General features: G+C 67.2%; 106 protein-coding genes and 3 pseudogenes (2 of these 109 running past the window's edge). 65 read left to right on the top strand and 44 right to left on the bottom strand.

From position 1 onward, the window contains the following. Positions 1-352, top strand: the final stretch of a protein-coding gene (locus OYT95_RS19695; RefSeq protein ID WP_128640567.1) for a PucR family transcriptional regulator. The gene continues 875 nt to the left of window position 1, outside the view; only the last 352 of its 1,227 coding nucleotides appear in the window; its start codon lies off the left edge, out of view; it ends in the stop codon at positions 350-352. Here the strand turns inward: OYT95_RS19695 and OYT95_RS19690 are convergent. Next, a complete protein-coding gene (locus tag OYT95_RS19690) occupies positions 302-1,057 on the bottom strand; it encodes a sulfite exporter TauE/SafE family protein (protein WP_128640566.1) in 756 nt (251 codons plus the stop codon). The genes OYT95_RS19695 and OYT95_RS19690 overlap by 51 nt on opposite strands. Positions 1,058-1,222: 165 nt before the next feature. Next, positions 1,223-3,031, bottom strand: a complete 1,809-nt coding sequence (gene xsc / locus OYT95_RS19685; protein WP_037230350.1) for a sulfoacetaldehyde acetyltransferase — start codon at positions 3,029-3,031, stop codon at positions 1,223-1,225. Between the two features lie 198 nt (positions 3,032-3,229). Here xsc and OYT95_RS19680 point away from each other — a divergent pair, with 198 nt between their 5' ends. From OYT95_RS19680 to OYT95_RS19665, 4 genes are read left to right on the top strand one after another with little or no spacing between them, the layout of a single operon-like run. Next, positions 3,230-4,063, top strand: a complete 834-nt coding sequence (locus OYT95_RS19680; protein ID WP_052033030.1) for an IclR family transcriptional regulator — start codon at positions 3,230-3,232, stop codon at positions 4,061-4,063. 10 nt (positions 4,064-4,073) lie between these two features. After that, positions 4,074-5,042, top strand: a complete 969-nt coding sequence (locus OYT95_RS19675; protein ID WP_128640565.1) for an AAA family ATPase — start codon at positions 4,074-4,076, stop codon at positions 5,040-5,042. 10 nt (positions 5,043-5,052) lie between these two features. Then, positions 5,053-6,756: a cobaltochelatase CobT-related protein gene (locus OYT95_RS19670; protein ID WP_268788736.1), complete on the top strand. Its 1,704-nt coding sequence runs from the start codon at positions 5,053-5,055 to the stop codon at positions 6,754-6,756. Positions 6,757-6,800: 44 nt separating this feature from the next. Further along, on the top strand, positions 6,801-7,484 hold the full coding sequence (locus OYT95_RS19665) for a phosphonatase-like hydrolase (RefSeq protein ID WP_128640563.1): 684 nt from the start codon (positions 6,801-6,803) through the stop codon (positions 7,482-7,484). Between the two features lie 111 nt (positions 7,485-7,595). On the opposite strand, the gene pdxS is transcribed toward OYT95_RS19665, so the two are convergent. After that, positions 7,596-8,444, bottom strand: coding sequence for a pyridoxal 5'-phosphate synthase lyase subunit PdxS (gene pdxS / locus OYT95_RS19660; RefSeq protein ID WP_043944028.1), 849 nt, complete (start codon positions 8,442-8,444; stop codon positions 7,596-7,598). Between the two features lie 38 nt (positions 8,445-8,482). Further along, a complete protein-coding gene (locus OYT95_RS19655; protein ID WP_112300029.1) occupies positions 8,483-10,030 on the bottom strand; it encodes an amino acid permease in 1,548 nt (515 codons plus the stop codon). 646 nt (positions 10,031-10,676) lie between these two features. Between OYT95_RS19655 and OYT95_RS19650 the strand changes: the two genes are divergently transcribed. After that, entirely contained in the window at positions 10,677-12,080 is a 1,404-nt protein-coding gene (locus tag OYT95_RS19650) for an amino acid permease (protein WP_235214755.1), read from the top strand. Between the two features lie 175 nt (positions 12,081-12,255). Here the strand turns inward: OYT95_RS19650 and OYT95_RS19645 are convergent, their stop codons facing one another. The 5 genes from OYT95_RS19645 to OYT95_RS19625 form a co-directional block, all read right to left on the bottom strand. After that, positions 12,256-14,271 (bottom strand): ATP-binding protein, encoded by a 2,016-nt coding sequence (locus tag OYT95_RS19645; protein ID WP_268788735.1) that lies wholly within the window; start codon positions 14,269-14,271, stop codon positions 12,256-12,258. Positions 14,272-15,832: 1,561 nt separating this feature from the next. Continuing rightward, positions 15,833-17,485, bottom strand: coding sequence for a 3-(methylthio)propionyl-CoA ligase (locus OYT95_RS19640; protein ID WP_268788734.1), 1,653 nt, complete (start codon positions 17,483-17,485; stop codon positions 15,833-15,835). Continuing rightward, entirely contained in the window at positions 17,482-17,871 is a 390-nt protein-coding gene (locus OYT95_RS19635) for a hypothetical protein (protein WP_128640559.1), read from the bottom strand. Before OYT95_RS19635 ends, OYT95_RS19640 begins: the two co-directional genes overlap by 4 nt. Continuing rightward, entirely contained in the window at positions 17,868-18,329 is a 462-nt protein-coding gene (locus tag OYT95_RS19630; protein ID WP_112300032.1) for a hypothetical protein, read from the bottom strand. Before OYT95_RS19630 ends, OYT95_RS19635 begins: the two co-directional genes overlap by 4 nt. Continuing rightward, entirely contained in the window at positions 18,326-19,318 is a 993-nt protein-coding gene (locus OYT95_RS19625) for an NAD(P)H-quinone oxidoreductase (protein ID WP_128640558.1), read from the bottom strand. Before OYT95_RS19625 ends, OYT95_RS19630 begins: the two co-directional genes overlap by 4 nt. Before the next feature lie 121 nt (positions 19,319-19,439). Here OYT95_RS19625 and OYT95_RS19620 point away from each other — a divergent pair, with 121 nt between their 5' ends. The 28 genes and pseudogenes from OYT95_RS19620 (at position 19,440) to OYT95_RS19485 (ending at position 47,991) form a co-directional block, all read left to right on the top strand. Then, positions 19,440-20,369 carry an amidohydrolase family protein gene (locus OYT95_RS19620; protein WP_025432790.1) on the top strand — a complete coding sequence of 310 codons (930 nt, stop codon included), beginning with the start codon at positions 19,440-19,442 and terminating at the stop codon, positions 20,367-20,369. Between the two features lies 1 nt (position 20,370). Beyond that, the gene (locus OYT95_RS19615; RefSeq protein WP_268788733.1) at positions 20,371-21,375 is read left to right on the top strand and encodes an NADP-dependent oxidoreductase; all 1,005 of its coding nucleotides are present in this window, start codon (positions 20,371-20,373) and stop codon (positions 21,373-21,375) included. A gap of 59 nt (positions 21,376-21,434) precedes the next feature. Continuing rightward, positions 21,435-21,694 (top strand): annotated as a pseudogene (locus OYT95_RS19610) (hypothetical protein); the annotation flags it as partial. Between the two features lie 66 nt (positions 21,695-21,760). Further along, positions 21,761-22,519: an SDR family oxidoreductase gene (locus OYT95_RS19605; RefSeq protein ID WP_112300035.1), complete on the top strand. Its 759-nt coding sequence runs from the start codon at positions 21,761-21,763 to the stop codon at positions 22,517-22,519. 79 nt (positions 22,520-22,598) lie between these two features. Next, on the top strand, positions 22,599-23,354 hold the full coding sequence (gene fabG, locus OYT95_RS19600; RefSeq protein WP_268788732.1) for a 3-oxoacyl-ACP reductase FabG: 756 nt from the start codon (positions 22,599-22,601) through the stop codon (positions 23,352-23,354). After that, a complete protein-coding gene (locus tag OYT95_RS19595; RefSeq protein WP_268788731.1) occupies positions 23,351-23,521 on the top strand; it encodes a hypothetical protein in 171 nt (56 codons plus the stop codon). The genes fabG and OYT95_RS19595 overlap by 4 nt, the downstream gene beginning before the upstream one ends. A 212-nt stretch (positions 23,522-23,733) precedes the next feature. Continuing rightward, a complete protein-coding gene (locus tag OYT95_RS19590; protein WP_268788730.1) occupies positions 23,734-24,846 on the top strand; it encodes a Re/Si-specific NAD(P)(+) transhydrogenase subunit alpha in 1,113 nt (370 codons plus the stop codon). 147 nt (positions 24,847-24,993) lie between these two features. Beyond that, complete coding sequence (locus OYT95_RS19585) at positions 24,994-25,329, top strand: NAD(P) transhydrogenase subunit alpha (protein WP_268788729.1); 336 nt, start codon at positions 24,994-24,996, stop codon at positions 25,327-25,329. Then, the gene (locus OYT95_RS19580) at positions 25,329-26,753 is read left to right on the top strand and encodes an NAD(P)(+) transhydrogenase (Re/Si-specific) subunit beta (RefSeq protein ID WP_268788728.1); all 1,425 of its coding nucleotides are present in this window, start codon (positions 25,329-25,331) and stop codon (positions 26,751-26,753) included. The genes OYT95_RS19585 and OYT95_RS19580 overlap by 1 nt, the downstream gene beginning before the upstream one ends. A gap of 124 nt (positions 26,754-26,877) precedes the next feature. Next, entirely contained in the window at positions 26,878-27,663 is a 786-nt protein-coding gene (locus OYT95_RS19575) for a GntR family transcriptional regulator (protein ID WP_037245920.1), read from the top strand. Positions 27,664-27,856: 193 nt separating this feature from the next. Then, entirely contained in the window at positions 27,857-28,651 is a 795-nt protein-coding gene (locus tag OYT95_RS19570; protein WP_268788727.1) for a TauD/TfdA dioxygenase family protein, read from the top strand. Positions 28,652-28,855: 204 nt separating this feature from the next. Next, entirely contained in the window at positions 28,856-30,226 is a 1,371-nt protein-coding gene (locus OYT95_RS19565) for an MFS transporter (RefSeq protein WP_255221827.1), read from the top strand. 259 nt (positions 30,227-30,485) lie between these two features. After that, complete coding sequence (locus OYT95_RS19560; protein WP_268788726.1) at positions 30,486-31,280, top strand: TauD/TfdA dioxygenase family protein; 795 nt, start codon at positions 30,486-30,488, stop codon at positions 31,278-31,280. 83 nt (positions 31,281-31,363) lie between these two features. Then, positions 31,364-32,212, top strand: a complete 849-nt coding sequence (locus OYT95_RS19555; protein WP_268788725.1) for an ABC transporter permease — start codon at positions 31,364-31,366, stop codon at positions 32,210-32,212. A 47-nt stretch (positions 32,213-32,259) separates the two neighbouring features. Continuing rightward, complete coding sequence (locus tag OYT95_RS19550) at positions 32,260-33,075, top strand: ABC transporter ATP-binding protein (RefSeq protein ID WP_255221558.1); 816 nt, start codon at positions 32,260-32,262, stop codon at positions 33,073-33,075. Further along, positions 33,059-34,108, top strand: a complete 1,050-nt coding sequence (locus OYT95_RS19545) for an ABC transporter substrate-binding protein (RefSeq protein WP_268788724.1) — start codon at positions 33,059-33,061, stop codon at positions 34,106-34,108. Before OYT95_RS19550 ends, OYT95_RS19545 begins: the two co-directional genes overlap by 17 nt. Before the next feature lie 109 nt (positions 34,109-34,217). Then, positions 34,218-35,165: a LysR family transcriptional regulator gene (locus OYT95_RS19540; RefSeq protein WP_268788723.1), complete on the top strand. Its 948-nt coding sequence runs from the start codon at positions 34,218-34,220 to the stop codon at positions 35,163-35,165. Between the two features lie 19 nt (positions 35,166-35,184). Next, positions 35,185-36,186 carry a LysR family transcriptional regulator gene (locus OYT95_RS19535; RefSeq protein WP_174233811.1) on the top strand — a complete coding sequence of 334 codons (1,002 nt, stop codon included), beginning with the start codon at positions 35,185-35,187 and terminating at the stop codon, positions 36,184-36,186. A gap of 192 nt (positions 36,187-36,378) precedes the next feature. Then, positions 36,379-37,695 (top strand): MFS transporter, encoded by a 1,317-nt coding sequence (locus OYT95_RS19530; RefSeq protein ID WP_268788722.1) that lies wholly within the window; start codon positions 36,379-36,381, stop codon positions 37,693-37,695. Beyond that, on the top strand, positions 37,692-38,882 hold the full coding sequence (locus OYT95_RS19525; protein ID WP_268788721.1) for a CaiB/BaiF CoA transferase family protein: 1,191 nt from the start codon (positions 37,692-37,694) through the stop codon (positions 38,880-38,882). Before OYT95_RS19530 ends, OYT95_RS19525 begins: the two co-directional genes overlap by 4 nt. A 49-nt stretch (positions 38,883-38,931) precedes the next feature. Continuing rightward, positions 38,932-40,080, top strand: coding sequence for an acyl-CoA dehydrogenase family protein (locus OYT95_RS19520; protein WP_037234698.1), 1,149 nt, complete (start codon positions 38,932-38,934; stop codon positions 40,078-40,080). Between the two features lie 81 nt (positions 40,081-40,161). Then, positions 40,162-40,926, top strand: a complete 765-nt coding sequence (locus OYT95_RS19515) for an SDR family NAD(P)-dependent oxidoreductase (protein WP_268788720.1) — start codon at positions 40,162-40,164, stop codon at positions 40,924-40,926. After that, positions 40,923-41,702, top strand: a complete 780-nt coding sequence (locus OYT95_RS19510; protein ID WP_268788719.1) for a crotonase/enoyl-CoA hydratase family protein — start codon at positions 40,923-40,925, stop codon at positions 41,700-41,702. Before OYT95_RS19515 ends, OYT95_RS19510 begins: the two co-directional genes overlap by 4 nt. Positions 41,703-41,732: 30 nt before the next feature. Then, positions 41,733-42,896 carry a thiolase family protein gene (locus tag OYT95_RS19505; RefSeq protein ID WP_268788718.1) on the top strand — a complete coding sequence of 388 codons (1,164 nt, stop codon included), beginning with the start codon at positions 41,733-41,735 and terminating at the stop codon, positions 42,894-42,896. 44 nt (positions 42,897-42,940) lie between these two features. After that, positions 42,941-43,234 (top strand): hypothetical protein, encoded by a 294-nt coding sequence (locus OYT95_RS19500; protein ID WP_268788717.1) that lies wholly within the window; start codon positions 42,941-42,943, stop codon positions 43,232-43,234. A gap of 189 nt (positions 43,235-43,423) precedes the next feature. After that, positions 43,424-44,770, top strand: coding sequence for a hypothetical protein (locus OYT95_RS19495; RefSeq protein ID WP_112300397.1), 1,347 nt, complete (start codon positions 43,424-43,426; stop codon positions 44,768-44,770). Next, on the top strand, positions 44,770-45,780 hold the full coding sequence (locus OYT95_RS19490) for a glutamate ABC transporter substrate-binding protein (RefSeq protein ID WP_037234719.1): 1,011 nt from the start codon (positions 44,770-44,772) through the stop codon (positions 45,778-45,780). Before OYT95_RS19495 ends, OYT95_RS19490 begins: the two co-directional genes overlap by 1 nt. Before the next feature lie 12 nt (positions 45,781-45,792). Further along, entirely contained in the window at positions 45,793-47,991 is a 2,199-nt protein-coding gene (locus tag OYT95_RS19485) for a serine/threonine-protein kinase (protein ID WP_268788716.1), read from the top strand. A 14-nt stretch (positions 47,992-48,005) separates the two neighbouring features. Here the strand turns inward: OYT95_RS19485 and OYT95_RS19480 are convergent, their stop codons facing one another. Next, positions 48,006-48,221 carry a hypothetical protein gene (locus OYT95_RS19480; RefSeq protein ID WP_268788715.1) on the bottom strand — a complete coding sequence of 72 codons (216 nt, stop codon included), beginning with the start codon at positions 48,219-48,221 and terminating at the stop codon, positions 48,006-48,008. A gap of 210 nt (positions 48,222-48,431) precedes the next feature. On the opposite strand from OYT95_RS19480, the gene OYT95_RS19475 reads away from it, so the two are divergent. After that, the gene (locus OYT95_RS19475) at positions 48,432-49,199 is read left to right on the top strand and encodes a thiazole synthase (RefSeq protein ID WP_037234725.1); all 768 of its coding nucleotides are present in this window, start codon (positions 48,432-48,434) and stop codon (positions 49,197-49,199) included. A gap of 42 nt (positions 49,200-49,241) precedes the next feature. Continuing rightward, positions 49,242-50,051 (top strand): MBL fold metallo-hydrolase, encoded by an 810-nt coding sequence (locus OYT95_RS19470; RefSeq protein WP_037234727.1) that lies wholly within the window; start codon positions 49,242-49,244, stop codon positions 50,049-50,051. A gap of 22 nt (positions 50,052-50,073) precedes the next feature. Here the strand turns inward: OYT95_RS19470 and OYT95_RS19465 are convergent, their stop codons facing one another. The 5 genes from OYT95_RS19465 to OYT95_RS19445 all read right to left on the bottom strand — a co-directional run bounded on the left by OYT95_RS19465 (position 50,074) and on the right by OYT95_RS19445 (position 55,920). Next, a complete protein-coding gene (locus tag OYT95_RS19465; protein WP_268788714.1) occupies positions 50,074-52,428 on the bottom strand; it encodes an arylsulfatase in 2,355 nt (784 codons plus the stop codon). A 263-nt stretch (positions 52,429-52,691) separates the two neighbouring features. Further along, positions 52,692-53,174 (bottom strand): hypothetical protein, encoded by a 483-nt coding sequence (locus tag OYT95_RS19460; RefSeq protein WP_009476677.1) that lies wholly within the window; start codon positions 53,172-53,174, stop codon positions 52,692-52,694. A 72-nt stretch (positions 53,175-53,246) separates the two neighbouring features. Beyond that, positions 53,247-53,909: a hypothetical protein gene (locus OYT95_RS19455; RefSeq protein ID WP_268788713.1), complete on the bottom strand. Its 663-nt coding sequence runs from the start codon at positions 53,907-53,909 to the stop codon at positions 53,247-53,249. An 82-nt stretch (positions 53,910-53,991) separates the two neighbouring features. After that, positions 53,992-54,999, bottom strand: a complete 1,008-nt coding sequence (locus OYT95_RS19450) for a PHP domain-containing protein (protein ID WP_037235038.1) — start codon at positions 54,997-54,999, stop codon at positions 53,992-53,994. A 45-nt stretch (positions 55,000-55,044) separates the two neighbouring features. Further along, positions 55,045-55,920, bottom strand: coding sequence for a LysR family transcriptional regulator ArgP (locus OYT95_RS19445; RefSeq protein ID WP_268788712.1), 876 nt, complete (start codon positions 55,918-55,920; stop codon positions 55,045-55,047). 72 nt (positions 55,921-55,992) lie between these two features. Between OYT95_RS19445 and OYT95_RS19440 the strand changes: the two genes are divergently transcribed. From OYT95_RS19440 to OYT95_RS19420, 5 genes are all read left to right on the top strand, one after another. After that, positions 55,993-56,613: a LysE/ArgO family amino acid transporter gene (locus OYT95_RS19440; RefSeq protein WP_268788711.1), complete on the top strand. Its 621-nt coding sequence runs from the start codon at positions 55,993-55,995 to the stop codon at positions 56,611-56,613. A gap of 58 nt (positions 56,614-56,671) precedes the next feature. Then, positions 56,672-57,253 (top strand): hypothetical protein, encoded by a 582-nt coding sequence (locus OYT95_RS19435; RefSeq protein ID WP_037234737.1) that lies wholly within the window; start codon positions 56,672-56,674, stop codon positions 57,251-57,253. Then, on the top strand, positions 57,253-57,663 hold the full coding sequence (locus OYT95_RS19430) for a TIGR03668 family PPOX class F420-dependent oxidoreductase (protein ID WP_268788710.1): 411 nt from the start codon (positions 57,253-57,255) through the stop codon (positions 57,661-57,663). Before OYT95_RS19435 ends, OYT95_RS19430 begins: the two co-directional genes overlap by 1 nt. Before the next feature lie 55 nt (positions 57,664-57,718). Then, positions 57,719-58,387, top strand: coding sequence for an SDR family oxidoreductase (locus OYT95_RS19425; RefSeq protein WP_268788709.1), 669 nt, complete (start codon positions 57,719-57,721; stop codon positions 58,385-58,387). Between the two features lie 153 nt (positions 58,388-58,540). Next, positions 58,541-58,882: a hypothetical protein gene (locus OYT95_RS19420; RefSeq protein WP_268788708.1), complete on the top strand. Its 342-nt coding sequence runs from the start codon at positions 58,541-58,543 to the stop codon at positions 58,880-58,882. A gap of 3 nt (positions 58,883-58,885) precedes the next feature. Here the strand turns inward: OYT95_RS19420 and OYT95_RS19415 are convergent, their stop codons facing one another. After that, positions 58,886-59,536, bottom strand: coding sequence for a maleylpyruvate isomerase family mycothiol-dependent enzyme (locus tag OYT95_RS19415; protein WP_037234750.1), 651 nt, complete (start codon positions 59,534-59,536; stop codon positions 58,886-58,888). 160 nt (positions 59,537-59,696) lie between these two features. On the opposite strand from OYT95_RS19415, the gene OYT95_RS19410 reads away from it, so the two are divergent. The 3 genes from OYT95_RS19410 to OYT95_RS19400 are packed head-to-tail and all read left to right on the top strand — an operon-like array spanning position 59,697 to position 61,725. Then, positions 59,697-60,566: a TIGR04222 domain-containing membrane protein gene (locus OYT95_RS19410; RefSeq protein WP_268788707.1), complete on the top strand. Its 870-nt coding sequence runs from the start codon at positions 59,697-59,699 to the stop codon at positions 60,564-60,566. Continuing rightward, entirely contained in the window at positions 60,563-61,408 is an 846-nt protein-coding gene (locus OYT95_RS19405) for a DUF692 domain-containing protein (protein WP_268788706.1), read from the top strand. Before OYT95_RS19410 ends, OYT95_RS19405 begins: the two co-directional genes overlap by 4 nt. Continuing rightward, on the top strand, positions 61,405-61,725 hold the full coding sequence (locus OYT95_RS19400) for a hypothetical protein (RefSeq protein WP_268788705.1): 321 nt from the start codon (positions 61,405-61,407) through the stop codon (positions 61,723-61,725). The genes OYT95_RS19405 and OYT95_RS19400 overlap by 4 nt, the downstream gene beginning before the upstream one ends. Here OYT95_RS19400 and OYT95_RS19395 read toward each other — a convergent pair. After that, positions 61,673-62,668, bottom strand: a complete 996-nt coding sequence (locus OYT95_RS19395) for an alpha/beta fold hydrolase (protein ID WP_268788704.1) — start codon at positions 62,666-62,668, stop codon at positions 61,673-61,675. The genes OYT95_RS19400 and OYT95_RS19395 overlap by 53 nt on opposite strands. Positions 62,669-62,790: 122 nt before the next feature. Here OYT95_RS19395 and OYT95_RS19390 point away from each other — a divergent pair, with 122 nt between their 5' ends. Beyond that, entirely contained in the window at positions 62,791-63,546 is a 756-nt protein-coding gene (locus OYT95_RS19390) for a GntR family transcriptional regulator (RefSeq protein WP_037234763.1), read from the top strand. Here the strand turns inward: OYT95_RS19390 and OYT95_RS19385 are convergent. The 10 genes from OYT95_RS19385 to OYT95_RS19340 all read right to left on the bottom strand — a co-directional run bounded on the left by OYT95_RS19385 (position 63,543) and on the right by OYT95_RS19340 (position 75,257). Beyond that, positions 63,543-64,865 (bottom strand): MFS transporter, encoded by a 1,323-nt coding sequence (locus tag OYT95_RS19385; protein WP_268788703.1) that lies wholly within the window; start codon positions 64,863-64,865, stop codon positions 63,543-63,545. The two genes, OYT95_RS19390 and OYT95_RS19385, sit on opposite strands and share 4 nt — an antisense overlap. Before the next feature lie 267 nt (positions 64,866-65,132). Then, positions 65,133-65,834, bottom strand: a complete 702-nt coding sequence (locus OYT95_RS19380) for a phosphonatase-like hydrolase (protein ID WP_268788702.1) — start codon at positions 65,832-65,834, stop codon at positions 65,133-65,135. A 40-nt stretch (positions 65,835-65,874) separates the two neighbouring features. Then, positions 65,875-67,020, bottom strand: a complete 1,146-nt coding sequence (locus OYT95_RS19375; protein ID WP_268788701.1) for a TIGR03364 family FAD-dependent oxidoreductase — start codon at positions 67,018-67,020, stop codon at positions 65,875-65,877. 195 nt (positions 67,021-67,215) lie between these two features. After that, complete coding sequence (locus tag OYT95_RS19370) at positions 67,216-68,313, bottom strand: DUF6777 domain-containing protein (RefSeq protein ID WP_037234774.1); 1,098 nt, start codon at positions 68,311-68,313, stop codon at positions 67,216-67,218. A gap of 68 nt (positions 68,314-68,381) precedes the next feature. Continuing rightward, complete coding sequence (locus OYT95_RS19365; RefSeq protein ID WP_112300275.1) at positions 68,382-68,756, bottom strand: nuclear transport factor 2 family protein; 375 nt, start codon at positions 68,754-68,756, stop codon at positions 68,382-68,384. Positions 68,757-68,917: 161 nt separating this feature from the next. Beyond that, positions 68,918-70,327, bottom strand: a complete 1,410-nt coding sequence (locus OYT95_RS19360; RefSeq protein ID WP_037234779.1) for an MFS transporter — start codon at positions 70,325-70,327, stop codon at positions 68,918-68,920. 74 nt (positions 70,328-70,401) lie between these two features. Beyond that, positions 70,402-71,130, bottom strand: coding sequence for an enoyl-CoA hydratase/isomerase family protein (locus OYT95_RS19355; RefSeq protein WP_112300276.1), 729 nt, complete (start codon positions 71,128-71,130; stop codon positions 70,402-70,404). Between the two features lie 4 nt (positions 71,131-71,134). Next, positions 71,135-72,334, bottom strand: a complete 1,200-nt coding sequence (locus OYT95_RS19350; protein WP_037234788.1) for an acyl-CoA dehydrogenase family protein — start codon at positions 72,332-72,334, stop codon at positions 71,135-71,137. Positions 72,335-72,354: 20 nt separating this feature from the next. After that, on the bottom strand, positions 72,355-74,427 hold the full coding sequence (locus tag OYT95_RS19345) for an acetate--CoA ligase family protein (protein ID WP_268788700.1): 2,073 nt from the start codon (positions 74,425-74,427) through the stop codon (positions 72,355-72,357). Next, positions 74,424-75,257, bottom strand: a complete 834-nt coding sequence (locus OYT95_RS19340; RefSeq protein ID WP_268788699.1) for an SDR family NAD(P)-dependent oxidoreductase — start codon at positions 75,255-75,257, stop codon at positions 74,424-74,426. Before OYT95_RS19340 ends, OYT95_RS19345 begins: the two co-directional genes overlap by 4 nt. 254 nt (positions 75,258-75,511) lie before the next feature. On the opposite strand from OYT95_RS19340, the gene OYT95_RS19335 reads away from it, so the two are divergent. Together OYT95_RS19335 and OYT95_RS19330 are read left to right on the top strand one after the other, a co-directional pair. After that, the gene (locus OYT95_RS19335; protein ID WP_005249163.1) at positions 75,512-76,141 is read left to right on the top strand and encodes a TetR/AcrR family transcriptional regulator; all 630 of its coding nucleotides are present in this window, start codon (positions 75,512-75,514) and stop codon (positions 76,139-76,141) included. 33 nt (positions 76,142-76,174) lie between these two features. Beyond that, entirely contained in the window at positions 76,175-77,110 is a 936-nt protein-coding gene (locus OYT95_RS19330; RefSeq protein ID WP_268788698.1) for a DMT family transporter, read from the top strand. 7 nt (positions 77,111-77,117) lie between these two features. Here the strand turns inward: OYT95_RS19330 and OYT95_RS19325 are convergent, their stop codons facing one another. The 4 genes from OYT95_RS19325 to leuS all read right to left on the bottom strand — a co-directional run bounded on the left by OYT95_RS19325 (position 77,118) and on the right by leuS (position 81,559). Continuing rightward, positions 77,118-77,576: a DUF5994 family protein gene (locus OYT95_RS19325; RefSeq protein WP_112300280.1), complete on the bottom strand. Its 459-nt coding sequence runs from the start codon at positions 77,574-77,576 to the stop codon at positions 77,118-77,120. Continuing rightward, entirely contained in the window at positions 77,573-78,082 is a 510-nt protein-coding gene (locus OYT95_RS19320) for a DUF5994 family protein (protein ID WP_268788697.1), read from the bottom strand. The genes OYT95_RS19325 and OYT95_RS19320 overlap by 4 nt, the downstream gene beginning before the upstream one ends. A gap of 124 nt (positions 78,083-78,206) precedes the next feature. After that, on the bottom strand, positions 78,207-78,656 hold the full coding sequence (locus OYT95_RS19315; RefSeq protein WP_174233815.1) for a DUF5990 family protein: 450 nt from the start codon (positions 78,654-78,656) through the stop codon (positions 78,207-78,209). Between the two features lie 65 nt (positions 78,657-78,721). Then, a complete protein-coding gene (gene leuS / locus OYT95_RS19310; protein WP_112300282.1) occupies positions 78,722-81,559 on the bottom strand; it encodes a leucine--tRNA ligase in 2,838 nt (945 codons plus the stop codon). Positions 81,560-81,674: 115 nt separating this feature from the next. On the opposite strand from leuS, the gene OYT95_RS19305 reads away from it, so the two are divergent. Both OYT95_RS19305 and OYT95_RS19300 read left to right on the top strand, forming a co-directional pair. After that, complete coding sequence (locus OYT95_RS19305) at positions 81,675-82,076, top strand: SdpI family protein (protein WP_005249154.1); 402 nt, start codon at positions 81,675-81,677, stop codon at positions 82,074-82,076. Positions 82,077-82,098: 22 nt separating this feature from the next. Further along, positions 82,099-83,070, top strand: a complete 972-nt coding sequence (locus tag OYT95_RS19300; protein ID WP_268788696.1) for a DUF1648 domain-containing protein — start codon at positions 82,099-82,101, stop codon at positions 83,068-83,070. Between the two features lie 32 nt (positions 83,071-83,102). Here OYT95_RS19300 and OYT95_RS19295 read toward each other — a convergent pair whose 3' ends face one another. After that, the gene (locus OYT95_RS19295) at positions 83,103-83,780 is read right to left on the bottom strand and encodes a FadR/GntR family transcriptional regulator (RefSeq protein WP_268788695.1); all 678 of its coding nucleotides are present in this window, start codon (positions 83,778-83,780) and stop codon (positions 83,103-83,105) included. Positions 83,781-83,848: 68 nt separating this feature from the next. On the opposite strand from OYT95_RS19295, the gene OYT95_RS19290 reads away from it, so the two are divergent. The 3 genes and pseudogenes from OYT95_RS19290 (at position 83,849) to OYT95_RS19280 (ending at position 86,248) form a co-directional block, all read left to right on the top strand. Continuing rightward, a complete protein-coding gene (locus tag OYT95_RS19290) occupies positions 83,849-85,132 on the top strand; it encodes an MFS transporter (RefSeq protein WP_268788694.1) in 1,284 nt (427 codons plus the stop codon). Next, positions 85,129-85,382 (top strand): annotated as a pseudogene (locus OYT95_RS19285) (bile acid:sodium symporter); the annotation flags it as partial. The gene OYT95_RS19290 and the pseudogene OYT95_RS19285, both read left to right, overlap by 4 nt. A gap of 83 nt (positions 85,383-85,465) precedes the next feature. After that, entirely contained in the window at positions 85,466-86,248 is a 783-nt protein-coding gene (locus OYT95_RS19280) for a Mut7-C RNAse domain-containing protein (protein WP_268788693.1), read from the top strand. Here the strand turns inward: OYT95_RS19280 and OYT95_RS19275 are convergent. The 3 genes from OYT95_RS19275 to OYT95_RS19265 form a co-directional block, all read right to left on the bottom strand. Then, the gene (locus tag OYT95_RS19275) at positions 86,236-86,412 is read right to left on the bottom strand and encodes a hypothetical protein (RefSeq protein WP_174233816.1); all 177 of its coding nucleotides are present in this window, start codon (positions 86,410-86,412) and stop codon (positions 86,236-86,238) included. The genes OYT95_RS19280 and OYT95_RS19275 overlap by 13 nt on opposite strands. An 84-nt stretch (positions 86,413-86,496) precedes the next feature. Then, on the bottom strand, positions 86,497-87,102 hold the full coding sequence (locus OYT95_RS19270; RefSeq protein WP_268788692.1) for a YqgE/AlgH family protein: 606 nt from the start codon (positions 87,100-87,102) through the stop codon (positions 86,497-86,499). Positions 87,103-87,169: 67 nt separating this feature from the next. Then, complete coding sequence (locus OYT95_RS19265) at positions 87,170-87,865, bottom strand: TetR/AcrR family transcriptional regulator (protein WP_268788691.1); 696 nt, start codon at positions 87,863-87,865, stop codon at positions 87,170-87,172. A gap of 145 nt (positions 87,866-88,010) precedes the next feature. On the opposite strand from OYT95_RS19265, the gene OYT95_RS19260 reads away from it, so the two are divergent. Together OYT95_RS19260 and OYT95_RS19255 are read left to right on the top strand one after the other, a co-directional pair. Further along, positions 88,011-88,952 (top strand): NAD-dependent epimerase/dehydratase family protein, encoded by a 942-nt coding sequence (locus tag OYT95_RS19260; RefSeq protein ID WP_268788690.1) that lies wholly within the window; start codon positions 88,011-88,013, stop codon positions 88,950-88,952. 10 nt (positions 88,953-88,962) lie between these two features. Continuing rightward, a complete protein-coding gene (locus tag OYT95_RS19255; protein WP_037234836.1) occupies positions 88,963-90,261 on the top strand; it encodes an MFS transporter in 1,299 nt (432 codons plus the stop codon). 23 nt (positions 90,262-90,284) lie between these two features. On the opposite strand, the gene OYT95_RS19250 is transcribed toward OYT95_RS19255, so the two are convergent. Both OYT95_RS19250 and OYT95_RS19245 read right to left on the bottom strand, forming a co-directional pair. Next, on the bottom strand, positions 90,285-90,695 hold the full coding sequence (locus OYT95_RS19250; protein ID WP_128640529.1) for a PaaI family thioesterase: 411 nt from the start codon (positions 90,693-90,695) through the stop codon (positions 90,285-90,287). 161 nt (positions 90,696-90,856) lie between these two features. Beyond that, positions 90,857-91,105, bottom strand: a pseudogene (locus OYT95_RS19245) (hypothetical protein); the annotation flags it as partial. Positions 91,106-91,321: 216 nt separating this feature from the next. Between OYT95_RS19245 and OYT95_RS19240 the strand changes: the two are divergent. Then, positions 91,322-92,857, top strand: coding sequence for a DUF4185 domain-containing protein (locus OYT95_RS19240; RefSeq protein ID WP_268792254.1), 1,536 nt, complete (start codon positions 91,322-91,324; stop codon positions 92,855-92,857). 21 nt (positions 92,858-92,878) lie between these two features. Here OYT95_RS19240 and OYT95_RS19235 read toward each other — a convergent pair whose 3' ends face one another. The 6 genes from OYT95_RS19235 to OYT95_RS19210 all read right to left on the bottom strand — a co-directional run bounded on the left by OYT95_RS19235 (position 92,879) and on the right by OYT95_RS19210 (position 101,909). Next, positions 92,879-93,958: a sulfate/molybdate ABC transporter ATP-binding protein gene (locus tag OYT95_RS19235; protein WP_037234845.1), complete on the bottom strand. Its 1,080-nt coding sequence runs from the start codon at positions 93,956-93,958 to the stop codon at positions 92,879-92,881. Further along, on the bottom strand, positions 93,955-94,761 hold the full coding sequence (locus OYT95_RS19230) for an ABC transporter permease (protein WP_016884725.1): 807 nt from the start codon (positions 94,759-94,761) through the stop codon (positions 93,955-93,957). Before OYT95_RS19230 ends, OYT95_RS19235 begins: the two co-directional genes overlap by 4 nt. Continuing rightward, positions 94,758-95,567 (bottom strand): molybdate ABC transporter substrate-binding protein, encoded by an 810-nt coding sequence (gene modA / locus OYT95_RS19225; protein WP_112300289.1) that lies wholly within the window; start codon positions 95,565-95,567, stop codon positions 94,758-94,760. Before modA ends, OYT95_RS19230 begins: the two co-directional genes overlap by 4 nt. Further along, positions 95,564-95,968, bottom strand: a complete 405-nt coding sequence (locus OYT95_RS19220) for a TOBE domain-containing protein (protein WP_037234851.1) — start codon at positions 95,966-95,968, stop codon at positions 95,564-95,566. The genes modA and OYT95_RS19220 overlap by 4 nt, the downstream gene beginning before the upstream one ends. Before the next feature lie 86 nt (positions 95,969-96,054). After that, a complete protein-coding gene (locus tag OYT95_RS19215) occupies positions 96,055-100,200 on the bottom strand; it encodes a bifunctional nitrate reductase/sulfite reductase flavoprotein subunit alpha (protein ID WP_268788689.1) in 4,146 nt (1,381 codons plus the stop codon). Between the two features lie 257 nt (positions 100,201-100,457). Then, positions 100,458-101,909: a CCA tRNA nucleotidyltransferase gene (locus OYT95_RS19210; protein ID WP_128640526.1), complete on the bottom strand. Its 1,452-nt coding sequence runs from the start codon at positions 101,907-101,909 to the stop codon at positions 100,458-100,460. Positions 101,910-102,058: 149 nt separating this feature from the next. Here OYT95_RS19210 and OYT95_RS19205 point away from each other — a divergent pair, with 149 nt between their 5' ends. From OYT95_RS19205 to OYT95_RS19185, 5 genes are all read left to right on the top strand, one after another. Next, the gene (locus tag OYT95_RS19205) at positions 102,059-102,634 is read left to right on the top strand and encodes an NUDIX hydrolase (protein WP_037206815.1); all 576 of its coding nucleotides are present in this window, start codon (positions 102,059-102,061) and stop codon (positions 102,632-102,634) included. Positions 102,635-102,636: 2 nt separating this feature from the next. After that, positions 102,637-105,027, top strand: a complete 2,391-nt coding sequence (locus tag OYT95_RS19200; protein WP_037234881.1) for a DUF6049 family protein — start codon at positions 102,637-102,639, stop codon at positions 105,025-105,027. Positions 105,028-105,140: 113 nt separating this feature from the next. Continuing rightward, complete coding sequence (gene murJ, locus OYT95_RS19195) at positions 105,141-109,016, top strand: murein biosynthesis integral membrane protein MurJ (protein WP_268792253.1); 3,876 nt, start codon at positions 105,141-105,143, stop codon at positions 109,014-109,016. A gap of 47 nt (positions 109,017-109,063) precedes the next feature. Beyond that, a complete protein-coding gene (gene sigM, locus OYT95_RS19190; RefSeq protein ID WP_112300293.1) occupies positions 109,064-109,645 on the top strand; it encodes an RNA polymerase sigma factor SigM in 582 nt (193 codons plus the stop codon). 78 nt (positions 109,646-109,723) lie between these two features. After that, entirely contained in the window at positions 109,724-110,473 is a 750-nt protein-coding gene (locus OYT95_RS19185) for a hypothetical protein (protein WP_268788688.1), read from the top strand. Positions 110,474-110,476: 3 nt separating this feature from the next. Here the strand turns inward: OYT95_RS19185 and OYT95_RS19180 are convergent, their stop codons facing one another. Next, a complete protein-coding gene (locus OYT95_RS19180; RefSeq protein ID WP_037234900.1) occupies positions 110,477-111,055 on the bottom strand; it encodes a TetR/AcrR family transcriptional regulator in 579 nt (192 codons plus the stop codon). Positions 111,056-111,144: 89 nt separating this feature from the next. Between OYT95_RS19180 and OYT95_RS19175 the strand changes: the two genes are divergently transcribed. The 5 genes from OYT95_RS19175 to OYT95_RS19155 all read left to right on the top strand — a co-directional run. Beyond that, positions 111,145-112,116: an NAD-dependent epimerase/dehydratase family protein gene (locus OYT95_RS19175; protein WP_268788687.1), complete on the top strand. Its 972-nt coding sequence runs from the start codon at positions 111,145-111,147 to the stop codon at positions 112,114-112,116. Between the two features lie 36 nt (positions 112,117-112,152). Then, positions 112,153-113,337, top strand: coding sequence for a 4,4'-dithiodibutanoate disulfide reductase (nox, locus tag OYT95_RS19170; RefSeq protein ID WP_268788686.1), 1,185 nt, complete (start codon positions 112,153-112,155; stop codon positions 113,335-113,337). 111 nt (positions 113,338-113,448) lie between these two features. Then, positions 113,449-114,432 carry a thioredoxin-disulfide reductase gene (trxB, locus tag OYT95_RS19165; RefSeq protein WP_007301433.1) on the top strand — a complete coding sequence of 328 codons (984 nt, stop codon included), beginning with the start codon at positions 113,449-113,451 and terminating at the stop codon, positions 114,430-114,432. A gap of 45 nt (positions 114,433-114,477) precedes the next feature. Next, entirely contained in the window at positions 114,478-114,801 is a 324-nt protein-coding gene (gene trxA, locus OYT95_RS19160; protein WP_005249122.1) for a thioredoxin, read from the top strand. A gap of 165 nt (positions 114,802-114,966) precedes the next feature. Then, a protein-coding gene (locus tag OYT95_RS19155) for an N-acetylmuramoyl-L-alanine amidase (RefSeq protein WP_009476734.1) crosses the window boundary here: on the top strand, positions 114,967-115,343 show its 5' portion. Its footprint extends 823 nt past the window's final position; only the first 377 of its 1,200 coding nucleotides appear in the window; the start codon lies at positions 114,967-114,969; the stop codon falls past the right edge of the window.

Below are 115,343 nucleotides of genomic sequence, written 5' to 3'. Positions count from 1 at the left end.
TGCCGCCACCCTGGCAGACCATCGCGACGAGCTCGCCACGCTGCTGGAGCCGGGTGTCGCGGTCGCCGCGGACCATCCGCACCTCGTCGAGGCGGTATTGGCGTTCGCCCGCAACGAGTTCTCCATCAGCGCGGCCGGGCGGGACATCCACCTGCATGCGAACTCGATCACCTACCGGCTCGACCGCTGGCAGCAGCTGACCGGCTGGGATCCCCGGACTCTCGACGGCCTGCAGCGGTCGGTGTCGAGTCTGAGTCTGTTCCAGCGTGATTCGGGCGATTCGGGTTCCCGGGAAACGCGGTCAGCGCAACGCCACCTGCACGAGGACGGCGGCGCCGAGGAAGCCGAGTAGCCACAGCACCCGTTGCCGGACCTGCTGGGCGGTGGTGCGGTCGAACAGCCATTTCCCCGCGGCGGCGCCGAACATGCAGAGCGGCACGAACAGGGCGATCTGCGCGAGGACGGGCACGGTGAGCAGACCACCGGCGGCCGACCCCGCGGCGCCGAACGCGTCGATGACGAGGAAGAACACGACGAGCGACGCGCGGCCGGCCGCGACGTGGGAGGACGCGGAGAAGTACATCAGGACGGCGGGCGGGCCACCGAGGGCGAAGCCGCCGTTGAGGAGACCGGACGCCACTCCCGTCACGGTGGTCACCCCGGGGCCGGGCAGCGACTCCCGGTCGGGGACGGCGGCCATGGCGACGGCGGAGCCGATGATCGCGACACCCAGCAGCACGCGCACCAGGTCACCGGACAGCTGCGTGAGCGCCCACATCCCCAGCGGCATACCGATCAGGGTGCCGGCGAACAACCAGCGCAACGACTTCCAGTGCACCTGCCGCCACACCTGGGGCAGCATCGCGGCGCTCGCGACGACCTCGAGGACGAACACGGTGGGAATCACCGACGTCGGCGGGAGCAGCACGACGAGTCCCGCGACCCACACCATCGCGCCACCGAACCCCCCGAAACCGCGGACGACACCGCCGGCCACCACGACGCCGAGCGCGAAGAGGAGGGCAGGCAACGACAGATCCCACACCGTTGCCGCCATACCCTGTTGCACCGCTTTCGTTCGCCGTTGTCTCCGTCAGAAGTGTGGGGGTCGCGGCGGCGAAGCGACAGGTCCAGACGACGTCGAATCGTCGGTACCAGGAACGCACGGGACGTGGCCCCCGGCGTCTGCTGCGCCGGGGGCCACGTGCTCGCAGGGAGCGGACTACACGTAGTCCTTGTACTTGTCGAGCAGGCGAACCGGCTTCGACAGCGCGTCGCGGCGGAAGGGATCGCCGAGTTCGCGGGTGCACATGATCTCGATGACCGTCGTCTTGCCCTCGTTCATCTGTGCGGCGACCGCGCGCTGCAGTGCGGGACCGACCTCTTCGAGCTTGTCCACGACGATGCCCTCGGCACCCATCGCCTGTGCGATCCCGGCGAAGGACTCGCTTTCGAGCTCTCCGGCGACGAAGCGGCGGTTGTAGAAGTCGACCTGGTTCTTCTTCTCCGCACCCCACTGCCGGTTGTGGAAGACGACGGCGGTGACCGGGATGTCGTGCCGGACAGCCGTCATGATCTCGCCCAGGCTCATGCCCCAGGCGCCGTCGCCTGCGTATGCGATGGCGGGCCGTTCGGGTGCCGCGGCCTTCGCGCCGATGATGGTCGGCAGCGCGTAACCGCAGTTGCCGAAGCTCATCGGGGCGAGGAAGCTGCGCGGCTTCTCGAACCGGAGGTAGCTGTTGGCGACGGAGTTGATGTTGCCGATGTCGGTGGAGACCATCACGTCTTCCGGCATCGCCTTCTCCAGCTCACGCAGCACCTGGCGCGGGTGCAGCCAGTTGCCGTCCTCGCCTTCCTGTTCGGCGATCATGTCGAGGCTGAACGCATCGCGCTCGTGCGTCCACTCGTCGAGTTCCTTCTCCCACGCGGCCTTCTCGGCGTCGATCTTCTCGCTCCGTGCCGCACGGTTGGCGTCGCAGACGAGGGCCTTGCCCTCGAGCCGCTCGGTGAGCGCGACGGCGGCGGCCTTCGCGTCGCCGCAGATTCCGACGGAGATCTTCTTGACCAGGCCGAGCATCTTGTGGTCCGCGTCGATCTGGATGATCTTGGCATTCTTCGGCCAGTAGTCCATGCCGTGCTGCGGCAGAGTCCCGAAGGGGCCGAGGCGGGTGCCGAGAGCGAGCACCACGTCCGCCTGGCTGATCAGCTTCATCGCGGCCTTGGAACCCTGGTAGCCGAGCGGTCCGGTCCACAGCGGGTGGCTGGCGGGGAACGAGTCGTTGTGCAGGTAGCTGTTGACGACGGGGGCGCCGAGACGCTCGGCGAGTGCCTTGCACTCGTCGACACCGTCGGCCATCACCACGCCGCCACCGGACACGATCACCGGGAACTCGGCCTGTGCCAGCAGTTCTGCCGCCTCGTTCAGGCTCTTCTCGCCGCCGGGACCGCGGTCGAGGCGGGTGGGCTGCGGGATCTCCGTCTCGATCTCACCGTAGAAGTAGTCGCGCGGAATGTTGAGCTGCGTCGGGCCCATCTCGGACATCGCGCGGTCGAAACAGCGGCCCGTGAACTCGGCCATGCGCTTCGGGTTGTTGACGTGCCCCTGGTACTTCGTGAACTCCTGGAACATCGGCAGCTGGTTGGCTTCCTGGAAGCCGCCCAGGCCCGTTCCCATGGTGCCGGCCTCGGGGGTGACGATGACAACGGGGCTGTGCGCCCAGAACGCGGCAGCGATCGCGGTGACGCAGTTGCTGATACCCGGACCGTTCTGCCCGATCACCATGCCGTGGCGCCCGCTGACCCGCGCATATCCGTCGGCCATGTGTCCCGCGCCCTGCTCGTGCACGACGGGGACCAGTCGAATCCCGGCGGGAGCGAAGATGTCCATCGCATCCATGAAGGCGGATCCCATGATGCCGAACATGTCGGTGACGCCGTTGGCGACCATCGTCTCGACGAACGCCTCCGACGGTGTCATCTTCTGTACACCGGAGACAGCGGTGCGATCGGCACCGTTCTTCTTCTTGCTCATGTGTGATCCTCCTTCAAGGGCGCGCCGGAACCGGCAGAGAATGTCAAAAATCGGAACGTTTCGTTCGTGATTTTGTGATCTGCAGTGACAGTAGGCCACGTCACACACTTCGTCAATGAATGTTCCTAAAACTGGAACGGGATGTATGATTTTTCGATACACGATGCGAATGCGTCGCCGTTCGGCCAAGGAGGAACCGTGGGTGAGATTCACCGGATCGACGAGTCGAACGGACACCCGACTACGGAGCTACCCGGGGACACACCGACGCTCCGCCTGTTCGCACTGCTCGAGATGATCGCGTCCAAGGACCAGCTGTTCACGTTGCAGGGGCTCGTCGAAGAGACGGGCATGGCCAAGCCGACCCTGCACCGCATGCTCCAGCAGCTCGAGGGAGCCGGCCTCCTCACCCGGCAGAACAACGGCAGGCATTACGGCACCGGTGTGCGCCTGCGACGCTTCGCCGAGAATCTGCTGCTCAACGACACCCACCACGGCGCCCGACACGCCATCCTCCGAAACCTCGTCGCGGAACTCGGCGAGAGCTGCAACGTGACCACCCTGTCGGGTAGCGAAGTGGTGTATCTCGACCGCGTGGAAACCTCAGAGCCCCTTCGGTTCACCCTCCATGCGGGATCGCGGGTGCCTGCGCACTGCTCGGCCAGCGGCAAGATGATCCTGTCGCAGCTCAGCCCCGCCCAGCGCCGGCGACTTCTCGGGCGGATGCCGCTCGAGAGGTACACCAACAAGACGGTCACCGACGTCGAGCTGATCGAGACCGAACTCAAGCAGGTCCGCCGCGACGGTTACGCCATCGACGACGAAGAGTTCCTTCCCGGCCTCGTGTGCGCCGCGGTGCTCGTCCCTTGTGCCACAGGTAATTCCAATCTCTGCATCGCAGTCCAGGCCCCGGTCATGCGACTCACCCCCGACAAGGCGCTCAAGCTTCTGCCCGCGTTGCGGCGGGCGGCCGACGCCATCGGTGAGATCGAGAACGAGGTCACGGACGACGGATCGCCAGACCTGAACTGAAGGAGGGCGCATGCCCGAAATGACCACTGCGGCACCCAGCCACGTGCTGTCCGCACGCGAGCTGTTCGGACTCGACACCGACCTGACGGTGCGCGCCTTCCGCGAACCGGTCGACCACGTCCCCGACATCGACCCCGCGTACCGGTTCGATCACGCGGTGACGACGGCCCTGCTCGCCGGGTTCGGCCGTAACCGCCGGGTGATGGTGCAGGGTCTGCACGGCACCGGAAAGTCCACGCACATCGAGCAGGTCGCGGCGCGGCTCAACTGGCCGTGTGTGCGGGTCAACCTCGACGGACATCTCAGCCGGCTGGACCTCATCGGTCGCGACGCGGTGGTCCTGCGAGACGGCAAGCAGGTCACCGAATTCCAGGAAGGCATCCTCCCCTGGGCACTGCAGCGACCGGTCGCCCTCATCCTCGACGAGTACGACGCCGGCCGGCCCGATGTCATGTTCGTCATCCAGCGTCTCCTCGAGCGCGACGGGAAACTCACCCTGCTCGACCAGAACAGGGTTCTGACTCCCCATCCGGCCTTCCGGTTGTTCGCCACGGCCAACACCGTCGGTCTGGGCAATCTCAACGGCTTGTATCACGGCGTGCAGCGGCTCAATCACGCGCAGATCGATCGCTGGAACATCGTCGCGACGCTCGATCACCTCCCCGCGGAACAGGAGATCGAGATCGTGTCCGCGCGGGTGCCGTCGCTGAGCCGGGAGCTCATCGGGTCGATGGTGGCCGTGGCCAATCTGACGCGCAGCGGGTTTCGAGTCGGTGACCTGTCGACGCTGATGTCGCCGCGCACGGTGATCACCTGGGCCGAGAACATCGAAATCTTCCACGACCCCGCCCTGGCATTCCGGTTGTCGTTCGTCAACAAGTGCGACGAGGCCGAGCGACCCGTGGTCGCCGAGTACTTCCAGCGATGCTTCGACTCGGAACCGGAGCGGTCGGCGATGCTCGCGACGAGCACGGCGTGAGCGGGCAGTCATGACAGAACTGCCCGTGCGCCCCGCGTCGGTTCGGCATCGACAGGAGGTTCACGAACTCTGTGCCGGCACGATCCGCGCCCTCGCGGGGCAGGCCGAGTTGCACTTTCGCGGACCGGAACTCCATCGCGGACATCGGCGCGTACCGATGCCCGCCCCACACCTGCACCCGTCCTTCGACGGCGCCGACTTCGCGTCCTTCCGAGGCGCGGCGGACGGCATGGCGTCGCGCCTCCTCCACACCGACCCCGCCCTGCATCGCAGCCTGTGCCCGGACGACACGGCGGGTCGGCTGATCTTCGAGATCCTGGAACAGTTCCGCGTCGAGTCGCTGGCCGCCGACGCGTGGAGCGGCGTGCGCGCCAACCTCGCCCACCGCTTCGCGCAGTGGTCGCAGGATTACGTGGCGTCCGGGCTGACCGAGACCGTGCACGGGATGCTGCTGTTCACGGTGACGCAGATGTGCCGGGCCCGGATCACCGCCGAGCCCATACCCGAGGCCACCGAGGACCTGATCGAATCGACCCGGTTCGCGCTCGCCTCCGTTCTCGGCGGCCACCTGCCGTTGCTGCGTCGAACCCGTTTCTCGCAAAACGACTTCGGGGGTCACGCCCAGGCAGTCGCCGAGCTGATCGGCCGTCACCTGGAGCCGCCCACCGACACGGACGGGTCGGGCGACGACCGGCGCGACGGCCGGGCGGCGTTCTCCCTCCTGTTCGACTTCGACCCCGACGACGAGACCTTCACGACCGCGGTGTCGGGACGCAGTCGCGCGCTGGGGGAGTGCGGAGACGGGTACCGCGTGTTCACCCGCGCGTACGACGAGACCCGACAGATCGCGTCCCTCGTCCGGCCCGAACTGCTCCAGGACTACCGACGACGGCTGGACCTCACCATCGACACGCAGCGCCTCGACGTCCGAAAACTCGGACGGCAGCTGAAGGCCCTGCTCTCGAAACCGGTCCCCGACGGGTGGGACGGCGGCCGGGAGGAGGGATACATCGACGGTCGCCGGCTCGCCCAGTTGGTCACCTCGCCCACCGAGCGCAGACTCTTCCGGGCCGAACGCACCGAGCCGCAGACCGACACGACGGTCACCTTTCTCATCGACTGCTCGGGTTCTATGAAGGAGTTCGGTGAACCGGTTGCGGTCCTGGTCGACGTGTTCGCCCGGGCACTCGAACTGGCCGACGCCCGGTGCGAGATCCTGGGTTTCACGACCGCCGCATGGAACGGGGGACGAGCCCGCCGAGACTGGCTCCGGTCCGGCCGTCCGCGCAACCCGGGACGCCTCAACGAAGTCCGGCAGCTGGTGTTCAAGGACGCCGAGACTTCGTGGCGCCGAGCCCGTCCCGCGATCGCGGGGCTGCTGAAGAACGACCTGTTCAAAGAGGGCGTCGACGGTGAGGCCGTCGACTGGGCATGCTCCCGGATGCGGGGCACCCAGGGCAGGCGGCTCCTGTTCGTGATCTCGGACGGAAGCCCACTGGACGGCGCCACCGCGCTGGCCAACGACGAGTTCTACCTGGACCACCACCTGCAGGTCGTGGTCGAGCGACACGAGGACGAGCGGGCCGTCGAGGTGTACGGACTGGGGGTCGGGCTGGACCTGAGCCCGTACTACGACCGCTGCCGGACGCTCGATCTGTCGCGCGGTACCAACAGCGACGTCATTGCCGACGTGCTGTCGATGATCGCCCACTGACAGCCATCACCTGTCAGTGGCTCAACAGTGAAGGAGTCACACCCATGACCGAACACGGGGTTTCCCTGGTTACCTTGGACATTGCCGGAACGAGCGTCGACGAGGGCGGCGCCGTGTACGTCGCGTTGCGCGACACCGTCGAGAAGCATCTCGGCGAGCCGATTCCGGACGATCGGTTCGATCGATGGAAGGGCACGGGCAAGCGGCAGGCCATCGAGGGACTGCTGCGGGTGAGCGGGGTGCCGGCCGAGAAGAATGTTCTCGACGCCGTCGAATCGAATTTCACCGCAATGCTTCTGGCTGCGTACCGGGCGACGCCGCCCACCGCACTGCCCGGGGTTCACGACGCATTCGGTACGTTGCGCCAGCGCGGCATCAAGATCGTGCTCCAGACCGGCTATTCACGTGAGATCGCGGAACCGCTGCTCGAGCAGGTCGGGTGGGAGATCGGGCGGGACATCGACGGTGTGATCACGAGCGATCAGGTGCGGATGAGCAGGCCGTCGCCCTATCTCATCTTCCGCGCCATGGAACTCGCCGGAGTGCAGAGCGTCGACGAGGTGCTCGTCGGCGGCGACACCCCGAACGATCTCCGGGCCGGGACGAACGCTGGGGCGCGGTACGTGGTCGGTGTCCTGACCGGTGCCCACGACGCGGCGACGCTGCGTCCGGAGCCCCACACGCACATCCTGGAGAGCGCAGCGAAGCTCCCCGAACTACTGGGCTGAACGAAACAACTGTGGGCCGGTTCTGCCGCACGACAGCAGAACCGGCCCACAGTGTTTCGGACGAGCAGTGTTTCGGACGAGCAGTGTTTCGGACGAGCAGAGTTCAGTACGTCACCAGCCGCGTTCGGCGAGCCGGTGCGGGACGGGGATGTCGTCGACGTTGATCCCGACCATCGCCTCACCCAGCCCGCGGGACACCTTCGCCAGCACGTCCGGGTCGTCGAAGAACGTGGTCGCCTTCACGATCGCCGCGGCCCGCTCGGCCGGGTTACCGGACTTGAAGATGCCCGACCCGACGAACACACCCTCCGCACCGAGCTGCATCATCATCGCCGCATCCGCCGGGGTCGCGATACCACCGGCGGTGAACATCGTGACCGGCAACTTCCCGGCCTTCGCGACCTCGACGACCAGGTCGTACGGCGCCTGCAGCTCCTTCGCCGCCACATACAGCTCGTCCTCGCTCAGCGAGGTCAACCGGCGGATCTCCCCACCGATCGTCCGCATGTGCGTAGTCGCGTTGGACACGTCACCGGTACCGGCCTCACCCTTGGACCGGATCATCGCCGCACCCTCGGTGATCCGGCGCAGCGCCTCACCGAGATTGGTGGCACCACAGACGAACGGAACCGTGAACTGCCACTTATCGATGTGGTTCGCGTAATCGGCCGGGGTCAGCACCTCGGACTCGTCGACGTAGTCGACCCCGAGGGACTGCAGGATCTGCGCCTCCACGAAGTGCCCGATCCGGGCCTTGGCCATCACCGGGATCGACACCGCGGAGATGATGCCGTCGATCATGTCCGGATCGCTCATCCGGGACACCCCACCCTGCGCGCGGATGTCCGCGGGCACCCGCTCGAGCGCCATCACCGCGACCGCACCGGCATCCTCGGCGATCTTCGCCTGATCGGGTGTGACTACGTCCATGATGACCCCGCCCTTCAACATCTCGGCCATGCCACGCTTGACGCGGGCCGTACCGACGGCGGAAGTGTTCACGAGTGTCTCCTCTGGTGACGATGGGGGTTCGGCTTCTGTTGTGCCGCGGCCAGCAGTTCGATGTCCGAGCCGCCGAGCGTCTCCACGGACTCGATGCGCTTCTCGGCCTCCGCGACCGACTCGTCCGCGGAACCGATCGGTGGAGCACCGGACAGTGATTCGTCGTCGCGACCGCCCTTGCCGAGCAACTTCCGCACCTCGTAGCTGATCAGGATGACGATCAACGTCAGACCGCTCATGAGGAACTGGGAGCGGGTGGTCGGCAGGAACGCCATCGCGAGGATGACGGTGGCCATCAGGGCGATGGTGGCGTAGCTGAGCCACGGGAACAACCACATCCGGAGTTGCAGTGCGGCAGGGTCTTCACGCTCGAGTCTCCGGCGGAGGACCACCTGGGAGATGGCGATCAGGAGGTAGACGAAGAGCGCGACGGCGCCGTACGAGTTGACGAGGAAGCCGAAGACGACGTCGCCCCACACGTAGGTGCAGGCGACGGACACGTATCCGACGGTGGTGCCGAGCAGGATCGCACGTCGGGGCACGCCGTTCCGGGACAGCGTCGTGAAGAACTTCGGGGCGTCACCGTTGCGGGTGAGCGCGAACAACATTCGGGACGTGGTGTACAGCGCCGAGTTGAGGCAGGACAGGACGGCCGTGAGGACGATGAAGTTCATGATCGTCGCGACACCGGGAATTCCGAGGACCTCGAGCACCGCGGCGTACGGGCTCACCCCCACGCTTTCGGTGTTCCACGGTTGGATCGTGACGACCACGAGAATCGAACCGACGTAGAACGTCACGATCCGGACCACGATCGACCGCATGGCGTGGGCGACAGCACGCTTCGGCTCCTCCGACTCGGCCGCCGCGATCGTCACGATCTCGGCTCCCGTGTAGAAGGCCACGCAGGGGACGACCGCGGCGAGCACCGCACCCCAGCCGAGCGGGGTGAAGCCGCCGTGGTTCACGAGGTTGCCGAGTCCGGGCGTCGAGTCGGGCCACAGCCCGGTGATCCAGAGGGCGCCCATCCCGAGAAACAGAACGATCGCCACGACCTTGATCGACGAGAACCAGTACTCGAACTCGCCGTAGGAGCGGGCAGACACCATGTTGGTGGCGGTCAGCAGGAGCATCAGGCCCAGGCTCAGGAGCCACAGCGGGATCATCGGCAGCCAGAGTTGCAAGATCCGGCCGCCGGCGATGGCTTCGACCGCGACGACGATGACGAAGAAGTACCAGTACATCCAGCCCGTCGCGAACCCGGCGCGACGCCCCAGGGCCTGGCGAGCGTAGACGTAGAACGATCCGACCACCGGCCGGGCCACCGCCATCTCCGCCAGCATCCGCATGATCAGCAACGTGATGATGCCTGCGATGAGGAAGGAGATGATGGCGCCGGGACCGGCGCCGCCGATGACGACACCGCTGCCCACGAAGAGACCGGCGCCGATCACCCCACCCAGGGCGATGAGATTCATGTGCCTGCGTTTCAGGCCCTTGCCGAGACCTGAACTGTCGGTATGTCCGGGAGCAGTACTGTCCACATTTCCTCCAGAAGGCGCTGCGAGGGGCCCTCGCCTGACAGACCTCGTCGGTCGTACGTCGATGCGGGCACCCACCGGTTCAGCGACTAAATTATGTGTGATCCACATCACTTATTCGAGTGTTCACCTCACACTACGACTGGTGCCGGAGCTCGCCCAGAGCCAGTTGCCTCGCAAGCGTAGGGGCCAGTTCGACAGCGGAATCGCCGCCGGGGAATGCGTTCTGACCTGGGATGACAGCGATCTTCACGAAGAGGGCGGCGTGCGCATGGCCCGGCGGCGCGGTTTCACGGCACATCTGGAACCCCCGACTGCGGTGTGCACCCGGGAGACCCCGAGAACACCCATACCCTGTGACCAGTGGTAACGAACTGGTCCTCAGACGTGCCGTCGAACTGGCACTGTGCTGCCCACCAGACCCTCCATACAGTGTTGTGCATCACATCAACAGTTCAGTTCGCGGTGGATCGTCTCCCGTATCTCCGCCGGCACTGTTCTCCGTTCCAACCGCCGACGATCCGACCCCGGATCGCGATGGCGACCTGACGATTCCGGTCAGCGCACAGTGGAGGAAAACGTGACTTCAACACCACCCCCGGTCCAATCCCAGGACTCCGGCCTCGGAAAGGGCCTGAAGAAACGGCACATGAACCTCATCGCCCTGGGCGGCGTGATCGGTGCCGGATTGTTCGTCGGCAGCGGCGTCGTCATCGAGAGCGCAGGCCCGGCGGCGATCGTGTCGTTTCTCATCGCGGGGGTCATCACACTCCTGATCATGCGGATGCTGGCGGAGATGGCGGTGGCCCGGCCGGTGGTCGGCTCGTTCTACGTGTACGCCAGGGAAGCGCTCGGCAATCGCGCCGGCTTCTCGGTCGGCTGGATGTACTGGTATTTCTTCGTCATCGTCGTCGCGGTCGAAGCCATCGCCGGCGGCCGAATACTCCAGCTCTACCTCCCGTCCGCGCCGCTGTGGATCCTCAGCCTCGGCCTTCTCGTGATCCTGACCTGCACAAATCTCGCGTCAGCACGTTCGTTCGGCGAATTCGAATACTGGTTCTCGTCGATCAAGGTGATCGCGATCGTCCTCTTCCTCGGGTTGGGCGCACTGTGGATCACCGGTCTGTGGCCGGACTCGACCCCCGGAGTGGCGAACCTCGTCAGCCACGGCGGATTCGCTCCGCTCGGCTGGGGCGCAGTGCTCGCCGCGGTCGTCCCCTGCGTGGCCTTCTTCACCGGTGCCGAGATCGTGACCATCGCAGCGGCCGAATCCGCGGAACCCAAGAAGGCGGTCGCCCGGGCGATGCGCTCCATCGTGGTCCGGATCATCACCTTCTACGTCGGTTCCATCTTCGTGGTCGTCGCGGTGGTGCCGTGGAGCACGGAGGCCGTCGGAGTCAGCCCCTACGCCGCAGCGCTCTCCGCCCTGCACATTCCCGGGGTCGCCACGATCATGAACGTCGTCATCCTCACCGCGGTCCTGTCCTGCCTGAACTCGGCGCTGTACACCTCCTCGCGGATGCTGTTCGCCCTCACCCGCAACGGCGACGCCCCGCACATGTTCACCCGCCTGTCCGGCGGTGGTGTGCCCCGGCGCGCGATCCTCGCCGGAACGGTGATCGGCTATGCGTCGGTGATCGCGGCGTTCGTCTCCCCGGATCTCGTGTTCTCGTTCCTGGTCAACTCGTACGGCGCCGTGGCGCTCTTCGTCTACCTCATGATCGCGATCTCCCAGGTCGCGCTCCGCAGGAAACTGGAGGCTCGAGATCCCGAGGCCCTCAGCCTGAAGATGTGGCTGTTCCCCTGGCTCAGCTACGCGACCATCGCCCTGATGGGAGCCGTGATCGCCGCGATGGCCGTTCTCCCCACCACCCGTTCGCAGTTCTGGCTGAGTGTGGTGACTCTGGCCTTCATCCTGATCGGGTACGAGTTCCGCCGACGCAGCCGGACCAACGCCGAACGCCTCGACACCGTCACGGCGCCCGCGGAATCGCCCGCCGACGGTTCCGACGCGGAACAACTCGTCGGGGTCGTCACCCCCGAGCAGCACTGATCTCGAACCGCAGCACGAGATACGCCGCGACGGCGAGCCCGAACCCCACGGTGCTCATACGCCGGATCCGCGGCGTTCTCGGCGTTCTCGGCGCTGAGCAACTTCTCACGATGGTCCGCGGGCACTTCGGGGTCAGCCCCAGCTGTTGGCGGGCTCAGCGGACAACCGACCGCGGCTAGCCCCGGGCACCGGCCTGTTCCGTGACCCAGGCCGCGATCTGCGTTCGGGAGGAGAATCCGAGTTTCGCGAGAATGTGTTCGACGTGGCCCTGCGCAGTGCGTTGGGAGATCACGAGGCGGGCGGCGATCGCCTTGTTGGTCAGGCCCCGGGCGACCAGGTCTGCGACCTGGCGTTCACGTGTGGTCAGAGCCGTAGCGGGATCGACGCGCGGCGGTGCGACCGGTGCAGGTTCGCCCAGGGCGTAGGACACGGCGGCGTCGAAACTCAGCGCCTCGCCCTCGTGAGAGGCAGCCGTGAAGGGCCGTTGACCCAGTGCGCGGCGCGTGATGAGCTCGCATTCCTCATGAGATCCGGTCAAGTTCGGGATCTGAAGAGTGGAGGTGCCCACGCGCCGTCGTAGTACCTCAGCGGCGGCCATCAGGACTGCGGCACGGTGGAAATCCTTCTCGGAGGACGAGATCCAGGCAAGAATCTCGATGCACCAGGTGGCCCCCAACGGATCGTCGACCAGGCGGGCCAGCTCGAGTCCCTTCCGCAGCAGCATCACGGCGCGATCGCGGTCACCCTTTCTCCACATCACCAGGCCCAGGGTCAGGGACGAGCGTCCGCAGGTCACCGATTCGCCATGGGATTCGGCAATCCGGATCGCCTCTTCGAGGCACGCGGTGGCGTCCTCGGTGTGCCCGAGTACCTCGTGGGCCAACCCGATCCCGTGCAAGGCCGTGATGTGCGCAAGGAGGTTGTTCCCGCCGCGCAGGACTGTCAGGGCCTCGGTGTACGAGCGCACGGCGCGATCCGGATTGCCGCTGTGCAGCGCGTGAGCTGCGGTGGCGTGATGCATGAGTGCGCGATCGAGGGCACTTCCCCGGCTCTCGGCCAGCGCACGCCCTCGATCTATCAGCGCAGCTGCCCGCTCCAGATCTTCGTGTCGGGTGGCGAGAACACCGGCCGAATACAGTGCCTTCACTCGGAGCGCGGTGTCGTGTTCATCCTGGAACGCCAGCGCGCGGTCGAGCCAGCGGCGGCCTTCGCGGAGCCGTCCACGGGAGAGCCAGAACGGAAACAGAGCAGTGGCGATCTCCAGCCCCGCGTCGGCCGAGGACTCATCGGCCTGGGACAGGCTGAACTCCATCGCTTCGCGCAGGTTGGGTTGTTCTCGGTCGAGGCGAGCGAGCCAGACGACCTGTCGGTGGCTGATCCACCCGGACTCAGCGTCGAGGGCAAGCTGCCGATACCAGCTACGGTGCCGTCGTCGGATCTCCGACAAGGTGCCGGCCTGCTCGAGCTTGTCCCGGCCGTAGTCACGCAGCGTTTCGAGCATCCGAAAACGCACAACAGCCCTCGCCTCCTCGCGGATGAGGATCGACTTGTCCACCAGCGACGCAATGAGATCGAGCAGACCGCCTGGTTCCGCGTCGTCCGCGTACACCCATTCGGCGGCTTCGAGTTCGAAGCTGCCGGCGAAGACCGACAGCTGGGCCCAGAGCTGCTGTTCTGCCGGGAGGCACAGGTCGTAGCTCCAGTCGATGCTCCAACGCAAGGTCTGCTGACGTGTTGGCGCACTCCGACTCCCGCGGGTCAGCAGCTCGTACCGGTTGGTCAACCGTTGCAGGATCTGTTCCGGCGACATGGTGCGCAGTCGGGCCGCCGCCAATTCGATGGCCAGGGGCAGACCGTCCAGCCGGATGCAGATTCGGGCGACGGCGTCGGCGTTGTCCTCGGTGACCTCGAAGCCGGGCACCGTGGTGGCGGCGCGTTCGGCGAACAACGTCACCGCGTCGTAGCTGGGCAGGCCCTTCAGTGTGGGTTCCTTGTCCGAATCCGGAACTGTCAAGGGGCGCACTCGGAGTGCGGATTCTCCGGCGACGTCCAGGGTTTCGCGACTTGTTGCGAGAACCCGCAGACCGGGGCAGGTCCGCAGTAGCGTCTGCGCCAGGTCCGCCGCAGCGTCCACTACCTGCTCGCAGTTGTCGAGCACCAGCAGCATTTCCCGTGTACGCAGGAATTCCACGAGGGTGTGCAAAGGTTTCGGTGAGCGGTGGCGTAATCCCAACTCGGTCGCCAGAAAAAAAAGGGGGGGGGGGGGGGGGGGGGGGGGGGGGGGGGGGGGGGGGGGGGGGGGGGAGGGAGGGGGGGGGGAGGGGGGGGGGGAGGGGGGGGGGGGGGGGGGGCGGGGGGGGGGGGGGGGGGGGGGGGGGGGGGGGAGGGGGGGGGGGGGGGGGGGGGGGAGGGGGGGGGGGCAAAACCAAGGGGGGGGGGGGGGGCGGGGGGGGGGCGGGAGGGGGGGGGGGGGGGGGGGGGGGGGGGGGGGGGGGGGGGGGGGGGGGGGGGGGGGGGGGGGGTGGGGGGGGGGGGGGGGGGGGGGGGGGGGGGGGGGGGGGGGGGGGGGGGGGGGGGGGGGGGGGGGGGGGGGGGGTGGTGGGGGGGGGGGATTGGGGGAAGGGGGGGGGGGGGGGGGGGGGGGGGGGGAGGGGGGTGGGGGGGGGGGGGTGTGGGGGGTAGGGGGGGGGGGGGGTTAGGAGAAATTATTATGAAGAATGATAAATTGGATAATAAATTAGAATAAAGTTGAAAATAGGGGAAATAAAGTGAAATAAGGGGAGGGAATAAAATAAGAGAAAGATTGTATAAGTAAAGGGTTATAAGAAAGAATGAAAGGAAAAAATTATATAGAGATTTGAAATATTGAAAGAGTAAAATGGGTTATGGAGTTGAGGTGAAAAGAGTAGAGAGAAGAGGGAGAAGAAGGGAGGATAATTTAGAGATATGTGGTGTAAGATGTTAGTGGGAAGGGTTAGATAAAATATAAAGATTAATAAAAGTTGAAAGTAATAAGAGTGGATAATAGAAATAGAATGAGTTTAAGGAGGATATATGAAAGGAGGGGAGTGGTGAAAAAGCTAAAGTAAAATAAGATAAAAGAAAGGAAGAGTTAGAAGATGAAATAATAGACGATATCATAGTAAGAAACATGAAGTTTATAATAGTAGTAGAGAGAGAATAAGGTTAATAAAGTTAAGGTGAAGTTGAAGGAGGGAATTTTAAGAAGGTTGGAATGTAAGTTGAGACAGAAGGAAAGTGAGTGTGATGTGGGGAAGGGGGTAGAGGAGGGTTATGAGTAAAGGGAAATAGATAAAAATGATTATAAAAATAAATAGGTAAAATTATTGAGGTAGAAAAGAGAAAAATGATTTGAAAGAGGGTGAGAAAAATTGGGTTAAGATAAGTAGAATATGAATATATATATATGGATGAAAGATAAACCATAATAGATAGAAAGTGTTGAGGAAAGTAAGAGAGAGTGTGAAAGGATTAATATAAAAAAAGATAGGAAATGGAGGTAGGTAAGAGTTATAGATAAAAGAAGAAAAAGCAAAGTGATAAAGATAATAGAAAAATGAAGAAGAAGGTCGTCCGTGATCGCGGAGTCTGTGGCGCGCTGAGTTCGGAGGGGATCGTCGGCCGTCACCGTGCTATCCGTCCCTGTGAACCCCTGGGAGCATCTGATCAGCCTCTCGACGACGTCCCCTCAGACTATCGCCATATCGCCGCACCCGTCTCGAGCAGTGTCGTCACGGGGAGCTGGGGAGTTGTGCCGCATCCGGGCCCACGTCGATCAGGTAGTCCTGGAAACGTTCCCGCAGTGGCGCCTTGAGCATCTTGCCGGTCGCACCCATGGGAATCGAATCGGTGAAGACGACGCCGTCGGGGATCCACCATTTGGCCATCTTGCCTTCGAAGTGGGCGCGCAGTTCCTCGGCGGAGACGTCGGAGCCGCGTTTCCGTACTGCGACCAGTAGGGGACGCTCGTCCCACTTGGGATGCCGTACGCCGATGCAGGCCGCGGTAGTGATATCCGGGTGGCCCATCGCGATGTTCTCGATCTCGATGGAACTGATCCATTCGCCGCCCGACTTGATGACGTCCTTGCTGCGGTCGGTGATCTGCATGAATCCATCCGGGTCGATGGTTGCGATGTCACCGGTGGGGAACCAGCCGTCGACGAGCGGGTCGTTGTCGGCCTGTCCGAAATAGTGCGACATGACCCAGAGACCGCGGGCCATCAGGTGACCCGCGGACACCCCGTCCCATGCGAGTTCACGGCCGGTGTCGTCGACGATTTTCAGATCCATCCCGAAGACGCATCGTCCCTGCTTGCCCTGCACGGCGTACCGTTCCTCGGGCTTCGCCTGAAGGTGCGTGTTCTTCAGGACCGAGGCGGTACCGAACGGGCTGGTCTCGGTCATGCCCCATCCGTGGACGACCGTGACGCCATGGGTCTCCTCGAGTTCGCGGAGCATCGCGGGGGGACACGCTGCACCGCCGATGACGGCGCGTCGCAGCGTGGTGAACCGCAGGTGCCGTCGTTTCACGAACTGGAGTTGTCCCTGCCAGACGGTGGGCACGCTTGCCGACACCGTGACCTGCTCGGTTTCCTGCAAGTCGTACAGCGCCCCGCCGTCGAGGTCGGGCCCCGGAAAGACCACCTTCGCGCCGACCATGCACGCGGCGTAGGGGAGGCCCCAGGCGTTGACGTGAAACATCGGCACGATCGGCAACACAGTGTCGCGTGCGGACAGGCCGACCGAATCGGGCAGGGCGACCGCGAAGGAGTGCAGGACCGTGGATCGGTGGCTGTACAGGACACCCTTGGGGTTTCCGGTGGTTCCGCTCGTGTAGCACAGCGAGGATGCGGCGGCCTCGTCGAACTCGGGCCAGTCGTACATTCCGTCCTGTGCCTTCAGGAGGTCCTCGTAGGCCAGGATCGGGCCGGCCGGATCGGGCAGGTGGTCGCGGTCCGACATCAGCACGAAGTGCCGCACACTGGTCAGACGCGGCGCGAGTTCCTCGATGACGGGCAGGAATGTGAGGTCGAAGAAGAGCACCGTGTCCTCGGCGTCGGAGACGATCCACTCGAGCTGGTCGGGGTGCAGGCGGGGGTTGAGGGTGTGGAGGATGGCACCGGACCCGGAGACCCCGTAGTAGAGCTCGAGGTGCCGATATCCGTTCCAGGCCAGGGTGGCGATCCGGGTTCCCGGTTGGACACCGAGCGCCTCGAGCGCCTGGGCCAGCTGCCGTGACCGGGCGGCGAGGTCGCTGAAGGTGTAGCGGTGGAGGTCGCCTTCGACCCGCCGAGAGACGATTTCCTGCCGGCCGTGGTGGCGTTCGGCGTGGGTCAGGAGAGAGGAGACCAACAGGGGCTGGTGCATCATCAGACCGTTCACGGGAGCCTCCTGGTTGTCGGCAGTTCGGATTCGAGGGCGCGCGCGGAGATTTCGGAGAGTAGGGCGAGTGCCTGCTGTGCGGCGTCGGCGCCTCCGTCCACGTCGCCCCGGACGAAGAGGGGGCGGAGTTCTTCGATGTCACCGAGGGCGCGGAGCAGGTCGGGCTCGACGATGGAGTATTTGCGGAGTGTGTTCACGACCAGCATGGACGTGTGCACGATGTCCTCGTCCTCGGGGGAGACGCCGTGGTTGTGCAGGGCGTAGTTCGCCCAGTGGGTGCCGGCGAGCATTGCGGCCTCGATCTTCATCTCCCAGTCGCGGTCGCCGCAGTGCACTACCGCCCGCTCGATGCGCTCCGCGAGGAAGCGGTGGCGTTCTGCCCTCACGACACCGTCTCCTTCACTCCGGCCCTCGCGAAGAGGATCGCCTGCACGCGTTCGAATTCGCGCTCGCATTCGCCGACGATGTACCGGGTGGGGCGGCGCTCACCGCGCAGGCACGGGTCCCGGTGTTCCTCGAGCGCCTCGAGAGCGATTTCCAGGCACTGGATGTCCTCGGGAATCTCACCCTCGATCGGGGGCCACCCGACGTGGCTGACGTCGCCCGGGCCTCGCAGAACGCGCGCGTAACCACCGTCGGGCTGCGGCGCCAGGTGAACGCCGGGAATGGTGGAGAAGACCGGGTCGTCGCTGGTCAGGCCGGCGAGGTGCAGGCAGGCGTTGTAGGCGTTGGTGCCGGCGGTGAGGGTGGTCCAGTACCACAGCTCGAAGTGTTCGAGCGGGTCCAACCGAGTGCGCAGGTCGGTGAGCCGCTGGAACTTCTCCACATGGGATGCGGTCCTCACGATGCGTCCGCGAGTGCGTCGTCGACCAGCAGGACGATCTTGCCGAAATGCTGGTCGGTCTGCATGTAGGCATGGGCCGCCGCGATCTCGTCGAGCCGGTACGTCCGGTCGATGATCGGACTGATCGTGCCGGCTTCGAGCGGCGCGAGCAGGTCCCGGGCGCAGGCCTGCACACACGCCAGCCGCTCCTCCTCGGTGCGGGTGCGAAACGTTACCCCGATGAGCTTCAACCGTTTCAGCCACAGCGCGTTGAGATCGATGGTGGCGGTGCTCGACCCCAACCGGCCGATGTTGACCAGTCGTCCCTGAACGGCGAGGGACTCGAGATTGGCTTCGAACGCGGTCCCGCCGACCGAGTCGACGATGACGTCGACGCCGCGGCCCCCGGTGAAATCGGTGACGGCGTCGACCTGGCCGGTGGCGGAGACGTCGATAGCGCAGTCGACGCCCATCGACTTCAGCCGCTCGACCTTGCCTGCCGAACGGGACGTGGCGACGATCCGGGACGCGCCGAGTGCCCGGGCGATCTGGATCGAGGCCAGCCCGATGCCGCTCGATGCGGCGTTGACGAGCACCGTTTCGCCGGTCTGCAACTGTCCGTTGGTGATCAGCGCGTCGTGCGCGGTGATGAACACGTTGGGGAAGGCCGCGGCATCGGCCCAGGAGACGGAGTCCGGGACGCGCATCAGGGCGCGCGACGCGGCCGACGCGTACTCCGCCTGCCCGCCGTTCCCGTGCCCCATCACCCGGTCGCCTTCGCGCCACTGGGTCACACCGGGGCCGACCGCGGCCACCTCGCCTGCGAACTCGACCCCGATCGGTTGCGGCTCGCCGGTGCGCACCCGGCCGGCCTGCAGGATCTCTCCACGGTTGAGCCCGGCGGCTTTCACCTTCACCAGCACCTGATCGGGGCCGGGGGTGGGCGTGGGGACGTCGAGGACGGCGACCTTGCCGCCGTCGGGATGGGGGACTGCACGCGCTGCTCGCATGGGCTGCTCCTTCGACTCGATTGAGGAATTGATGTCGACATTAATCAAAATTCGAGTATTCTGCTAGCCAGCGGGCCACTTTTTCCGGCCCCGTTCATGAATCCGACTTCAGGAGACAGTCATGAGTGCTTCGTCTGCAGAACGTCTCGCCCGACTCCAGGGCAAGATCATCGACTTCCGTCTGCGGCCCCCCACCGGCCCCTACCGCAACTTCTTCACCCCCACCGTGGTGGGCTCGGTCAACCGCATTCTCGGCCATAGCGTGCCCCGCTCCTACACGATCAGCACCGACCCCTTCCCCCAGGCCGAGGAACGCGCACTGCGTGCGCTGATCGACGAGATGGACGCCGTCGGCGTCCGACTCGGCGTGATGAACGGTCGCCATTCGGTGAATCGCCCTGTGCCGGTGCATATCGAGGACGCCGACCTGGCCGAACTGACGCAGCGCACCGACAACCGGGTCCTGGGAATCGCGGGCATCGACTTCGACAAGCCCACCGAGGAGATCATCGCCGGGCTCGACACCGCGATGAAGGAATACGGCCTCGTCGGTGTCTGCATGGAGCCCGGCCTGGCACGCGAGCCCATGTACGCCGACGACGAGCGGATCTTCCCGATCTACGAGAAGATCGCCGAACTCGGTGTGCCGCTGCTGTTCATGACCGGGCCGCTGGCGGGACCCGACATCAGCCACACCGATCCCGTTCGTTTCGACCGGGTGGCCAAGCGCCACCCCACCATGCCGGTCATCCTGGGCCACGGCTGCTTCCCCTACGTCAACGAGGCGATCGCACTAGCGTTCAAGAGCGAGGCGACGGGCATTCACAACGTGTTCGTGTCCCCGGACGTGTACGCGTTCGCCCCGGGCGGACAGGGCTACACCCAGGGCATCAACTGGCTGCCGAACCGGTTCGTCTACGCCTCGGCCTACTCGTTCTGCGGTGTCGAGGAATCGGTGCACGAGACCCTGAAACTCGACATCGACGACGCGGCGCTCGATGCCTACATGTACCGCAACGCCGAGGCGCTGCTGCGTGGGATGGGGGCGTGAGATGACCGGGCGTAACACGAAGGTCACGATGCGGCGGCACCCCGCCGCCATGGTCAGCGAGGACGACTTCGCCGTCGAGGAGACGGACCTGCCGCGGCCCGGCGACGGGCAGGCCCTCGTGAAGGTTCTGTACCTGTCGCTGGACCCGTACATGCGGCCGATGATGGACCCGGTGCGCTCGTACGTGCCGCACCTGAATCCGGGTGACGTCATGCCGGGTGCCACCATCGCCGAGGTGATCGAGAGCAACGAACCCGAGCTGCCACAGGGCACCGTCGTGGCGTGCTCTCTCGGGTGGCAGACCCACGGTGTGGTGACCAAGGACGTGGTCCGTGTCATCGACCGGAACGCCGGCCCCGTGTCGGCCGCGCTCAGCGTGCTCGGAATGACCGGAGCCACAGCGCATTATGGTCTCCTCGAGCTCGCCAAGCCCACGCCCGGCGAGACCGTCGTCGTGACGGCGGCCTCCGGTGCGGTCGGCGGTGTCGTCGGACAGATCGCCAAGATCAAGGGCTGCCGAGTGGTCGGTATCGCCGGCGGGGCCGAGAAGTGCCGGTACGTCGTCGACGAACTCGGCTTCGATGCCTGCATCGATTACAAGTCCCCAGACTTCGAGAAGCAGCTCGCGGCCGCGACGCCCGACTACGTCGACGTCCTGTTCGAGAACGTCGGGGGTCCCGTACTCGACGCCGTGCTCGGGCGTATCAACGACCATGCACGCATCTCGCTGTGCGGCAACATCAGTGACTACAACGCCGACGAGCCGTACGGTCTCAGGGGCCTACGCCACCTGTTGATGCATCGGGTCACGGTCCATTCCTTCGTGATCGCCGAGCACCGCGACTACTGGCCCACCGCGATCGCCGAACTGTCCGGCTGGCTTGCAGAGGGAAAGATCAAGTACCAGGAGGACATCGCGGAAGGCCTGGACAGCGCACCGAAGGCATTCATCGCCATGCTCACCGGCGGAAACTTCGGCAAACAGCTCGTCAACATCGGGGCGTGACCCTTCCGATGCCCGCGTGTGCGGCCACTCGGGCACACAGGCGGGCATCGGATCGCGTCTGCCCACTCAACGACGGAACCGGCGCCGCGGTGGTGATGAGCGACACCAAGGCACAGCAACGAGATCTCACCCCGCTTGCGCGGATCGTCTCGACCGGTGGCGGCGCGTCCGCCTCGGCCACCCCTTCGGCATGACCGGCACACGAGTTACCGGAACATCGATCAATTCCCTTGTCCACCAAGAACAACAGTTCTGCATCACGCCAGTGTGCGTCGGCGGCGGTCGAGGTATGGCGATGGCGCTCGAGCGGCTGAGCTGAACCCGACAACAGAACCAGTTCGCGCGCCGAGGCGAACGCGAATTCCAGAGAACCGGAGCATGCGAGATGAACACACGATTGGGCAACAAGGTCGCGATCGTCACCGGAGCGAGCCGGGGAATCGGACTCGGCATCGCCGAGCGACTCGTGGCAGAGGGCGCGAAGGTGGTGATCACCGCCCGCAAACAGGATGCGCTCGTCGAGGCAGTCGCGGCACTGGGCGGCCCCGAGTACGCGCTCGCGGTGGCGGGCAGGAGCGACGACATCGATCACCAGACAGAGACTGTCAAGCGGGCGATGGACACGTTCGGGAGTGTCGACCTGCTCGTCAACAACACCGGAATCAACCCCGTATACGGGCCTATGGTCGAACTGGACTTGGACGCGGCCCGCAAGATCGTCGAGGTCAACTGCCTCGCGGCACTGTCCTGGGTGCAGCAGGCCCACAACGCCTGGATGGGCGAACACGGTGGGTCCGTGGTGAACATTTCGTCGGTGGCCGGAATACAGCCCGCGCCGGGCATCGGGTTCTACGGCGCCACCAAGGCGATGCTGGCACATCTCACCGCCCAGCTGGCCGTCGAACTCGGCCCGGATCTACGCGTCAACGCGGTCGCTCCGGCGGTGGTCAAGACCCAGTTCGCGACGGCCCTGTACGAGGGCAGGGAAAACGAGGTCATCGCCGCCTACCCGCTCAAACGGCTCGGTGTGCCGCAGGACATCGGTAGCGCAGTCGCCTTCCTGCTCTCCGACGACGCCGCGTGGATCACCGGGCAGACCATCGTCGTCGACGGCGGCCTGACGTTGACCGCGGGAGCCGAATAGCACTGCGTCACAACGTCTGTTCTCACCCTCGCGAGCCTTCCGGCTCCCACATCTCTTCAGCAATGACAAGGAGCGAGACATGTCTGATCAGCGCACCGCCATCGTGACGGGAGCCGCGCGCGGAATCGGCGCCGGCGTGGCGAAACGGCTGAGCCGCGACGGATTTGCCGTCGCCATATTCGACCTCGAGGAAGCTGCCGGTAAGCCGGTGGTGGAGGAGATCGAGAAGGCCGGGGGTCGCGCCCTCGCAGTCGGCGTCGACGTCGGTGACGAGCAGGGGGTGACGCAGGCCGTCGACCGGGTTGTCGAGGAGCTGGGTGCCCCGACGGTCCTGGTGAACAACGCCGGCATCACCCGCGACAATCTACTGTTCAAAATGACGACCCAGGACTGGGATGCGGTGATGACCGTTCACCTGCGCGGCGCATTCCTGATGACCCGCGCGACGCAGAAATACATGGTCGACGCCGGGTGGGGCCGGATCGTCAACCTCTCGAGCACGTCGGCGCTGGGCAACCGGGGCCAAGCCAACTACGCGGCGGCCAAGGCCGGTATGCAGGGTTTGACCAAGACGCTGGCGCTCGAGCTCGGCAAGTTCGGCGTGACCGCGAACGCGATTGCTCCCGGGTTCATCGAGACCGAGATGACCGTCGCCACCGCGGAGCGGATGGGTATGTCGTTCGAAGACTTCAAGGCGATGGGCGTCGCGGACATCCCGATGGGCCGGGTCGGCCAACCGGAGGACATCGCGGCGACCGTGTCGTTCTTCGCCCGCGAGGAATCCGGGTTCGTCTCCGGTCAGGTGGTCTACGTCGCCGGCGGGCCACGGGCATGACCGCTGAGAGCACCACTCACCGTGAGGTCGGCGCACGAATCGCGGAGCTCACCACAGCCTTCCCCCCTCGGTCCACCGAACCTCGCGAGTTCCAGAGGGCCCGCTTCGACGCCGGGCTTTCCTGGGTGCACTTCCCCCTCGGACTCGGCGGCCTCGGCCTGGTATGACGTGGGAGTATCCGGCACACCTCTACCTCCAGCGTGCCAAGGCCGACCAGATCGCATTCGGCACGCCGAGCGTGCATCGCACAGTCTTGAGCGAACTCGTACGCCTGCCGATCAAGAGGCTGCAGAACGGAAACCAGCAGCGTCGGAGTGGATCTCGCACATCGGTGTCGCTCGTCGCGGCACACACACCATCTACCGCAGGAAGTCGACAAATGGATATATCGCGAAGTGTGGCATTGCCACCCCCGACGATCGGCGTCGTTCGGGAGTCGAACGACGGTGAGCGTCGGGTGGCGTTGGTGCCGAAGATCGTGGCGTCGTTGATCGCCAAGGGCGTCGACGTGGTGGTCGAGTCGGGTGCCGGGTTGGGCGCGCTGATCCCGGACGAGTTGTACACCGAGGCGGGGGCGAAGATCGCCGACCCGTGGTCGGCGGACGTGATCGTCAAGGTCGCGCCGCCGTCGGACGAGGAAGTGGGCCGGTTGCATGCCGGGCAGACCCTGATCGGGTTCCTCGCCCCCCGCAATCAGGACAATCAGGTCGCCGCGCTGAAGTCGGCCGGCGTGCAGGCGTTCGCGGTCGAGGCGATCCCGCGGATCTCCCGCGCCCAGGTGATGGACGCGTTGTCGTCGCAGGCGAACGTGTCCGGGTACAAGTCGGTGCTGCTCGCGGCGTCGGAGTCGACCCGGTTCTTCCCGATGCTCACTACCGCCGCGGGCACCGTCAAGCCGGCGACGGTGCTGGTCCTCGGGGTCGGTGTCGCCGGCCTGCAGGCCCTGGCGACGGCGAAGCGTCTCGGCGGCCGGGCCACCGGCTACGACGTGCGCCCGGAGGTCGCCGACCAGGTCCGCTCGGTCGGTGCCCAGTGGCTCGATCTGGGGATCGACGCCGCCGGTGAGGGCGGCTACGCCCGCGAACTGACCGAGGCCGAACGCGCGCAGCAGCAGCAGGCGCTCGAGGATGCGATCAAGGGCTTCGACGTGGTCATCACCACCGCCCTGGTGCCGGGCCGTCCGGCGCCGCGCCTGGTGACCGCGGCCGCGGTGGAGGGTATGAAGCCGGGATCCGTGGTGGTCGACCTGGCCGGGGAGACCGGCGGTAACTGCGAGCTCACCGAGCCCGGCCGGACCGTGGTCAAGCACGGGGTGACGATCTGCTCGCCGCTGAACCTGCCCGCGAGCATGCCCGAGCACGCCTCGGAGCTGTACTCGAAGAACATCTCCGCGCTGCTCGAGTTGATGCTCGTCGACGGGGCGCTGGCCCCCGATTTCTCGGACGAGGTCCTCGCAGCGTCCTGCGTCACCCGAGACCCGGAGGGACACTGATGTTGTCGATGATCCTCGAGAGGTGCACAACGTCCGTGACGGCGTCCTGCACCGAATCTTCACACCATGCGACAACTACGCCCACTTCGATTTCTCGTATGGCACGCCGATCGAACTGGACACGAAAATCGAAGAGGGAGATCGGTAATGTACACCGAATTGTTGGCGAACATCGCGATCCTGGTGTTGTCCGGGTTCGTGGGGTTCGCGGTGATCTCCAAGGTCCCGAACACGTTGCACACCCCGCTGATGTCGGGCACGAACGCCATCCACGGCATCGTCGTGCTCGGCGCGCTGGTGGTGCTCGGCAAGGTCGAGAACCCGCCGTGGGGTCTGCAGGTGATCCTGTTCGTGGCCCTGGTGTTCGGAACGATCAACGTGGTCGGTGGTTTCGTGGTCACCGACCGGATGCTGGCGATGTTCAAGTCCAAGCCCACCGCCCCCGCCGCCCCTGTTGCTGTTGAGAAGGGTGGGGACAAGTAATGGAATACCTCGTCAACGTTTTGTACATCGTGGCGTTCGCGATGTTCATCTACGGTCTGATGGGCCTGACCGGCCCGAAGACCGCGGTCCGCGGCAACCAGATCGCCGCGGTCGGGATGGGTGTCGCCGTGGTCGCCACGTTGATCGCGATCCGGGACACCTCCAACTGGGTGCTGATCGTCGCCGGTCTGGTGATCGGTGTGGTGCTGGGGGTGCCGCCGGCGTTGCGGACGAAGATGACCGCGATGCCGCAGCTGGTGGCCCTGTTCAACGGGGTCGGCGGCGGCACCGTCGCCCTGATCGCGTACGCCGAATTCCTCGACTCGGACGGGTTCACCGCCTTCGCGCACGGTGAGTCGCCGACGGTGCACATCGTCATCGCGTCGCTGTTCGCGGCGATCATCGGGTCGATCTCCTTCTGGGGTTCGGTGATCGCGTTCCTCAAGCTGCAGGAAACCCTGCCCGGCCGGCCGATCGGCATCGGCCGGTTGCAGCAGCCCCTCAATGCGGTGCTGCTGATCGGGGCCGTCGCACTCGCGGTGGCCATCGGGATCAAGGCGATCGACCCGACCGGACCCACCAGCCAGTGGTGGATCGTGGGGGTGCTGGTGCTGGCGGCGGTGCTCGGGTTGATGGTGGTGCTGCCGATCGGCGGCGCCGACATGCCCGTGGTGATCTCCCTGCTCAACGCGCTCACCGGTCTGTCCGCCGCGGCCGCCGGACTGGCTCTGAACAATCAGGCGATGATCGTGGCCGGCATGATCGTCGGTGCGTCGGGTTCGATCCTGACCAACCTGATGGCGAAGGCGATGAACCGGTCCATCCCGGCGATCGTGGCCGGCGGGTTCGGCGGCGGCGGCGTCGCGGCGGCGGTCGGGGACGGCGCCGCCAAGACGGCGAAGTCCACCTCGGCGGCGGACGCGGCGATCCAGATGGCGTACGCCAACCGAGTGATCGTGGTCCCCGGGTACGGGTTGGCCGTCGCGCAGGCCCAGCACGCGGTCAAGGACATGGCCAAGCTGCTCGAGTCGAAGGGGGTGGAGGTCAAGTACGCCATCCACCCGGTCGCCGGCCGGATGCCCGGGCACATGAACGTGCTGCTGGCCGAGGCCGACGTCGAGTACGACGCGATGAAGGAAATGGACGACATCAACGACGAGTTCGCCCGCACCGACGTCACCCTGGTGATCGGTGCGAACGATGTCACCAACCCCGCCGCCCGCAACGACCCGTCGTCGCCGATCCACGGGATGCCGATCCTGAACGTGGATCAGTCGAAGTCGGTGATCGTGCTCAAGCGGTCGATGAACTCCGGCTTCGCCGGCATCGACAACCCGCTGTTCTTCGCCGACACCACCTCCATGCTGTTCGGGGACGCGAAGAAGTCGGTCGCCGAGGTCACCGAGGAACTCAAGGCCCTGTAAGCGGCTCCGCCGCCCGTGCGTGGTTGACGAGTCCAGAGACTCGCTAACCACGCACGGGCGCGAAGCGCCTTCGCGGCAGACTAGCCTGTGAAGGAACTGACCGCACACGGCAGAAAGGTTCGCGATGGGTCGGATCAAGACGCAGGATCTTCCGGACCTTTCCACGCTGCTGGTTCCACAGAACGAGCTGATGCTCGCGGTGGAGCAGGCCGTGCTCAGGAACCGGGGCGCGGCCGGTGTGGCGGCGTCTCTCGCCGAGCAGATCGCGGCGAAGCTCGCAGGGGTCATCACACTCGGCCATGTGGACTCGGGCCAACGCCTCCTCGAGCAGGACATCAGTGCAGTGCTGGAGGTCAGTCGGGCACCTGTGCGCGAGGCGCTGCGAATTCTCGAGCGTGACCGACTCGTGCACTTCCAGTCTCGGCGGGGTGCGGTGGTGACGGACCTGTGTGCGGGCGACGTTCGCGATCTGTTCGACGTCCGCGCCGCCCTCTACGTGATGTTGCTGCGCCAAGAACTGCTGGAGCAGCCGGAGGATCTGAAGGCGGTATTCGACGCCAACATGCCACGGGTGCTGCAAGGGGCGCGCGAGTCGGTCGACGCCTACGCGGTCGCCACATTTCTGCTGAACAGCACCGTTGCGCAGGTCTCGCGCAATCGCATCGTGGCGGAGCTGTTGCAGTCGGTCTCCTTGCAGACCCTTCGGTATGTGCGCGTCGGTCTGTCCGCCACGCCCCGCGACTTGCCGAAGTTCGCCAAGCGCTGGCGCGCTCTCCACAACGCGATCGTCGAGCACGACGCCGACCTCGCGGTCGAACTTGCCGAGCAACGGATTATCAGCGTCCGTGATTCCGCACTTCGCGAGCTCGCAGCGTCCGAGGAGAACGCCGGAGACCGGCGCGCCATCTGATTCCTGGCCCTCGCGCCTGCTTTCCTCGACCGCAGGTCGGGACGTTGTCGCTCGACCGGTCGGTGTGTGCAGAACTGACCAAAATTGTTGTCGACATAAATTGTGATTCCTGTTACGTTGTGACAGGCACCACTCATCCGGCCTGTGCCGGACATTCGAATCGTGAAGAATCAGCCGAAATCGAGGAGCCCTCGTGAAGCTTTGTGTCACCCCCCTGACCGGATCCATCGGCGCCGCAGTGGACGGCGTTCGCCTGGACGAGCCCATCGACGACCAGACCGTGGAGGCGCTGCGCGCAGCCTTCCGCGAGCACTGCACGCTCGTATTCCGGGACCAGTACGTAAAGCCGTTGGCGCAGATCGAATTTGCCCGGCTGTGGGGCGAGCCGGTAGTCACCGAAATGCTGAACCCGCTGGACGGGCACCCGGAGATCTTTCAGGTCGCCAACGTCAAGAAGGAGACCACCGCCACCGAAGCCTGGCACTACGACGGATCGTTCACCGCGGCACCACCGAAGATCACGATGCTCTCGGCGATCACCACCCCGGTGGGCGGGGACACGATGTGGTCGAACCAGTACCTCGCATACGAACGACTGTCCCCGGCACTGAAAGACACCCTCGACGGACTCATGGTGCGATTCAGCGGCATCCGGCTCGGCCGCATGCTCAACGTCGCCGAGCAGGACACCCCGACCGCGGTGCATCCGCTGGTGCGGACCCACCCCGAGACCGGGCGAAAGGCCCTGTTCGTGGGACACCGGGACAACGCCTGCATCGACGGCTGGACCCGGCAGGAAAGCGAACCCCTGCTCGAATACCTCTACCAGAGCTCGGTCACCCCCGACAACGTCTACCGCCACGCCTGGCGCGAAGGAGACCTCGTCATGTGGGACAACCGGTGCACCATGCACTACGCGATCCACGGCTACGGCACCCAGGAACGAGTCCTCAACCGCATCACCCTCCGCGGCGAGGTTCCCGCGTAGGAGCCCCTACCACCCGCTCGCCGCCGCGGCCGCGTAGCGCACATCCAGACGCGGTGCTCACTGATTGGAGCAGCAATGCAAGAAATCGATCGCCCCTCGGTGAGCGCGACCGCAGCGCCGGGCGGATCGGCACTCTCGGATCGGTCGTGGAAGGTGCCGAGCGAGACTGCTTGCATCTCGACGACGAAGGGAGAGGATGTGTTCATGGCACTCCCGGACGACACCGAACGGGCAGACGACCCCGCCGACGGCGGCAGAAGGGTCGCCCCGGCGGTGAGCGCTCCGACCGCCCGCACCGCATGGAGTATCACGTTCCTCGTGATGATTCTGCAAACGATCAACTTCGCAGACAAGGCAGTACTCGGGATCGTCGCCCGACCGCTGTCCGAGGATCTGGGACTGTCGAACGCGGACATCGGACTCTTGGGCAGTGCCTTCTACGTCCTGTTCGTCATCACCGGGCTGGTGGGCGGATTCATCGCCGACCGAGTACGCATCGTCTGGGTGCTGCTGGCTCTGGCCCTGCTGTGGTCACTGGTTCAGATCCCGGTACTGCTCGTGGGCACGTTCACCGCGCTGATCGTCAGCCGCGTACTGCTCGGCGCCGCGGAAGGCCCCGCGGGCGCGTTGAACAACGTGGCGGTGTTCGGATGGTTCCCCAAGAGCAAACGCGGCCTTCCCTCCGCGGTGGTCAGTTCCGGAACGTCGCTGTCGAAGATATTGATGGCACCCGCGCTCACGGTGATCGTCGCGGCATATGGATGGAAGGCCGCATTCTGGACCCTGATGATCGTCGGCCTGGTGTGGGCGGCGGTGTGGCTGGTTGTCGGCAAGGACGGACCGTATTCGGTGAGCAGTGCACGCCAGGTGGCCCGGTCCGGTGCGCCTGACGGCAACGTGACAAGGGTGAGTTTCCTGCGGATCGCCGCATTACCCACCTTCTGGGGTGGGGTGCTCGGCATGTTCGCCATCTACGGGATGGTTGCGGTGATTCTCACCTGGCTGCCTTCCTACTTCGAGCAGGGGCTGGGTTTCAGCCGGGTCGACTCGGGACTGCTCTTCGCACTGCCGAGTGTGACCGGGATGGCGTCGATGTTGTTGGTGTCCTTCATCACCGATCGACTCGCCGGCAGGGGGATGACAGTGCGGGTCTCGCGCGGAATGGTGTCGGTGGTGGCATTGTTCGCCTGTGGCGTCATGTTGGCCTCCATCCCGTTGGTACACAGTGCGTGGCTGGCCGTGTTCCTCGTCGTCGCGGGATACGGAGCCGGGGTGGCCAGCTACCCGCTGATGAATGTCGCGGTGGCACACATCAGCCCGGAACGTCAGGTCGCATCCACTTTGGGCGTGTTCACCGCATTGTTTTCGACCTCGGGCATCCTCGCGCCGTGGCTCACCGGTCACCTCGTCGATGCGGCGACGACGCCGGCACAGGGGTACACGACGGCTTTCCAGATCTTCGGTGTCGTGGCGATCATCGGCGCCGTGGTGATGGCGCTGACGGTCGATCCCGAGCGTGATCGTGCCCGGATCGCAGCGATCGATACGCTGACCAGCGCCGACGACAGGTCCTGACGAAGGCGCAACCCAGCCGAACCAGTATGCGAGGCCGCGCGGCCACCCGGCTTCGGTCATCGCACACGAATCCACCACGGGCGATTGGCTGACGATACGTCAATTGCTGTGTAGTCCTGCGCTATTCACAGCAGTCGAAACTGACCAAAATTGTTGTCGACATAAATTGTGATTCCTGTTACGTTGTGACAGGCACCACTCATCCGGCCTGTGCCGGACATTCGAATCGTGAAGAATCAGCCGAAATCGAGGAGCCCTCGTGAAGCTTTGTGTCACCCCCCTGACCGGATCCATCGGCGCCGCAGTGGACGGCGTTCGCCTGGACGAGCCCATCGACGACCAGACCGTGGAGACGCTGCGCGCAGCCTTCCGCGAGCACTGCACGCTCGTATTCCGGGACCAGTACGTAAAGCCGTTGGCGCAGATCGAATTTGCCCGGCTGTGGGGCGAGCCGGTAGTCACCGAAATGCTGAACCCGCTGGACGGGCACCCGGAGATCTTTCAGGTCGCCAACGTCAAGAAGGAGACCACCGCCACCGAAGCCTGGCACTACGACGGATCGTTCACCGCGGCACCACCGAAGATCACGATGCTCTCGGCGATCACCACCCCGGTGGGCGGGGACACGATGTGGTCGAACCAGTACCTCGCATACGAACGACTGTCCCCGGCACTGAAAGACACCCTCGACGGACTCATGGTGCGATTCAGCGGCATCCGGCTCGGCCGCATGCTCAACGTCGCCGAGCAGGACACCCCGACCGCGGTGCATCCGCTGGTGCGGACCCACCCCGAGACCGGGCGAAAGGCCCTGTTCGTGGGACACCGGGACAACGCCTGCATCGACGGCTGGACCCGGCAGGAAAGCGAACCCCTGCTCGAATACCTCTACCAGAGCTCGGTCACCCCCGACAACGTCTACCGCCACGCCTGGCGCGAAGGAGACCTCGTCATGTGGGACAACCGGTGCACCATGCACTACGCGATCCACGGCTACGGCACCCAGGAACGAGTCCTCAACCGCATCACCCTCCGCGGCGAGGTCCCCGCGTAGGAGCCCCTACCACCCGCTCGCCGCCGACACCCGATGTTTCCGATTCGAATTCGATTGCGGTACATACTGACTGGAGCAAACCCATGCAAGTTCTCGACCAGACCTCGGTGAACGCGACGGCATCCTCGAGCGAGGCGGAACCCACACGCCGAACCTGGAAGGTGTCGCGGGAGTCGCTGGTGGTGCGGGGAGCGCAGATCCTCCTCGGCCTCGCGTGGCTGGGACTGTGGCAACTCACGGCAGAACACGAGTGGCTGGACCCGGTACTCGCGAAGACACCGGGGCAGTCGTGGGAGTACCTGGTAACGGCGGCGAAGTCCGGCGAGCTGTGGACCAACACTCGGTACACCATGGTCGCAGTTCTCATCGCGTGGATCGTGGCAGGTGCTATCGGCGTCGTCTTCGGTGTCGCGCTGGGACTGCTACCCCGAGTCGAGCGAGTGCTGACTCCGTATCTCGATGCGGCCAATGCAATGCCGCGGATCGCCCTCGCGCCGTTGTTCATCGTGGCACTCGGCATCAACACTTCGGCGAAGGTTGCGTTGGCCTCGACGTTGGTCTTCTTCATCGTGATGTCCGGAGCACGCGCCGGGGTGCGATCCACCGACGCGGAATGGTTGCGCCTCTCCACTGTCTTGGGGGCCACGAAGTCTCAGATGTTTCTGAAGGTACTCATTCCGGTCGCGACGCCCGCGATCTTCGCAGCGCTGCGGTTGGGGCTGATCTATTCCCTGCTCGGCGTGGTCGGTTCCGAACTGATCTCGGCCCGAAACGGATTGGGCCAGTTGGTCGCCACATACTCTGCGACGTTCCGGATGGAGGCGGTGTACGCGATCCTGCTGTTCCTGGCGTTGATGGCAGTGGTACTCAACCAGGCGATGAGTCACGCCGAGCGCTGGTTCCTGCGGTGGCAGCCCCCAGTTGATCGATGACCAATCCTGTCATCGGAAAAGACAAGTCTGGAGCACATGAGATGTCCATGATTTCTACCGCACGGCATGCAGCACGTTCCGCCGGGGTCGGCTCGCCTGCGGATCCGGGCAGGAACGCGATCGAGTTCGAAGGCGTGGAAGTAACCTATCCGGCTCCACAGGGCGGCACCCGGACCGTGTTGTCCGGAATCGACCTACAGATCCCGGCCGGCGAATTCATCGCCATCGTCGGCCGAAGCGGTTGCGGCAAGACGACATTACTGAACATGGCGGCCGGTCTCGTCGACCCCGCTGCGGGCAGGGTATCCGTTATGGGAAAGACACCGCGGGATGCGCGGTCGCATCTCGGATTCATGCTGGCGCGCGACGCCCTGCTGCCGTGGCGCAGCGCGTTGCGCAATGTCGAGTACGGGCTCGAGTTGCGGGGCGTGCGCCGGGCGGAGCGCAGGGCGCTGGGGCGGCGGTGGCTGCAGGCGGTTCACCTCGAGGAAGCTGGGCATCTGTGGCCGTGGCAGCTGTCCCAGGGAATGCGGCAACGCGTGGCACTGGCACGAACCTGGGCGCTGGACCCGGAGGTGCTGCTGATGGACGAACCCTTCGCCGCACTGGACGTCAACACCCGGATGTCGGTGCAGAAGGAATTCCTCGAGTTGTGGCAGCGCGAAGCGCACCGCACCGTCATCTTCGTCACCCACGACCTGGGTGAGGCGGTGGCCCTCGCCGACCGGATCGTGCTGATGGGGGAGGGGAAGGTCCTCGACGACGTACAGGTGGACATCCCACGGCCACGAGAACTCGCCACGGTTTCCGCTGACCCTCGGTACCAGGCGATATACGAACGCCTGCGTGAACGACTGCACTGAATCATCCTCGGCAACCAAGCGTCCCGACAAGCAGGAGACCCAGATGCTCGACAAGCGTTCCGCAATCACAATCGCAGGGGCACTAGCCCTGCTCAGCTCGATGGTCGCGTGTGGCTCCGCCGGCACCGCACCCACGTCGGAGAACGGGCTCACTTCCATCACGATCGGCAGTATGGAGAGCAACTCGCTCAGTTTCCCGTACACGATCGCCCAGGAACAGGGTTTCTTCCAAGGGGCAGGTCTCCAGGTCGAAACTGTCACCGCACCCTCGGGGCCCCAGCTCACGGCGGCGTTGATCGGGAACACGACCCAGATCGCGATCGGGACACCCGAGAACGTCATGGGTGCCATGAATCAGGGGCAGCAGATCACCGCGATACCACCTTTCGGGCACATAGACATGTCACTCGTCACTCCCGCCGACAGCGGGATAACCGATGTCACATCTCTACGCGGAAAGCAGATCGGCGTCGTTCAACGGGGGAGCGCCTCGGAGAGGTTCGCCCGCACGGTTCTCTCCGGTAACGGTGTGGATCCGGATAGCGTGACCTACGTCGCGGTGGGATCCGGCGCGACGATGGAGCCGGCGGTGCGCAACAAAAAGGTCGACGCAACTGTGGGTTCGACCTCCACCGTGGTCACGATGGAGGACCACGGCATCGAATTCCGTACCTTGGCGAGCCCGTTCGACGGCACGGCAGGCGAGCTGGGCGATGTGGGACTGCAGACGTTCTGGACGACGACCGAAGAGTTTGCGCAGCAGAACCCGGAAATCCTCAACGGATTCTGCACCGCGATGAACAAGGCCGCCGACTGGATCGCAGACGACGCGAACCGTGGGTCCGGTGTGCAGTCCCTGGCGACCTTGCTCCGGATTCCGGCGGAGAGCGCCGGACGGATCTGGGACAAAACACACCTGTCCTGGAGTCCGACGATCAATGAAGCCACGTGGACCGCGAACGTCGACTGGATCCTCGGCGACGAGAGTTCGGGTCTTTCCTTCGAGCAAGCCGTCATGCCCGAATGTGCCTGAGGCAGTGAATGCTCCCGCATGTTCGAGGGAGTAGGTCTCGCCCGGCGGCGGCCGCAGGGGCAGATCTGTAGCAACGCGTGAGAGTAATCGCTATGCGAAAGGGTCGACTGTGTCTGAAAGATTGCGGCCGGTAATCGATCTCGAATCATTGCGCATGCTCGTGCTGGTCGCTGATCTCGGCAGCATCTCGGCAGCTGCCCGTGCGGAACAGATCAGCCAGCCGTCGGCGAGTAGGCGAATCAAGGCATTGGAAGAACAGCTGCGGCTGGAACTGATCGATCGCCGGACCCGGGGTGCGGAGTTGACCGTGCACGGCCGAATGGTGACCGACTGGTCTCGCGGCGTCGTGGACGCCGCGGATACCCTCGTGGGCAGCGCCCGGGCGCTGACAGCGCAGGCCACCGAGACGGTGAATATCGGGGCGAGCCAGACCGTCGCGGAGTCTCTCGTGCCGACATGGCTGGCCGAGTTTCGCCGGCACGGCGAGTGGCCCCAAGTGCAGCTGCGCGTTACCAATTCGCAAGGAGTGATCGCGGCACTGCGTGCGCGCGAGATAGACCTGGGGTTCATCGAATCTCCAGACGTTCCCAGCGATCTGCGCAGCGTCCCGGTCGGCCGAGACCGCCTCGTGCTGGTCGTCTCACCTCTGCATCGGCTGGCGTGCTGTCGTCGGCCGCTGTCTGCTCGCGAGTTGGACGAGCTGCCGCTCGCCACCCGTGAAGGTGGCTCGGGAACCCGGGAAACGCTGCAGCGTGCGATGGGCGCAACGATGTCGCCTCCAGCGATCGAACTGCACTCGAATACTGCGGTGAAGGTGGCGGTCAGTGGGGGGGAGTACGCCGCCGTACTCAGTGAGTTGACCGTGCGGCAGGAACTGCGCGACGGACGGTTGCTCGAGGTCCCGCTCGCCGATCTGGACCTGACCCGATCGCTGCACGCCATTTGGCGAAGTGGCACCCGCATTCGGGGCTCCGCCGGTGACTTCCTCGCCCTCGCCGCACCGTCCCCAGGCCCGGAACCGGCCGTGGGTCCCGGAGTAGCCCACGACAAGGTGTAGCTCCCTCTAGATTCGGGGTATGGACCTGCGTCAGATGGAGTACTTCCTCGCCGTCGTCGATTGTGGCGGGGTCACACGGGCCGCGACACAGTTGCACGTCGCGCAGCCCTCGCTGTCGCAGGTGGTCCGCAAGCTCGAGAAGGACCTCGGGGTCGAACTGTTCCATCGCGTCGGCCGAGGCCTGGTACTTTCCCCTGCCGGCGAGGCACTCGTCGGCCCGGCGCGGACGATCCTTCGGGAGGTGGAATCGGCCGAGAACGCGGTGCGCGACGTCGGGGCGATGCGCGGCGGCCGGATCGACATCGCCTCACTGTCGGACCTGTCCTCCGATCCACTGTCGGTATGGGTTGCGAAATTCCGCCTGCAGTACCCCGACGTCCGGTTCCACATCGAAGAGCGCGACGAGATTGCCGATGTTGTGTCCTTGGTCCGGTCGGGGGCGTGTGAGCTGGGTGTTCTTGCTCTACCGCTGCCGACCGAGGGCCTCGTCGGGGAGGAGCTGATCGACCAGCAGCTCGTGCTGGTGTGTCCGCCCGGCACCGACGCACGGTGGCCGGATCCGGTGCCCATCGAGGAGCTGACTCGTGTTCCGTTCGTCATGGGCGAAAGGGGAACGGCGACCCGGGACTTCATCGATCGCTCGCTGCGGTTGCACGGAGTCGAACCCGACGTCGCGGTGGAGGTGCGTCAGCGCGGCGCCGTACTTCCGATCGTCCTCGCGGGCGGCGGCGTGTCGATCGTCGCCCTGCGCAGTGGACTCGACGCGATGTTGCGTGGCGGGGTGGTGCGCGAACTGTCGCCGCGGCTCACCCGCCGTATGGGTGTGGTCCGCCGTCCCGGCCGGATCACCGAGGCGTCCACGCAATTCTTGGCATGTGCTCGCGCGTCCTTCGAGGAGTTCGCCGCATCCATCGCCGCGCACATGGCCTCCGGTACGTCCCTCGTGGACGCGGCGAAGCTGACGCGGGCCGAGTCCGACCGCCAGATACGCGAGGACATCGCGGGCAGCATCGACTCATAGGTAATCGCAGTACTTTTCCTACTTTTCTGGTCTTTGACCTGATCGATTCTCGCGCCTTGAATGGTGTGTACCTGATCACACCGTTGCGGCGGAACCCGGCTCGATCACCTAGGCGGTCGCCTGCGGAATCCATCCGGACCGGTTCACACGCCACGCACATCATCGCGACGGTTCGTTCCACGAAGAGGACCTATGACCCAGACATCATCGCCGACGACCACGTCGGCCAGGCACACCAGATCGGCGCCGATGCGACGCGCCTGGATCGTCGTCGGCCTCCTGGTCGTGTTCATGCTCATCAATCACGCGGACAAGTCCGTCATCGCGTTCGCCGGTGTGCAGATCCAGAAGGACCTCGGCCTGAGCCCGCAGGAGTTCGGCATCATCCAGAGCAGTTTCTTCTGGCTGTTCGCCGTCGGTGCCCTGTTCTTCGGCTGGTTGTCCTCCAAGGTGAGCCTGCGCTGGCTGATGGCCGGCCTGATGCTGACGTGGGTGGCCACCATGGCCCCGCTGCTCGGCACGGTCAGCTTCAGTGTGCTGGTCGCCTGCCGGATCGTGCTCGGCTTCGCCGAGGGTCCCGCGTACGCGCTGGCCAACCACGCCGTGCACTCCTGGTTCACTCCCGAGAAGCGAGCCATGCCAAGTGGATTCGTCACTGCCGGTGCCTCGATCGGCACCCTCATCGCCGCACCCCTGCTGACCTGGATCATCGTCCGCTGGGACTGGCACGCCGCGTTCTACATCCTCATCGTGATGGGTCTGGTGTGGGCGGTGGCCTGGATGATCTTCGGCCGCGGCGCCCCCGAGGAGAACACCCCGGCCGCGAAGACCGCGATCGTCGTCGACACCGTCGACGCCCCGTACAAGACGATTCTTCGCACCGGCACCGTGCTCGGCATCGCGCTGCTGATGTTCTGCTCGTACTGGTCCACCACGCTGAAGGTGGCCTGGCTCCCGGTCTACCTCCAGGACGGACTCGGCTACGACACACTCACCACCGGCCGCCTGGTAATGCTCCCCTATGGGTTCGCAGCGGCAGGCGCGATCGCCGCGGGTTGGTTCTCCAGCCGCCTCATCGCGCGCGGTGTCTCCCGGAAGGTTGCCCGCGGATACCTCTCGGCCGTGCTGATCGGCGGCGCAGGCGCCGCAATGATGGGCTTCACCGTGCTGCCGCAGGGCCCGGTGCAGATCCTGCTCGTCTCCCTGGCCTTCTCGCTGAACACGGCAGCATTCGGTGTCGCGCTGTCGGCCATCGCCGACGTCGTGCAGTCGAAGAAGCGCGGCATGGTCCTCGGTGGACTCAGCGCGGTGTCGAGCATCTCCGGCATGATCGCGCCGCTCGTGCTCGGCTTCACCGTCGGCGGTACAGCCGACAAGATCTCCGGCTACGCCAGCGGCTTCCTGATGAGCGGCGCGCTGATGGTCGTCGGCAGCATCATCGCGGTGTTCCTGGTCAACCCGGACCGCGACATCGCCCGCATCCGCCGCAGTGTCGAGGAGGCAGCATGAACATCGACAAACCCCTGGACGGCGTTCGCGTCGTCGACTTCGGACAGTTCATCGCCGCCCCGGCCGCCACCCAGATCCTGGTCGACCTCGGCGCGGACGTGATCAAGGTCGAGCCGCTGCACGGCGAGTCCGCCCGCGGCATCGGTCCGGCGGGCGAGGCCATGCTGCAGAACTACAACCGCGGCAAGCGTGCAATGGCACTGGACCTGAAAGACCCGCAGGCACAGGAGATCGCGCGAAAGCTGATCGCGAGCGCCGACATCGTGGTGCAGAACCTGCGCCCGGGCGTCATGGAGTCGTTCGGCCTCGGCGCCGAGGATGTCCTCGAGGAGTACCCCTGGATGGTCTACGCCACGGTCAGCGGATTCGGCCTGCACGGACCGTCGAAGTACCGGCCCGGACTCGACATCGCGGCGCAGGCCGAGAGTGGGATGATGTGGGTCACCGGCGAGACCGACAGCGAGCCGCAGAAGGTCGGGTCCCAAATCGTCGACGCCGCTTCCGGTTACGTCTGCGCCCAGGCGATCCTGGCGGCCTACGTGCGCCGGCTCCGCACGGGCGAGGGCGACACCGTCGAGGTGTCGCTGCTCGAGGTCGCGATCCACCTGCAGGGCACGAACTGGGGCCAGTACCTGATCACCGGTGAGGAGCCTGTCCGCAAGGGCAACGGTCAGCCCAGTATCGCCCCCGCCGCGGACGTGATGACGACCAGGGACGGCAGCCTGGTCCTGTCCGCCTACTCGGATGTGCACTTCACCCGACTGTGTCGCCTCATCGGGCGCCCCGACGTCGCCGACGACCCGCGCTTCGCGAACAACACCCTGCGGGTGGCAAACCGCAAGGCGATGCTCGTCGAACTGCGGAGCGCATTCTCGACGATGACGAGCGACGAGGCCATGGAACTGCTGACCACCAACGGCGTTGTCGCGGGCAAGATCAACACCTATCCCGAGGCCATGCGGAGCGCGGACGTGAACGCGTCCGGACTGTTCCTCGAGGTCAGCGGCGCGGACGGGGTCCCGAACACCGCTCTCGGATCGCCCTGGCACCTGGGCAGCGTGGCCAAGCTGTCCAGCGAAGGTGACCCGGACCTCGGCCAGCACACCGCCGAACTGCTCGCCGAACTCGGCTATCCCGCCGCCACGGTCGACGCGCTGGTCGCCGACAAGATCGTCGGCGTCGGCTAGACATCGGCACCCACCTGCCGCCCCCCACTTTCACAAAAGAGGATTCACCATGCAACGCACCATCTTCACCGAAGACCACGAAGCCTTCCGGGACTCCGTCCGCCAGTTCATCGCCAAGGAGATCACCCCGAACCTGCCCGAGTGGGAGGCCGCCGGTTTCATTCCCCGCGACTTCTACAAGAAGACGGCAGAGATCGGAATCAACGGGCTCCAGATCCCCGATCAGTACGGCGGCGGCGGTATCGACAGCTTCTTGTTCAACACCGTCGTCTACGAGGAGATCGGTTATGCCGCAGCATCGCTCGGCGGGTTCCAGGTCCACCTGAACACAGTGCTGCCGTACTTCCTCGAGTACGCCGGCGAGGAGCAGCGCGACCGCTGGTTCCCCGGTTTCGCCGACGGCAGCCTGGTGAGCGCGATCGCGATGACCGAGCCGGGCATCGGTTCCGACCTGGCCGGCGTCACCACCACCGCCGTCCGCGACGGCGACGACTACATCCTCAATGGCAACAAGACCTTCATCACCGGCGGCATCAACGCCGACCTGGTGATCGTGGTGGCGCGCACCTCGAAGGATCCCGAGAACCGCCGCAAAGGCCTGTCGTTGCTGGTCGTCGAGGGTGACATGCCCGGCTTCATCCGCGGCCGCAACCTGCACAAGATCGGCATGAAGTCGTCCGACACCGCCGAGCTGACGTTCGACAACGTCCGCGTGCCGGCCCGGAACCTGCTCGGCGAGGAGGGCGCGGCATTCAAGATGCTCGCCCACAACCTGCCGCAGGAGCGGCTGTCGATCGCGATCACCGGTCTCGCCACCGCGACCGCCGCGGTGAACCTCGCCATCGACTACGCCAAGGAACGCCTGGTCTTCGGCAAACCGCTGGCCGACTTCCAGAACACCAAGTTCGTGCTCGCCGAGTGCGCGACCGAACTGCAGGCCGGCCAGGCGCTCGTCGACCAGGCGCTGATCGCGCTGGACGGCGGCACCCTCACTCCCGCCGACGCGGCCAAGGTGAAGCTGTTCTGCACGGAGATGCAGGCCCGGGTCATCGACAAGTGCCTGCAGGTGCACGGCGGCTACGGCTACATGAGCGAGTACCCGATCGCGCGGCTGTACGCCGACGCCCGCGTCACCCGGATCTTCGGTGGCACCAGCGAGGTCATGAAGAGCGTCATCTCGAAGTCGATGGGTCTGTAGGCATCCCATTCCGCCCCGGCGGGCCACACACCGTTCCCACCCCGGACGCCACGCGGCCGGACAACCCGAAAGACCTTCTCCATGCAGATCAAGGACATCAACGCCGTCGTCACCGGCGGCGCATCCGGACTCGGACTGGCCACCGCGACCCGCCTGGTCGAGGCCGGCGCCACCGTCACCCTGCTCGACCTCCCCGGCTCGTCCGGGGCCGAGCAAGCCGACGCGCTTGGTGCGGCAGCGCGGTTCGTGCCGACCGACGTGACCGACGGGGACGCCGTCGCCGTCGCCTTCGCGGCAGCCGCCGAGAGCGGCCCGGTGCGGGCCGTCGTGCACTGCGCCGGCCGCGGTAGGCCCATGCGCGTCCTCACCAAGGATCGCAAGGCCGCCGACCTCGAGCCTTTCGAGTCGGTGATCAGGCTCAACGTGATCGGCACCTTCAACGTGCTGCGGTTCGCGGCCGAGGCGATGGCCGCGAACGAACCGCTGGACGGCGACCGCGGTGTGTGTGTCTTGACCGCCTCCGTCGCTGCCTACGAGGGGCAGATCGGGCAGATCAACTATGCGACGTCCAAGGCCGGAGTCGTAGGGATGACTCTGCCCGCCGCCCGCGACCTCGCCGGTGTCGGGATCCGGGTGTGCACCATCGCGCCCGGGGTGTTCGCAACCCCGTTGTTGCTCAATGCTCGTGACGACATCCGCGACGCCCTGGCCGCTTCGGTTCCGCACCCGCAGCGGCTCGGCGAGCCCTCCGAGTTCGCCGCGCTGGCCGCGCACATCATCGAGAACGGCATGCTCAACGGCGAGACGATCCGCCTCGACGGCGCGATCCGGATGGCACCCCGGTGACCGACGAGACACCCGCACCGGTCGTGCTGACCGAGCGGGTGGGACCGGTGCTGGTGATCACGCTCAACCGCCCCGACGCGCGAAACGCGGTGAACGGCGCGGTCGCACAGGCGGTCGCCGCGGCGGTCGAGCTGCTCGACTCCGATCCGGACCTGCGGGTCGGCGTGATCACCGGAGCCGGCGGATATTTCTGCGCCGGTATGGATCTCAAGTCCTTCCTGCGGGGCGAAAGTCCCCGCGTCGAGGGCCGGGGGTTTGCCGGTCTCGTCGAGGCACCCCCCGCCAAACCCCTCATCGCCGCAGTCGACGGTCCTGCCCTCGCCGGCGGATTCGAGATCGTTCTGGCCGCGGACCTCGTCGTCGCCGCGCCGACCGCGACGTTCGGCCTGCCCGAGGTCCGCCGCGGTCTGGTCGCCGCCGCGGGCGGACTGACCCGGCTTCCCACCCGACTGCCCCGGGCTGTCGCGCTGGAGATGGTGCTCACCGGCAAGGCGATGACCGCCGCGCAGTTGCACCCGCTCGGCCTGGTCAACCGGCTGGCCCCGGAGGGCGGGGTGCTGGCGGCGGCGCTCGAACTCGCCGAGGAGATTGCCGGCAACGGGCCGCTCGCAGTGCGGGCCAGTAAGAAGGTCGTCGACGAGTCTCCGGGCTGGCCGCCGGCCGATGCCTTCGAACGGACCCGGCAGATCGTGATGCCGGTGTTCGACTCCAACGACGCCCGCGAGGGCGCCGCCGCATTCACCGAACGCCGCGCCCCGGTCTGGACCGCGACGTGATCACCGAGAACGAGAGAACAGGAACACACCATGCGTGATGCAGTCATCGTCGAGGCCGTCCGGAGCCCCATCGGTCGCCGCAAGGGTGGCCTCGCGGAGGTTCACCCCGTCGACCTTTCCGCGACCGTCCTGACTGCGCTGCTCGACCGGTCCGGGGTCGACGCCGCAACAGTCGACGACGTCCTGTGGGGATGCGTCGGTCAGGTCGGCGAGCAGGCAGGCAACATTGCCCGCAACGCGGTTCTCGCCGCGGGATGGCCCGAGTCGGTTCCCGGCACCACGATCGAGCGGCAGTGCGGATCGAGCCAGCAAGCACTGCATTTCGCGGCCGCCGGTGTCATCTCGGGCCAGTACGACATCGTCGTCGCGGGTGGAGTCGAATCGATGACCCGGATCCCGATGGGATCGGCGCGACGCGTCGGACTCGGCGATCCGAACAGCGAAGCGATCCGGCGACGCTACGAGGGCATCGAGTTCAACCAGGGCCGCGGTGCCGAGATCCTCGCCGACCGCTACGAGCAGAGCCGTGGCTGGCTCGACGAGTACAGCCTGCGCTCACACCAGCTAGCCGCACAGGCGGCCGACGACGGCCGATTCACCGGCGAGATCGTGCCGGTGACCCTGCCCGGCGGAACGAAACTCGAGGTCGACGAGGGAATCCGTCGGACCACCACCCTCGAGAAGCTCGCGCAGTTGGAACCGGCTTTCGGTGAGGACGGCCGCATTACCGCAGGCAATGCTTCGCAGATCTCGGACGGCGCAGCCGCATTGCTGGTGATGTCAGGCGAGCGCGCACGGCAACTGGGACTCACACCCCTTGCGCGGGTGCACACCGCCACGGTGGTGGGCGACGATCCGGTCGCGATGCTGGCAGGGCCGATCCCGGCCACCGCACGGGTGCTCGAACGGGCCGGACTGGCAATGGACGACATCGGGGCATTCGAGGTCAACGAGGCGTTCGCCAGCGTGGTGGGCGCGTGGCTACGGGCGACCGGGGCGCCTGAAGACAGGGTGAACTCTCTCGGCGGCGCGATCGCGCTCGGACACCCGCTCGGCGGATCCGGCGCCCGCCTGGCCACCACCCTCGTGCATCACATGCGGGCCGACGGAGTCCGCTACGGACTGCAGACGATGTGCGAAGGCGGCGGCATGGCCAACGCCACCGTCTACGAGAACCTCGCCGTCGCAGGCTGACGCTGGTCATCGTTGGACCTCAGGACCGGGAGATATCGAATGCCATGAACTACCGAGAACCTCGCCGATGGCAACAGAGGCGTCGCGTCGAGTGGATCGATGTCGACCGCAACGGCAAGCACCCTGACAACGAGGCGCAGCGGCTCATCGAGTTCGCCGGCCGGTGGGCACCCTACGGGGGCGCGACCGGGGAGGAGATCCTCGTCAACTTCGGGATGACATCGCTCCGATTCGTCGAGCGTTTATGGCAGGTCATTCCTGAATCGACGTGCGACCAGGAAGAGATTCGCAGTCTCGCCAGCGCGTACCCGCTGGATCGGCCAACGAACCGGTCCTGACCACCCGCAGCCTCAGGCTCTCGGACTCGGGGCAGTGGCCGTTGATGGTGCCCAGGTCGGGGAGGGGCGGACGATCCGTCCCACCCCTCCCCGTCCTTCTGTGTGCTTCCGACACGACATCGGCTTTTCCGGCACGACCCGCCGGGAATCGGGGCACACTTGCAGAAGACCTCGGCGGAGGAGGACACCGTGTTCCACCGCGGAGACGATGCCGTCACCGAAGAACACTCGCTGGACGAGTCCCTGCTCGTCGAGCCCGAATCCCCGCGCCGGCCGTGGCGGGAATTCCTCGTCTCGACCCCGGGACGACTGTCCGTGCTGGGGATCGCCCTCGTCACCGCCGCGCTCGCGACCGGGGCGATCACCTCGGCGGCGATCAGTGCCCGGCAACAGCGCATCGAGACCCTGCGGACGCACACCGAACCCCTCACCTACGCGGCCGAACGGCTCTACAGTTCGCTGTCCATCGCCGACGCCGCGGCCGCCACGTCCTTCATCTCGGGCGGTGTCGAGCCGATCGCCGTCCGAAATCGGTACAACCAGGCGATCGGGGACGCGTCGAACGCGCTGGTCACCGCGTCGAACGGCGTCGCCTCGACAGACGCCGCGGCCCTCGCGCTGCTGTCCGAGGTGTCGAGGGATCTCGCCGACTACACCAGCCTGATCGCCACGGCCCGCGCCAACAATCGGTCGGGCAACCCGGTCGGCGTCGCCTATCTCAGCGATGCCTCCGCGATGATGCAGGACACGATCCTGCCCGCAGCCGAGCGTCTCTACTCGGAGCAGTCGAGATCCGTCGCCGACACCCAGTTCCTCACCGGGCGGCTCCCGAGGGCCGCGTTCGCCGTCGCCGTCGCCCTGCTCGTCGCGCTCGTCCTCGCGCAGGTGTACCTGGCGCGCAAGAGCAAACGTCGCGTCAATCCCGGCCTCGTCCTCGCCTCCCTCCTCGCTGCCACCCTCCTGATCTGGCTGGGCGCCGCCACCCTCGTCTCCACGGCAGCCACGGACCGGGCGAGAACCGAAGGGGCGCAACCACTCGGCACGATCACCCAGGCACGGATCCTCGCCCAGCAGGCCCGGGCGGACGAGACGCTCGCGCTGCTGCAGCGCGGCTCCGACGAACAGTCCGAGGTCGACTACGCCCGGCGGTCGGCCGAACTCGCCGACATCCTCGGGGGGCTGCAGGACGGCGATCACGGGCCGGCGACGACACCGCCGATCGACGCCGCCGTCACCGCGCTCGGCGACTGGCGGCGCGCGCACACCATGCTGCAGGAGAAGCTCGACGTGGGGGACTACCCGGGGGCGAAGGCCATCGCGATCGGCCCCGCGGACTCGGCGTCCCCCGCCACGTTCGCGGCCCTCGACGAGTCGTTGCAGGACGGCATCGACCGATTCCGCAGCGAGGAACTCGACGGGATGGCCGACGCATATCGCTCGTTGTCGCTGCTCGCGGTGGGTAGCATGGTGATCGGCGTGCTCTGCGGGTTCGCCGTCGGTGGGGGGATCTGGCCCAGACTGAACGAGTACCACTGATGACGCGGGTGAGTCGACCGAGACGGCGGACGCGCCCGCGCGCCCTCCTCCTCTCCGCTGCCGTGGTCGCCGTCCTCGCAGCCGGATGCGCCACCCCGCAGCCCCTCACTCCCACCGTTTCGGGCGACTACTCGGAAACCCCGTTGACGAGCGGGGCCGAACTCCTTCTGCCCACCGGGGGCGACGTACCCGAGGAGCCACCTGCACCCGACTCCTGCGGCGCGCTCGCGAGTCTCCGCCCCGCCGCGCCGGACATCCGGGCGCCGGGAAGCTCGCTTGCCGAGATCACCGCCCGCGGCCGGCTGATCGTCGGAATCGACCAGAACACCAACCTCTTCAGTTTCCGGGATCCGACCACCGGCATGCTGATGGGATTCGACGTCGACGTCGCGGGAGAGGTGGCGCGGGACCTGTTCGGTGACCCCTCCCGGGTCGAGTTCCGACTGCTCACGTCCGGCGACCGTTTCGATGCCCTCGCGAACGAGGACGTGGATCTGGTGGTCAAGAGCACGTCGATCACGTGCGAACGGTCCGAGCGTGTCGCCTTCTCCACCGTGTACTTCCAGGCCTATCAACGTCTGCTGGTGCCGAAGGGATCCGGCATCTCCGGCCCGGAGGATCTGGCGGGCAAGCGCGTCTGCACCGCCGGCGACACCACCTCACTGGACACCGTTCGCCGAGTGCAGCCCGAGGCCACGATAGTGGCGGTACCCGACTGGGACGACTGCCTCGTGGTTCTCCAGCAGCGGCAGGCCGACGCCGCGAGCACCGACGACTCCATCCTCGCCGGGCTCGCCGCCCAGGATCCGAACCTGGAGATCGTCGGCCCGCCGCTCGAGTCGGAGCCGTACGGCATCGGGGTCAACAAGACCAACGAGGATCTGGTGCGCTTCGTGAACGGCACGCTGGATCGGATGCGTGCGGACGGAACCTGGACGAGGCTCTACGACAACTGGCTGACGGTTCTCGGCCCTACCGCCGGACCACCCGCCCCTACCTACCGGGACTGAGGTGACACCGACGTGAGCGACGAAACCAGGCGAACGCCGATGGACGACGACCCGCACTCCACCAGGGGTGTGCGATTCGATCCGTTCGCGGATGACGACGACGAGGACGTCCCCTCGTCGCGCACGGTGCCGGACGCCGTCCACACCTCCGACCTGTCGATGCTCCTGACCAATCCCGTTCTGGCGGAGCACAAACGCTACTGCGACCGATGCAAACGCCCCGTCGGACGTTCCACCGCCGCGCGGCCGGGAGACACGGAGGGGGTGTGCACCCACTGCGGCACCGTCTTCTCGTTCGCCCCGCAACTCGAGGCGGGCGAACTCGTTGCGGGCCAGTATGAGGTCCTTGGGTGCCTCGCCCACGGCGGCGTCGGCTGGATCTACCTCGCGCTCGACCACAATGTCAGCGACCGCTGGGTGGTCCTCAAGGGCCTGCTGCATTCGGGCGACCCCGTGGCCCAGGAGATTGCTCTCGCCGAGCGCCGGTTCCTCGCCGAGGTCACGCATCCGAGCATCGTCAAGATCTACAACTTCGTCGAACACCCCGGGATGGACGGCAATCCCATCGGCTACATCGTCATGGAGTACGTCCGGGGCAGAACGCTGCGCGACCTGCTCACCGAACTGAAGGAGGAGGCCGGGCCCGACGAACCGAAGCCGATGCTGCCGGTGGAGCACGCCATCCGCTACCTCCTCGAGGTCACGCCCGCGCTCGGATACCTGCACTCGATGGGGTTGGTGTACAACGACCTCAAACCCGAGAACATCATGATCGGCGACGACTACGACCAGCTCAAGCTCATCGACATGGGCGCGGTCGCCAGGATCGGGGACCACGGATACATCTACGGCACACAGGGTTACCAAGCCCCCGAGATCGCCACCACCGGTCCCACCGTCGCCTCCGACATCTACACCGTCGGGCGCACACTCGCCGTGCTGACCCTCGACATGCCCACCGCCGGGGGCTGTTACGTCGACGGCCTGCCGACACCTGAGGAAGCGCCGCTGCTGGCGGAGTACGAGTTCTATCACCGGCTGCTGCTGCGGGCCATCCAGCCCGATCCGGCCCGCCGCTTCGCGTCGGCCGAGGAGATGTCGACGCAACTCGAGGGTGTCCTGCGCGAGGTGCGGGCCCAGCAGACCGGCCAGCCGCATCCGGGACTGTCCCACCGATTCAGCCCGCAGCGCACGACGTTCGGGACCGACCTCACGATCAGCCGCACCGACGTCTACGTCGACGGGCATCGTCGGGACGAGCGGATCAGCGCGATGAGTATCGTTCGAGCACTACCGATTCCGTTGGTGGACCCGGACGATCCGGCCGCGCCGTTACTGTCCGTCGTCCACAGCAGACCGAGGGAACTCCTCGATTCACTGCACAGGGCGAAGGAGGCGGCGGACGACGGCGTGGCGTCCACGAGCATCGAGATCCCGCTCGCCGAGGTACGCGCACACCTCGATCTCGGGCAGCCCCGTGATGCCGCCACCATTCTCGAATCCCTCGACCACCAACGTGAGGACACGTGGCGCGTCGACTGGCACACGGGACTGTGTGCACTGGTGGGCGGTGACTTCGAGGCGGCGTTCACCCGATTCGATTCCGTCCTGACCGCGCTGCCGGGCGAGGAGGCCCCGAAGCTCGCCCTCGCGGCGACGGCCGAGATGTGGTGCGAATATCGCTCCGGCGAGGACATCGAGCGGTGGCGCCGAACCGCCGAAAAGTACTACTGCACAGTGTGGCGCACGGATCACGGCGCGGTCAGTGCTGCGTTCGGGCTGTCGCGGCAACTCGAGCACCGCGACGACCGGGCGGCCGCGGTGGAGGCGCTCGACGAGGTGCCACCGACATCACGGCACTATGCCGAGGCCCGGTTGACGAGTGTGCTGATGCTCGTCCACGATCGGCCCCTCGCCGAGGTGAGCGAACTGGATCTGCAGGAGGCCGCCCGGCGCGTCGAACTGCTCGCCCACGACGAGCGTCGCGCACTCCAGACCCGGGTGCTCGTCCTCGGCGTGGCCGTGGACTGGCTGCACGCCGGTGGTGTCCCCGAGACGACGAGGATCCTCAGCGTGCCGTTCACCGAACGCGGTCTGCGCACCGGGGCGGAGTCGGCGCTCCGGGCCCTCGCCCGCAAGGCACCCGAGCGCAGGCATCGGTACACCCTGGTGGATCTCGCCAACCTGATCCGCCCGACCACGTGGCTGTAACACCCGAACTTGGGTCACAGCACCCCGAATCCGAGGTGCTCGCGTCCCCACCGGGCATTCCACGCCATCACCTGGATACGGTCGGTCAAAGCATCACGGCTGCGGACTGTTTCGGCCAGCTGGCCCATGAGTTCGATGATCCGTCGCCGAGCGTCCTCCAGTTCCGTTGCCAGGCGCTCCTCCTCCCTCGACCTCGCGGTGCGGTTCCTGCTCGCGATCATGGTGTTCATCTCTACTCCGATCGTGACGACGTGGCGTTCTCCACGTGGTTCATCGCACCGACAACTCTGAGCCATCTGGTACGGGTCCAGAAGATCCAGAAAGACGGCGAGACAGGGGACCAATCTGGACCTATGACGTAGCGCACAAGTGGCTCTGACGCCGGAGACGATTCGATCGTAGGGTTCGAGTGCTCGCTGACATCTCGACCGGAGGTACCCATGCGTATCCACACCGACGCACTCACCATCGCGGGCCGGGACTTCTCGTCCCGGCTTCTCATGGGCACGGGCGGTGCGGCCAACCTCTCGGTACTGGAAGAGGCACTCGTCGCCTCGGGCACCGAACTGACGACGGTGGCGATGCGCCGAGTGGACGCCGCAGGGAGAACCGGGCTGCTCGAACTGCTGGATCGACTGGGCATCGCGTTGTTGCCGAACACAGCCGGCTGCCGGGGCGCCGCGGAGGCCGTGCTGACTGCGCGCCTGGCCCGCGAGGCCCTGGGCACCAACTGGGTCAAGCTCGAAGTGATCGCCGACGAGCGCACGCTCCTGCCCGATGGGATCGAACTCGTCTCGGCAGCAGAACAACTCGTGGACGACGGATTCGTCGTGCTGCCGTACACCAACGACGACCCCGTGCTCGCCCAGCGCCTGGTCGATGCCGGATGCGCCGCCGTGATGCCACTCGGTTCGCCGATCGGCACCGGGCTCGGCATCTCGAACCCCCGCAACATCGAAATGATCGTCGCGCGCACCGACATCCCGGTCATCCTCGACGCCGGGATCGGCACAGCGAGCGACGCAGCATTGGCGATGGAACTCGGCTGCGACGCAGTACTGCTCGCGTCGGCGGTGACGAGGGCTTCGGACCCTCCGCTGATGGCCGCGGCGATGGCCGGAGCGGTCACGGCCGGGCGCCACGCCCGGAACGCCGGACGAATCCCGAAACGGTTCTGGGCGCAGGCGTCGTCACCGGTCGCGGTGTAATCGGGCGTCCCGCGAACGCCGACTCGGCTAGCGTGAACCCCCATGCGGGTACACCACCTCAATTGCGGCTCGTTCTCCTCGGCGCTCATCGGGCGGTTGGTGTGCCACGTACTGGCGTGTGAAACCGACGCGGGTATCGTGCTGGTCGACTCCGGCTTCGGGAAGGCGGATGTCGCCGACCCCACCGGACGCGTCGGCCGGTACTCGAACCTGATGGGTGCCCGGTTCCGGGAGTCGGAGACGGCGGTCCGCCGGCTCGAGAAGCTGGGCCTGAATCCTGCGGACGTGACCCACATCGTGGCGACCCACCTCGACTTCGACCACATCGGCGGTGTGGCCGACTTCCCGAACGCCACTCTGCACACCACCGCCGCGGAACGGACAGCATGGGAAGGACGTTCGTCGTTCCGGGAGAAGGTCCGGTACCGTCCCGCCCAGCTCACCCCCGCACCCACGGTGCACACCTACTCGGGGCCGGGCGAATCCGTGCTCGGTTTCTCCGACACCTACCCGATCGCCGGGGTCGGCGACCGCATCGTGCTCGTCCCGTTGCCCGGCCACACCCGGGGCCACGCGGCGGTGGCCGTCGACACCGGCGAGAAGGGCTGGCTGCTGCACGCGGGCGACGCGTTCTACCACCGCAGCACTGTCGCCGCCCCCGGACAGGTGTCGCCGGGAACCGAGGGTCGCGCCCTGCGCGTGATGGAAGAGCTGATCGCGGTGGACCGTTCGAAGATCCGCGGCAATCATCGTCGACTCCGGGAACTGAACAATCAGGAGGCGCCGCGGGTGCGCGTCTTCTCCGCCCACGACCCGACCCTGTTCGAGGAACTGGCCGGTGAGCGGGGCTAGCGCTACCGCTTCACGAAGGGGCTCAGTCGATCGCGAACCAGGCCCGCACCTGAGCCTCGTGGTCGATGTACCGTTCGCCGGACACGTCGACGACGACCTTGTCGATGGCGCCGCCGGTGAAGGTGAACGGTGCGGTGTAGTCCGGGGTCACCGGGGATGCGCTGTCACGCCCGACGCAGATGCCGTCGCCGACGAGGCAGAACGCGCCCGGCTGGGTCACGATGTTCCCGCCCGCCACCCGCTGGTCGTCGACGTATAAGGTGACGGCTCCCGCGAACCCCGGCACTGCCGGGTCGGTGTTCTTGCCCTCCACCGTGAACTCGGCTGTACAGACATGTGATCCCGGAGTGATCTCGCTTTCGGCGGTGATCTCCTGGAGGTGTGTTCCGAGCCAGTTGTACACATAGTGCAGTCGCCGATCCTTCAGGTAGAGGCTGTGTCCGCCGGCCACGCCACCGTGGGCGTAGAGGACGCCCTCGGCGTCGGCGGTGTCCAGGCGAACCCCCGCCGCGATCGTGAACGACCGGCCGTTGATCGGGACACCGGCCGACTCGGGAACATCCGCGCAATCCGGGTAGTACACATACTGATCTCTTTTCTTCCCGGAGTGCGGGCGCTCGGCCACGACCTGCTCGAGGGCGCTGCGGTCGTCGAGTGGCAAACCGTTGTAGAGACCGGCGTAGTAGAACCACAGGCTTTTCAGAGTCGCCAGACGTTCCGGTTCCTGCGCGGCGAGGTCCTTGGTCTGGGCCCGGTCCTCGTCGAGGTGGTAGAGCTCCCAGACGTCGTGCTCGTAGTGACCCCACCCGGACAGTGGCGGATGCACGGCAGTGGCGAGCCACCCCCGCTGATACAGGGATCGCTGACCGAGCATCGTGTAGAACTGCAGTTCCTTGCCCGGTGCCGTCGCATCGGTCAGGGATGCCGCGAAACTCTCCCCTTCGATGGGGTTCTGAAGGTATCCCCCGAGGGTGCGCGGCGGTTCGATTCCCACCAGTTCGTAGATCGTCGGAACGATGTCGACGGCATGGATGTACTGGTGCAGGGGCTCACTCCTGGGCTCGAGCTTTGCCGGCCAGGCGACCATGCACATGTCGGCGATGCCGCCCTCGTAGCCGGCCCACCGCTTCCAGTACGGGAACGGTGTATCGAACGCCCAGGCCCATCCGGTGTTGTAGTGGTTGTACGACGCCGGCCCGCCCAGTTCGTCCAGGTGTGGGAGTGTCTCCTCGGTCGTGTCGGCGACCCCGTTGAAGAAGCGCCACTCGTTGAACGATCCGTTCGGGCCGCCCTCACCACTGGCGCCGTTGTCGGAGATGACGACGATGAGCGTGTTGTCGAGTTGCCCCGAGTCCTCCAGAAAGTCGATCACCCGACCGAGCTGATCGTCCGCGTAGGAAACGAAGCCGGCGAACACCTCAGCCATGCGCGCGAAGAGGCGCTGCTCGTCGGCGGTGAGCGACGCCCAGGGCCGGACCGTGTCGAGTTTCGGCCAGGGTTGCCCGTCGGGTCCGGTGCGTGTCGGCTCTCCGTGCGGATTGATGGGTGAGAGCTCGGTGTTCTCGGGCAGAAGTCCCATGTGCTTCTGCTGCTGCAGGATTCCGGCGCGAATGGCCTCGTACCCTTCGTCGAACCTGCCCTTGTACCGGTCGGCCCACTCCGCGGGGACGTGGTGCGGTGCGTGCCCGGCCTGCGGCGCGAGATACATGAAGAACGGTTTGTCGGGGTCGACGGATTTCGCGTCGCGGATGAACTCGATGGCCTTGTCCGACAGGTCCTTCGACAGGTGGTAGCCGTTCTCGGGGGTGCCGGGAGCATCGACCGGGTGATTGTCGTAGACGAGATCCGGGTACCAGCTGTTCGTCTCGCCGCCGAGGAATCCGTAGAAGCGTTCGAATCCGCGGCCCAGTGGCCAGCGGCTCTTGACCGCAGACATGTTCGTTTCTTCGCCCGGGGTGAGGTGCCATTTTCCGACGCAGTAGGTGTTCCAGCCCTGCTCGGCCAGAACTTCGGAGATGAACGCATTCTCGAACGGGATGTGGGTCGAGATGCCCGGGAATCCGGAGCTGAACTCCGCGATGGTCGCCATGCCGTTGGTGGTGGCGTTGCGACCGGTCAGCAGCGACGCTCGGGTCGGGGAACACAATGCCGTGGTGTGGAAGTTCGCGTATTTCGTCCCCATGTTCGCGATGCGTCTCATGGTCGGGGTGTCGACCGGGCCGCCGAAGACGTCCATGGTGCCGTATCCCACGTCGTCCCAAGCGAGGAGCAGGATGTTCGGGGCACCGTCAGGGGCTGGTGTCGGCAGGTATGGTTCCCAGTCCGGGACCGAGTCACGAATATCGACCGCGATCTTCCCCCGCTGATTCCTGGCCATGGTGTCACTCCTCGACTGGGTAGGGTTGACCTGCCATGCGGTCGCTGCACCCGTGCACCGGCCGCCGGCGGGGATCGCCGGTGATCCCCGCCGGATTCATCGTCCGGCCGCCGACGACCGGGTGTCTACGCCCGCACGGTACGAGCCGACACGATCTTCTTCCCCCACTCCGGGCGAGTCTTGACGGGTTGAATTCCGGCCCCGAAAGGGCCGGCACCTACGGCGGTGCGCGTGTGCGGCGACACCGGATGGACGTCAGGGGCTTACAGCACCGTGGTGAGAATGGTCCTGACGATCATCGAGATCGCGACGACGCCGAATATTCCGAGTCCAACGATCCACACGTAGAACATGAGCCGCAGGTGTATGAGGTTCCCGAACCAGCCTGCATCCAACTTCGTTTCATAGGGTTTCCGGAAGGCCGCGCCGTGCGGCCCCCAGTCTCCCGCCCCGAGTTCGTCCTGTTCGAAGCGGTCGAGCCACTGTACGTCCCGAATTTCAGCCTGTCGGTGGCTCGCCATGAGCATGATCGAGATCACCGACAAGTTCAGCGCGAGCACTGCGGAGAAGATCCGAGCCCACGTGTCGACGCCCTGACCCAACGCGATGCTGAACAGGAAGGCTTGGGCGGTCAGGCTCAGGGCCGGGACCTGCCAGAGCAGGTTCTCGTATTGCAGGCGGCGGGCCGCCACCACCCGGTACAAGGCCTCTGGATCGGTGGGGCGCCGGGGCGCGGGATTGGCCACACCGGCACTGTCTCATGAAACAAACATCTTCCGCCAGAGCCGTAACCCGGTGCTCGGCGTCGCCGTGCACGCTCAGTTCGGGCGGGTCGATTCGTGCCGACCACCCGAGAGGATGAACACACTGATCAACAGCACCCACGCCGGAAACAGCAGAGTCACCCAGAAACTCAGGCTGACGACCAGTAGCAGGCTCAGCGCCACCAGATAGGTGATCACCGCCAGCCAGCGCGGCATCAGGCCGGTGCGTAGCCAGATCGTGCCGAGCGAAATCATGAACACCCCGGCCATGCGCAGCGCGTAGACGTTGTTGATCTGCAGCATCACCTCCCGCCCGAAGTAGACGATCGACGATTGCGGGAGGTCGGACTGCCGCGAGATGGCGAGCACACCACCGGCGACCGCCGTCGAGGTGAAGATCATGGCCAGAAACAGCAGCCCGCTGCCCAGGAACACCGTCGAGAAGAATCGGTCCTCGAGATCCCCGAGCCGGTCGCGGATGACGGCGACGAACCACAGGAATGCGATACCCGCGAACGGTAAAAGAGTCAATGCGACAGACATTCTCGATCCGGTGCGCCCCACCCACGCCGTGTCCGTGACGACGCTGCCGGGCAGCGCGGTGCGCACCAGCACGAAGCTGATGGCGAAGAGCACGGCGAACACGATACCGGCGATCGCCGCGGCGCGCGGAGTCTTCAGCTGCCGCAACCGCGCATCGCCCTGCACTTCGGCCATACACCAATCTAGACCGAAGTCGTGTTTCCCGACAGGCCTTCGGCCCGTGAGTGGTTGACGAGTCCCTGCACTCGTCAACCACTCACGAGCGCTGCTTTGCCCATTCCAGCAGATCGTCGGCGGACCACGTGTTCACGACGCGGTCGGCCTCCACACCGCACCGCATCGCCCGCTCGCATCCGTACCCCTGCCAGGCGAGTTGCCCGGGGGCGTGCGCGTCGGTGTCGATCGAGAACAGGCACCCCAGGTCGATGGCCAGATCGATGAGGCGACTCGGCGGGTCGCGGCGCTCGGGACGGCTGTTGATCTCGACGGCGGTGCCGTTGTCGCGGCAGGCGGTGAACACCTGCTCCGCGTCGAACGTCGACTCCGGCCGGGTTCCGCGACCGCCTTCGACGAGGCGGCCCGTGCAGTGCCCCAGCACGTCCACCAGCGGATTCTCCACCGCCCGGACCATCCGGCGGGTCATCGCCCCGCGCTCCGCCCGCAACTTGGAGTGCACGCTGGCGACGACGATGTCGAGTTCGTCGAGAAGATCGGGATCCTGGTCGAGCGAACCGTCGTCGAGAATGTCGACCTCGATGCCGGTGAGGATGCGGAACGGTGCCAGTTCCTCGTTCAGCTCGGCGATCACCTCCAGCTGAGAACGCAACCGCTCCGCCGACAGCCCGTTCGCGACCGTCAGACGCGGGGAATGGTCTGTCAGAGCGCAGTATTCGTGACCCAGGGCGGCCGCGCTGCGCATCATCTCGTCGATGGGGCTGCCGCCGTCCGACCAGTCCGAGTGGGTGTGCAGGTCGCCCTTCAGCGCGTCGCGCAGCGCACCGCCGCCGATCGATTCCGCGTTCTCCCGTAGTTCCGCGAGATAGACGGGCACGCCGTCGAGCGCCTCACGGATGACGGTCGCCGTCTTGGGTCCGATGCCGGGCAGATCCTTCCAGCTGTCGGTGCGCTGCCGGACGTCCCGCTGTTCCTCGGACAGTTCGGCCACCACGTCGGCCGCGCGCCGGTACGCCTTCACGCGATGCGTCTCGGCACGCGACCGTTCGAGCCAGAACGCTGTCTCTCGCAGGGCCTGCACCGGGTCCATTGGGCTGTCGGCGTCCATGACTCCAGTGTTGCGCCCACCCCGACGTCACCGCAACGCTTCGCGCGCCCCGTCCCGGACCGCGGTGGTGAGCGCCGCGAGGATCGGCGAATCCAGCTTCCACCGCTGCCAGTACAGCGGGACATCGATCGGGCGGGACGAGTCGAGTTCGACGAGCCCGTGGTCGTCGCCGGTGTGCAATTCCGGCAACAGTCCCCAGCCCAGTCCGTGGCGGACGGCGTCGGAGAACGCGGAAGACCCGGGGACGAAATGCCGCGGCGGCTGCAGCCGGCGCCGCGTGAAGCCGCGCAGGAACCGGGCCTGCAGTTCGTCCTTGCGGTCGAAGTCGAGCATCGGTGCCACCGCGAGGGCGTCCGCCGTCGGGCCGTCGGGAAGCCAGCGTTCGGCGTAGTCGCGGCTGCACAGCGCGCGGTACCGCATCGACCCCAGCTTCTCCACGGTGCAGCCCTGCACCGCCTCGGGGACGGACGTCACCGCGGCCATCACCGTGCCCTCCCGCAGCAGGGTGGTCGAGTGGAATTCGTCTTCCCGATGCAGGTCGAACAGCGCCCTATGTTCCGGCGCCAGACGGGCAAGGGCCGGAATCATCCACGTGGACAGCGAATCCGCGTTGACGACCAGCGACAGCGTGCTCGCCGTCGCCTCCTCGGGATTGAGGGACGACATGGCCTCGCGCTCGAGGTGGGCCATCTGGCGGGCGAGCGTGAGCACGACGTGCCCGGACTCGGTGGCCCGGGCCGGCTTGGTCCGCTGCACGAGGACGCGTCCCACCTGCTGCTCGAGTGCCTTGATCCGCTGGCTCACTGCGGACGGCGTGATGTGCAGGACGCGGGCCGCGGCGTCGAAGGTGCCTTCGTCGATCACTGCGGCGAACGTGCGGAGAGAAGCCAGGTCCAGATCCATATGAAGCGATGCTAATGGCAATGAAGGATAATTAGCTGGATTGATGTACGCGGGGTTCGTAGCGTGGTTTTCATGCACCTCACCCCTGCCTTGCTCACGGTGGCGGCCGGCTTCGGTACCGGCCTGTCGCTGATCGTCGCGATCGGCGCACAGAACGCGTTCGTCCTGCGACAGGGGATCGCGCGCAGGCACGTCCTGCAAGTGGTCGTGCTGTGCGCGGTGTCGGACGCCGTGCTCATCGCCGTCGGGATCAGCGGGATCGGCGCCGTACTCGCGCACGCTCCGGCCGCCATCACTGTGATCCGCTGGGCGGGAGCGGCATTCCTCGTCTCCTACGCGGTGCTCGCCGCTCGCCGCGCCCTTCGCCCCGGAACTCTCGATGCCACACAGGAAATCGGATCGGCAACTCTCGCGACATCGATCCTCACCTGCCTCGCGCTCACCTGGCTCAACCCGCACGTCTACCTCGACACGGTGCTGATGCTCGGCTCGGTGGCCAACAACCAGGGCAATTCGGGCCGGTGGCTGTTCGGCCTCGGCGCCGCCACCGCCAGCGTCTTCTGGTTCCTGGCGCTCGGCTACGGCGCCCAGTTCCTGCACCGCGTGTTCGCCCGACCCGGCGCGTGGCGCGTGCTCGACGCCGGGATCGCCGCGCTGATGCTCACCCTCGGCATCACCCTCGTCGCCAGTTAGTCACCAGCTTGTCAAGATCTTGTTGACAACGGAACTCTTGTCAACCAATACTTGACACATGCCGGATGCCGCGCTCACCCAATTGCTGTCGGACGCGATCGCCAAGGCCGACCCCGAGATCGACCCGGGACTGGACCACGACCCCGCCGCCTACCTGGCCCTCGTCCGGCTCACGTCGCAGGCACGGGAGTCGGTCGACGAACTGCTCGTCTCCGCGATCGCCGCCGCGCGCTCCGCCGGACACAGCTGGGACACCGTCGGCGCCGCACTCGGCATGTCGCGGCAGGCGGCGCAACAACGCTTCGGCAAACGGATCGGCGACGCCCCCGACACGGACCCGGACGGCCGGACCCGCAGGCTCACCCCGCTCACCGCGTTCAACGAGATGCGCATCCTCAACCACGCGGGCTCGTACGGCTGGCACTCCGTCGGGTTCGGCACCCTGTTCCACACGGTCCGCAAGTCCGAGGAACAGTGGGAGCACACCCGGGTGTCGGCGCTGGCGAGCCGCCAGAAGCTCGAGGCCGACGGCTGGCAGAAGGTCGGGACATTGTGGTTCCCGTGGGCATACTTCAAGCGTCCGTTGGGCATTCCCGCCCTCCCGGAACCGGTGAGCGGCGACTATCTGATGGAACCGTGATGGACGCCGTCGCGCGGTTCGCGGCCGCCCGCATCGCGCGCCTCGCCACGGTCGGGTCCGACGGGGTGCCGCACCTCGTCCCACTCGTCTTCGCGCTCGACTCCGACACGATCTATTCCTGCGTCGACCACAAACCGAAGCGCAGCAACGTATTACGGCGCCTGACGAACATCGCGGCCAATCCCGCCGTCACCCTGCTCGTGGACCACTACGACGAGAACTGGGACCACCTGTGGTGGGTGCGGGTCGACGGGCGGGCAGAGGTGCTCGCCCCCGGCTCCCCGGAGAGCGGGGCCGCGATCGACGTTCTCGCCGCGAAGTATCCGCAGTACGTCGACCGCCGCCCGGACGGACCGGTGATCGCGATCCACGACCTGCGGTGGCACCACTGGAGTGCCTTCGGCCCGTGAGTACTTATTAACCTCCCGCGGTTGACAAGTACTCACGGGCGTTAGCCTCGACAGCATGCCCACAGCCCTGATCACCGGCGCGAGCCGTGGCCTCGGAGCCGCCATCGCCCGCGAACTCGCCCCGACCCACGACCTCCTGCTCGGCGCCCGGTCGGCCGGATCGCTGACCGACATCCTCGACGAACTGCCGGGCGCCACGCCCTGGCCGGTCGAGCTGACCGACTACGACGCGCTAGCGGCCGCGTGCGCCCCGATCGACCGGCTCGACGTGCTCGTCCACAACGCCGGCGTCGCCGATCTCGCGACCGTGGGGGAGTCGACCGTCGCACAGTGGCGGCACACGCTCGAGGCGAACGTCATCGCGGTGGCCGAACTGACACGACTGCTGCTGCCCGCCCTCCGCGCAGCGGGTGGGCACGTCGTCCTGATCAACTCGGGCGCCGGGCTCCGCGCGAACGCCGGCTGGGCGTCGTACGCGGCGAGCAAATTCGCCCTCCGGGCGTTCGGTGACGCACTGCGGCTCGAGGAGCCGTTACTGCGCGTCACGTCAATTCACCCCGGTCGGATCGACACCGATATGCAGCGGACCATCGTGGCCGGCGAGGGCGACGAGTACCGGCCGGAGAAGTATCTGCAGCCGTCGACCGTCGCAAAAGCCGTGCGTAACGCGGTGGAGACACCGGGTGATGCGCACCCCACAGAAGTCGTGCTGAGGGTCCGCTGACCGCGGAGAAACCTGCGTGAGATAGATCACAGATTGATCTCACAGAAAGGCTTTAAGCTGCTCACAATTAGTCGCCCTACAGTTCTTCTCATCAGCAGAGGTCGCAAACGTGAGTCAGGTTCAACGAGCTGACTCCCAGGAGGTATCCCCACGATGAACACCGACCAGCGTATGTACAGCGACACCGTCGTCGCCGTCGACGGCGACGTCTTCGCGACGATGTTCACTCTCGACCTCGGTGACGGCGAGGTCGATCGCGAAGCAGTCGAGCGGATTCACGGCGGCGACTTCGACGAGTGGATCGAGGCGGCAGCGCGGTCCGGCCTGTTCACGCCGCAGGCGGTCGCGGGCCTGGTTCAGTCGTGGCAGGACAACCCGAAGTCCCTCTTCGACGCCCTGCTCGTCGATGCCGACGAGATGACCCACAAGCGCTACGCGATCATCTGGAACGCGCTCGACGACGCCGACACGTTCGAGAACGTCGAGTACGCCTGACGATCAGAACGGCCACGCGGGCACGGGCGGCAGACCCTCCCGCGTGGGGCGCCCGATAACCCACGCCAGCAGTTCGGTGCGCGGAAGTTCCGGCACCCCGAGATCCGGATGCCGAGCGGCGAGCTCGGGCAGTTCCGATTCCAGCGTGTGCTCCACGAAGGCCGACGGCCAATCGGCCGCCGAGTAGTCCAGCCCCAGGTCGACGTGGTGGATCTCGAGCTCCCGCCACCGCAGCACCGGCACCTGCCGCGCAGGCACCCGCTTACGCCAGTTCACCGGCGTCTCGTACAGATCTTCGGTGATCCGGCGCAGCGACTCGATCACCCGCCGTCCCGCGAAGCGGAAATCGGCCACCAGCAGTTCGGCCGGACGTCCGGCCCCCTCCTCGATCGCCGCGGCCCGCGCGGCCGGACCGCCCGGGTACATCTCGGGCGCGGCCTCGCCGGTGATCACCCCGACGGCGAACCGGTTGAGCGCGTCCGCATTCCTCGCGAGGTGCGTGACGACGTGCCCCCGGCTCCACCCCGGCAGCAACGACGGCTCTCGCGCCTGATCGTCGGTCAACCCCTCCAGCGTCGCCTCCACCGTGCGGTGCGATTCCGCAACCGCATCCAGCAATTCGGCATACGACAGTGCGGCGATCGGCGACGTCATGCTGACGATGCTAGGCGATGCCACCCACAGCCACCTCACGACGAATCCCCAGGATCTCGATAACGGAACGGTGACGATCGGCACCCGGCGGGTGCAAATCGGACAATCGTACTGATACTGAGATCGACTGTCGGACAACGTGGTTGAAAGGTGGTGTGCGATGTACAACGAATCCGCTACGTGGGGGATACCGAGCGAGACCTTCCTGGTGATCTACGTCGCCGCCGCCGTGCTCGCGGTGGGGCTGGCGGTGTTCCTCCGGTCCCGGGGCACCGCATCCGCCCCGACCGACGGCGTCCGCCTCGATCCGGTGCAGGCCGGCATGCTGACCAGCGACGATCGCGCCATCGCCGCGTCCCTGACGCTGCTGCGGGGAGCCGACCTCATCTCCGCCGACGGGACGGTCCTGCGGGCGTGGGGGGTCACTGACAACGCCCTCGGATGGTTCACGCGGGCCGTTTACGACGAACTCGCCTCCGGGCGCGGCGCCCTCGGCAACCTTCGGCTCCCGGGCCGGTTGCAGGCCCCGCTCGACCACCTGCGCGCCACGCTGGTCGCGCAGGGGCTGCTCACGGGACCCGAACAGAAGGCCTGGAATCGCCGCGCGAGCCTCCCGATCCTCGTCGTTCTGGCCATCGGCGTGGCACGCCTCGTATCCGGGTTCGCCGGCGGCAAACCGATCGGCTTCCTGCTGCTCGCGGTGGTCCTGCTCTCGGCCGCGCGGGAGCTCGTTCGCCGGACCGGCCGCCGGACACACCAGGGCACGGCGGAACTGCAGCGACTGCGCCGCGAGCACTCGTACCTGTCGCCGCGGATGCGCCCGTCGCTCACCGCATACGGTCCGACGCCGATCGCACTGTCGACGGCACTCTTCGGGATGGGGGCCGTCGGCTTGTTCTCCCCGGGGTTCGCCAGCGCGGCCGGTGTCACCGACAGCGGCAGCGGCGACGGCGGCAGCAGCAGCGGTGGGGGCGACAGCTCCTGCGGCGGCGGCGGTGGGTGCGGCGGCGGTGGGGGGTGCGGGGGATGACCACCCTGATCGAGCCGGGCCTCGGCATCGGCTGGCGCCCGGAGATCTGCGGAATCATCGACCGGCTCGACGGGCTGGGGTTCTGCGAGGTGATCGCCGAATCGCTGCCCGCACGCCGGCGCGGAGTCGGCGTTCCGGACGAACTGCGGTCGCTGGGGGTTCCCGTCGTCCCGCACGGCATCTCACTGTCGCTGGGTGGCGCGGACGGCGTCGAGCAGCGCCGGATCGACCATCTGGCGCGGTGCGCCGACGCGCTCGGTGCGCCGCTCGTCAGCGAGCACGTCGCGTTCGTCCGGGCGGGCGGCCTCGAGGCCGGGCACCTGCTGCCGGTGCCGCGCTCGGCGGAGGCCCTCGACGTGCTGGTGCGCAACATCCGGCGCACGCAGGAGTCCCTGCCTGTGCCCCTGGCCGTGGAGAACATCGCGGCCCTGTTCGACTGGCCGGACGACGAGTACTCGGAGGGTGAGTTCCTTGCCGAACTGGTCGAACGCACCGGCGTGTACCTGTTGCTGGATGTCGCCAACGTCTACGCGAACGCCCGCAACCGCGGATGCGACGCCGGTGAGGAACTCCGGCGGCTTCCCCTCGAACGCGTGGCGTACTGCCACGTCGCCGGGGGATCCGTACGGGACGGCGCGTATCACGACACCCACACCGACCCGGTGCCCGGCGAGGTGCTGGACCTGGTCCGGCAGTGGGCAGCCGATGCCATCCCCGCGGTGATGCTCGAGCGCGACGGGAACTACCCGCCCGCCCGGGAGTTGTTCGACGAGTTGGATGCGATCGCCGATGCGGCCGGCTTCGAGCGGATCACCGGGGGCGCCGTGTGGAGCCTGCCGTGACCGGGCTCGTGGCGCGGCAGGCGGCCTTGGTCCGGGCTCTCGTCGCAGCGGGGGAGCTGCCGGAGGGATTCGACCGCCACGCGATCGACACCGGATCGAAGGCCTTGCTCCGCAAGCGGTCCGGGGAAGTGGGCGGACACCTACCCCACGTCCGCGCCGCCCTCGGCGACCGATTCTTCGCGCTGTTCGCCGCCTGGGCCGAGGACAGGCCGAAGGTGAGCACCCGCGCGGACGCCGCGGCGTTCACCGCGTACCTCGAGTCGATCAGCGAACTGCCCGAGCGGAGTCGGCGTCTGTTCCGCCCGCGACGAATCTGAGCAGCATCTCGTTCACCTCGTCGGGCCGTTCCTGCTGCACGAAATGCCCGGCTCCCTCGACGAGATGGAGTCCGCGCAGGTCGGGGACGGTGTCACGCATCCGGTCGAGGGCCTGCGCACCACTCATCACGATGACGGGATCGTGCGCGCCGGCCACGAACAGCGTCGGCACCTCGATGTGGGCGCCGGCGAGACTCCCGGAGCGCTCCCAGTTGGCGTCATACGCCCGGTACCAGTTCAGTCCGCCCGTGAATCCCGTCCGGGTGAAGACCTCCACGTAATGGTCGAACTCGGCCTCCGTCAGCCACGACCACGGCAGGGGTGGGGCGCCGGGCAGCACGTCCAGGTAACCGTTGCCCTCCGAGGGATGCTGCCAGATGTCCAGATAGCGGTAGGCGCCCGACAACGCGTAGAACAGTCGCTGCAGGAATCCTCGGGGGTCGGCGTCGAGTTCGCGGTCGGCGACACCCGGTTCCTGGAAGTAGTGGATGTGCAGGAAGTGCTTGCGCGCCATCGACGCATAGAGCTCCGACGGTCGCAGCGGGAACCGGTCGGGCGCGTAGGGGACGGCCAGGAGCACCAGCCCGGACACGCGTGCGCGGTGACGCAGTGCGACGGTCCAGGCGACCGGTGCTCCGAAGTCGTGGCCGACGAACACGGCCTGCTCGTGACCGAGCGCGTCGAGCAGATCGATCAGCGCGTCCGACACCCGCTCGTTCGTGTAGTCGTCGATGTCGCGGGGCACGTCGGTGCCGCCGTAGCCGGGCATGTCGGGGGCGATCGCGCGGTACCCGGAGGCCGCGAGGGCCCGCATCTGATGGCGATAGCTGTAGCCGAGGCCCGGGAATCCGTGACACAGGACGACGGGCGGCCCGTCACCCAGTTCGGAAATCTGCCAACGGAATCCGTCGACCGTCACCACCCGATCCGTCGACGACGGCATGCTCCGCACCCCCTCACCGGATAGAACGCGTTCTCGCAACGTAGCGTATCTGCGACGCCACTAGAATGCAGCTGACTCGCAGTGGCGACCGTCGACCGACCGGGGAAGTGGGGTGATGCGCAATGGTGGAGGCACGCTCCCGCCATGAGTTCGTCGCACTCCAGCTCCGGCAGCGCATCATGCAACGGCAGTACGCGGTGGGTGAGTCGCTGCCCAGCGAGAGCATGCTGTGCGCGGAGTTCGAGGTGTCACGCGGTCCCGTGCGCCAGGCTCTGGCCACGTTGAAGAACGAGGGGCTCATCCAGCTGTCCCAGGGCAAACCGGCCGTGGTGCGCAGCCACGACATCACGCAGACCCTGGACACGTTCACACCGTTCTCCCAGTGGGCGCGCCGGACCGGCCGCGCCGCGGGCAGCCGCACGCTCGAGATCGCGCGTCGCCGGGTGTCCGAACCCGCCGCCGCCGCACTGGGATCGAGTGCGGACGACTTCGTCGTCGAGGTGCTCCGCGTCCGACTGCTCGACGGCGAACCGACGATGATCGAGCGGAGCACGTTCACCGAGCGCGTCGGCTCCCTGCTGTTCGACTTCGACATCGACACCGGATCGATCACCGACTACCTCACCTCCCGCGGCGTCCGCTTCGAATCGATGGAGCACGTGCTCGACGCCGTCGCCGCAACCGAGGTCGACGCCGAGAATCTCGGCATCGACCCCGGCAGCCCATTGCTTCGGGAACGTCGGACGTCGCGGGATCAGAACGGCGACACGTTCGAGTACGCGGACGATCGGTACCGTCCCGACCTGGTCGCCTTCAGCATCGTGAACGCCCGCACCATCGACCCCCGGCTTCCGTCGGACGACGGCAACGGAGGCTAGTCGGCTGCCGGCATGCGGTTCCAGTGCGGGATCAGTAGCAGCATCGCCACGAACGCCGCGACCGCGAAGCCGTAGAACAGGGTGGACGTCCCGACGTACCCGGGGAGCAGCCCGCCGAGGATGGCGCCGACCGATCCGCACCCGTTGATGATGCCGCTGGCCGCGCCCGCATGCTTGGACGTGCCGAAGTCGACGGCCGAGACGCAGGAGATCATCGCGTCGGCGCCGTAGATGGACAACCCGATCACGGCGAGGACTCCCACCATGATCCACGCGTTGCCCGCCGCGGTCAGCGGCGTGAACAGTGCCAGCACGGCCACGAGCACCGCCAGGCTCAGGACACAGGCCGGGATGCGCCGCGCCGTGAACACCTTGTCGGAGATCCGGCCGATGACCATCGGTGCGACGACGCCGGCGACCCCGAACGCGATCGGGATGACGATCGCCTGGAAGTGGCCGGCGCCGTGCAGGCGCTCCGCGACGATGACCGGGCCCCACAGGAGGATGGCGTAGCGGGCGGGCTTGAGCAGGAAGTATGCCATGCCCAGCGTCATCACCATGCGGTCCTTCAGCACCACCACGAACGACTCGCGCACCGACCGCGCGGGTTCGGCAATGACCTCCGCCACGGCCGAATCATCCAGTGGCAGAGTCTTCTCCTCCGCGCGGTATTCCTCGATCGGTGGCAACCCCACGTCCTCCGGGGTGTTCGGCTGGAAGACGAGGACGGCGACGAACACGACGACCACGATCGCAGCGCCTGCGAAGAACGCGGCCCGCCAACTGTCGAACACGCTGTACGCGACCCAGCCGAGCACGGGCGCGGCCACGAGGCCCCCGAACGCGTAGTTGGTGCTCCACAGCCCGAGGACCCGGCCGCGTTCCGAGATGGCGAAGAACTGGGCCATGTTCTTCAGCGTGCCGGACCAGCCGGTCGACTGCGCAAGACCCTGAATGATCATGAGCGGCAACAGGAAAGCGACAGCAGGCAGGATTCCCATGAACATCGTCGCGACAGCCGAGATGGCCAGGCCGCCGAGAACGACGATGCGCGGGCCGTAGCGATCGGAGACGGAGCCCCAGACGAATTGGCCGAGCGCGTAGGCGGCGAGGTACACCGCATCGAGATTGGCGAGCATGCCCTTCGTCAGGACATCGTTGACGAGTGGGTCTTCCAGGATGCCGAGTTTCGCGACAGCGAAGGATTGCCTCGTGAAGTAGAACCCGGCATACGCGATCCAGGTGATCGCGAAGATCTGTATTCTCCAGCGTTCGTAACGCGGGATCGTTGTGCGTGTGGTCATGATTGTCTGCGCCATGATATTCACCTCGAGGTGAGTGCGGCGGCCTACGAGAGATGTCGAGGCCGGTTCAGGCAGATACGCGGGCTGATGTGCCGAGAAAGGGGCGGCCCCGGAATCGGGGCGGCCACGTGCGCCGAGAATGCGGAAGATGTTCGGCTGTAGAATTTTTCGCCGGTGCGCCGGGCTGGGGCGCCGCGTCGGGCGGGGTGTGCGAAGCGGAAGAACGGGACTGCGCCGCCGAATGACCTGCCGGCGGCGCAGCCGGCTGTGGAACGGGTTTGATCAGGTGTTGCGCAGTTGAGCGAGCAGACCGGGCAGGTCCGCGACGCTGTCGAGAACGTGGGTGGCCCCGGCCTCGGACAGCTGGGTGGCGTCATGGGCGCCGGTGAGCACGCCCACGGAGGCGAGCGCTCCGGCGCGGAGGCCGGTGGTGACGTCCGACGTGGTGTCGCCGAGCACCACCATGGACTGCACGGACGGGGCGCCGGTGCGCATCAACGCGGTCAGCGCCAGGTCCGGGAAGGGGCGGCCGCGGACGCCGTCTCCGGGGCACAACACGACGTCGGCGACGTCCTGCCAGCCGAGCGCGCGGATGATCGACATCTGCGTCTCGTGCGCGAACCCGGTGGTGAGCGCCGTCTTGATGCCCTGCTCACGCAGCGAGCCGAAGAGTTCCTCGGCGCCGGGGATGGCGCTGCATCGGCCGTCGTCGACGAGTTGCGAGTAGCAGCGTTCGAATTCCTTGTTCGCGGCCTGCGCCTGCTCCTCGTTTCCGCCGCTGAGATGGCGGAAGACGACGATCTTGGACTGGCCCATGGTGTCGGAGACGTATTCGAGCATCCGTCGGCGGTCCTCGTCCGTCTTCGACAGTCCGGCATGCTCGTCCGCGGCGAGGAAGGACTGCTGTACCAGTCCGCTGTCCTCCACGGTGGTGCCTGCCATGTCGAAGACGACGAGGCTGATGTCCCGGTGATGTGTTCCCATTGTCTGGTTCCTCTCGATGTTCGTGAGTGTGGTTGTGCTGCTATGCCATTACAGGCACGGTCTCGCGACCGAAGGCGTGGTCGATGCGATCCTTCGCGAGACCCATGCTGGTCGTCATGCCGATCCCGGTGGTCACGGTGACGATGTGCACGCCGTCGATCGGCTCCTCGATCAGGAATTCCGAATCGGGGGCCGAGCTGTACACGCCCTGCCAGCGTTCGGTGACGGTGACGTCCGAGACCCCGAACAGGGCGGCGGCTTCGCCGATCAGCACCTCGAACCCCTTCTCCGACTGGAACGGTTCCGCCGAGATCTCGCGGATGTGGGTGTCGCCCAGCAGGATCGATCCGTCGGGCTGCGGTGTGTACATCTGGTGCAGGTCGAGGTCGACGTAGTCGGGGTACTCTTCCCGCAACCGCGCCGCGAGCGCCGCCGTCGCGGGAAGATTCTCGAAACCGCTGTACCGCACGAGCGACCAGCCGGTGAACAGGGGCGCGGGCAACGGCGCGGACAGCGGCATCCTCGCGCGCATCATGTGGAGCCGGCACCGCAGGAGTCCGCCGCGCTCGGCCGGCTCCGGGAACAGGCGGTCGATGTCGTAGTTGACGGTGACGAACACCGTCCCCGCGTGCAGATCGCCCCGCGAGGTGTGGACGACTCCGGTCCCGAATCCGGTGGCGGCGGTGCGCCAGAAGAAGTCGACACCCGACGCCTCGAGCCACTGCGCGATGGTGGGGGCCGCTTCCCGCGGGTTCACCTGGAGGTCGTCGGCCATGTACATGCCCCCGACGACGCGATCGCCGGCGATGGGTAAGGCGCCGAGGATCCGGTCTCGGGACAGCAGTTCCACTTCGGCCGGTCCGCGTACGTCCGCGAACTCGGTCATGGCGGCCAGCTCGTCGTCATGTCGTGCCACGCAGTATGTTCCGGACTCGGCAGACCAGAATCCGGCCTTGCGTGCCAGGTCGAGCCAGTGCTCCCGGCCCGCTCGAGCATAGTCGCGGGCGACGCCCGACTGGGCGGTGATGCAGGCGTGGCCGAAGTTCTGGACGGAAGCGCCCGCAACTCGGTCGGCATGGTCGATCACCGCCACGGACAGGCCTCGATTGTGTGCGTGGTATGCGTGCGCGAGGCCGACGATTCCGGCACCGACAACCACCACGTCGTAGCGTCGTTGATTTGTCATGGATCCCACTGTGAACCCGCCCACCCAACATGTCAATACAAGTTGGTGGAATTTACCGCAGGTATATATAAGTTTCCTTCCGTTAACCGTCCGTTGCGCGTCCCGGCAGGCGCGTCGAGTGGTCGCACTTCACTCAGGCAATCGTGATCAACGCCGCGCACGTCGCCCTGTAGCCGAGTACTCCGCGGCCGACCCTCAGTTGGGAATGGGGATGACGATGGGTGGCAGACCCGGTATCTGCACCTGAATCTGCTGTGGCGGTGCGGGCGCCGGCGCGGGCGGAGGCGGGTAGTTCACCTGCGGCTCGGGTGCGGGCGGTGGTGGAGGCGGGGGTGGGGGTGGCGGCGGAGGGGGTGGCGGCGGGGCGGCCGCCGGTGCCGGTTCGGGAGCCGGCGCGGGACGGGGAGCGGCTTGCTGCACCACGGCGGGCGGCGAATCCACCACCGGCGCCTGAGCTTCCACGGGTGCCACCGGATTCGGGCGCTCCGCCGGCTGCTGCGGGCCGGAACCGATCGGCACCGGCGACAGTCCACCGGTCATCAGATCCACCACGGTCACTTCGGTCATCGCCAGGTTGGACGGCTGCACGACGTACAACTTGTCCTGCTGGAAGCCCGGCCACGGATCGCCCTGCACTTCCGCGTCCTGGTTCACCACCGGGGACAGCAGTGGGCTTCCGCGCACGCATCGGACGCGGGGAACGCCGTGGTCGTCGATCAGCACGATGGTCCCCGCCTCGAGGACCGACTGGAATGCGGTCACCTGACCGTCGTCGAAGCCGTGATTGGTGACGCGGGTATCTGCCCGGAGCAGCACCGGCGTCAGGGTGCGGACGTAATTCCGCACGTCGTCGACCTGGAACACACTCGACCAGGCCTGCAGCCTCGCCGGATCCTTCTCGAGGTCGTCGACGAGACGCTGGCGGTCGCAGAGCACCCGATCGGGGCTTCCGCCGTAGAGACCGGCACGGTCGCCGATCACCCGGATCCCGGCAGCGCGGGGCTCGCTCGGGAGGTCGGTGCCGGGCGGACCGAACGGAACCGTCGTCGGCGTCTGCGGCGGAAGCAGCACTTCCGTCCACGGAAGCTGCCCGTTGTCGGTGGCCCGGTCCAGGTCGACGGGATCGGGGTGGCCCCCGGAACCCGAGGAACACGCCACGAGCACCGCGGCGGTCAGGGCGCCTGCGACCGCCAGCCAGCTACGCGGTGCGCGCCCGGGGCGCGTACCGGCTCGAACGACTGCTCTGCGTCGGGCACGCCGTGCGGCCTGCCCGGCGACGTCGGTGGCCACCACGCCATGGTAAGCACAGTCGCTGATCAGCCGGGCCGAATTGCGGTGTGGTTGCCGGGCCCGGCAGTCGGTCAGCTCGTGATCATGTCTTCCTGCGACCAGAAGGCCCGCATGGACGTGATCTTGCCGTCGTCGTCGAACGTCATGACGTCGATCGGCGCGATCTCGAGCTTCTGCTCACCCAGGTCGGTGACGAGGGAGAAGTGGAACGCAGCCGAGTTGCCGGCGATCTTCAGCGTCAGGAGCTCGCCGGTCTGCTTCAGCGGTTCGATCACCCCGTAGAACTCCCGCAGCGATTCCACCGTGCTCCGCGGCTCGGTACCCACCGGATCCTCGACGGTGGCGCCCTCGGCGTACAGCGCGACCACGTCGTCGGCGGTCCCGGTGGCCACCGCCTCGATGTACCTCTCGACGGTCTTGCGGATGTCTTCTGCGGACGGTGCCATGATGCGAACTCCTCAATCGAATAGAACGTGTTCTAGTGGTGAGAGTAACGCAGCACCGGCCCGGTGGGGAGCCCCTTCTCCCAGGCAGCGGGACATGTCCGCACAGGGGTCCGCCCCCGCCGACCTCGCGGAAGTCGGCAGGGGCGGACGGGAACGATTACTCAGGTTCGCGGCGCGGACGCCTCCTCCAACTTCTCCAGCCGCGGAGCGCTCGTCCCCATCGCCGGCGCAGCGGTCACGGAGGACACCTCCTCCAGCGACTTGCCCTTCGTCTCCGGAGACATGAAGAAGCAGATCACGAACGCGACCGCCGTCAGCACGGCGCCGAAGAGCATCGTGGTGCCCGTGCCCAGCGCCGAGATACTCAGCGGCAGCAGGTACGTGCCCGTCGCGGCGCCGAACCGGCTCACCGCGGTGGCGATTCCCACCGCAGTCGCCCTGAACTCGGTGGGAAAGAGTTCGTTGGGGTAGATCCACACCAGGATGCTCGGACCGCCGGAGATGAACGCGTACGCGCAGAAGGCGGCGACGATGAACCAGAGAGGTCCGTCCGCCCACAACCACAGCCCTGCCAGCGGAATCACCATCAGTGCCAGGGGGACCACTGCGATCGGCCGCCGGCCCCACTTCTCGACCAGGAACAGCGCCGGGATGGATCCGGCGACGATGAGCCCGATGATGACGGTTTCGACGATGAGCCCCGCGGAACCGTCGCCGGAGATCGAGAAGCCCGACAGGATCGTGGGCAGGAAGGTCAGCAACGCGTAGAGCGGGGTGACGACCGCCAGATACAAAGCGCTGCACATGATCAGCCGGGCAAGGTACTGGCCCCGGAAGTAGATCCGGATGTCGGCCTTCGGCTTGTCCGCCGTGTCCTCGACCGTCACCTTGCTCAGGTCGAGTTTCTCCCCGTAGATCTTCTCGACCACGGCCTCCGCGTCGGCCACCCGGCCGTTCTTCAGGAGCCAGCGCGGCGACTCCGGGATTCCGCGGCGCACCAGGATCACGATCAGACCCAGGACCGCACTGGATGCAAGCAGCAGGCGCCAGTGGTCGTTGCCGCCGGAGATGCCGACGACGAGCGCACCCACCACGTACGCGGCAACCGCGCCCGCCGACCACGCGACGGCCGACATCCCGACCATGGCGCCGCGCTTCTTGGTGGGGGTGAACTCGGTGAGCAGCGAGGTGGCGATGGGGTAGTCCGCACCGATGGCCGCACCGATGACGAAGCGCAGGACGATGAGCTGCCACGGCAATTGCACGAACACCGACAAAACGCACGCGACGACCAGCACCACCAGGTCCAGGGCGTACATCTTCTCCCGGCCTATCCGGTCGGTCAGGAAGCCGAACACGGTGGCGCCGAAGAAGATACCGATCAGCGAGGCGGCGCCGATCAACCCTGCCTCGGCTGTCGTCGGGTGAAGCTGCTCGGTGACCCCGAGCAGGGCCACACCGATGATGCTCATGACGTACCCGTCCAGGAATGGTCCGCCACAGCACGCGATCAGGAGCTTGGTGTGGAACCCGCGTTTGGCGGGTCTGTCCATCACGTCGAAGGAACTCATGTCGTCTCCACTACGTCGATTGGTGCCGTCACCCTGGGGGTGGCGGTCGAGTCGGCCGCACTCGGCCGGTACCGCTAAGGGGTTGTCTTGTTCAGTGCCGAGTAGGCGAGCTGCTCGAGCAGCAGCGAGGCATGATGCGGGGAGTCGGCACTGACGTCCAGCACCTGCTTGGTGATGCTCAGCGCCAGAGGCGAATACGCCGCGAGTTCGTGCGCGATGCTCAGAGCCTGCTTCACGTGCTCCGCGGGAGGGGCGATCTCGCTGACGACGCCCCAGCGTTCGGCGTCCGTGTGGTCGAAGCGCCGCCCGCGCAGGACGAGGTCGCGGGCACGGCCTGCCCCGACGATCCGGGTGATGCGGGTGACCCCACCGGAGCTGGGGAGGATCCCGATTCCGATCTCCGGGAAACCGAACACCGCGGCCGGGTCGGCGACGCGGATGTCGGTGGCGAGCGCCAGTTCGAGCCCGCCGCCGAGGCAGTAGCCGGTGATCGCGGCGACGGTGGGTTGTGGGAGTGCCGCGAGCGCCTCGTACACGGAACCGGAGGTCCGGTAGTACTCGGCGATCGCCTCCGGGGTCATCTCCCGCAGTTCGGTGACGTCCGCGCCGGCCGAGAACACCGAGTCGCCCCCGGTGAGGACCACCGCACGACTGGATTTCACCTCGGGGGAACCCAGTGCGCCGAGCAGTTCGGCTTCCATGTGCGTGGACAGCGCGTTCCGCTTCTGTTCCCGCCTCAGGGTGACGACGGCGACGTCGCCGTCGCGGCGCACATCGACGGTCCCGGCGTTCTCGGTCGGCATCGTGCTACTTCTCCCCGGCCGCGTAGCGGAAGGACAGCAGGTTGTCCAGACCCCGCTTGTTGGCCTCGTTCGCGATGACCAGGCGCTGAATCTCCGACGTGCCCTCCCAGATGCGGTCGACGCGCAGTTCGCGCCACAGCCGCTCGACGGGGTAGTCGCGGATGTAGCCGCGCCCACCGAAGATCTGGACGGCCCGGTCGGCCACCCGGTTCGACGCCTCGGAGGCGGCCAGTTTCACCGTCGCGGCCTTGGCGTGCAACGTCTTTCGCAGCTCTGCGTCATTGGGGTCGGCCTGGTCGAATTCCCACGCCACCTGGTGGGTGAGCGCCCGGTTCGTGGTGATGTCCACGACGGAGTCGGCGATCATGCCCTGGATCAGCTGACGGTTGATCAGCGGCTCGCCGCCCTGCACCCGCTCCCGTGCCCAGTCGACGGCCAGGGTCAGCGCCCGCTCGGCGGCACCGATCGTGCGCGCGCCGATCATCAGCCGCTCCTCCGTGAACCAGTCACGGGTGAGGTCGTGGCCCTGCCCGATGCCACCGAGCACGGCGTCCGCTCCGACGCGCACGTTCTCGAACGTGAACTCGGGGTGCTCGTAGACGAACGTGTGCGTGTAGCGGGGAATGTGCTTGATCTTCACACCCGGGGTGTCGACGTCGATCAGGAAGATCGTCGCGGCGTGCTCGGGTTCGACGTTGGCCAGCACGATGAGGTAGTCGGCGACGTCACCGACCGTGACGAACCACTTCTCGCCGTTGATGATGTACCCGCCGTTGCCGTCGGGGGTCGCGGTGGTGCTCGCCGCGGAGAAGTCCGAGCCCGCGTTGGCCTCGGAGATCGCGACGGCGTCGCGGCGGTCGCCGCGGGCACCGGGAATCAGGTAGCGCTCCCGCTGTTCGGGGGTCGCGTGAGTCAGCGGGTTCGCCGGCCGCCACACCGTGTCCCACAGCGCATTGGTGAGCTTACCGAGTTCATCCTGCACGACGGCCTGCTCGAGCACCGTCAGTCCGGCACCGCCGTATTCGACGGGGGTGTTGATCGCCTGCAGTCCCGATGCCAGGACGGCCGCCTTGATCGTGGCGTGGGATTCGTCGGAAATTCCGTTGTTTCTTTCGCACTCGTCCTCGAACTGCATGATCGTGTCGGTCAGGGCGCGTGCGCGCTCCTTGAGGTCGGCGAGGCGGGGGCTGTATGCGAATTCCATGATGAAAGAACTTCCTTGTGTCAGTTGATGTTCGATGAGCTGAGGACGATGCGTGCGTCGAGTCCGAGGGCCTGCTTCGGAGTGACGAACAGTGGGTTGATCTCGAGTTCCGCGATCTCGGGGTGCGCGGTGGCCACGGCCGTGACGGCGGCGATCGCGTCCGCGACCGCGTCGAGGTTGATCGGCGGCCTGCCGCGAACCCCTCGGAGCAGAGCGGACGCCCGCAGGTTGTCGAGCAGGCCGCGTGCGGTCTCCGCATCGACGGGCGCCAGCGCGAAGGCGACATCGGCGAGGACCTCGGTGAAGATGCCGCCGAGACCCACCATCGCCACGGGACCGAATCGCGGGTCGGTCTGGACACCCACGATGAGTTCGACCCCCTCGCTCAGGTCCGCCATGCCCTCCACGCAGTAGGCGGGCGCGGCGAGCGAGCCGTCCATCCGCGTGAACGCGTCGGCGAGTTGCTGTGCGGTGTCCAAGCCGAGGGCCACGCCGCCGGAGTCGGACTTGTGCAGCAGCCCCATCGCCTTCAGGACCACGGGGTACCCGACGGTGTCGGCCGCCGCCACCGCCTCGGCGCAGGTCTGCACCAGTCGCGCTTCGGGGAATTCGACTCCCGCACTGCGGAAGAGTTCCCGGGATTCCCAGTACGCGTCGCTGCCGACCGGCTCGGCCGGTTCGGTCTCCTGGCCTGCATGACGTTGCGGCGCAGTGGTTTCGGCGATGACTCCGAGCGCACCGGCGGCGTCCTCCACCGCCCGGAAGACCGGGACTCCGCTGTCGGCCAGGACCCGGGCTGCTGCACTGTCGGGATGCATCGTGTGCACGACGACCGGCTTGCCGTGGGTGCGCGCCGTCTCCGCCATCGCACGGGCGGTGTCGATCTCCGCTCGCGCGAGGTTCTCGCCGTAACTTCCGTAGCCGCCGAAGTATCCGGTGAGCAGGACGGAGTCGATGGCCGGACTCTGCAGGATCGTGTCGAGGACGGAGACGAACGAGGTGATGTCCTGTTCCCCGGCGCCGGCCAGGTCGACCGGGTTGGTCACCCCGGCGGACGGCGGCAACAGGGCGCGCAGCGCGCTGCTGATGTCGGCGGTGAACTCCGGCACCGCGAGTCCGGCTGCCTCGACGACGTCGGACGCGACGCCTGCGTGCCCACCGCCGTCCGCGATGACGCCGACCCGGCGCACCTCCGCCGGTCCGTACCCGAGGAGTGTGGCCGCGACGTCCGCGAGTTGCCGTGGACTCGACACCCGGTATACCCCGGCGGCACGGCAGGCCGCGTCGATGACCGCGCTGTCGGACGTCAGTGATCCCGTGTGCGACTGCGCCCCGCGGATGGATGCCTCGCTGCCACCGACCGTCAGCAGCAGAACCGGCTTCCCGGCCCGGGACGCCTGGGCGGCGGCCTCGACGAACGCCCGCCCGTCACCGAAGTCCTCGCAGTACACGGCGATGAGATCGGTGTCGTCGTGCTCGACGCAGGAGCGGATGAGGTCGGCGGCGCCGAGGTCGGCCTGGTTCCCGAGCGAGGCGAACCGGGAGAACCCGTGCCCGCGGGCCTCGAGGAACTGGCTGAGTTCGAGTGCCATGTTGCCGCTCTGGGAGAGCAGCGCGACCCGGCCGGCGGGAAGCGGGTTCGAGGCCAGCGTCAGCCCGGTGCTCGAATCCAGCACACCCAGGCAGTTCGGCCCGAGGAGGACGGCTCCGGCTGCCCGCACCCGCTCCACGACCCGATCCTGCACAGCCTTTCCGGCAGCGCCGAGTTCGGCGAAACCGGCGGTGACGCCGACGATCGCGGTGGCGCCTGCGGCGAGGGCGTCGTCCACGGCCTCCTCGAAACCCTGTGCCGGAACGGTGATGACGACGAGGTCGACTCGTTCGTCGAGTTCCGACAGGCTCCGGAGCGCGGGGTGTCCCAGGATGCGCTCACCGCGCCGGTTGACGAGGTGGACCGACCGGTGGCCCTTCATGCGGAGGGCCTGGACGCTGATCCAGTTGCCGTATTTCGTCTCGTCGTTGCTGGCACCGAGGACGGCGACCGACCGGGGATCGAACAGTGCCGTGAGGTCGCGGTCGGTGGTCGCGTTCATCGCTTCTCCTCGACCTTCGGAGCGGGGTGACCCGTGCCCCAGGCGTCGGCGCCGCCGTCGACCACCAGGGTGGTCCCGGTGACGTAACTGCCTGCGGGCGAGGCGAGGAACGTGACGACCCCGGAAACGTCCTCGGCCGTACCCAGACGTCCGAGCGGCACCGCGGACGTCCATTGTGCGCGGGCCTCTTCGGTGTAGTTGCCCTCCATGCCCTCCGTCGCGATGGTGCCGGGGGCGATGCAGATCGACCGGATCCCGTACCGGCTCCACTCCAGCGACAGTCCGGATGCGAGGTTCTCGAGGGCGGCTCGGGCCGAGGTGGCGTGGACCATCGATGCGATTCCGCGACGCGGGGAGAACGCCATGAAGAAGATGCATCCCGACCGCTGCGGAATCATCGCGCGAACGGCGACCTCCCGGGTGACCGCCCACGTGGCGTCGACGGCGAGGCGGTGAACGGCGCGCCATCCCTTGCTCGTGATGTCCTCGGCCGGCGCCGCGAACTGACCGCCGGCGTTGTTGACCAGGATGTCGATCCGGCCGAACGTGTCGAGGGCGCGGTCGACCAGATCGGTCACCTGCTGTTCTTCGCGGATGTCCGCGAGCACTACGAGCGCCCGGGCGCCCAGCGCCTCGATCTCGGCGGCGGTCTTCTCGAGGGGCTCGGACCGCCGGCCGCTGATGACGACGTCGGCTCCACACCTAGCCATGTCCAGGGCAATCGCGCGTCCGATCCCGGTGCCTCCACCGGTGACCAGTGCCACCCGCCCGCGATGGACGTCGGGACGCAACACCTGCCCGGCGCCTCCACCTGGGTTCTCACATTCCATCGAGCGTTCGCCTCTCGTCGCTACCGTTCCGACCGCCAGGGTCTGACTGATGCATCAGTTATACCGTGACGTAGCCCACAGATGTCAAGGGTTTCCCGGAAACTGACTCGGCGTCCGAATGTTCGACGTGTGCGCAATAGCGCTGTGAACTGCGATTATTTGCGCGATTGCGGGACGTCGATCATTTCGAGGTGGGTCGTTCGCCGTCTGACTGATGCGTCAGTTTGAAGCGTATGATTTGATGGATCAGTCAGATGACTATCGAAGGAGGGACCGTGACCGCTCAACTCACCGAGGACGCGCGCCGCACGGCGATACTCGATGCCGCGGCTCAGCTGATCGCCGAGCGCGGATACCACTCGGTCCGCATCTCCGACATCGCTCAGGTCGTCGGCACCAGCACCGGCGCGGTGCACTACTACTTCCCCGGCAAGAGTGACGTCCTGACGGCGGCCCTCCGCCACGCCATCGACAACGCATTCGACCGGCAGAGTCGGGAACTCAAGGCGATCGACAACGCCCACGAGCGGCTGCTCCGCCTCATCGACATGCAGTTGCCCCGCGTCGGGCCGCTGCGCGACGAGTGGTCCATCTGGCTGCAGTTCTGGGCCGAGGCCACGCTGCGTCCCGAACTCCGCCCGTTCCACAACACGTACTACGCGCGCTGGCACGAAACCGTCGTCAAGATCGTCCGGCGCGGACAACGCCAGGAGATCTTCCGCACCGACGTCGACCCGGAAACCATCGCGCAGCGGCTCACCGCGCTCACCGACGGCACCGCCATCCAGGTGCTCACCGGCGCCCCGAACATGACCGTCGCCGCCATGAAAGAGGTTCTCGTGCAGTTCGTTCACGACGAACTCGTCGCGCCGCGGACATGGTGAACCGACCACTGCGGACCGCTCGCGTACGGGTCCATGAGCGATAGCACCACCCGCGGTGGCAGTGCCCTCGCCTGGGGATGCGGTGCGGCCTCTGCGATCGCGTACGGCCTCACCCCGACGTTCGCCGCGATCGGCTACGCCGGTGGCGTGTCCCCGGCCGTCCTCGTCTGCCTCCGCAGCCTCGTCGGTGCCGCGCTCCTGCTACTCCTGGCCTGGTCCACGGGAAGACTGACGGGCGTGACCTGGAAGTCCGCTGTCGGGCTGTGCTTCGTCTGCGGCCCGCTGTTCGGTATCCAGCTTCTGTGTTTCTTTGCGGCAGTGCGGGTTACCGGTGCCCAGATCGCGGTCGTGATCGTCCACATCTACCCGCTGTTCGTGATGGCGCTGGTATGGGTGCTGACCCGGAACAGGATCCACCGCGGTCAGTTGGTGCTGGCCCTCGCGATGTCCGGCGGCATCGCCCTCGTCGCAGGCGCGGGCACCTCCACCGTCGCCCTGAACGGGGCCGTACTCGCCCTCCTCAGTGCGGCCGGGTACGCCCTGTATCTGGTGGTCGGGGAACGATGGGTACACCAGGTCAGCCCCGTCGCCGCCGGCGGGCTGGCGTCACTCGGCGCCGGAATCGCCACCGGCACGATCGCCGTCGTCGACGGACAGTCGTGGACGTTCGCACCCAGCGGGTGGGGATCCATCCTGTTCCAGGGGCTCCTGCTGATGCCCATCGGTATCGGCTGCTCCTTCATCGCGGTCCGAGCGCTCGGATCGGCCTCGGTCAGCCTCCTCGGACTGCTCGAACCGGTGGTCGGGGTGCTGGCCGCACAGATACTGCTGGGCGAGCAATTGTCGCCGGTGCAGTGGGCGGGAATGGCCGTCGTCCTCATCGCGTCCGCAGCGCTGCCGTGGATGCGGGAGCGGCGTCCCCGTCACGTCGACAGGCCCCCGGCCCTGCACGGGGCCGAGACCCGATAGCGGTTACCTACTGGTCGGTGGCGAGGCCCACTGCCCTCTGCATCGCCTCGAACGCGTTGTCGGCGTCGGTGTTGGGTCCGACGATCAGGATGTCGAGCCGACGTCCGTCGGTACCGAAGACGTACATGGTGTCGGGCGGCTGGTCCGGATCCGGACCGGACACCTCGACACCGTCGCGACGGTCGATGCCGCGTTGCGAGATGCTCAGCGAATTCCAGTCGAAGGCGACCCGTTCGGTCGTTCCCACTCGATCCGTCAGAGCGCTGATCAGGTCGTGCAGTTCGGTGGTCAGGTTGGTGGTTCGGGGCCACCACGCACCGTCGACACCCTCCGACACCTCGCCGCGAGCGCGCAGAAGCAGTCTCGGGGTCCGGGTGGGAGCGTCGAAAGGCTGCCCACCGTCCGCCGTCGGCCGAGAGAGTCCCAGCCCCCGGCCGGAGTGCGTGATGTTTTCGTCGTGCATCATCGTCCACGTCCCTTCACGCTCGCAGTGCAGTCGAAGCCACCCCTGATGCCCGACATCAGCAGCTCGTCGGCGGTCAAGGCACTGTTGGGGTTGGCCGCCGTGTGCATCGTCGAGTCGGCATAGCGGGCGTCGGCCTCCGGAGGCACCACCAGAAGCGTCAGCCTCGTCCGCTTCAGACCGCTCACGTACAGGGTGTTGAGCGGCTGGTACTCGTAGCCGTCGAGATGCACCGATCGCCCCTCGACCGTGATCCGGCGCGGCGCAGGAAGCCATGCCTTGATGTCGTACACGATCCGTTCGACGACACCCACCCGAATCGCCACCAATGCAACAAGATCCGGGATCTCCGCGGTCAGGTCGCGGGACCGGGGCCACCAGGCGCCGTCCACGGTGCCGGCACTGGGCGCTTCCGGCTTCAACCGCAGTCGCGGCGACTGCGCCGGTCCGCCACGAGTGTGGGCACCGTGAAGGCGACCGGGAAAGTTGCGATCCTGTTGTAGCGTCATGACGACGCTCCCGCCTCGGCCGCGAGGCAGCCGATATCTCTGTCGGCGGCGACGCGATCTTGGGCGTTCGCATGCGAAGTGCCTCCGATACCCTCACCCTACGCGCAGGGGGTACGGCGATCGGCTACGCCGACCACTCGACCAACGGCGGACGCACCGCAGCGCACAGCGGATTTCCCCGGGCGTCGGTGAGCCCGAGCCGCGCCGTGATGCGACCGGCAGCCGACGCCGCGTCCGCAGTCGCCGGATCCACCGCGTCCCACATCAACTTCGCCCGGCGGAACATGTCGAACCCGCCGTCGGCGTCGACCGTCCCCCACGACAGGTAGACGAACCGCGCGCCCGGACGGCCCTGCACGTACGGTCCGGTGATGTCGAGACCCGTCGGCGTCGGGGTGGTCTTGCAGTCGAGAACCCAGCGCGCGGTGGTCGCGTCTCCCGGATGCAGACCGAGCAGGTCGCCGTGTGCACCGCGGCGTTGCACCGCCACGTGAATGTTGTCGTAACCGGGAAAATTGGCCCCCGGCGGGCACGACGATCCGGGAAGGTCGGTTGCCTCGATCACGAGTTGCACCCACGTATCAAACCACCCGTGAGTACTTGTTAACCACGGGCGGTTAACAAGTACTCACGGGTGCGTCAGCGCACTATGTTGACCATCTTGCCGGGAACGACGATCACCTTGCGGGGATCCTGGCCGTCGAGGAGCGCCACGATCTTGTCGTCGGCCAGCGCGATCTTCTCGATCTCCTCGCGCGGGGCATCGGCGGCGACCGTCACGCGGCTCCGGACCTTGCCGTTGACCTGGATCGGGTACTCGACGGTGTCCTCCACCAGCCACTTCTCCTCCGCCACCGGGAAGGGTCCGTGCGCCAGGGACTTCTCGTGCCCGAGCCGCGACCACAACTCCTCCGCGAGGTGCGGGGCCAGCGGTGCCAGCATCAGCACCAACGGCTCCACCACCGAGCGGGGCGCACCGCCGGGGTAGGCCTTGGTGAGGTGGTTGGTGTATTCGATCAGCTTGGCCGCGGCCGTGTTGTCGCGCAGGGCCGTGTAGTCCTCGCTCACACCGGCGATCGCCTTGTTCAGCGCGCGCAGCGTGTCCTCCGTCGGGGCGTCGTCGGTGACCCGCAGTGCACCGGACTCCTCGTCGACCACCACACGCCAGGCGCGCTGCAGGAAGCGCTGCGCACCGACGACGTCCTTGGTCGCCCACGGACGCGACGTGTCCAGCGGACCCATAGACATCTCGTACACGCGGAGCGTGTCGGCGCCGTACTCCTCGCAGATGTCGTCCGGCGACACGGAGTTCTTGAGGCTCTTGCCCATCTTCCCGTACTCGCGGTTGACCTCGGCGCCCTGGTAGAAGAACTTGCCGTCCTTCTCCTCCACCTCGTCGGCAGGCACGTACACGCCGCGCGCATCGGTGTATGCGTACGCCTGGATGTAGCCCTGGTTGTACAGGCGGCGGTACGGCTCGCTCGAGCTGACGTAGCCGAGGTCGAACAGCACCTTGTGCCAGAACCGCGAGTACAGCAGGTGCAGCACCGCGTGCTCGACGCCGCCGACGTACAGGTCGACACCGCCGGGATCGTTGGGTCCGTGGATCTCCGGACGCGGACCCGTCCAGTACCGCTCGTTCTCCTTGTCGCAGAACACGTCCGGGTTGGTGGGGTCGATGTACCGCAGCTGGTACCACGAGCTGCCGGCCCATTGCGGCATCACGTTGGTGTCGCGGCGGTACGTCTGCAGTCCGTCACCGAGATCGAGTTCGACGTCGACCCAGTCGACGGCCTTCGCCAGCGGGGGAGAGGGCTCCGAGGACGCGTCGTCGGGATCGAACGACACGGGTGCGTAGTCCTCGACCTCCGGGAGCTCCACGGGCAGAGAAGATTCCGGCAGAGCGTGGGCGTTGCCCTCGGCGTCGTACACGATCGGGAACGGCTCGCCCCAGTACCGCTGGCGCGCGAACAGCCAGTCGCGCAGCTTGTACTGGATGGTGCCCTTGCCGGTACCGTCCGCTTCCAGGCGCTCGGTGATCGCCTTCTTGGCGTCGGCGACGCTCATCCCGTTCAGGAAATCGGAGTTCACGATGGTGCCGTCGCCGGTGTACGCGTCCTTGGTGAGGTCGCCGCCGGAGATGACCTCGACGATGTCGAGGCCGAACTCGGTCGCGAACTCGTAGTCGCGGTGGTCGTGGCCGGGGACGGCCATGATGGCGCCCGTGCCGTACCCGGTGAGGACGTAGTCGGCGATGAACACCGGCAGCTCGAGCCCGTTCACCGGGTTCACGGCGTAGGTGCCGAGGAAGACACCCGTCTTCTCCTTGTATTCCTGCCGCTCCAGATCCGACTTGGCAGCGATCGACTTCCGGTACGCCGCAACCGCTTCGACGGGAGTCGCGGCGCCACCGGTCCAGCGCGAATCCACACCCTCGGGCCATTCGCCCGCGACGATGTCGTCCACGAGTTCGTGCTCCGGCGCCAGCGTCACGTACGTCGCGCCGAACAGCGTGTCCGGACGCGTCGTGAACACCTCGATCTCATGACCGTCCGCCTGGAACTTCACCTGGGCACCGTGCGAGCGCCCGATCCAGTTGCGCTGCATGGTCTTGACCTTCTCGGGCCAGTCCAGGTACTCCAGGTCGTCCACCAGCCGGTCCGAGTACGCGGTGATGCGCATCATCCACTGCTGCAGGTGCTTACGGAACACGGGGAAGTTGCCGCGGTCGCTGCGACCGTCGGCGGTCACTTCTTCGTTCGCCAGCACCGTGCCCAGACCCGGGCACCAGTTGACCATCGAATCGGAGTGGTAGACGAGGCGGTAGGAGTCGAGGACGGCCTCCTTCTCGGACACGGACAGCGACGACCAGTCCCGTCCGTCCTCCAGCGACCGCTCACCCGACACGAACTCGGCCTCGAGCTCCGAGATACGACGGGCCTTGCCGGCAGCCTTGTCGAACCACGCGTCGTGGATCTGCAGGAAGATCCACTGCGTCCAGTGGTAGAAGTCGGTGTCGGTGGTCGCGAACGTGCGACGTTCGTCGTGGCCGAGCCCCAGGCGGCGCAGCTGCCGCTTCATGTTGCCGATGTTGGCCTCGGTGGTGGTCCGCGGGTGCGTGCCCGTCTGCACCGCGTACTGCTCGGCAGGCAGACCGAACGCGTCGTAGCCGAGGGTGTGCAGCACGTTGTGGCCCTGCATGCGGTGATAGCGGGCGAACACGTCGGTGGCGATGTAGCCGAGCGGGTGGCCCACGTGCAGACCCGTGCCCGACGGGTACGGGAACATGTCCTGCACGAACAACTTGTCCGCGGGAACGTCGCCGGCGAGGGGACCGACCGGGTTGGGCGCGTTGAACGTGCCCTCCTCGCTCCACCGGTCCTGCCAGCGCTGCTCGATCTGGCCGGCGAGCTCCGCGGTGTAGCGGTGCTGCGGGGTCGCGTCGGACGGGTTGGCGGGCTGCACGTGCTCGGTCACTGTGGTCGCTATCTACTTGGCTGACATTCTGAATTAGGGGGATACCGTCAACCAGGGTAGAGCCTCACCCCACCCGGGCTCACCTGCGCGTCCGGGTCCGCCGTATCCTGGTCTCGTGTTGATTGCCTCCGTCGTGCTGTTCGTGCTCGCCGTCGCTGTCTCCGGTGTCGCCGTTGCAGGCCTCGCCGAGCGCCTCCCGCGCAACCGGTGGGCGGGTGTCCGCACCCCCGAGACGATGCGCGACGATCAGACGTTTGCGCTGGCCAACAAGGTCGCAGGGCCCACCCTGCTCGCCGCTGCCGGGCTCCTCGTGATCGGCGGAATCGCCGGAATCCTGATCGGCGGAGTCTTCGGAATCGGTGCCGTCCTCGTCAGCGTCGTGGCTGCCGCTCTCACCGCGGCGACGGGCGGATCGCTCGGTGCCCGTGCCGCCGCGGCGGTGCCCGCTGCCGACACCGGCGGGTGCGGCAGTTCCTGCGGTGCGTGCTCGCTGAAGGGTGCCTGCCAGCCGTCCTGACCGGCTGCCGACGGCCCGTCCGGTGAAGTCCTCGCGCGTCGTCGACCCCGCAGGCGCAGTGTTCGGTCTCCTGCTTCCGGTCCTCGCCGCTCTGTTCGGGGTCGTCCTCACGAAGGTCTGGGAACCGCGACTGCCCGCGGAGATCGCAACCCACTGGACCACCACCTCGCCCGACGGCTTCGCCACCCCGATGTCCAGCGCCTGGACCTTTGCCCTGGTGACGGTCCTGTTCGGTGGCGGATGTGCCGCGATCGCCGCACTGGCCCAGGCGATGCTGATGATGCGCCGCACGATGCTCGTCGTCGGACTGTCCGTGGTCGGTCTGATCCTGACGGTGCAGGTGGTGCTGCTCTACGTCCAACTCGACGTCACCGACGCCTCGAACACCGAACTTCCGTTCTGGTCCCTTGGCCTCGGCGTCGTGATCGGCGCCGTCGTCGGCCTGCTCGGCGCCGCCCTGCTGCGCGACTACCGGCCCCGGGTGTCCGCCACCAGTCCTCCCGACCCCCGGTTGCCGCGCGCCGACGACCCGGCGACGGTCGCGGACACGGTCGGTTTCGGCACCGTCGGCTCGCTGGTGTTGCTCCTGCTCCTCGGTGTCGCGCCCGCTGTCGCGGTCTGTCTGCTCGTCGACGGGTGGTGGCCGCTCGCGGTGTTCGTTCCGGTCGGACTGCTGATCGTCAGCCTGCTCCGCTTCCGGGTGATTGTCGATCGGTCCGGCATCCGGGTGGTGAACATGGGCATGACCGCCCTGCAGTACGACGTCGACGAGATCGAGGGCGCCCGCGTCGACGTGATCAAGCCGTTCGACGACTTCGGCGGCTGGGGACTCAAGGTGAAGGGCCGGCGGAACTACGGCGTCGTGACGAGGACCGGTCCCGCCGTGATCGTCACGACGGCGTGCGGCGACCGGCTGACCGTCACCAGCGCACGGGCCGAGGACATGGCCGGGGCGCTCAACACGTTCGCCGACCGGCGGCTCCGCCACCTGTGAGTGGCCCGGGAGTGAAGGGACTCGTCAACCGCTCACGGGCGGGAGGCCTGGTGCACCGCATCGAGCACGCGGTCGAGGTAACCCAGAGCGGCACGGACTGCGGCGTCCTCGTCGCGGGCGGCGATCGCGTCGACGACGGCGCGGTGGTTGTCGGTGGTCAGCGACGGAGGATGAACGCCCTCGGTGAAGTCGTACGTGGCGCGGGTGGGTTCGAGAATCCCGGCGAACAGGTCGGACAGCACCGGATTGTGCGCGGCCTCCACGACCCCGAGATGAAACGCGAGGTCGGCGTCCGCGAACCGGGACGGCGCCTCCGTCGTTCGCTGCCGCTCGTCGAGTAGCGCGGACAGGGACCGCAGGTCGTCGTCCGTGCGGCGACCACACGCCAGCCGGACGGCTTCCGTCTCGAGCGCCCGCCGGACTTCGAAGACGTTCAGCATCTCCGCGACCGCGACCTGCCGTCCGAGCAGCCCGCCGATGTCGGTGCGGGCCCGCACGAACGTCCCGGACCCCCGCCGGATCTCGAGGATGCCCGTCGACGTCAGGGTCTTGATGGCTTCGCGCACGGTGTTGCGCCCGACCCCGAGCAACGTCATCAGCTCCGGTTCCGTCGGGATCCGCTCGCCCACCGTCCAGTCGCCCTGGGCGATCCGGCCGCGCATCCAGTCCAGGGACTGCTGATACGCGGACTCCCGCCGAACCACTGTCATGTACTCATCCTCACACCTCGTCGGCTCGCGGCTCACGACCGGCCCGCCTAAACTACGTAGGACGTCCCATGTATTCGGACAGCCCGAGGAGGCGACCCCACACGTCCACGTCAACCGCTCACGCCGACACCGTCCCGACCGTCACCGCCCGCACCACCAGCCGCCACTTCCACGGCCTGAACTATCTCCTCGTCGTGCTGCTCCTCGGCGCCAACATCCCCACGGCGCTGTACTCGCTGTACCGCCACGAGTTCGGGTTCACGCCGCTGGTCCAGACGCTGATCTTCGCCGTCTACGTCGCCGGACTGCTCCCCTCGCTGCTGTTCTTCGGCCCGCTCTCCGACGCACTGGGCCGCCGTTTCGTGCTGCTGGCCGCCATCTCCTTCAGCCTGCTGGGCGCCGTGGTCCTCGCGTTCGCCGACTCGACCATCTGGCTGTTCTTCGGCCGAATCGCCCAGGGCATCGCCGTCGGTGCGTGTTCGGCCGCCGGGTCCGCCGCCCTCATCGAGCACGAACCCGCCCGGAACCTGCGCCGCGCGGGCCTCGCCGCCACCCTCACCACCGCGCTCGGCGCGTCGCTGGGCCCGCTGTTCGGCGGGGCCGTCGCGCAGTACCTGCCGCACGCCCTGGTCCTGCCGTACGTGCTGTTCGCGCTGGCACTCCTGCCCGCGCTGATCATGGTGCTGCTGCTCCCCGCGCCCGCCGGCGGGCAGTCGCGACCCACCCAGCTGTTCCAGGTCCCGCACGTCCCCGCACCCATCCGTCAGGTGTTCTGGCTGTCCTCCCTCGGTGTCGCACTGGCGTGGGGCGCCGTCGGCCTGTTCCAGTCGGTGGTCCCGACGTGGATCATCGGCCTGCTCGGCGTGAGCAACCTCGTGGTCGCCGGCGGTGCCGCCGCACTCGTCATGATCTGCTCGGTGACAGCGCAGCTCGTGGCCAACCGGCTCGGAACCGTGCTCTGCCGGACCCTGGGCATCGGCGCCGTCGGTGCAGGCATGATCGGGTTGCTCGTCGTCGACTTCGTCCCGTCCCTCGTCCTGCTGTGCGTCGTGACCGTCGTCGTCGGTGTGGGACACGGATTTTCGTTCGCCGGTGCGATGCGGGCGGTGGGCGCCGCCGCCGCGGAGCACGCCCCCGACGCCCAGGGCGGGACTCTCGCCGCGTTCTTCACCGTCGGCTATATCGGTCTCGCGGTGCCGTCCATCTGCGCGGGCATCGCCATCACCGTCCAGGGCATGCACGTGGCCATCATCGAACTCGCGATCATCGGCGCCGTCCTGTGCGGCGTCCTCGCGGTGCTCAGCGTCCGCACGACGGGTCGTGACCACGCCGCTCTACCCTCGACGCAGTGAAATTTCTCGGCCGGTTCTACCTCGACGGGTTCATCCTCGGCATCGTCGCCGTGGCGATCCTGGGGAGCATCTTCCCGGTGTCGGGGACCGGTCAGACGGTGCTCGCCTGGTTCCGTCGACGGTCCAGTCGTCGATAGCGTTCACGTCCATCGCCAAGGGCAACGTGGCCGGGGCGATCGTGAGCGCGTCGTTCTCCAATCTCATCGGTGTCTTCGTGACACCGGCGCTGGTGATCTCCATCAGATCCAGCTGATCGTCTGCGCCGCACTCGCGCAGAAGTATTCGAGGCGCAGCCGCGAGGAGTCGGCCAGTACTGTGGCATGAGGACGTGAAATGCCGATGCCCGAGCCACTTCGTCACTGCGAGTTCCGCTTCTACGAGGAGCTGAACGACTTTCTGCCGCCGGTACGGCGGAAGCACACCTTCGAGCACGAGTTCGACGGCACACCGTCGGTGAAGGACCGGATCGAGGCGCTGGGCGTACCGCACACCGAGGTGGACCTGATCCTCGTCGACGAGGTGTCGGTCGATTTCGGGCACCTGCTGCGCGGCGGCGAACGCGTCGCGGTGTACCCGATGTTCGAGCGACTCGATCTGACCGGGGTCACGAAACTGCGTCCCCGACCGTTGCGGGACCCGACGTTCGTGCTCGACGTGCATCTCGGCCGCCTCGCCCGCTACCTTCGCCTGCTCGGCTTCGACACCCGCTACCGCAACGACTTCGCCGACCCGGAACTGGTGGACATCTCCCTGTCCGAGCATCGCATCGTCCTGACCCGGGACACGGGCCTACTCAAGCGGTCGGCGCTCACCCACGGCGCGTTCCTGCACGAAACGGACCCCCGCCGGCAGTTGCGGGAAGTGCTGGACCGCTTCGACCTTCGGTCGCGGATCTCGCCGTTCACGCGGTGCGCGCGATGCAACGGGCTTCTCGCGCCGGTTCCCCGTGCCGAGGGGCTCGCCGAGGCACCACCGGGCGTCGCGGGCAACGAACACCAGTTCAGTCGGTGCCGGGACTGTGCGCAGCTGTACTGGCCGGGCAGCCATCTTCCGAAACTGCGCCGACGCCTGTCGGAGGTCGGGGTGACGCTCGAGGTGGATTCTCAGGATGCGTGACGCAGCTGCTCGGCGAACTCCGCCGAGCACACGCAGTCGCCGAATTCGTCGCAGTCGATGATCAGTGCGTGCCGGACCTCGGACAACTCGACGCACGACTCGTCCGTGCACTCTGCTCCGTAGAGCGCGTGCACGATCAATGTTCCGTGACAGGTGTCGATCACGTGTGCTGTCCTCCTCACTTCTCGTTCCCCACCTCTGTTGATACCACCCGTCCCCGACAGTGCAGGGACGTGCGCGGGGTGTGTCTAGTTGCGCTCGACGTCGATCGGGTGAGTGGCGAGCAGGGCGAGGGGGAGTGGCTGCCGACGCAGCACCTGGGCCCACACGTCGACCCGGGCGGGAGCGACCACGTCCGACGCGAGCGCCGAGATGACGATCCAGTCGTCGCGCTGGAGTTCCGAGTCGAGCTGGCCGTACGTCCAGCCCGAGTAGCCGGCGAAGATGCGGACACCCTCCACCAGCGGGGCGATGACCTCGGGGTCGGAGTCGAGATCCACCATCACCACGCGGCCGTGGACCCGGCGCAGACCCTCGACCCCGTCGGCCTGCGCGCCGGTGCGCAGCGTCGCCAGGCACAGTGCGGCGTCACGTTTGACGGGACCGCCGACGTACAGCGCGGACGGGTGCGCGGCGAGCGGTGCCCACTGTGGCAGCACGTCGTGCACCGCGGTTTCGCTGGGACGGTTGATGACCACGCCGAGGCTGCCGGCGTCGTTGTGCTCGATCACATAGATCACGGTGCGACGGAATGCGGGTTCGACGAGATCTGTGGACGAGACCAACAGGCTGCCGGGCCGGACCACCGGTTCCGTCGACGCCGTTCGATCTTCGGGTTCTTCTGCGTGCGCCACCTGAACATCATCCCACCGAGGCGGACGCGATGTGACGGAGGACGCGACCTGCGTCCGGTTCGCCGCTTTACGCCGCCGGCAGCCCCGCCGTCTCGGCCAGGACCGCGAGGTGGTGCTCGAACAGTGCGCCCGGTGTGGTGAACGTGTCGGCGCCGTACTGCCCGAACACCTCGAAGTTGACCGCCCCGAACAGCGCCGACCAGACCAGGACGCCGCGGGCGAGCAGATGGTCGGGTGTGGTGAGTCCGAGTTCGGCGCGGATGCGGTCGAGGTCTGCGGCGAGTGCGTCGTCGATGGGCGCGGCCGCGTCCGCCTCGAGCTCGCCCTTCTGGAACGCGTTGTCGAAGATCCCGACGAGGGCGTAGATGACCCGCGTCCCCGGAGTCGTGGTCTGCTCCCCGGGCGCGTGGTAGCCGGGAACCGGGCTGCCGAACAGCAATCCGTAGCGGGCGGGCTCGCGGAGCGCCCACTCGCGCACCGCGCGGCCGAGCGCCAGGAACTGTTCCCGCGGTTCGGCTGCGGACGCCACGGCCGCTTCCGCGGCGTCGCCGAGTTCGTTGTATCCGTCGACGACGAGCAAGGTCAGCAGCTCGTCGCGGCTCTTGACGTACCGGTAGACGGCGGACGACACCACGCCGAGGTCCCGCGCGACGGCCCTCAGCGACAGGGCGGCGGCACCGACCGCGGCCAGGTGTTCGCGTCCGATCCTCGTGATGTCCTGCAACGTCTGCTCGCGTGCGCGCTCTCGTGGTGTTCCTGGCATGGGACCCAGCGTGACGATTCCAGAGAGCGGTGTCAACAAACGAGAGCACTGCTCTTGACAATGACGACAGGGGAGAGCATGCTCGAATCAGACAGAGAGCAGTGCTCTCGAATTACCGAAATCGACTCACACAGCAGGAGCGGACATGTCGAACATCGAGATCGTCACCGGAGCAGGACCCGTCGGCTGGACAGTCGCTCAGCAGCTCGCCGAACAGGGACGACAGGTGCGGGTCCTCACGCGATCGGGCAGCGGCCCGGACCATCCCCTGATCGAGCGGCGGCAGGTCGACGTCTCCGACGCCGACGCACTGCGTGAGGCATTCGACGGAGCGGTCGCCGTCTATCACTGCATCCACGCCGCCTACAGCGCCGACGCGTGGGAGCGCGAACTCCCCGCCGCCGAGCGCGTCGTCCTCGAGGCCGCCGGACACGTCGGCGCCGTCGTCGTGTTCCCCGAGAGCCTCTACTCCTACGACACGTCGCAGCAGCCGATGACCGAGCACACGCCCCGGTCGGCCGACTCGGGCAAGCGCGGCATCCGGACCCGCTTGCTGAAGGCCCGCGCCGAGTCCCCCACCCCCACCGTGAGCGTCGTCGCGTCCGACTTCTTCGGACCGCAGGTGCGCAACGCGCACGCCGGCGAACGCATGGTGCCCGTCGTCCTCGCGGGCAAGACGATGCGCGTCCTCGGTTCCGCCGACCTGCCCCACTCGTTCACGTACGTTCCCGACTTCGCGGCCGCGATGATCGCCGCCGCCCACGACCCCACGCTGTGGAACTCGGTGCTGCACGCACCGACCGCGCCGGCCGTCACCCAGCGGCAGATGGTCGAGGCCTACGCGAAGGCCGCCGGGGTTCCCGCCCCGAAGGTGGGCACCCTGCCCGGCTGGGTGATCCGCGGCGGCGGGCTGGTGCACCAGGGGAGCCGCGAACTGGCGGAGATGCTTTACCAGTTCGAGGAGCCGTTCGTGATGGACTCGTCCGAGAGCGAGGCCCGGCTCGGACTGGCCCCGACGCCGCTGGACCGCGCCGCCGAGGAGACCGTCCGGTGGTGGCAGGACAGGTCGGTCGCGGCCGCCGGATAGGGTCCTGTGAATGGCGAAACAGCTCGGCGACCGGCGCGAGGCGTGGCGCAGAACGGCGTACACCCTCCGGCGGTCGCCCGGGCTGGCCCGGCTCGCGACGGTGCGATTCGCCAGTCAGCTGGGCGACGGCATGTTCCAGACCGCACTCGGCGGCGCGATTCTGTTCAACCCGGAGCGCGCAACGGATCCCGTCACGATCGCCGCCGGTTTCGCGGTACTGCTGCTCCCGTACTCGGTGATCGGACCGTACGCGGGCGCGCTCCTCGACCGCTGGGACCGCCGCGCCGTGCTGCTGTGGGCGAATGTTCTCCGCGGACTGCTGATTCTGGTGACGGCCGTCTTACTGGAGACCGGGACCGGTGAGTCCGCGCTCCTCCTCCTCGCCCTCGCCGCCATCGGCGTGAGCCGGTTCGTTCTCGCGGGAGTCTCGGCGGCGCTGCCGCGAGTGGTGCACCGGTCCTGGCTCGTGGCCACCAATTCGGTGCTCGCCACCGCCGGCTCCGTCGTCGCCGCACTCGGAGCCGCGACGGCGGTCGCGATCATCTCCCTCGTCGGCGCCGGCGACCGCGGCTCGGGAATCGCCGTCGCGACCGCCGCCTGCGGTTCCGCGGTGGCCGCGTTCGCGGCGTCGCGCTTCCACCATCGACTGCTGGGTCCGCACGCCGACGAGAAACCTGCATACGGGGCGGTCCGCGCCGTCGCCGCCGGACTGCGTAACGGGGCGGTCGCCGTGTGGCAGTCCCCGGGCGTCACGACCGCGATGATCGGAATAGGCACGCACCGGATCGTTTTCGGGGTCAACACGTTGATCATGGTTCTGGTGCTCCGCGACACCGCCACCGTCAGCGCCCTGCCGGGCGGCCTGGCCGGGTTCGGCGTCGCCGTCGGCGCCACCGCCGGGGGCATGCTGCTTGCGGCGATCTCGACACCGTTCCTGATTCCGCGCGTCGGACGGTCCCGCACCATCGTCGGCGGTCTGATCCTCGCCCTCGTCGTGCAGTGCACGCTCGTTGCGACGCTCACGCAGGCGTCGCTGCTGTGCGGCGCGCTCCTCCTCGGATTCGCCGGGCAGTCCATCAAACTCACCGGAGACGCGGCGATGCAGATCGAGATCGAGGACGACCGCCGGGGGCAGGTGTTCGCGCTGCAGGACACGGTGTTCAACGTGGCCTTCATCGCGTCGATCGCCGCGGCCTCCCTCGTGATCGCCCCCGACGGCCGGTCACTCGGATTGGTGCTTGCGGGCGGCGCGGTCTACGGACTCGGACTGCTCGGCGTCCTGTTCAACTCCCGACGCGAATCCGTCTGAGAGCGGACCTGTCTGAGGACCGGCTACTTCGACCCCGGCATGGGCACGTTCTGCAGTCGGACCTGACCGCGAGCTACCTCCTTGCCGGTGTCGGTCGCGGTGACCACCACCGACCACAACTGCTGCACCCGGCCCTGCTGGATGGGCACCGCGACCACGTCGACCCGCCCCTCGGTGCGGGCCCGCAGGAAGTCGGTGCCGTTGTGCACGCCCACCGCGAACTCACCACGGTCGGCGACGGCGGTACTCGCGCCGATGCTCGCGGCCGATTCGACCGCCGTCGTGTAGACGCCGCCGTGCACCACGCCCCACGGTGTGTGATGGTCGGTGGACAGATCGATGTGGCCGACGACCTTCGTTCCCGACACCTCGTCGAGTTCCAGGCCGGCAGCGGCCACGAAGGCGCTCGCCGCCTCCCGCGTCAGATCGGTCATGGTGGGTTCTCCTCGAACACTCGGTCAGTTTGAAATCCCAACCCACCTTGCCCGGCTTCGGCCCTGACGTCAATGGCTTCAGCAGTGCCGATCACCGGATCGGGGCGCCACGTATGCACCGCCGCGATCACCGGTGGCTCGGCCATCGTCATCTCGACATTCCACGTCCCGTTGCCGGACGGGTCGGTGAAGTAGCGGGCCTCGCCGTCGGCGTCGTAGTCGAGCACCGACCGATCGGCCACGCCGTCTCCGTCCGAATCCCACATCGCGTCGTCGAGGAGGCCGTCGCCGTCGAAATCCAAGCGCACGGCGTCGACACCTCCGGACGGCCCCAGGTCGAGATCGGCGGGTGACGTCCACGCCGTCGGGGCCTCGGCGCCGGTTCCGAACGAATACTCGAGAGAATCCATATGAAGGTAGGACGCAGCGGAATCGGATCCGGTTCCATCTGCGCCCGATCAAATTCTCCACTGCGACAGTGAGACCGCACTGTGACCGGACGTGCCGGGCTCGTGCGCGGAGGATGCCGTCGCCCGGTGTTATCTTCAACCCGAACGTGCAGGTCGGTCCACCAATCACTCCGACCACCGATCTGGAGGGGTCCCGTGGTCGAGAAGTCATGGTCTGTGGCCGGAGTGCCGCTGTGCGTCGCCGCCGTCGTGGCCGCGACGATCGGCTTCACCGCCGCCCCTGCCGCGGCCGAGACCATTCCGTGGCTGCCGGTGAACGCCTGCGGCGAGACCGGGTTCAACCCGGCCAAGGAACCTCCGAGTCCGGGCGGCGGCCCACTGCTTCCGCCCATTCCCCCGAGCGTGAGCATCCCGATCCCGTACCCCGACTTCGTGCCGGTGCCGGTCCCCGGGCCGACCGCCGATCAGACGCGGGTCGCCCAGGACCTTCCCGCCGACCCGTGTGCGGACCCGTGCCCCGACCTCACCGATCCGGTCGACGATCCGGAGGCGGAGACCGGGTCCTCGGGTTCTGCAGGCTCTTCCGGATCCGCGGGGTCCTCGGGTTCGTCCGGCTCCAGTGCGCTGACCATCCCGAAGATCTCGATCGATCCGCGTCCCGAAACCATTCCCATCCCCGTTCCCGGCGGCCCCGGCCCCGAACCGCAGCCGGCGCCTCCCGTCGAGATCAACCCGGCCGAACGGGGTTCCCTCACCGCACCCGTGGCGAAGCCGGAGGTCGGCGACGTCCGGCTGGTGTCGCAGCTGACGGGCCGCGGTTCGGAGAACCGCACGGACAAGCGCTGGCAGGTCGACGGCACCGACCTCGGCATCACCTGGGAGACGAGGCCCGGTGAGGTCGCGGTCGCGTTCGGCGACACGTTCGGCAAGGACTGGGCTCCGCCCGGCGCGTTCGGCGAGGACTGGCGGAGCAACGTTCTCGGCCACAGCACCGACACCGACCTGTCCGACGGCATGACCATCGACAGCATGGTCCAGGACAGCCGGTGCCATGCCGCCGAGATCATCGACAGCAGGCACATCAACAACTTCGAGACCACCACCATCCCCACGTCGGGGTTCGCGATCGGTGACCGTCAATACCTCAGCTACATGTCGGTGAAGCGCTGGAGCATGGTCCCGGGCATGTGGTACACGAACTACGGCGGCATCGCCTACTCCGACGACAACGGGCAGACCTGGACCAAGGACCAGCACGCCAAGTGGGACAACATCTTCGGCGCCCGATTCCAGGTGTCCGCGATGGTGCCGCAGGGCGACTACGTGTACATGTTCGGCACCCCCAACGGGCGGATCGGCACCATCGGCCTGGCCCGGGTGCCGGTCGATCGGGTCTTGAACACCACGTCGTACCAGTACTGGTCGGACGGCACGTGGACCCCGGTGTCCCAGCACCTCGCGACCCCCATCGTCGGCGGGGTGGCCAGCGAACTGTCCGTCCGCTACGACGCGACCGCGGACACGTGGCTGATGAGCTACCTCGAGCCCGTCGGCGGCTCGATCATCCTGCGGCGGTCGTCGAGCCCGCAGGGTGCGTGGTCGGACGGCGCGACGCTCGTCGACACGGCCGACTACCCGATGGCGTACGGCGGCTTCATGCATCCGTGGTCGACGGACAGGGATCTGTATTTCACGATCTCGGAGTGGGACAGCTACAACGTCTACCTGATGCACGCGTCCCTGCACCCGTGAGTACTTGTCAACCGCCCGCGGTTAACAAGTACGCACGGCATGGAGGGCGACCTCGGTGGCCTTGACGACGAAGAACACGTCCAGCCCCGGCACCAGATCGAGTTCCGCGACGGACGCCGCCGTCACGTCGGCGCTGAGTTCGAACCGGCCGCCGGCTTCGGCGGCGCGCACCCGGACCGTCGGCCCGCGAACCTCGATTTCCGAGATGGACACCCGGAAGACGTTGCGCGGACTGCCTTCCGGAGAGCGGCGGTGGACGGCCACCGAATGGGGAGCGAACACCGCGACCGCCGGCGCGCCCGGCACGAAATCGGCATCGGGCAGACCGTGCAGCCGAACACCGGTCTCGGTCTCGAAGCCGTCCTGCGCCCCGAACACGGGAACGAGGTTGAGCCCGGCGATCCGCGCGGCGAACGCACTGCGGGGACGCGTCAGCACGTCTCGCACCGAACCGAATTCGACGACCTGACCGCCCTCGACGACGATCACGCGGTCGGCCAGCGCCAGCGCGTCCAGGATGTCGTGGGTGACCACGACCGCTGTCCGGTTCCCTTCCCGCAGCACCCGCCTGAGCAGTACGCGCAGGGCGGGCGCTGCGGCCACGTCGAGGGCCGCCATGGGTTCGTCGAGCAGGAGGGCCTGGGGCTCCGCCGCGAGGGCCCGGGCCACCGCGACCCGCTGCGCCTGCCCCCCGGACAGCTCGTGCGGGCGTCGGTCGGCGAACTGCGTCGCATCCACTGCGTCCAGCCATTTCTCGGCGATCGCCCGCGCCTCCCGACGTCCCCGGCCGGCACTGCGCGGGGCGAACGCCACATTGGCGGCCACCGTCAGATGCGGGAACAACAGCGCCTGCTGCGCGAGCAACGCGATACCGCGCCGGTGCGGCGGCACTGCCACACCCCGGGTGGTGTCGGTGAGCACCCGACCGTTCAGTTCGACCCGCCCGGCATCCGGCCGCACCAGGCCCGCGACCACCGAGAGTGCCGTCGATTTGCCGGCACCGTTCGGCCCGAGCACCGCCAGCACCTCGCCCTCGCCGAGGTCGAACCCCACGTCGACGCCACGCGCATCCACCCGCGCCTCGACGCTCAGGCCGGTCATACCGCGGCCCTCGACGCCCAGCCCCGCGAACCCACCACGATGAGCACCGCGACCACGACCAGCACCAGCGACAACGCCACCGCTGCATCGGCGTCGGTTTCGCGCTGCAGGTAGATCTCGAGCGGCAGAGTTCGCGTGACGCCCTGCAGACTGCCCGCGAACGTCAGCGTGGCCCCGAACTCGCCGAGCGCCCGCGCGAACGACAACACCGCCCCGGACACCAGGCCGGGCAGCACCAGCGGAAGCGTCACCCGCCGGAAGACGGTGGTGGGGCTCGCACCGAGCGTCGCGGCGGCGTGCTCGTACCGGCTGCCTGCGGTCCGGAGCGACCCTTCGAGGCTCACCACCAGGAAGGGCAGCGCGACGAACGTCTGCGCGAGCACCACGGCCGTGGTGGTGAACGCGATGTGGATACCCGCGACCTCGAGGTGCTGCCCGATCAGGCCCTTCCGGCCGAACGTGTAGAGGAGGGCGATACCCCCGACCACCGGTGGAAGCACCAGCGGCAGGAGCACCAGCGACCGCAGCACGTGCAGTCCACGAAAACTGCTGCGCGACAGCACAGCCGCCATCGGGACGCCCAGCAGGACGCACAGCACGGTACTGAGGGCGGCGGTGCGCAGGCTCAGTTCCAGTGCGGCGAGCGAGGATTCCGATGTGACCAGCTGAAAGAACCGCGACCAGTCGACGCTCGCCAGCATCGCGAACAGCGGCAGGACGACGAACAGTCCACCCAGTGCCGCCGGGACGAAGATCCAGCCCGGAAGTCCGGACGGGACTCTGACGCGCGCCGCCCGGATCACGGCTGGGCGAATCCTGCCTTCGCCAGCACTGCCTGACCGTCGGGTCCCGTGACGAGGTCGACGAAGCCCTGCGCCGCGTCCGGTGCCTTCGACGCGGACAGCGTCGCAATCGGATAGGTGTTCACTGCCTGCGCGGACTCGGGGAAGGCCACGGCTGTCACCTTGTCGCCCGCGCTCGCCGCGTCCGTGACGTACACGAGTCCGGCGTCGGCCTGTCCGGCCGTCACCTTGTTCAGCACGTCGGTGACCGACGACTCCTCGCTGACCGGGGTGAGGTCGACGCCCGACGCGGTCTCGACCTTCTGCGTCGCGGAACCACACGGAACCTGCGGGGCGCACGTGACCACCAGCGTCCCCTCGCGGTTCAGATCCGCGAAGGAGGTGATGCCCTTGGGGTTTCCGGGTGCCGTCACGATGGTCAGCGTGTTGGTGGCGAAGTCGACGGGACTGCCCTCGACGAGCCCGGCGTCGACCACCTTCGTCATGTTGTTGGTGTCGGCGGACGCGAACACGTCGGCCGAGGCGCCCTGGTCGAGTTGTGCGGCGAGGTCGGAGGATCCCGCGAAGCTGAACTCCACGTGGGATCCCGGGTTCGCGGTCTCGTACATCTGGCCGAGTTCCGTGAACGTGCCCTTCAGCGACGCCGCGGCGAACACCGTGATGTCGGCACCCGACGCGGCCGCCGACGTCGACTCGGCCGAACCCGGGGCACTGCTGTCCTCGTTCGACCCGCAGCCGGTGAGAAGACCGAGACCGAGTGCGGCCGCAGCAGCCCCCGTCGTGGCCCTGCGCCAGGACATCTTCATGAAACTCCTCCAGGTGTTTCGACGATCACCGTGGTCGACTTGACGACGGCTACCGCGACCTTGCCGGGCTCGAGCCCGAGGTCGCGGACGGCTTCACTGCTCATCAGGGAGACGACGCGGAAAGGCCCGCACTGCATCTCGACCTGGGCCATCACCTTGTCCATCACCACCGAGGTCACGATGCCGGTGAATCGGTTACGCGCCGAGGACTCCGATCCGAGCAGATCGGGCGACTTCGACGCGTTGGCGCGCGCGAACTCGGCGAGCGCGGGGCCGTCGACGACCTTGCGTCCCGACTCGTCCTTCTCGGCCGCGAGACTGCCGTTGTCGATCCACCGCCGGACGGTGTCGTCGCTGACGCCGAGCAGTTCTGCGGCCTGTCGTATCCGGATACCCGTCATCCGAGAATTGTCCGCGCATGCGTCATGACCGACATTCTATGTCGGCAAATACGGACCGATCAAGTGCAGTCTTCCGCAGATGCGGATCAGTACACGTCCCGCACGTAGCGTTTGTCGGTCGCGAGCTGCTTCATGTACAGCTCGGTGTCCTCCTCGTCCAGGCGCCCGTGGGTGCGGACGACCTCACGGACCGTCTCGTCCACGTCCTTCGCCATGCGGCTGGCGTCGCCGCAGACGTACAGGGACGCGCCCTCCTGCATCCAGCCCCACAGCTTGGCGCCGTGCTCGCGAATGCGGTCCTGCACATAGATCTTCTGCCGCTGGTCCCGGGAGAACGCCGCATCGAGGTGGGTGAGAAATCCGTCGCGGTGCATAGCTTCCATCTCCTCGCGGTAGTAGAAGTCGGTAGCCTCGTGCTGCTCACCGAAGAACATCCAGTTCTTACCCGTGTGACCCAATTCCCGTCGTTCGTGCAGGAATCCGCGGAACGGAGCGATACCGGTGCCGGGACCGACCATGATCATCGGCGCATCGGCGGCCTGCGGGGGCCGGAAGTGCGCCGACTTCTGCACGAAGATCGGCACGTCGGCCTCGTCGCAGTGATCGGCGAGGAACGTGGAGCAGACCCCGGAGCGGTTCTTGCCCTCGTGGTTGTAGCGCACCGCGGAGACGGTCAGCTGCACCTCCCCCGGGTCCACCTTTGGGCTCGACGAGATCGAGTACAACCGCGGCTGCAGGCGCTTGAGGACACTCAGCCACTCGTCGGCGTCGGCGTCCACCCCGTACTCCGCCAGCACGTCCATCGACTGCCGCCCCCACAACCACTGCTGGAGCGCGATCTTGTTCTGCGGGCGCAGCAGCCGCGCCAGCTCGGTGTCCTGGGTGCGGCTCTGCACGAACCGCAGCAGCTCGGGAGTCACCTTGGTGATCTCGAGCTTCGTGCGCAACGCATCGCGCAGCGTCATCTCCGGCAGGTCCGGCAACGTGACGGGGGTGTCCGGGATCGATCGGGTGACCTTCAGCCACTCGTCGACGACGGCGTCGCTGTTGGTCGGCCAGACACCGAGAGCGTCGCCCGCCTCGTAGGAGAACTCCGCATCGCTCACCTCGAAACCGAACTGCCGCACGTCCTTCGACGATCCCGCCGCGCTGAGCGGAATGTTCTTCGTCAACCGCGTGATCAACGGCGACTTCCGTGTGAACGTCGCCGCCTTCTTCGCCGCGGGCCTGGCCGGCGCGGGTGCGGCCGCCGCCACGGCGGCACCGTCGGCGGCCGCGCGCTCCCGGACCAGATTCTGGACCTGCTTCAGCCACTGACGTGCCTGCTCCTCGTAATCCGGTTCGCAATCGACACGCTCGGTGAGGCGCTTCGCCTCGAGCTGCTCCAGCCGGGCGTCGATCCGCTTGCCGTGCCCGCAGAAGTCGTCGTAGTTGGAATCGCCGAAAGCCAGTACTGCGTACCGGGTCTGCGACAACTTCGGGGCCTCGTCGCTGCTGAGCGCCGACCAGAAACTGCTGCCGTTGTCGGGGGCGTCGCCGTCCCCGAACGTGCTGGTGATGATCAGGAGGTCGCGGACGTCGGCGAGGCCCGCGACGTCGTAGTCGTCCATGCTCATCAGGCGGGTGCCGTGCCCGGCCGCCTCGAGTTGTTCGGCGCATTCGGCGGCGAACTCCTCGGCGTTGCCGGTCTGCGACGCCCACACCACCACCACGGGGTGCTGTACCGATTCAGCGTTCGCGGAGTTCGCGTCCGGCACCACGGCACTCTGCGGAACGTCGGACCGGGAGAACAGCCCCGCCATCAGACCGTCCAGCCACACCCGTTTGGACCCGGAGATCGGCGCGCTCCGCGGTAGGACCGGAACGCCCTGGATCTCGGTGGACTGCAGCCCCGACAGCAGGCCGGCGAGGTACATGCGTTCGTGTTCGTCGAAGGTGGGCGAAGCCGAATCGTCCAGGCCCAGGATGCGACTCATCTCGGCGGCGGGCGAACTATGCGCGAGGGTGAATGCTCCGCCGGTCTCCGGGACCTCCTGCGCCGACACCGGGGCCACCCGGGTCAGGGAGACGGCGCACGCCTTGAACTCCGGCTGGAAGGACGTGGGATCGACGGCGTCGTTGGTGACGGCATTGATGCTGAGGTACTCACCGAACGAGTCGTTCCAGTGGAACGGGGCGAAACACCCTCCGGCGAGGACGCGGTCGCTCACGACGGCGGGAAGCACCGCGCGGCCGCGCCGGGACGCCACCTCCACCTTGTCGCCGTCGGCGATCGAAAGTTTCTGCGCGTCAGCCGGATTGATCTCAACGAACGGGCCGGAGTTCAGCTTGTTGAGCTTGGCCACCTTGCCGGTCTTCGTCATCGTGTGCCACTGGTGCTGCAGGCGACCGGTGTTGAGGACGAAGGGATAGTCGTCGTCGGGCATCTCCGCGGGCAACATGTGCGGGCGAGGGAAGAACGCGGCCTTGCCGCTGGCAGTGGCGAACGCGAGCCGGGGGAGTGAACCGTCGGGAGCCGACAGCAGGTTCTGGCTCACACCGTCGTTGAGGTAGCGGAGGGGATTGCGATCGGTGCGGTTGCCGGGCGGGCTCGGCCACTGCACCGGCGTCTCCCGCAGCCGGTCGTAGGAAATGCCGCGAAGGTCGTAGCCGGTCTTGGGATTCCAGGTGCGCTTGATCTCCTCGAACACGTCCTCCGAGGAGTCGTAGGTGAACGCGTCCGCATACCCCATCTCGCAGGCGACGCGGGCGATGATCTGCCAGTCGGGCAGCGCCTGGCCGACCGGATCGACGGCCTGCTGCAACAGGGTGAGGTTGCGCTCGGAGTTGATCATCACCGAATCCGACTCCGCCCACAGCGCGCCCGGCAGCAGGATGTCGGCGTAACCGTTGGTCTCGGTATCGAGGAAGACGTCCTGCGTGATCACGAGCTCGGCGGCCTCGAGGCCCTCGATCACGGTCCGCCGGTTCGCTACGGTGGCAACGGGATTGGTGCAGATGATCCAGCAGGCCTTGATGTCACCCGCGACCATCCGCTCGAACATGTCGACGGTTCCGGTGCCGACCTCCGTGCGGATGCTGCCCTCCGGCAGTTCCCACAGATCCTCGATGAACGCCCGGTCGTCGGCGGCGAGTACCGACCGCTGCCCCGGCAGGCCGGGACCCATGTACCCCATCTCGCGGCCACCCATCGCATTGGGCTGGCCGGTGAGGGAGAACGGGCCGCTGCCCGGACGGCAGATCGCACCGGTGGCCAGGTGCAGGTTGCAGATCGCGTTGGTGTTCCAGGTGCCGTGGGTGCTCTGGTTGAGGCCCATCGTCCAGCAGCTCATCCAGTTCCCGGCCTCACCGATCCACTGGGCGGCTTGACGGATGTCGGATTGGGGGATGCCGGTGATGTCCGCGACCTTCTCGGGGGTGTACTCCTCGAGGAATTCCGGCATCACCTCCCAGCCCTCGGTGAACTCGGCGATGAACTCGGGGTCGGTGTGCCCGTTCTTCACGAGGAGGTGCAGCAGGCCGTTGAGCAGCGCGAGGTCGGTGCCGGGCGTGATCTGCATGAACAGGTTCGACTTGTCGGCGGTCGCGTTGCGGCGCGGGTCGACCACGATCAGCTTGGCCCCGGCCTTGACGCGGTCCATCATCCGGAGAAACAGGATCGGGTGACAGTCCGCCATGTTGGCGCCGATCACGAAGAACACGTCGGCCTTGTCGAAGTCCTGATACGAGCCGGGCGGGCCGTCCGCGCCCAGCGACTGCTTGTAGCCGGTGCCCGCACTGGCCATGCACAGCCGCGAGTTCGACTCGATCTGGTTGGTGCCGACAAAGCCCTTCGCGAGCTTGGTGATGAGGTATTGCGCCTCGATGGACATCTGACCGGAGACGTAGAAGGACAGGGCGTCCGGTCCGTGCTCGTCGAGTTGTTCCTTCAGCCGGCGGGCGGTCTCGCTGATGGCGGCGCCCACGTCGATCGAGGTGGGCGCCTCCCCCCGCTCGTCGCGGACGTACCCGGATTCCATCCGGCCACCGGCCACCAGCATCTCGGCGCTCGTCGCACCCTTGGTGCACAGCCGCCCGAAGTTGGTGGGATGGTCCTTGTCGCCGGACGCCTTGAGCACGCGGCGCGCACCGGTCTCGGGATCGACCCCGACCTCGAGCACCATGCCGCAGCCGACACCGCAGTACGAGCAGGCGGTCTTCACTGTGGAAGTCCCGGCTTTCTGCTGCTGCATCGACTAGCTCCTCACCTGCACGGTCGCAGCCTGTCCACCCGGCTCACGACCTGTATCAATGCTGCCGTGAACCGTGTTTCGTCGGGATTAACCCCCGTGAGCGTTCGGTGACGTCTCTCGCACCCGGCCCCGGGCACGGTGGTGATGTCGGCAGGCAGAAACGACCAGATCGTGTGACCGTTGTCACTTCAGGTGAGTGGCCGCCCGAAAGCGGAGTAAGCAGATGACGACGTCGACCCGCGCGGATCGACGATCGATCAGCCCTGCTGCGTGGCCCACCACGACAGCAGTTCGGCCTCGGCGTCGTCACGGCTGAGGGGACCGCGATCGAGCCGGAGCTCCTTGAGGTACTTCCACGCCCTCCCGACGTCGGGGCCCGCGGGAATGCCGAGCAGCTCCATGATCGCGTTACCGTCGAGGTCGGGGCGCACCCGTGCGAGGTCTTCCTGCTCGGCGAGCCGAGCGATCCGCTCCTCGATGTCGTCGTACGTCGCCTGCAGGGCGGCCGCCCGCCGCTTGTTGCGGGTGGTGCAATCGGCGCGGACCAGCTTGTGCAGTCGCGGCAGCAGGGGCCCGGCATCCGTCACGTACCGGCGCACGGCGGAATCGGTCCACTGACCCTTGCCGTAGCCGTGGAACCGCAGGTGGAGGAACACCAGCTGCGAGACGTCGTCGACCATCTGCTTCGAATACTTCAGAGCCCGCATCCGCTTGCGGACCATCTTCGCGCCGACCACCTCGTGGTGGTGGAAGCTCACGCCGCCGCCCGGCTCGTTGCGCTTCGTGTCCGGCTTACCGATGTCGTGCAGCAGTGCCGCCCACCGCAGCACCAGGTCGGGGTCGCCGTCCTCGAGGTCGACCGCCTGCTTCAGCACGGTCAGCGAGTGCCAGTACACGTCCTTGTGCTGGTGGTGCTCGTCGATCTCGAGCTTCATCTGCGGCACCTCGGGCAGGACGAAGTCGGCGAGACCCGTCTCGCACATCACGTTCATGCCGTCGATGGGGAACTCGCCGAGAATCAGCTTGTCGAGTTCGGCCCGCACCCGTTCGGCCGTGATCCGCTCGATCTGCGGTGCCATGTCGACAATGGCTTGATGTACACGCTCGTGCAGGGTGAATCCCAGCTGGGACACGAACCGCGCGGCCCGCAACATGCGCAGCGGATCGTCGTTGAAGGAGTTCTCCGGCGCCGACGGCGTGTCCAGCACCCCGGCCAGCAGCGCGTCCATGCCGCTCAGCGGGTCGACGAACTCCTGCGAGCCGTCCGCACCGATGCGCACGGCCATCGCGTTGACCGTGAAATCGCGCCGCACCAGGTCGTCCTCGAGCTTCGTCCCGAACTGGACGACGGGATTGCGCGACACCCGGTCGTAGGCGTCGGCCCGATACGTCGTGATCTCGATCTGCTGGCCCGCCTTGGCGGCACTGATCGTCCCGAACTCGATGCCCGTGTCCCACTGGTTGTCGGCCCAGCCGGACAGCAGTTTCTGCACCTGCTCCGGGTGGGCGTCGGTGGTGAAGTCGAGGTCGGTGCCGAGGCGGCCCAGGATCGCGTCCCGGACACTGCCCCCCACCAGGTACAACTCGTGACCGGCGGCAGCGAACCTCTCACCGAGCGGCGTCAGGACTTCGGACAGCTCGCGCAGCGTCACCGCGGCGCCGGCAAGCAGTCGCGTACGGCGCTCGTCGTCGAGAGAAGGGGCAGTCACGTCCAGGAAGCTTACCGAGGTGCGCAAATAGCGGGATACGCATACACGCTGTCACCTCCCCGTTCGGTTCACCACAGGTGTGTCACGAAGCGTCTCGGTTCGGGTGCGGCGTTCCGGTGGAGACGGCAAAGCCAACTACTATCGATGGGGTGTCTGCTGCCGAACGTGCGAACAGGAGTCGCCGCAACTCGCGGCGGCGCGGCGCCGTCGGCAAACCCGCGAAACCCCACATGAGGACGGTTCGCGAAACCTCGGCGGGCGGACTGGTCGTCAACGGTCTCGGCGGACCGCGGGAGAATCTGTGCGCCGCGCTGATCGGACGCACCGACCGCCGCGGGCGGCTGCTGTGGTCGCTGCCCAAGGGACACATCGAGCAGGGTGAGACCGCCGAACAGACCGCGATGCGTGAGGTCGAGGAAGAGACCGGCATACAGGGCACCGTCCTCGCGTCGCTCGGCAGCATCGACTACTGGTTCGTCACCGAAGGCCGGCGGGTCCACAAGACCGTCCACCACTATCTGCTGAGATTCCTCGGTGGGGAACTGTCGGACGAAGACGTGGAAGTCACCGAGGTAGCGTGGGTGCCGCTCGCCGAGCTGGGATCACGCCTGGCCTACGCAGACGAACGGAAACTCGCAGAAATCGCCGGTGACTTGATCTCCAAGATGACTACCACCCCGACCGCGCCCGACCTGAAGCTCCAGAAGGGGCCAGACGCCGGATGAGGATGGCTTTGCGTCGGGTCGGTGCCGTGACGTTGACCGCACTCGCGGTCGTTCTCGCTCCCACCAGCACCGTGGTGGCGGCGGCCCAGGACCCGGTGCCCCCCGAGAGCGCCGGGACCCAGACGGTCGACGAGGACCCCGAGTTTCTCGAACTGCACATCGACAACGTCACCCCGTCCACGGTCACCACCACCAGCGACCCCTTCGTCACCGTCACGGGCTCGGTGAAGAACATCGGCGACCGCACGGTCCGCGACGTCAGCGTGCGCTTGCAGCGCGCTCCCGCCGTCGCGAGCAGCGAAGGCCTCCGCACGTCCCTCACCCTCGATCAGTCCCGGTACGACACGGTCGGCATGTTCGACACGGTCGCGAGCCGCCTCGACGAAGGGCAGAGCAAGCAGTTCACGCTGTCGCTGCCACTGCGGTCCGACACCGACATCTCCCTCGACATCACCGAACCCGGCGTGTATCCGCTGATGGTGAACGTGAACGGCACCCCCGAGTACGGCGGGGCCGCGCGCCTCGACGACGCCCGTTTCCTGCTCCCCGTGTTCGGGGTCCCCGGCAGTCCGGCCGTGCCCCCGGACATCTCCAGTCCTGTCGCCGTCACCATGCTGTGGCCGCTCGCCGACCGGCCCCGGCTCGCGGCGGGGGTGCCCGGCTCCGTCACCGAACCGGTCCGTCTCGTCGACGACGACCTCGCGACCTCGCTCGCGGACGGAGGCCGGCTCGACGAACTGCTGGGCGCGGCGGAGTTCGCCACCCGGGAGAGCGTCGACCGCGACCACACGCTCCGCGACAGTCTGTGCCTGGCCGTCGACCCGGACCTGCTGATCACCGTCGAAAACATGACCCGCGGATATCTGGTGGTGGACGACCCGTCCGATCCCACCGGTTCCGCGCACGAGGGCGCCGGTAAGGATGCCGCGTCGGCGTGGCTCGACCGCGCCCGGTCGCTGGCCGCGTCCATGTGCACCACATCGGTGCCGTTCGCGCAGGCCGACCTGTCCGCGATCACCGAGGTCGCGAACCCGGACCTCACCGCGACCGCCGTCGAAACCCCCGCGGACATCGTCGACAACGTTCTGGGTGTCACGTCGCTGCGCAATTTCGTGTGGAGCGACGCCGGCGTGCTCGACGACGCGACGGCGCAGATGCTCCGCGGAGACGAGGCGACCACCACGCTCGTGGCCGCGAATTCCATCGACACGACCACACCCCGCGACAGCGCCCACGTCATCGAGGCGACACCGCCGCCCGCTCCCGTTCCCGCGAACGGGGAGACGACCCCGGCGGCCACCGAGACGCCCACGGCCACCGGAAGCGTCGACGCGCTGCTGTTCGATCCGTCCGTCGGCACGGCACTCGCCGCCATGGGGACGACACCGCAAACTCCCTCCTACACCCCCGAACGCGCGCGGTACGACCTCTCGGACGATTCCCAGACCGCACGACTGCAGGACGCACTCGGTGCGGTGTCGTGGTCTGCCCTCGAACCCGGGGCCGCACGGGCCGCAGGCACGCCCCGATCGCTGATGGTGGTGCCGCCGCAGCTGTGGACGGCCGGCGCCGAGGACGCGAAGACGCTGCTGTCCACGGTGTCCTCGCTGATGCGCTCGGGGCTGGCGACGCCCAGACCGCTGTCCGCGATGCTGGGCCGTCAGCCCGGATCACCGGAGCTCGCGACCTTGGAGTACCCGGATCAGGCAGCCGAGGACGGCGTCCCCGCCCATATCCGCGACGCCGCCGCCACGCAGACGCCGCGGATCGAGGCACTGAACGCTGCTCTGGTCGACGACCCGCAGGCCCCGCTCACCCCGGAGCGATTCACGGCACCGCTGCGCGAGGACCTCCTGCGCTCCATGAGCCTCGCGCATCGCCGCGACGACGAACGGCGGTCCGCGGAAGAGGCGTCCGACGTGCGCGCCGACGAGGTGGCCGAAACCATGGACGACCTGTTCGGGGCCGTCACCGTCGTGTCGCCGGGCGGCGTCTACACGCTGGCGTCGGAACAGAGCCCGTTGCTGCTGGTGGCGAGGAACGACCTGCCGGTCGGAATCACCGTCCGTCTCCAGGTGGATGCGCCTTCGGGGATGACCATCACCGACATCGGCCCCACCACGCTGCCTCCGCGCGGCAGTCGCACCCTCACCGTTCCCACCGAGGCCAACGACTCCCGCAAGCTCGTCGTCAAATTCTCTCTGACCACCGCCGATGGACAGCAACTGGGAGAGCCGACCAGCGTGACGGTACGGTCCAACGCGTACGGGCAGGCGTTGGCGATACTGACAGCATGCGCGGGTGCTCTGCTGCTGTTCCTCGCCGGCCGCCGGCTGTGGCATCGATTCCGCGGCCAGCCGGATCCAGCTGACGAAGGGTACGAACGTTCATGACCGGGAACTTGCCCAGTAGGGGCCAGAGGCTTCCCGATCGCTCCCATCCCCGGGTCGCACCGTGGGAACGGGACCACTGGGCTCGGGAGATCCGGCCGGACGAGGCGCCGACGGTGCAGTTCGCGGCCATCCGCGTCGACCCCCCGCCGCCTCCGGTCCGGGACTCCGGGCCCTCGACGGCGCCGCAGAAGCAGAGCAACTCCCGACTGCTGGCGTCCACCGGTTCGATCGCGGTGGCGACGCTCGTCAGCCGCATCACCGGATTCGCCAAGCAGCTCCTCGTCCTGACGCTGCTGGGTGGGTCGGTGGCCAGCTCGTTCACCGTCGCCAGCCAGATCCCGAACATGATCTCCGAGCTCGTGCTGGGAGCGGTGCTCACCGCGATCGTGGTGCCCGTCCTGGTGCGCGCCGAACGCGAGGACCCGGACCAGGGTGCCGCGTTCGTACGACGTCTGTTCACCGCCACGTGCGTGCTGCTCGGCACGGCGGCGCTGCTGGCGACCGCCGCGGCACCCGTGCTCACCACGCATGTGTTCCTGTCGGCCGACGGCAAGGTGAACACCTCTCTCACCACAGCTCTGTCCTATCTCCTCCTGCCCGCGATCCTGTTCTACGGACTGTCGGCGCTGCTCACGGCCATTCTCAACACCCGGCAGGTGTTCAAACCCGGTGCCTGGGCGCCGGTGCTGAACAACGTCGTGATGCTCACCGTGCTGGTGATCTACTACGCGACACCGGGGGAGATCACCCTCGACCCGGTGCGGATGAGCGACCCGAAACTGCTGGTCCTCGGTGTGGGCGTCACGCTCGGTGTCGTGGTGCAGGCGATGAGCCTGGTGCCTGCGATCCGGCGCGAGGGCATCTCGCTGAAACCGCTGTGGGGCCTCGACGACCGGCTCAAGCAGTTCGGCGGCATGGCCGTCGCGATCGTCCTGTACGTGCTGATCAGCCAGGCGGGCATGATCGTCGCCACCCGCATCTCGTCACACGCGGACGCGTCGGGTCCCGCGATCTACAACAACGCGTGGCTCCTGCTGCAGCTGCCGTACGGCGTGCTCGGTGTGACGGTGCTGACGGCGATCATGCCGCGACTCAGCCGCAACGCCGCCGCCGACGACACCCCCGCCGTGGTCGACGACCTGTCCGTCGCCACCCGGCTGACGATGATCTCCCTCATCCCGATCATCACGTTCCTCACGTTCGCCGGCCCCGAGATCGGCCAGGCGCTCTACGGGTACGGCAATTTCGGGACCGGTGACGCCGAACGCCTCGGCCAGGCCGTCAGCTGGTCGGCCTTCACGCTCATTCCCTATTCCCTGGTGCTGATCCAGCTCCGTGTGTTCTACGCCCGCGAGCAGGCGTGGACCCCCACGTGGATCGTCCTGGGCATCACCGCGGTGAAGATCGCGCTGTCGGCGCTCACCCCGATGATCGCCTCCAGCGACGACCAGGTGGTCATCCTGCTCGGCGTGGCCAACGGCCTCGGCTACATCACCGGCGCGCTCGTCGGGGGCTGGCTGCTGCACCGCAGTCTCGGCAACCTTCAGATGGCGAACGTCGGCAAGACCGTATGGGTGGTGGTGCTCGCGTCGATGGCGGGTGCGCTCGTCATGCTCGGCGCCGACCGCCTCCTCGGGCTCGACCGTCTCACCAGTCTGTTCGGCGGTCCGGGCTCGATGGTCCGGGTCATGATCAGCGGCGTCCTCATGCTCGTCGTCACCTTCGTGATCCTCTGGTTCGCGAAGGTCCCCGAAATCGTGTCCATCACCGTCGCCGTCGCCCGCAAGGTTCGCGCCCTGCGCGGTCGCGGCGCCGCACCGGAACCGGAGGCCGACCCGCTCGCAGAGGCCGAAACAGAACTGATTCCCGTGGTCCGCGCCACACCGCACGACTTCGGGGCACAGCCGCGTGGTATCGAACGACCCGGTGGACTCCCGTACCCTGGACACGAGCGGGTCGGATCGCCGCCCGGTACTGGTCGGAGTTGGGCATTCGAGAATGAAGGAGTGAGGGTGAGCGACGACGACGTGGCCGGCAGCAAGAGAGCCGGAGGTTCTACGGTGCAAGCGTCCGAACGCGATTCGGCCGCCGCCCCCAACGGCATCGACGCCCCGACCACCCGGATCTCGTCCGAGTCGGCCTCCGCCGACTCCGCGACGCCCGACAAGCAAGCCGGCGCCGACGCACCGCAGAAGAAGGACGCAGGCACGTCCGCGGGCTCCGCAGACACTCCGAAAACGGGGCAGAGCAAGGAGACCGGCGATCGTGCGGATGCGCAGACGAAGGCTGCGCCGAAGACTCCCGCGGACGATGCAGGCGAATCGCGCGGAGACACACGTCACATCGGCGCGGCACCCGCACGGGATCTCAGTTACGACACCGGCGTGATCCCGATCACACCGGCACCCGGACGTGAACCCGGCGCGGGCCCGCGTCGTACTCCCCGTGGCCCCAAGCTCATTCCCGGCGCGTCCGTCGCCGGCGGTCGGTACCGCCTGCTGACACCGCACGGCGGTTCGCGGGGACTGCAGTTCTGGCAGGCACTGGACGTCAAGCTCGACCGCGAGGTGGCGCTGACGTTCGTGGACGCCGAACAGCGCTCCACCTCGGCCGGTCCCGAAGGCCCGCAAGCCATTCTGTCGCGCACCCTGCGACTGGGCCGGATCAACTCGCCCGGACTCGCCCGCGTGCTCGACGTGGTCCGCGGCAGCTCCGGCGGCATCGTCGTCGCCGAGTGGACCCCGGGCCGCTCGCTGCGGGAGATGGCCGACACCAAGCCGTCTCCGATCGGCGCCGCCAGTGCGATCCGCGCGCTCGCCGCGGCCGCCGAGACCGCGCACCGGGCCGGTGGGGCACTGTCCATCGACCACCCCGACCGCGTCCGTATCAGCATCAACGGCGATGCCGTGCTGGCGTTCCCGGCCACGCTCGCCGACTCCGATTCGAGTTCCGACGTGCGTGGACTGGGCGCCATGCTCTACGCCCTCATCACCGCGCGCTGGCCGCTGGGCGACCCGTCCGCTCCCGCGGGTGACCCGTCGGGTTCGCGTCCAGGCAGCGTCGGCGGTATGCGACTGGCCGACCGCGACTCGAGCGGGCAGCCCATCGGACCGCGGGTGATCCGGCCGGAGGTCCCGTTCGAGATTTCCGCGGTGGCCCTGCGCTCGCTCGAGCCGAACGGCGGCATCCGCACGGCGGCCACCGTGCAGCACATTCTCGATCAGGCGTCCGTCGTCAACGACAAGACCGAATTCATCCCCGCGCTGCGGCTCGGGCAGCGGGGCCCCGGCACGCCCGGCCACGCTCTCGCAGACCCGGAAGCACTGGAGGCGGAGAAGAAGAAGTCCAACCGGATGATCGCGGCGCTCGTGGGCCTCGCGGTCGTCACGATCATCGTGCTGGCGCTCCTGGGCTTCTGGCTCGCGACGTTCCTCACGGGCAGCAGTTCCGACGCGCCGCTCACCGAACAGGACTTCGGACTCACCACTTCGGCCGAGGCTCCGCCCAACCCCGAGTCGCCCGCACCCGCGCCCGCCCCGGCGGCGAACGTCGCACCGGTCGCGCCCGCGGGGGCAACGGTGTTCTCGCCGCAGGGCACACCCGACTCCGCCGCGAACGCCCGGCTGGCCGTCGACGGCAACACGTCCACCGTGTGGAGCACCGACTCGTACTTCCAGCCCTTCCCCGCGCTGAAGAACGGTGTGGGCCTGATGGTCACGCTGGACGAGCCGGCGACCCTGTCGAGCGTGTGGATCAACTCGCCGACACCGGGCACCAACGTCGAGATCCGCAGCGCGCCGTCGGAGAACCCGACCCTCGACCAGACTCAGGTGCTCGGCTCGAAGGTCCTCGGGAACGGTGTCACCGAGATCCCGGTGAAGTCGGAGGGACCCACCAAGAACGTCCTGGTGTGGATCACCGGCCTGAGCAATTCCGGTGGCAAGAACCAATCGTCCATCGCCGACATCGGTTTCAACTCCGCGACGTAGTCGGCACCCGATGCTCGCGGACCGGCGAACTGAGCTAACATCCGCCGGTGCGAATCTTCCGGGGGGATTCCGAGGGTGAGCCCTCGGACGTCGACCTTTTGGCTGCGCACGTCGCCGGAGATCGCCACGCCTTCGAGACGCTGCTCGGACGGCACTACGACCATCTGTGGCACGTCGCCAGACGCACCAGCTACACCACCGAGGATGCGGCGGACGCCCTGCAGGAGGCGCTGCTGTCGGCGCATCGCAACGCGGGCTCGTTCCGCCGGGACGCCGCGGTCCGGAGCTGGCTGCACACGATCGTGGTCAACGCCTGCCTCGACCGCATCCGCCGGAACAAGGCTCGTCCGGCGGTGTCCCTGTCCGCCGACGAGGACGACGAACCGCGCGACGCGCGCGACTACGTCTCCGAGGTGGAGCTCAGCCTGGTGGTCGAGCGCGCACTGGCGCAACTCCCGCCCGATCAGCGGACCGCGATCGTCGCCGTCGACCTCGAGGGTCGTTCGACCAGCGAGGCGGCCACCCTGCTGGGGGTTCCGGAAGGCACCGTGAAGAGCCGCTGCGCCCGCGGCCGGAAGAAGCTGGCCGCCTCTCTCGAATATTTTCGGATGGAGGGGAACCGATCATGACTCCGGGGCGTCAAAACGTAATAGGAGCGGGGAAGTGTCCCGACGTCCCGGACCACGATGAATCGGTGAGGAGGTGCCATGGCCGACCGTGAATCCCACCCGTCCGATGCCGCGCTGCCTGCACCGCCGTACTCCGAGGACCTGTTGGCCGATCTGCACGCCGGAGCGCTCCCGGAGTCGGTCAGCGACCGCCTGTGGCCGCTCGTCCGGAACGACCCGCAGGCCATGGCCGTCATCGACGCACTCGACCGGGTCACCGATCAGCTCGGTGCGCTCGGACGCGATCATTCCGTCTCGACCCCGATTCCCGCCGACGTCGCCGACCGCATCAACCGCGCTCTCGCCGCGGAACGGGACACACCTGCCGAGGACACCGTCGTACCGCTCGCCCGGCGACGGAAGTGGGCTGCCGCGGCCGCGGGAACGTTCGCGGCGGCGGCCGCGGTCGTGGTGGCCGTCGCGGTCGTCACGCCGGACAGTCGGGAACCCGAGACACCGGGCGTTGCCCTGCCCAGTTCCGAAACGTCGCCGACACCAGCCGTTCTCGATCTGGGCAGCGATCTCGACTCCGGACGTCTCCTCACCGTGATCGGTTCGAGGCAGCTCGGACCGCTCGCGGATCCCGCACAATTGGCGGAATGCTTGCGCGCCAACGGTATCGAGGAGTCCCGCCCGCTTCTCGGTTCCGGTGAGGTTCGCCTCGACGGAGTTCCGGGGGTGCTGCTGCTGGTGGCCGCGCCGCGTCCGCCGCAGATCACGGCCCTGGTGGTGGGCAGCGAGTGCGGCCCGGGCGGCCCGGCGACGATCGCTGTCACCGATATCGGTTGATTCTCAGGATCTTTCCTGCTCCGAACGGGCGACCGGCATGAGCAGCTCGAGGATCTTCGCACGCAGTTCCGGAGTGTCGTCCTCGACGGCGATCAAGCTCGTGAACAGTGCGGCGCCGGCTGCGAGCACCAGCACCGCCGTCGCGGTGCTCGACCCACCACCGTCCTCGGATTCCTCACTCCCGAACAGCTGAGTGCTCGGCCCGCTGAATCCCCGCCAGAGCGCGGTGCGGAGATCGTCGTGGTCCCGGATCGCGGCCAGCAGACCCGGCGTGGCTGCTCGCACCTCCGGTCGTGAGAACAATTCGGCGCTGCCGGTCACCACCCAGCGGATCCAGCCTTCGCGATCGGTGCCCTCGAACGGTGTCAGGTCGGGTGTCGCACCGAGGATGGCGTCGAGAACGAGGTGGGCCTTCGAGGGCCACCGTCTGGTGATGGACGCCCTGCTCACCCCGGAGCGCGTCGCGATGGCGCGCATGCTCAGTTGTTCCCAGCCCGACTCCACGAGCATGGCCCGGGTGACCGCGAGGACGTCGGTGTCGATCCGCGGGTCGCGGGGGCGGCCGGTTCCAGTTGCATTCATTGGTTCGAATTGTGGGACAGAAGTGCCTTCCGCGCTATATCGTACCTATTACGAGTCCAGTGGCATCGTAATTCGAACAGGGCGGGCACATGAAGATCGCGGTCACCGGCGGCACCGGATACGTCGGCGCCCACACCACGCTGGCGCTCCTCGCTGCCGGCCACACGGTTCGACTGCTGGTGCTACCCGCCGAATCCTCCGATCACCTGCTCACCGCAGCCGGGGACGACGCCGCGGGGATCGAGCGGGTGGTCGGCGACATCCGTGACGCCGCGGCAGTCGCACGCCTCCTCGACGGATGCGACGCCCTGCTTCACGCTGCCGGGGTAGTGGGCACCGACGACCGTCGCGAGCAGCTGATGTGGGAGATCAACACGCAGGCCACCGCCGCGATTCTCACCCAGGCGGCCTTCCTCGGACTCGACCCGATCATCCACGTCGCGAGTTTCAGTGCCCTGTTTCCGTCGCGCGACGCCGTCATCGGACCGGACAGTCCGACGGCGTCGGGCCGCAGCGCGTACGGCCGGACCAAAGCCGCCGCCGATCGCATCGCCCGCGCGCTCCAGGACGCGGGCGCCCCCGTGGTCATCACCTACCCGACGAGCGTCGTCGGTCCCGGGCTCGGATCCACGCAGGGCGTCACCGAACAGGGCTGGGGCGCGATCGTCAGCGGCGGGGTGGCGCCCCGATTCGACGGCGGAATGCAGATGATCGACGTGCGCGACGTCGCGGCGGTCCACGCTGCGGCGATGCATCCAGGTCGCGGTCCCCGGCGCTACGTCTGCGGCGGCGAACTCGTCGAGTTCAACCAGCTCATCGACGTCCTCGAACACTCCTCGGGCCGTCGACTCCGGCGTATCCCACTGTCGGGCAGCGCCTTTCGCACGGTCGGCCGAATCGCCGACGTGATCGGCAAGTTCACACCCCTCAGCGCGGGGCTCAGTTACGAGGCCGCCTGGCTGCTCACCTCGGCGACGCCGACCGACGACTCGCGAACCCGCGACGAGCTCGGGCTCACCTGGCGCCCTGCCCGCGCGGCGCTTGCCGCGACCTTCGCCTGAACGCCCTCACACCACCACCCTCGAAGGCAGACCACCATGACCGTTCCACCGCACCCCGGTATCTGGGAGCCCGCCCGCCTGGGTCCCCTGACGCTGCGCAACCGCATCGTGAAGGCAGCCACGTTCGAGGGCGTCATGCCGCGCGGCCGGGTCACCGACCGACTCGTCGACTTCCACGCCGAGGTCGCTCGCGGCGGCGCCGCACTGACGACCGTCGCATACTGCGCCGTCTCACCCGGCGGACGCGTCCACGCGAACACTCTCGTGCTCGACCGCGCCCGCATCCCCGACCTGCGCCGGCTCACCGACGCCGTTCACGCCGAAGGGGGATTGGTCGCGGCGCAGATCGGTCATGCCGGTCTGGTCGCGAACACCCTGTCCAACCGCACCAAGACCCTCGCACCGTCCACGCGCCTCAGCCCGCCCGCCATGGGTCTGGTGAAGGGTGCCACCCGGGAAGAACTCGACCAGGTCACCCGCGACTTCGAGAACTCGGCGCGCAACGCCGTCGACGCCGGATTCGACGCGATCGAGGTCCACCTCGGCCACAACTACCTCCTCAGCTCGTTCATGAGCCCCAACCTCAACAAGCGGACCGACGAGTACGGGGGCAGCCTGGAGCGGCGGGCGGCCTTCCCCCGGCGAGTGGTCGAGAGAGTGCGCCACGCCGTCGGCGACTCAGTGGCCGTCACGGCCAAATTCAACATGACGGACGGTGTTCCGAAAGGGCTGTGGCTCGACGACAGTCTCCGCATCGCCCAGCTCCTCGAAGCCGACGGGCACCTCGACGCACTGCAACTCACCGGCGGCAGCTCGTTGCTCAACGGGATGTATTTCTTCCGCGGCGAGGTCCCGATGGCGGAATTCGTTGCCTCACAGCCCAAATTGGTGGGCTGGGGCCTGAAGGTGTACGGACCGCGCATCTTTCCCACCTACCCGTTCGAGGAAGCGTTCTTCCTCCCGATGGCCCGGCAGTTCCGTGAGGCCCTGTCGATGCCCCTCATCCTGCTCGGCGGCGTCAACAGGCTCGACACCATCGAGAACGCACTCGGCGAAGGGTTCGAGTTCGTCGCGATGGCGCGCGCCCTGCTCCGCGACCCGGACCTCGTCAACAAATTCCGCGACCTGCACGTGCCCGAGGGTCTCTGCATCCACTGCAACAAATGCATGCCCACCATCTACACGGGCACCCGCTGCGTCATCCGGGAGACTCTGCGCTGATCAGGGCACCTGCGAGGGGAGCGACCGGTATCACCTGCAGTCGGGGAACAACACCCTTTAGTCTTGTGTTGATCCATACGACTGAGCACCCCTCACTACTGGAAGGCCCGCATGACCACTCCATCGACGGTTCATGAACTCATCATCGTTGGTTCGGGACCTGCCGGATACACCGCAGCCGTCTACGCGGCGCGCGCGGAACTCGAACCGCTGCAGTTCGAGGGGACCCAGTTCGGTGGCGCCCTCATGACCACCACCGAGGTCGAGAACTTCCCCGGATTCCGTGAGGGAATCATGGGACCCGACCTGATGGACCAGATGCGCGAGCAGGCCAAGCGCTTCGGCACCGACATCCGCACCGAGGACGTCGAGGAACTCGACCTCACCGGCCCGATCAAGAAGGTCGTCGTGAACGGCGAGACCTACCAGGCGCACGCAGTCGTGCTGGCAATGGGCGCCGCAGCCCGTTACCTGGGGATTCCGGGGGAGGAGAAGTTGCTCGGCCGCGGCGTCAGCGCCTGCGCCACCTGCGACGGATTCTTCTTCAAGGATCAGGACATCGTCGTGGTCGGCGGCGGCGACTCCGCCATGGAGGAGGCCACCTTCCTCACCCGCTTCGCCCGCAGCGTCACCGTGGTGCACCGCCGCGAGGAGTTCCGCGCGTCCCGCATCATGCTCGAGCGCGCCAAGGCGAACGCAAAGATCCGGTTCGTGACCAACGCCGCGCCCGTCGAGGTCCTGGGCGAGAACAGCGTCACCGGACTCGTGATCCGCGACACCGTCACCGGTGAGACCTCCACGCTGGACGTCACCGGCATGTTCGTCGCCATCGGTCACGACCCGCGCAGCGAACTCGTCAAGGGACAGGTCGACCTCGACGACGCCGGATACGTCATCGTCAAGACGCCGACCACCGCCACCTCCGTGGACGGAGTCTTCGCCGCAGGCGACCTGGTCGATCACATCTACCAGCAGGCGATCACCGCGGCCGGCACCGGATGTTCCGCGGCGATGGATGCCGAGCGCTGGCTGGCAGAGCGCGGCGACATCACCGCCAACACCGTCGCCGCCGCCGGCTCACCGGTCGACGCCTAGCACTCCACAAATACCCACCGACCACCTCGAGTAAGGGAAATCCCCGTGTCGAATACCGTCACCATCACCGATGATTCGTTCCAGCAGGACGTCATTTCCAGCGACAAGCCTGTCCTCGTCGACTTCTGGGCCACCTGGTGCGGCCCGTGCAAGATGATCGCCCCCGTCCTGGAGGAGATCGCCGGTGAGCACAGCGACAAACTGACCATCGCGAAGCTCGACATCGACGCCAACCCGGGCGCTGCCCGCGACTTCCAGGTCATGTCGATCCCCACGCTGATCCTGTTCAAGGACGGCAAGCCGATCAACACGATCGTCGGCACCAAGGGCAAGGCTGCGCTGCTGAAAGAGCTCGCCGACGTTCTCTGATCGACACCCGAACACCCCGCGCGATTCCCGATTTTGTGGGAATCTCTGAGACAATCGATCGATGTGCTCCAGTCGCATCAGCTAGACCGACCGGAACACATCGATCGTTTTGTTTGTACCGAGACTCGTAAGTACTCGTTGATTCGGACTGAGAGGCCCTGAAACATGCACCGACTCCGTCACGGCGACCATGGTCCGGCCGTCGCTGAGATTCGGGGCACTCTGGCCGGTCTCGGTTTCCTGCACAACGGCGTCGCCGACACCCGGCGCGAGGGCACCAACGGTTCGCACTGGATCGCTCCCGACGCCGTGTTCGATCATCACCTGGACAGCGCCGTACGGGCCTTCCAGCAGCAGCGTGGGCTCCTCGTCGACGGAATCGTGGGTCCTGCCACGTACCGGTCCATGAAAGAGGCGTCCTACCGCCTGGGCGCGCGCACGCTGATCTACCAGCTGTCCGCACCGCTCTACGGCGACGACGTCGCCACCCTGCAGACCCGCCTACAGGATCTCGGGTTCTACGTCGGTCGCGTCGACGGGTT

Source organism: Rhodococcus sp. JS3073 (assembly GCF_026810085.1).
In the GTDB taxonomy this organism is placed as follows: Bacteria; Actinomycetota; Actinomycetes; order Mycobacteriales; family Mycobacteriaceae; genus Rhodococcus_F; species Rhodococcus_F wratislaviensis.
The sequence above is the reverse complement of the archived record's forward strand: the minus strand, read 5'-3'. Positions and strand labels throughout refer to the sequence as shown.

What these genes read in the sequence shown, in the direction of transcription:
- OYT95_RS19405 (WP_268788706.1), top strand. Translation starts at nt 60,563, where the DNA reads ATGACCACCCTGATCGAGCCGGGCCTCGGCATCGGCTGGCGCCCGGAG.
- OYT95_RS19325 (WP_112300280.1), bottom strand. Translation starts at nt 77,576, where the DNA reads ATGATGCACGACGAAAACATCACGCACTCCGGCCGGGGGCTGGGACTC.
- OYT95_RS19515 (WP_268788720.1), top strand. Translation starts at nt 40,162, where the DNA reads ATGCAGATCAAGGACATCAACGCCGTCGTCACCGGCGGCGCATCCGGA.
- OYT95_RS19185 (WP_268788688.1), top strand. Translation starts at nt 109,724, where the DNA reads ATGGCCGACCGTGAATCCCACCCGTCCGATGCCGCGCTGCCTGCACCG.
- OYT95_RS19290 (WP_268788694.1), top strand. Translation starts at nt 83,849, where the DNA reads ATGTATTCGGACAGCCCGAGGAGGCGACCCCACACGTCCACGTCAACC.
- OYT95_RS19265 (WP_268788691.1), bottom strand. Translation starts at nt 87,865, where the DNA reads ATGCCAGGAACACCACGAGAGCGCGCACGCGAGCAGACGTTGCAGGAC.
- OYT95_RS19450 (WP_037235038.1), bottom strand. Translation starts at nt 54,999, where the DNA reads ATGGACCCGGTGCAGGCCCTGCGAGAGACAGCGTTCTGGCTCGAACGG.
- OYT95_RS19180 (WP_037234900.1), bottom strand. Translation starts at nt 111,055, where the DNA reads ATGAATGCAACTGGAACCGGCCGCCCCCGCGACCCGCGGATCGACACC.
- OYT95_RS19465 (WP_268788714.1), bottom strand. Translation starts at nt 52,428, where the DNA reads ATGGCCAGGAATCAGCGGGGGAAGATCGCGGTCGATATTCGTGACTCG.
- OYT95_RS19440 (WP_268788711.1), top strand. Translation starts at nt 55,993, where the DNA reads ATGCACCTCACCCCTGCCTTGCTCACGGTGGCGGCCGGCTTCGGTACC.
- OYT95_RS19565 (WP_255221827.1), top strand. Translation starts at nt 28,856, where the DNA reads ATGGCACTCCCGGACGACACCGAACGGGCAGACGACCCCGCCGACGGC.
- OYT95_RS19435 (WP_037234737.1), top strand. Translation starts at nt 56,672, where the DNA reads ATGCCGGATGCCGCGCTCACCCAATTGCTGTCGGACGCGATCGCCAAG.
- OYT95_RS19355 (WP_112300276.1), bottom strand. Translation starts at nt 71,130, where the DNA reads ATGCCGACCGAGAACGCCGGGACCGTCGATGTGCGCCGCGACGGCGAC.
- pdxS (WP_043944028.1), bottom strand. Translation starts at nt 8,444, where the DNA reads ATGGCCGAGATGTTGAAGGGCGGGGTCATCATGGACGTAGTCACACCC.
- OYT95_RS19505 (WP_268788718.1), top strand. Translation starts at nt 41,733, where the DNA reads ATGCGTGATGCAGTCATCGTCGAGGCCGTCCGGAGCCCCATCGGTCGC.
- OYT95_RS19520 (WP_037234698.1), top strand. Translation starts at nt 38,932, where the DNA reads ATGCAACGCACCATCTTCACCGAAGACCACGAAGCCTTCCGGGACTCC.
- OYT95_RS19595 (WP_268788731.1), top strand. Translation starts at nt 23,351, where the DNA reads ATGACCGCTGAGAGCACCACTCACCGTGAGGTCGGCGCACGAATCGCG.
- OYT95_RS19530 (WP_268788722.1), top strand. Translation starts at nt 36,379, where the DNA reads ATGACCCAGACATCATCGCCGACGACCACGTCGGCCAGGCACACCAGA.
- OYT95_RS19390 (WP_037234763.1), top strand. Translation starts at nt 62,791, where the DNA reads ATGGTGGAGGCACGCTCCCGCCATGAGTTCGTCGCACTCCAGCTCCGG.
- OYT95_RS19200 (WP_037234881.1), top strand. Translation starts at nt 102,637, where the DNA reads ATGGCTTTGCGTCGGGTCGGTGCCGTGACGTTGACCGCACTCGCGGTC.
- xsc (WP_037230350.1), bottom strand. Translation starts at nt 3,031, where the DNA reads ATGAGCAAGAAGAAGAACGGTGCCGATCGCACCGCTGTCTCCGGTGTA.
- OYT95_RS19385 (WP_268788703.1), bottom strand. Translation starts at nt 64,865, where the DNA reads ATGGCGCAGACAATCATGACCACACGCACAACGATCCCGCGTTACGAA.
- OYT95_RS19550 (WP_255221558.1), top strand. Translation starts at nt 32,260, where the DNA reads ATGATTTCTACCGCACGGCATGCAGCACGTTCCGCCGGGGTCGGCTCG.
- fabG (WP_268788732.1), top strand. Translation starts at nt 22,599, where the DNA reads ATGTCTGATCAGCGCACCGCCATCGTGACGGGAGCCGCGCGCGGAATC.
- OYT95_RS19415 (WP_037234750.1), bottom strand. Translation starts at nt 59,536, where the DNA reads ATGACGTCGCCGATCGCCGCACTGTCGTATGCCGAATTGCTGGATGCG.
- OYT95_RS19410 (WP_268788707.1), top strand. Translation starts at nt 59,697, where the DNA reads ATGTACAACGAATCCGCTACGTGGGGGATACCGAGCGAGACCTTCCTG.
- OYT95_RS19345 (WP_268788700.1), bottom strand. Translation starts at nt 74,427, where the DNA reads ATGAACGCGACCACCGACCGCGACCTCACGGCACTGTTCGATCCCCGG.
- OYT95_RS19525 (WP_268788721.1), top strand. Translation starts at nt 37,692, where the DNA reads ATGAACATCGACAAACCCCTGGACGGCGTTCGCGTCGTCGACTTCGGA.
- OYT95_RS19535 (WP_174233811.1), top strand. Translation starts at nt 35,185, where the DNA reads ATGGACCTGCGTCAGATGGAGTACTTCCTCGCCGTCGTCGATTGTGGC.
- OYT95_RS19580 (WP_268788728.1), top strand. Translation starts at nt 25,329, where the DNA reads ATGGAATACCTCGTCAACGTTTTGTACATCGTGGCGTTCGCGATGTTC.
- OYT95_RS19425 (WP_268788709.1), top strand. Translation starts at nt 57,719, where the DNA reads ATGCCCACAGCCCTGATCACCGGCGCGAGCCGTGGCCTCGGAGCCGCC.
- OYT95_RS19350 (WP_037234788.1), bottom strand. Translation starts at nt 72,334, where the DNA reads ATGGAATTCGCATACAGCCCCCGCCTCGCCGACCTCAAGGAGCGCGCA.
- nox (WP_268788686.1), top strand. Translation starts at nt 112,153, where the DNA reads ATGACCGTTCCACCGCACCCCGGTATCTGGGAGCCCGCCCGCCTGGGT.
- OYT95_RS19575 (WP_037245920.1), top strand. Translation starts at nt 26,878, where the DNA reads ATGGGTCGGATCAAGACGCAGGATCTTCCGGACCTTTCCACGCTGCTG.
- trxB (WP_007301433.1), top strand. Translation starts at nt 113,449, where the DNA reads ATGACCACTCCATCGACGGTTCATGAACTCATCATCGTTGGTTCGGGA.
- OYT95_RS19555 (WP_268788725.1), top strand. Translation starts at nt 31,364, where the DNA reads ATGCAAGTTCTCGACCAGACCTCGGTGAACGCGACGGCATCCTCGAGC.
- OYT95_RS19250 (WP_128640529.1), bottom strand. Translation starts at nt 90,695, where the DNA reads ATGACCGATCTGACGCGGGAGGCGGCGAGCGCCTTCGTGGCCGCTGCC.
- OYT95_RS19280 (WP_268788693.1), top strand. Translation starts at nt 85,466, where the DNA reads ATGCCGATGCCCGAGCCACTTCGTCACTGCGAGTTCCGCTTCTACGAG.
- OYT95_RS19380 (WP_268788702.1), bottom strand. Translation starts at nt 65,834, where the DNA reads ATGGGAACACATCACCGGGACATCAGCCTCGTCGTCTTCGACATGGCA.
- OYT95_RS19320 (WP_268788697.1), bottom strand. Translation starts at nt 78,082, where the DNA reads ATGACGCTACAACAGGATCGCAACTTTCCCGGTCGCCTTCACGGTGCC.
- OYT95_RS19675 (WP_128640565.1), top strand. Translation starts at nt 4,074, where the DNA reads ATGCCCGAAATGACCACTGCGGCACCCAGCCACGTGCTGTCCGCACGC.
- OYT95_RS19340 (WP_268788699.1), bottom strand. Translation starts at nt 75,257, where the DNA reads ATGGAATGTGAGAACCCAGGTGGAGGCGCCGGGCAGGTGTTGCGTCCC.
- OYT95_RS19220 (WP_037234851.1), bottom strand. Translation starts at nt 95,968, where the DNA reads ATGACGGGTATCCGGATACGACAGGCCGCAGAACTGCTCGGCGTCAGC.
- OYT95_RS19375 (WP_268788701.1), bottom strand. Translation starts at nt 67,020, where the DNA reads ATGACAAATCAACGACGCTACGACGTGGTGGTTGTCGGTGCCGGAATC.
- OYT95_RS19605 (WP_112300035.1), top strand. Translation starts at nt 21,761, where the DNA reads ATGAACACACGATTGGGCAACAAGGTCGCGATCGTCACCGGAGCGAGC.
- OYT95_RS19255 (WP_037234836.1), top strand. Translation starts at nt 88,963, where the DNA reads ATGGCGAAACAGCTCGGCGACCGGCGCGAGGCGTGGCGCAGAACGGCG.
- OYT95_RS19445 (WP_268788712.1), bottom strand. Translation starts at nt 55,920, where the DNA reads ATGGATCTGGACCTGGCTTCTCTCCGCACGTTCGCCGCAGTGATCGAC.
- OYT95_RS19260 (WP_268788690.1), top strand. Translation starts at nt 88,011, where the DNA reads ATGTCGAACATCGAGATCGTCACCGGAGCAGGACCCGTCGGCTGGACA.
- modA (WP_112300289.1), bottom strand. Translation starts at nt 95,567, where the DNA reads ATGAAGATGTCCTGGCGCAGGGCCACGACGGGGGCTGCTGCGGCCGCA.
- OYT95_RS19500 (WP_268788717.1), top strand. Translation starts at nt 42,941, where the DNA reads ATGAACTACCGAGAACCTCGCCGATGGCAACAGAGGCGTCGCGTCGAG.
- OYT95_RS19470 (WP_037234727.1), top strand. Translation starts at nt 49,242, where the DNA reads ATGCGGGTACACCACCTCAATTGCGGCTCGTTCTCCTCGGCGCTCATC.
- OYT95_RS19480 (WP_268788715.1), bottom strand. Translation starts at nt 48,221, where the DNA reads ATGAACACCATGATCGCGAGCAGGAACCGCACCGCGAGGTCGAGGGAG.
- OYT95_RS19455 (WP_268788713.1), bottom strand. Translation starts at nt 53,909, where the DNA reads ATGGCCGAAGTGCAGGGCGATGCGCGGTTGCGGCAGCTGAAGACTCCG.
- OYT95_RS19620 (WP_025432790.1), top strand. Translation starts at nt 19,440, where the DNA reads ATGAGTGCTTCGTCTGCAGAACGTCTCGCCCGACTCCAGGGCAAGATC.
- OYT95_RS19490 (WP_037234719.1), top strand. Translation starts at nt 44,770, where the DNA reads ATGACGCGGGTGAGTCGACCGAGACGGCGGACGCGCCCGCGCGCCCTC.
- OYT95_RS19175 (WP_268788687.1), top strand. Translation starts at nt 111,145, where the DNA reads ATGAAGATCGCGGTCACCGGCGGCACCGGATACGTCGGCGCCCACACC.
- OYT95_RS19690 (WP_128640566.1), bottom strand. Translation starts at nt 1,057, where the DNA reads ATGGCGGCAACGGTGTGGGATCTGTCGTTGCCTGCCCTCCTCTTCGCG.
- OYT95_RS19585 (WP_268788729.1), top strand. Translation starts at nt 24,994, where the DNA reads ATGTACACCGAATTGTTGGCGAACATCGCGATCCTGGTGTTGTCCGGG.
- OYT95_RS19665 (WP_128640563.1), top strand. Translation starts at nt 6,801, where the DNA reads ATGACCGAACACGGGGTTTCCCTGGTTACCTTGGACATTGCCGGAACG.
- OYT95_RS19335 (WP_005249163.1), top strand. Translation starts at nt 75,512, where the DNA reads ATGACTATCGAAGGAGGGACCGTGACCGCTCAACTCACCGAGGACGCG.
- OYT95_RS19330 (WP_268788698.1), top strand. Translation starts at nt 76,175, where the DNA reads ATGAGCGATAGCACCACCCGCGGTGGCAGTGCCCTCGCCTGGGGATGC.
- OYT95_RS19670 (WP_268788736.1), top strand. Translation starts at nt 5,053, where the DNA reads ATGACAGAACTGCCCGTGCGCCCCGCGTCGGTTCGGCATCGACAGGAG.
- OYT95_RS19650 (WP_235214755.1), top strand. Translation starts at nt 10,677, where the DNA reads ATGAACCTCATCGCCCTGGGCGGCGTGATCGGTGCCGGATTGTTCGTC.
- OYT95_RS19625 (WP_128640558.1), bottom strand. Translation starts at nt 19,318, where the DNA reads ATGCGAGCAGCGCGTGCAGTCCCCCATCCCGACGGCGGCAAGGTCGCC.
- OYT95_RS19295 (WP_268788695.1), bottom strand. Translation starts at nt 83,780, where the DNA reads ATGACAGTGGTTCGGCGGGAGTCCGCGTATCAGCAGTCCCTGGACTGG.
- OYT95_RS19395 (WP_268788704.1), bottom strand. Translation starts at nt 62,668, where the DNA reads ATGCCGTCGTCGACGGATCGGGTGGTGACGGTCGACGGATTCCGTTGG.
- OYT95_RS19430 (WP_268788710.1), top strand. Translation starts at nt 57,253, where the DNA reads ATGGACGCCGTCGCGCGGTTCGCGGCCGCCCGCATCGCGCGCCTCGCC.
- OYT95_RS19590 (WP_268788730.1), top strand. Translation starts at nt 23,734, where the DNA reads ATGGATATATCGCGAAGTGTGGCATTGCCACCCCCGACGATCGGCGTC.
- OYT95_RS19615 (WP_268788733.1), top strand. Translation starts at nt 20,371, where the DNA reads ATGACCGGGCGTAACACGAAGGTCACGATGCGGCGGCACCCCGCCGCC.
- OYT95_RS19215 (WP_268788689.1), bottom strand. Translation starts at nt 100,200, where the DNA reads ATGCAGCAGCAGAAAGCCGGGACTTCCACAGTGAAGACCGCCTGCTCG.
- OYT95_RS19365 (WP_112300275.1), bottom strand. Translation starts at nt 68,756, where the DNA reads ATGGCACCGTCCGCAGAAGACATCCGCAAGACCGTCGAGAGGTACATC.
- OYT95_RS19235 (WP_037234845.1), bottom strand. Translation starts at nt 93,958, where the DNA reads ATGACCGGCCTGAGCGTCGAGGCGCGGGTGGATGCGCGTGGCGTCGAC.
- OYT95_RS19420 (WP_268788708.1), top strand. Translation starts at nt 58,541, where the DNA reads ATGAACACCGACCAGCGTATGTACAGCGACACCGTCGTCGCCGTCGAC.
- OYT95_RS19475 (WP_037234725.1), top strand. Translation starts at nt 48,432, where the DNA reads ATGCGTATCCACACCGACGCACTCACCATCGCGGGCCGGGACTTCTCG.
- OYT95_RS19360 (WP_037234779.1), bottom strand. Translation starts at nt 70,327, where the DNA reads ATGAGTTCCTTCGACGTGATGGACAGACCCGCCAAACGCGGGTTCCAC.